The sequence below is a fragment of the Chryseobacterium gambrini genome (assembly GCF_900156825.1).
GTDB lineage: Bacteria > Bacteroidota > Bacteroidia > Flavobacteriales > Weeksellaceae > Chryseobacterium > Chryseobacterium gambrini.
In genome coordinates, this window is the sequence record NZ_FTOV01000004.1 from 230,687 (window position 1) to 346,029 (window position 115,343).

The 115,343-nt window shown below is 36.9% G+C and carries 92 protein-coding genes (2 of these 92 running past the window's edge); 46 read left to right on the top strand and 46 right to left on the bottom strand.

The window, feature by feature from the left end:
• Together BW951_RS10150 and BW951_RS10155 are read left to right on the top strand one after the other, a co-directional pair.
• Positions 1-397, top strand: the 3' end of a protein-coding gene (locus BW951_RS10150; RefSeq protein WP_076392386.1) for an AMP-dependent synthetase/ligase. It extends 1,373 nt beyond the left edge of the window; the window shows 397 of its 1,770 coding nt (coding positions 1,374-1,770); the start codon falls outside the window, past its left edge; it ends in the stop codon at positions 395-397.
• 77 nt (positions 398-474) lie between these two features.
• Positions 475-1,530, top strand: a complete 1,056-nt coding sequence (locus tag BW951_RS10155) for a diphosphomevalonate decarboxylase (protein WP_076392388.1) — start codon at positions 475-477, stop codon at positions 1,528-1,530.
• Between the two features lie 57 nt (positions 1,531-1,587).
• Here the strand turns inward: BW951_RS10155 and BW951_RS10160 are convergent, their stop codons facing one another.
• From BW951_RS10160 to tsaE, 7 genes are all read right to left on the bottom strand, one after another.
• Entirely contained in the window at positions 1,588-2,433 is an 846-nt protein-coding gene (locus BW951_RS10160) for a prephenate dehydrogenase (protein WP_076392390.1), read from the bottom strand.
• A gap of 303 nt (positions 2,434-2,736) precedes the next feature.
• Positions 2,737-5,013, bottom strand: coding sequence for a cation:proton antiporter (locus BW951_RS10165; RefSeq protein WP_076392392.1), 2,277 nt, complete (start codon positions 5,011-5,013; stop codon positions 2,737-2,739).
• Between the two features lie 94 nt (positions 5,014-5,107).
• Positions 5,108-5,818, bottom strand: a complete 711-nt coding sequence (locus BW951_RS10170) for a LytR/AlgR family response regulator transcription factor (RefSeq protein ID WP_076392394.1) — start codon at positions 5,816-5,818, stop codon at positions 5,108-5,110.
• Positions 5,796-6,566, bottom strand: coding sequence for a histidine kinase (locus BW951_RS10175; RefSeq protein WP_084196407.1), 771 nt, complete (start codon positions 6,564-6,566; stop codon positions 5,796-5,798). Before BW951_RS10175 ends, BW951_RS10170 begins: the two co-directional genes overlap by 23 nt.
• 182 nt (positions 6,567-6,748) lie before the next feature.
• The gene (locus tag BW951_RS10180; RefSeq protein WP_076392396.1) at positions 6,749-7,120 is read right to left on the bottom strand and encodes a hypothetical protein; all 372 of its coding nucleotides are present in this window, start codon (positions 7,118-7,120) and stop codon (positions 6,749-6,751) included.
• Positions 7,120-8,313 carry an alanine dehydrogenase gene (locus BW951_RS10185; RefSeq protein WP_076392398.1) on the bottom strand — a complete coding sequence of 398 codons (1,194 nt, stop codon included), beginning with the start codon at positions 8,311-8,313 and terminating at the stop codon, positions 7,120-7,122. Before BW951_RS10185 ends, BW951_RS10180 begins: the two co-directional genes overlap by 1 nt.
• Before the next feature lie 70 nt (positions 8,314-8,383).
• The gene (tsaE, locus tag BW951_RS10190; protein WP_076392400.1) at positions 8,384-8,791 is read right to left on the bottom strand and encodes a tRNA (adenosine(37)-N6)-threonylcarbamoyltransferase complex ATPase subunit type 1 TsaE; all 408 of its coding nucleotides are present in this window, start codon (positions 8,789-8,791) and stop codon (positions 8,384-8,386) included.
• A 188-nt stretch (positions 8,792-8,979) separates the two neighbouring features.
• Between tsaE and dnaG the strand changes: the two genes are divergently transcribed.
• The 3 genes from dnaG (at position 8,980) to BW951_RS10205 (ending at position 12,642) form a co-directional block, all read left to right on the top strand.
• Positions 8,980-10,959, top strand: coding sequence for a DNA primase (gene dnaG / locus BW951_RS10195; protein WP_076392402.1), 1,980 nt, complete (start codon positions 8,980-8,982; stop codon positions 10,957-10,959).
• A gap of 110 nt (positions 10,960-11,069) precedes the next feature.
• Entirely contained in the window at positions 11,070-11,756 is a 687-nt protein-coding gene (gene clpP / locus BW951_RS10200) for an ATP-dependent Clp endopeptidase proteolytic subunit ClpP (protein ID WP_076392404.1), read from the top strand.
• A gap of 337 nt (positions 11,757-12,093) precedes the next feature.
• Positions 12,094-12,642 (top strand): type 1 glutamine amidotransferase domain-containing protein, encoded by a 549-nt coding sequence (locus tag BW951_RS10205; RefSeq protein ID WP_076392406.1) that lies wholly within the window; start codon positions 12,094-12,096, stop codon positions 12,640-12,642.
• 384 nt (positions 12,643-13,026) lie between these two features.
• On the opposite strand, the gene tpiA is transcribed toward BW951_RS10205, so the two are convergent.
• The 4 genes from tpiA to BW951_RS10225 all read right to left on the bottom strand — a co-directional run bounded on the left by tpiA (position 13,027) and on the right by BW951_RS10225 (position 15,915).
• Positions 13,027-13,785: a triose-phosphate isomerase gene (gene tpiA, locus BW951_RS10210; protein ID WP_076392408.1), complete on the bottom strand. Its 759-nt coding sequence runs from the start codon at positions 13,783-13,785 to the stop codon at positions 13,027-13,029.
• A 66-nt stretch (positions 13,786-13,851) separates the two neighbouring features.
• Positions 13,852-14,205, bottom strand: coding sequence for a TerB family tellurite resistance protein (locus BW951_RS10215; RefSeq protein ID WP_076392410.1), 354 nt, complete (start codon positions 14,203-14,205; stop codon positions 13,852-13,854).
• A gap of 27 nt (positions 14,206-14,232) precedes the next feature.
• Positions 14,233-15,345, bottom strand: a complete 1,113-nt coding sequence (locus tag BW951_RS10220; protein WP_076392412.1) for a BT_3928 family protein — start codon at positions 15,343-15,345, stop codon at positions 14,233-14,235.
• 15 nt (positions 15,346-15,360) lie between these two features.
• Positions 15,361-15,915 carry a DUF1599 domain-containing protein gene (locus BW951_RS10225; protein ID WP_076392414.1) on the bottom strand — a complete coding sequence of 185 codons (555 nt, stop codon included), beginning with the start codon at positions 15,913-15,915 and terminating at the stop codon, positions 15,361-15,363.
• A gap of 332 nt (positions 15,916-16,247) precedes the next feature.
• On the opposite strand from BW951_RS10225, the gene folP reads away from it, so the two are divergent.
• A complete protein-coding gene (gene folP, locus BW951_RS10230; protein ID WP_076392598.1) occupies positions 16,248-17,015 on the top strand; it encodes a dihydropteroate synthase in 768 nt (255 codons plus the stop codon).
• A 98-nt stretch (positions 17,016-17,113) separates the two neighbouring features.
• On the opposite strand, the gene BW951_RS10235 is transcribed toward folP, so the two are convergent.
• From BW951_RS10235 to alaS, 5 genes are all read right to left on the bottom strand, one after another.
• Positions 17,114-18,580 (bottom strand): M20/M25/M40 family metallo-hydrolase, encoded by a 1,467-nt coding sequence (locus tag BW951_RS10235; RefSeq protein WP_076392416.1) that lies wholly within the window; start codon positions 18,578-18,580, stop codon positions 17,114-17,116.
• A 113-nt stretch (positions 18,581-18,693) separates the two neighbouring features.
• Complete coding sequence (locus tag BW951_RS10240; RefSeq protein WP_076392418.1) at positions 18,694-18,930, bottom strand: hypothetical protein; 237 nt, start codon at positions 18,928-18,930, stop codon at positions 18,694-18,696.
• A 27-nt stretch (positions 18,931-18,957) separates the two neighbouring features.
• Positions 18,958-21,156 carry a hypothetical protein gene (locus BW951_RS10245; RefSeq protein ID WP_076392420.1) on the bottom strand — a complete coding sequence of 733 codons (2,199 nt, stop codon included), beginning with the start codon at positions 21,154-21,156 and terminating at the stop codon, positions 18,958-18,960.
• 280 nt (positions 21,157-21,436) lie between these two features.
• Entirely contained in the window at positions 21,437-23,893 is a 2,457-nt protein-coding gene (locus tag BW951_RS10250) for a DUF5686 family protein (protein ID WP_076392422.1), read from the bottom strand.
• Positions 23,894-24,044: 151 nt separating this feature from the next.
• Positions 24,045-26,648 (bottom strand): alanine--tRNA ligase, encoded by a 2,604-nt coding sequence (alaS, locus tag BW951_RS10255; RefSeq protein ID WP_076392424.1) that lies wholly within the window; start codon positions 26,646-26,648, stop codon positions 24,045-24,047.
• Positions 26,649-27,139: 491 nt separating this feature from the next.
• Between alaS and BW951_RS10260 the strand changes: the two genes are divergently transcribed.
• The 4 genes from BW951_RS10260 (at position 27,140) to msrB (ending at position 29,637) form a co-directional block, all read left to right on the top strand.
• On the top strand, positions 27,140-27,694 hold the full coding sequence (locus BW951_RS10260) for an RNA polymerase sigma factor (RefSeq protein ID WP_076392426.1): 555 nt from the start codon (positions 27,140-27,142) through the stop codon (positions 27,692-27,694).
• Between the two features lie 11 nt (positions 27,695-27,705).
• Positions 27,706-27,978, top strand: coding sequence for a hypothetical protein (locus tag BW951_RS10265; protein ID WP_076392428.1), 273 nt, complete (start codon positions 27,706-27,708; stop codon positions 27,976-27,978).
• A gap of 79 nt (positions 27,979-28,057) precedes the next feature.
• Entirely contained in the window at positions 28,058-28,507 is a 450-nt protein-coding gene (locus BW951_RS10270) for a DUF417 family protein (RefSeq protein WP_076392430.1), read from the top strand.
• A 14-nt stretch (positions 28,508-28,521) separates the two neighbouring features.
• The gene (msrB, locus tag BW951_RS10275) at positions 28,522-29,637 is read left to right on the top strand and encodes a peptide-methionine (R)-S-oxide reductase MsrB (protein ID WP_076392600.1); all 1,116 of its coding nucleotides are present in this window, start codon (positions 28,522-28,524) and stop codon (positions 29,635-29,637) included.
• 121 nt (positions 29,638-29,758) lie between these two features.
• On the opposite strand, the gene BW951_RS10280 is transcribed toward msrB, so the two are convergent.
• The 4 genes from BW951_RS10280 to BW951_RS10295 all read right to left on the bottom strand — a co-directional run bounded on the left by BW951_RS10280 (position 29,759) and on the right by BW951_RS10295 (position 32,925).
• Complete coding sequence (locus BW951_RS10280; RefSeq protein ID WP_076392432.1) at positions 29,759-30,418, bottom strand: hypothetical protein; 660 nt, start codon at positions 30,416-30,418, stop codon at positions 29,759-29,761.
• Positions 30,415-31,053 (bottom strand): hypothetical protein, encoded by a 639-nt coding sequence (locus BW951_RS10285; protein ID WP_076392434.1) that lies wholly within the window; start codon positions 31,051-31,053, stop codon positions 30,415-30,417. The genes BW951_RS10280 and BW951_RS10285 overlap by 4 nt, the downstream gene beginning before the upstream one ends.
• Before the next feature lie 121 nt (positions 31,054-31,174).
• Positions 31,175-32,020 carry an ABC transporter permease gene (locus BW951_RS10290; protein WP_076392436.1) on the bottom strand — a complete coding sequence of 282 codons (846 nt, stop codon included), beginning with the start codon at positions 32,018-32,020 and terminating at the stop codon, positions 31,175-31,177.
• A 2-nt stretch (positions 32,021-32,022) separates the two neighbouring features.
• A complete protein-coding gene (locus tag BW951_RS10295) occupies positions 32,023-32,925 on the bottom strand; it encodes an ABC transporter ATP-binding protein (protein ID WP_076392438.1) in 903 nt (300 codons plus the stop codon).
• 117 nt (positions 32,926-33,042) lie between these two features.
• Between BW951_RS10295 and BW951_RS10300 the strand changes: the two genes are divergently transcribed.
• The 3 genes from BW951_RS10300 to BW951_RS10310 all read left to right on the top strand — a co-directional run bounded on the left by BW951_RS10300 (position 33,043) and on the right by BW951_RS10310 (position 36,143).
• Positions 33,043-34,401: an AAA family ATPase gene (locus tag BW951_RS10300; protein ID WP_076392440.1), complete on the top strand. Its 1,359-nt coding sequence runs from the start codon at positions 33,043-33,045 to the stop codon at positions 34,399-34,401.
• 136 nt (positions 34,402-34,537) lie between these two features.
• The gene (locus tag BW951_RS10305) at positions 34,538-35,644 is read left to right on the top strand and encodes an NAD(P)/FAD-dependent oxidoreductase (protein WP_076392442.1); all 1,107 of its coding nucleotides are present in this window, start codon (positions 34,538-34,540) and stop codon (positions 35,642-35,644) included.
• Between the two features lie 13 nt (positions 35,645-35,657).
• Positions 35,658-36,143, top strand: a complete 486-nt coding sequence (locus tag BW951_RS10310) for a hypothetical protein (protein WP_076392444.1) — start codon at positions 35,658-35,660, stop codon at positions 36,141-36,143.
• 46 nt (positions 36,144-36,189) lie between these two features.
• Here BW951_RS10310 and BW951_RS10315 read toward each other — a convergent pair whose 3' ends face one another.
• Positions 36,190-36,429 carry a hypothetical protein gene (locus BW951_RS10315; protein ID WP_139326141.1) on the bottom strand — a complete coding sequence of 80 codons (240 nt, stop codon included), beginning with the start codon at positions 36,427-36,429 and terminating at the stop codon, positions 36,190-36,192.
• Between the two features lie 112 nt (positions 36,430-36,541).
• Between BW951_RS10315 and prfB the strand changes: the two genes are divergently transcribed.
• Both prfB and BW951_RS10325 read left to right on the top strand, forming a co-directional pair.
• Positions 36,542-37,654 carry a peptide chain release factor 2 gene (gene prfB / locus BW951_RS10320; RefSeq protein WP_076392448.1) on the top strand — a complete coding sequence of 371 codons (1,113 nt, stop codon included), beginning with the start codon at positions 36,542-36,544 and terminating at the stop codon, positions 37,652-37,654.
• Positions 37,655-37,738: 84 nt separating this feature from the next.
• Positions 37,739-38,446: a DedA family protein gene (locus BW951_RS10325; RefSeq protein ID WP_076392450.1), complete on the top strand. Its 708-nt coding sequence runs from the start codon at positions 37,739-37,741 to the stop codon at positions 38,444-38,446.
• Positions 38,447-38,581: 135 nt separating this feature from the next.
• On the opposite strand, the gene BW951_RS10330 is transcribed toward BW951_RS10325, so the two are convergent.
• Together BW951_RS10330 and BW951_RS10335 are read right to left on the bottom strand one after the other, a co-directional pair.
• Positions 38,582-39,454 carry an alpha/beta hydrolase gene (locus BW951_RS10330; RefSeq protein WP_076392452.1) on the bottom strand — a complete coding sequence of 291 codons (873 nt, stop codon included), beginning with the start codon at positions 39,452-39,454 and terminating at the stop codon, positions 38,582-38,584.
• A gap of 62 nt (positions 39,455-39,516) precedes the next feature.
• Positions 39,517-39,954: a chorismate mutase family protein gene (locus tag BW951_RS10335; protein ID WP_076392454.1), complete on the bottom strand. Its 438-nt coding sequence runs from the start codon at positions 39,952-39,954 to the stop codon at positions 39,517-39,519.
• Between the two features lie 244 nt (positions 39,955-40,198).
• On the opposite strand from BW951_RS10335, the gene BW951_RS10340 reads away from it, so the two are divergent.
• Positions 40,199-41,098, top strand: coding sequence for a DUF808 domain-containing protein (locus BW951_RS10340; protein ID WP_076392456.1), 900 nt, complete (start codon positions 40,199-40,201; stop codon positions 41,096-41,098).
• Between the two features lie 77 nt (positions 41,099-41,175).
• Here the strand turns inward: BW951_RS10340 and BW951_RS10345 are convergent, their stop codons facing one another.
• The 6 genes from BW951_RS10345 to proS all read right to left on the bottom strand — a co-directional run bounded on the left by BW951_RS10345 (position 41,176) and on the right by proS (position 48,324).
• Positions 41,176-41,526, bottom strand: coding sequence for a prevent-host-death protein (locus tag BW951_RS10345; protein ID WP_076392458.1), 351 nt, complete (start codon positions 41,524-41,526; stop codon positions 41,176-41,178).
• A gap of 100 nt (positions 41,527-41,626) precedes the next feature.
• Positions 41,627-42,745 (bottom strand): molecular chaperone DnaJ, encoded by a 1,119-nt coding sequence (dnaJ, locus tag BW951_RS10350; protein ID WP_076392460.1) that lies wholly within the window; start codon positions 42,743-42,745, stop codon positions 41,627-41,629.
• Between the two features lie 74 nt (positions 42,746-42,819).
• On the bottom strand, positions 42,820-43,356 hold the full coding sequence (locus BW951_RS10355; protein WP_076392462.1) for a nucleotide exchange factor GrpE: 537 nt from the start codon (positions 43,354-43,356) through the stop codon (positions 42,820-42,822).
• Positions 43,357-43,961: 605 nt separating this feature from the next.
• The gene (locus BW951_RS10360; RefSeq protein ID WP_076392464.1) at positions 43,962-45,296 is read right to left on the bottom strand and encodes an Nramp family divalent metal transporter; all 1,335 of its coding nucleotides are present in this window, start codon (positions 45,294-45,296) and stop codon (positions 43,962-43,964) included.
• Between the two features lie 112 nt (positions 45,297-45,408).
• Complete coding sequence (locus BW951_RS10365; RefSeq protein ID WP_076392466.1) at positions 45,409-46,719, bottom strand: OmpA family protein; 1,311 nt, start codon at positions 46,717-46,719, stop codon at positions 45,409-45,411.
• Between the two features lie 129 nt (positions 46,720-46,848).
• On the bottom strand, positions 46,849-48,324 hold the full coding sequence (gene proS / locus BW951_RS10370; RefSeq protein ID WP_076392468.1) for a proline--tRNA ligase: 1,476 nt from the start codon (positions 48,322-48,324) through the stop codon (positions 46,849-46,851).
• Between the two features lie 144 nt (positions 48,325-48,468).
• On the opposite strand from proS, the gene BW951_RS10375 reads away from it, so the two are divergent.
• Complete coding sequence (locus BW951_RS10375) at positions 48,469-49,557, top strand: prolyl-tRNA synthetase (protein ID WP_076392470.1); 1,089 nt, start codon at positions 48,469-48,471, stop codon at positions 49,555-49,557.
• Between the two features lie 54 nt (positions 49,558-49,611).
• Positions 49,612-50,991 carry an OmpP1/FadL family transporter gene (locus BW951_RS10380; protein WP_084196413.1) on the top strand — a complete coding sequence of 460 codons (1,380 nt, stop codon included), beginning with the start codon at positions 49,612-49,614 and terminating at the stop codon, positions 50,989-50,991.
• 73 nt (positions 50,992-51,064) lie between these two features.
• Here BW951_RS10380 and BW951_RS10385 read toward each other — a convergent pair whose 3' ends face one another.
• Both BW951_RS10385 and BW951_RS10390 read right to left on the bottom strand, forming a co-directional pair.
• Complete coding sequence (locus BW951_RS10385; protein WP_076392602.1) at positions 51,065-51,793, bottom strand: ZIP family metal transporter; 729 nt, start codon at positions 51,791-51,793, stop codon at positions 51,065-51,067.
• A gap of 2 nt (positions 51,794-51,795) precedes the next feature.
• Entirely contained in the window at positions 51,796-52,521 is a 726-nt protein-coding gene (locus BW951_RS10390; RefSeq protein ID WP_076392474.1) for an SAM-dependent methyltransferase, read from the bottom strand.
• Positions 52,522-52,643: 122 nt separating this feature from the next.
• On the opposite strand from BW951_RS10390, the gene BW951_RS10395 reads away from it, so the two are divergent.
• Positions 52,644-53,807 carry a THUMP domain-containing class I SAM-dependent RNA methyltransferase gene (locus BW951_RS10395; protein ID WP_076392476.1) on the top strand — a complete coding sequence of 388 codons (1,164 nt, stop codon included), beginning with the start codon at positions 52,644-52,646 and terminating at the stop codon, positions 53,805-53,807.
• Positions 53,808-53,862: 55 nt separating this feature from the next.
• Positions 53,863-54,261 carry a branched-chain amino acid ABC transporter substrate-binding protein gene (locus BW951_RS10400; protein ID WP_076392604.1) on the top strand — a complete coding sequence of 133 codons (399 nt, stop codon included), beginning with the start codon at positions 53,863-53,865 and terminating at the stop codon, positions 54,259-54,261.
• Between the two features lies 1 nt (position 54,262).
• Here BW951_RS10400 and BW951_RS10405 read toward each other — a convergent pair whose 3' ends face one another.
• A complete protein-coding gene (locus BW951_RS10405) occupies positions 54,263-55,081 on the bottom strand; it encodes a hypothetical protein (RefSeq protein WP_139326142.1) in 819 nt (272 codons plus the stop codon).
• Between the two features lie 146 nt (positions 55,082-55,227).
• On the opposite strand from BW951_RS10405, the gene BW951_RS10415 reads away from it, so the two are divergent.
• A complete protein-coding gene (locus BW951_RS10415; protein WP_076392482.1) occupies positions 55,228-56,232 on the top strand; it encodes a glycosyltransferase family 2 protein in 1,005 nt (334 codons plus the stop codon).
• A 333-nt stretch (positions 56,233-56,565) separates the two neighbouring features.
• Here BW951_RS10415 and BW951_RS10420 read toward each other — a convergent pair whose 3' ends face one another.
• Positions 56,566-57,792, bottom strand: coding sequence for an aminotransferase class I/II-fold pyridoxal phosphate-dependent enzyme (locus BW951_RS10420; protein WP_076392484.1), 1,227 nt, complete (start codon positions 57,790-57,792; stop codon positions 56,566-56,568).
• A gap of 154 nt (positions 57,793-57,946) precedes the next feature.
• Between BW951_RS10420 and BW951_RS10425 the strand changes: the two genes are divergently transcribed.
• Positions 57,947-58,405, top strand: a complete 459-nt coding sequence (locus tag BW951_RS10425) for an Lrp/AsnC family transcriptional regulator (protein ID WP_076392486.1) — start codon at positions 57,947-57,949, stop codon at positions 58,403-58,405.
• A gap of 171 nt (positions 58,406-58,576) precedes the next feature.
• On the opposite strand, the gene BW951_RS10430 is transcribed toward BW951_RS10425, so the two are convergent.
• Together BW951_RS10430 and BW951_RS10435 are read right to left on the bottom strand one after the other, a co-directional pair.
• Entirely contained in the window at positions 58,577-59,608 is a 1,032-nt protein-coding gene (locus tag BW951_RS10430) for a bestrophin family protein (RefSeq protein ID WP_076392488.1), read from the bottom strand.
• Between the two features lie 167 nt (positions 59,609-59,775).
• Positions 59,776-61,848 (bottom strand): alpha-ketoacid dehydrogenase subunit alpha/beta, encoded by a 2,073-nt coding sequence (locus BW951_RS10435; RefSeq protein WP_076392490.1) that lies wholly within the window; start codon positions 61,846-61,848, stop codon positions 59,776-59,778.
• 225 nt (positions 61,849-62,073) lie between these two features.
• Between BW951_RS10435 and dnaE the strand changes: the two genes are divergently transcribed.
• The 6 genes from dnaE (at position 62,074) to BW951_RS10465 (ending at position 80,817) form a co-directional block, all read left to right on the top strand.
• On the top strand, positions 62,074-66,753 hold the full coding sequence (gene dnaE, locus BW951_RS10440; RefSeq protein WP_076392492.1) for a DNA polymerase III subunit alpha: 4,680 nt from the start codon (positions 62,074-62,076) through the stop codon (positions 66,751-66,753).
• A 286-nt stretch (positions 66,754-67,039) separates the two neighbouring features.
• Positions 67,040-70,696 carry a GEVED domain-containing protein gene (locus BW951_RS10445; protein WP_076392494.1) on the top strand — a complete coding sequence of 1,219 codons (3,657 nt, stop codon included), beginning with the start codon at positions 67,040-67,042 and terminating at the stop codon, positions 70,694-70,696.
• 216 nt (positions 70,697-70,912) lie between these two features.
• On the top strand, positions 70,913-71,662 hold the full coding sequence (locus BW951_RS10450; RefSeq protein ID WP_076392496.1) for a DUF6261 family protein: 750 nt from the start codon (positions 70,913-70,915) through the stop codon (positions 71,660-71,662).
• A gap of 596 nt (positions 71,663-72,258) precedes the next feature.
• The gene (locus BW951_RS10455) at positions 72,259-75,147 is read left to right on the top strand and encodes a fibronectin type III domain-containing protein (RefSeq protein ID WP_076392498.1); all 2,889 of its coding nucleotides are present in this window, start codon (positions 72,259-72,261) and stop codon (positions 75,145-75,147) included.
• Between the two features lie 328 nt (positions 75,148-75,475).
• Complete coding sequence (locus tag BW951_RS10460) at positions 75,476-78,712, top strand: fibronectin type III domain-containing protein (protein WP_076392500.1); 3,237 nt, start codon at positions 75,476-75,478, stop codon at positions 78,710-78,712.
• A 137-nt stretch (positions 78,713-78,849) separates the two neighbouring features.
• The gene (locus tag BW951_RS10465; RefSeq protein WP_084196409.1) at positions 78,850-80,817 is read left to right on the top strand and encodes a T9SS type A sorting domain-containing protein; all 1,968 of its coding nucleotides are present in this window, start codon (positions 78,850-78,852) and stop codon (positions 80,815-80,817) included.
• Positions 80,818-80,887: 70 nt separating this feature from the next.
• On the opposite strand, the gene BW951_RS22740 is transcribed toward BW951_RS10465, so the two are convergent.
• Both BW951_RS22740 and BW951_RS10470 read right to left on the bottom strand, forming a co-directional pair.
• Complete coding sequence (locus BW951_RS22740; protein WP_165796599.1) at positions 80,888-81,046, bottom strand: hypothetical protein; 159 nt, start codon at positions 81,044-81,046, stop codon at positions 80,888-80,890.
• A 43-nt stretch (positions 81,047-81,089) separates the two neighbouring features.
• Entirely contained in the window at positions 81,090-81,917 is an 828-nt protein-coding gene (locus tag BW951_RS10470) for an ion transporter (protein ID WP_076392504.1), read from the bottom strand.
• Positions 81,918-81,980: 63 nt separating this feature from the next.
• Between BW951_RS10470 and BW951_RS10475 the strand changes: the two genes are divergently transcribed.
• Complete coding sequence (locus tag BW951_RS10475; RefSeq protein WP_076392506.1) at positions 81,981-83,078, top strand: Nif3-like dinuclear metal center hexameric protein; 1,098 nt, start codon at positions 81,981-81,983, stop codon at positions 83,076-83,078.
• A gap of 3 nt (positions 83,079-83,081) precedes the next feature.
• The gene (locus BW951_RS10480) at positions 83,082-83,858 is read left to right on the top strand and encodes a zinc ribbon domain-containing protein (RefSeq protein WP_076392508.1); all 777 of its coding nucleotides are present in this window, start codon (positions 83,082-83,084) and stop codon (positions 83,856-83,858) included.
• 245 nt (positions 83,859-84,103) lie between these two features.
• On the opposite strand, the gene BW951_RS10485 is transcribed toward BW951_RS10480, so the two are convergent.
• Together BW951_RS10485 and BW951_RS10490 are read right to left on the bottom strand one after the other, a co-directional pair.
• Positions 84,104-84,805, bottom strand: coding sequence for a hypothetical protein (locus tag BW951_RS10485; protein WP_076392510.1), 702 nt, complete (start codon positions 84,803-84,805; stop codon positions 84,104-84,106).
• Positions 84,789-86,567: an AMP-dependent synthetase/ligase gene (locus tag BW951_RS10490; RefSeq protein WP_076392512.1), complete on the bottom strand. Its 1,779-nt coding sequence runs from the start codon at positions 86,565-86,567 to the stop codon at positions 84,789-84,791. Before BW951_RS10490 ends, BW951_RS10485 begins: the two co-directional genes overlap by 17 nt.
• Before the next feature lie 242 nt (positions 86,568-86,809).
• Between BW951_RS10490 and BW951_RS10495 the strand changes: the two genes are divergently transcribed.
• A complete protein-coding gene (locus BW951_RS10495) occupies positions 86,810-87,949 on the top strand; it encodes an acyl-CoA dehydrogenase family protein (protein WP_076392514.1) in 1,140 nt (379 codons plus the stop codon).
• A gap of 265 nt (positions 87,950-88,214) precedes the next feature.
• On the opposite strand, the gene BW951_RS10500 is transcribed toward BW951_RS10495, so the two are convergent.
• The 3 genes from BW951_RS10500 to BW951_RS10510 all read right to left on the bottom strand — a co-directional run bounded on the left by BW951_RS10500 (position 88,215) and on the right by BW951_RS10510 (position 93,011).
• Positions 88,215-89,165, bottom strand: coding sequence for a DUF4349 domain-containing protein (locus BW951_RS10500; RefSeq protein ID WP_076392516.1), 951 nt, complete (start codon positions 89,163-89,165; stop codon positions 88,215-88,217).
• A 340-nt stretch (positions 89,166-89,505) separates the two neighbouring features.
• Positions 89,506-91,101, bottom strand: coding sequence for a peptide chain release factor 3 (locus tag BW951_RS10505; protein WP_076392518.1), 1,596 nt, complete (start codon positions 91,099-91,101; stop codon positions 89,506-89,508).
• Positions 91,102-91,832: 731 nt separating this feature from the next.
• Positions 91,833-93,011: an MFS transporter gene (locus tag BW951_RS10510; protein ID WP_076392520.1), complete on the bottom strand. Its 1,179-nt coding sequence runs from the start codon at positions 93,009-93,011 to the stop codon at positions 91,833-91,835.
• A 376-nt stretch (positions 93,012-93,387) separates the two neighbouring features.
• Between BW951_RS10510 and BW951_RS10520 the strand changes: the two genes are divergently transcribed.
• The 8 genes from BW951_RS10520 to BW951_RS10555 all read left to right on the top strand — a co-directional run bounded on the left by BW951_RS10520 (position 93,388) and on the right by BW951_RS10555 (position 106,142).
• Positions 93,388-94,218, top strand: a complete 831-nt coding sequence (locus BW951_RS10520) for a CPBP family intramembrane glutamic endopeptidase (RefSeq protein ID WP_076392524.1) — start codon at positions 93,388-93,390, stop codon at positions 94,216-94,218.
• Positions 94,219-94,335: 117 nt separating this feature from the next.
• Complete coding sequence (gene rdgB / locus BW951_RS10525) at positions 94,336-94,911, top strand: RdgB/HAM1 family non-canonical purine NTP pyrophosphatase (RefSeq protein ID WP_076392606.1); 576 nt, start codon at positions 94,336-94,338, stop codon at positions 94,909-94,911.
• 145 nt (positions 94,912-95,056) lie between these two features.
• Positions 95,057-95,971 (top strand): ribonuclease Z, encoded by a 915-nt coding sequence (locus tag BW951_RS10530; RefSeq protein ID WP_076392526.1) that lies wholly within the window; start codon positions 95,057-95,059, stop codon positions 95,969-95,971.
• 6 nt (positions 95,972-95,977) lie between these two features.
• Positions 95,978-96,748: a TIGR02757 family protein gene (locus BW951_RS10535; protein ID WP_076392528.1), complete on the top strand. Its 771-nt coding sequence runs from the start codon at positions 95,978-95,980 to the stop codon at positions 96,746-96,748.
• A gap of 13 nt (positions 96,749-96,761) precedes the next feature.
• Positions 96,762-97,313, top strand: coding sequence for a DUF1003 domain-containing protein (locus BW951_RS10540; protein ID WP_076392530.1), 552 nt, complete (start codon positions 96,762-96,764; stop codon positions 97,311-97,313).
• A gap of 200 nt (positions 97,314-97,513) precedes the next feature.
• Positions 97,514-99,874, top strand: a complete 2,361-nt coding sequence (locus tag BW951_RS10545; protein ID WP_076392532.1) for a choice-of-anchor L domain-containing protein — start codon at positions 97,514-97,516, stop codon at positions 99,872-99,874.
• Between the two features lie 170 nt (positions 99,875-100,044).
• Positions 100,045-103,650, top strand: coding sequence for a choice-of-anchor L domain-containing protein (locus BW951_RS10550; protein ID WP_076392534.1), 3,606 nt, complete (start codon positions 100,045-100,047; stop codon positions 103,648-103,650).
• Positions 103,651-103,883: 233 nt separating this feature from the next.
• On the top strand, positions 103,884-106,142 hold the full coding sequence (locus BW951_RS10555) for a choice-of-anchor L domain-containing protein (RefSeq protein WP_228427537.1): 2,259 nt from the start codon (positions 103,884-103,886) through the stop codon (positions 106,140-106,142).
• A gap of 93 nt (positions 106,143-106,235) precedes the next feature.
• On the opposite strand, the gene rsmA is transcribed toward BW951_RS10555, so the two are convergent.
• Positions 106,236-107,006 carry a 16S rRNA (adenine(1518)-N(6)/adenine(1519)-N(6))-dimethyltransferase RsmA gene (gene rsmA / locus BW951_RS10560; protein ID WP_076392538.1) on the bottom strand — a complete coding sequence of 257 codons (771 nt, stop codon included), beginning with the start codon at positions 107,004-107,006 and terminating at the stop codon, positions 106,236-106,238.
• Positions 107,007-107,098: 92 nt separating this feature from the next.
• On the opposite strand from rsmA, the gene BW951_RS10565 reads away from it, so the two are divergent.
• The 6 genes from BW951_RS10565 (at position 107,099) to rluF (ending at position 111,288) form a co-directional block, all read left to right on the top strand.
• The gene (locus BW951_RS10565) at positions 107,099-107,998 is read left to right on the top strand and encodes a cell division protein FtsX (protein WP_076392540.1); all 900 of its coding nucleotides are present in this window, start codon (positions 107,099-107,101) and stop codon (positions 107,996-107,998) included.
• Positions 107,999-108,000: 2 nt separating this feature from the next.
• The gene (locus BW951_RS10570; RefSeq protein WP_076392542.1) at positions 108,001-108,300 is read left to right on the top strand and encodes a DUF3098 domain-containing protein; all 300 of its coding nucleotides are present in this window, start codon (positions 108,001-108,003) and stop codon (positions 108,298-108,300) included.
• An 89-nt stretch (positions 108,301-108,389) separates the two neighbouring features.
• Positions 108,390-109,208 (top strand): undecaprenyl-diphosphate phosphatase, encoded by an 819-nt coding sequence (locus BW951_RS10575; RefSeq protein ID WP_076392544.1) that lies wholly within the window; start codon positions 108,390-108,392, stop codon positions 109,206-109,208.
• A 69-nt stretch (positions 109,209-109,277) separates the two neighbouring features.
• A complete protein-coding gene (gene truB, locus BW951_RS10580; RefSeq protein WP_076392546.1) occupies positions 109,278-109,976 on the top strand; it encodes a tRNA pseudouridine(55) synthase TruB in 699 nt (232 codons plus the stop codon).
• Complete coding sequence (locus tag BW951_RS10585; RefSeq protein WP_076392548.1) at positions 109,973-110,566, top strand: hypothetical protein; 594 nt, start codon at positions 109,973-109,975, stop codon at positions 110,564-110,566. The genes truB and BW951_RS10585 overlap by 4 nt, the downstream gene beginning before the upstream one ends.
• Entirely contained in the window at positions 110,566-111,288 is a 723-nt protein-coding gene (gene rluF, locus BW951_RS10590) for a 23S rRNA pseudouridine(2604) synthase RluF (protein WP_076392550.1), read from the top strand. Before BW951_RS10585 ends, rluF begins: the two co-directional genes overlap by 1 nt.
• Positions 111,289-111,829: 541 nt before the next feature.
• Here rluF and BW951_RS10595 read toward each other — a convergent pair.
• A complete protein-coding gene (locus tag BW951_RS10595; RefSeq protein WP_084196414.1) occupies positions 111,830-113,128 on the bottom strand; it encodes a helix-hairpin-helix domain-containing protein in 1,299 nt (432 codons plus the stop codon).
• A 130-nt stretch (positions 113,129-113,258) separates the two neighbouring features.
• Complete coding sequence (locus BW951_RS10600) at positions 113,259-113,603, bottom strand: MerR family transcriptional regulator (protein WP_076392608.1); 345 nt, start codon at positions 113,601-113,603, stop codon at positions 113,259-113,261.
• Between the two features lie 166 nt (positions 113,604-113,769).
• Between BW951_RS10600 and BW951_RS10605 the strand changes: the two genes are divergently transcribed.
• Positions 113,770-114,651, top strand: a complete 882-nt coding sequence (locus BW951_RS10605) for an AraC family transcriptional regulator (RefSeq protein ID WP_076392554.1) — start codon at positions 113,770-113,772, stop codon at positions 114,649-114,651.
• 78 nt (positions 114,652-114,729) lie between these two features.
• Here the strand turns inward: BW951_RS10605 and ccoG are convergent, their stop codons facing one another.
• A protein-coding gene (ccoG, locus tag BW951_RS10610; RefSeq protein WP_076392556.1) for a cytochrome c oxidase accessory protein CcoG crosses the window boundary here: on the bottom strand, positions 114,730-115,343 show its 3' end. The gene runs 829 nt beyond the window's last position; 614 of the gene's 1,443 nt are visible here — the last part of the coding sequence; its start codon lies beyond the right edge, outside the window; it ends in the stop codon at positions 114,730-114,732.

The window sequence follows — 115,343 nt, forward strand, 5'->3', positions numbered from 1 at the left end:
GAAGACTTCCAACGGAAAATACATCGCGCCGCAGCAGATTGAAAATATCTTAACCAACAACAATTTCATTCAGCAGATTGTCCTGATTGCGGAAGGAAAACAGTTTGTTTCCGCGTTGGTTGTTCCGAACTTTGAATTTTTAAAAGAATATCTCAAAAAAAGTAATATTCCTTTCACCAATTGGGAGGAAATTGTAAAAAACGAAAAGATACACGATTTTTACAAAGACAAAATTAAAGAACTGCAAAGCCATTTATCCGATTACGAAAAAGTGAAAAAATTCACTTTGATGCCTTCGGAATTTGATATCAATACAGGAGAAATTACTCCGACATTGAAGGTAAAAAGAAATGTAGTGCTTAAAAAATATGCAGATCTTATTGAGAAGATGTATTAAATTTTTAAGGCTGAGTTGAAGATTGAGCTGTAACAACTATACATTAAGCCAGATCTCACCTTGCAAAAATTGAAATTATGACAACACAGGAATTTTTAGGAAAAAAAGATTTTACAATAAACAATCAGACGGTTTCAGAAAGCTGTCCTTCCAATATTGCCTTAATTAAATATTGGGGAAAATACGACAATCAGATTCCCGCCAATCCAAGCATCAGTTTTACTTTAAACCATTGTAAAACCAATACTTCGATGGAGTTTTCTGCCAATGAACCTTTTTCTGTGCAGACTTTTCTTGCCGGAAATGAAGAAGTGAAATTTGCCGAAAAAATTGAAAAATATTTCAGAAATATCGAACAGTATCTTCCATGGATTTTACAGGGTAAATACGTCATCAGAACCGAAAATACTTTTCCTCACAGCTCAGGAATTGCAAGTTCTGCTTCCGGTTTCGGAGCGATAGCTAAATGTTTAATGAATCTGGATGAAACATTTTCAGGAAAAACTTCGGATGAAGAATCTTTGAGAAAAGCCTCTTTTTTAGCAAGATTAGGAAGCGGAAGCGCCTGCCGAAGTCTTTACAACGGATTGGTTGTGTGGGGCGAATCTCAGGTAAAAGGAAGTTCTGATCTTTTTGCAGTACAATACCCAAACGATGAAATTCATGAAATTTTTAAAGATTTTAACGACTGGGTTTTACTCATTCATGAGGGTCAGAAAAGCGTTTCTTCCACTGTCGGTCATGGTTTGATGAATACCAATCCTTACGCAGACAGAAGATTTCAGGAAGCAAGGGAAAATTTCGGTCCCATGAAAGAAATTTTAGCCAATGGAGATTTGCAGAGTTTCATCAAACTAGTAGAACACGAAGCATTAACCCTTCATGCCATGATGATGATGAGCGATCCTGCATTTATTTTAATGAAAACAGAGACTTTGGAAGTAATCAATAAAATCTGGGATTTCAGAAGAGAAACCAATTTGCCGTTGTTTTTTACGTTAGACGCAGGAGCCAACGTTCACCTTCTGTTCCCGAACGAAGGTTCAGAAGAAAAAATAAAATCTTTCATCGAAACCGAACTGTTGCAGCATACGCAGAACAATGGAGTGGTGAAAGATGTGATGAAGTTTTAATTTGTGAAAAAATATAAGGGTTAAAGACATACTTAAAATCTTTAACCCTATTTTTATCTATTTATCTAAGATTCCCCTGATTTTATTCGCATTGGAAATCAGTTCTCCAAGATATTCGAAATTTTCTTTTTCCAAGGCTGCTTTAAACTTTCTTAACTGGGCAATATGTTCATTCAGAACATCCAGAACATTTTCTTTATTTTGTCTGAAAATCGGAACCCACATTTCAGGATGAGACTTTGCCAGACGAACAGTGCTGGAAAAACCGGAACTAGCCAATTGAAAAATAGTTTCTTCTTCTTTCTCCTTTTCTAAAACCGTATTTGCCAAAGCGTAAGAGGTGATGTGGGAAATATGCGAAATATAAGCGGTGTGAACATCATGATCTTCCGCATTCATGTAAATCAGATGCATATCAAGACTTTCTACAATTTTTTCAACCAGTTGTAAAGCATCTTCTGCAGATTCTTCCCTATCACAGATAACCCCTGCTTTTCCGGAGAAACTTTCTGAAACTGCCGATTTCGGGCCGTTGTTTTCCGTTCCCCACATCGGATGGAAAGCCACAAATCTGGCTCTTTTCGGATGGTTTTTTACCGCATTTACAATTCCTGCTTTGGTAGATCCTGCATCCATTACCGTCTGATGTTCTGAAATCAGGTCTAAAACATTCGGCAATAATTTTCTCGCGGCATCCACAGGAATGGAAAGAATGACCAGATCAGAGTTTTTAATTCCGTATTCCAGATCTACTTTTGCATCGATTATTTTGAGTTCTAATGCTTCATTAAGATGGTCATTGCTGTTATCAATACCGTAGATGAAATCGGCAATTCCCTTTTGTTTTAATTTTAAAGCCATTGAGCCACCGATTAATCCTACACCAATAATACTTATTTTCATCGTTTAAATTTTAAAATAAAAAACCCCGCCCAAGGACGAGGTTTTGTTTTATATATATGAAATCCTTATCCCAGATCTGAGTTAAAAATTCCGTAATAATATGTTCCGTTGTTTGTAATCACGAGACAAAGGTAAATAATTTTTTTTAATCAGGATTAAAAAGTGAATTATGAATTTCGTTTCGCGAGTCAAGTTTTTTACAGGTCAATTAACTTCGTTGCCAATTCGCTTTGCTGTCAATTTATTTCATTGTGAATTTAAGAATTTACAATCGCTTACGTACCAAAATTCACTATTTACAAATTAAGGATTACTGATAATCAACGTTGACGGAATATCCGATAACCATATGCTTTTCGTATCGATGAGGTTTTTCCAGCTTTTGCTGCTGATGAGCATTAAATCCTGCGAATTCAGAAATTCTTTCTCAATTTTTTTCTCATTGTATAAAGTGATGTGATTGGGCGCAACCTGTTCGATGCTTCGGATGAGTTCTTTCACTTCAATATTATTCCGGATCTGTCCTGCAACATCTAAGATAATAATCTGGGAATTGTTATTATTGATGAGTCTTTTGGCATATTCAAGCAGATAAAAATCACTTAAATTAAAAATCGGGACAAAAACTTTGTCTGCGGAAGTAAATTCTTTTTCCACCAGAATACCAACAGGAATCTGGGTTTTATCCAGAATCTGTAATGTAAAATCGTCAAAAGGCGAGTTGTTGAAAATATTTCCTTTTCCTTTTACCGTGTTTAAAAGTTTTTCCGGATTAATAATCTTTGTCGTGAAACCAAGCAGTCTTCCCAGTAAACTTCCTTCATACATGGATTTTCCGAGCATGATGAGAAGAAGATCATAATTTCCTTTGTTGGTAATATGCGTAAGATCGTTTTCAATATCATTGGAAGCTTTAAAAAGCGTTGTGACTTCAAGATTCAGATCGTTGGAAGTTTCTATTACATTTTTAAACTGCTCATTTTCGTATTCATTAATGTCGTAAGCGTGCATTTCGTTCACGGGAGCAATATTCATGGCGGCTATGCTTTTATTGCCGTTCATTTTATGGGTGAAATCATGAGCCAATTTCAGCAGTGTACTTCCGGATTCCGGATGATCAAAAGACAATAATACTCTGTATTTTGCATCATTTTCCGGAGATTCATCTTCATCTTTTTTAGATTTAAATAGAAAATTGATGAAATCCAGAGCAGGTCCCGTCATGAAAGTTGTAAAGAGTGCCATAATTACCATCATCGCAAATATCTGAGGACTTAAAACGCCCAGATCATAACCGATATTCAGGACAATAAGTTCCATTAAACCTCTGGTGTTCATCAAGGCTCCGATCGTTAAACTTTCTTTCCAGTTGATGCCTAAAAATCTTGCGGTTAAGGCACTTCCTGCAAATTTTCCGATCACTGCGGTTAAAATAATGAATCCTGCCGTAATCCAGAGATGACCGTCATTCAATAGCCCGATTTGGGTACGAAGTCCTGTAAATACAAAGAAAAGGGGCAGAAGAAGCACTAAAGCGACATCTTCTACTTTATCAATAAACAAAGTTCTGAATTTTGCATTTTCAGGCATAATCGCTCCTGCCATAAAAGCTCCGAAAAGCGCATGAATCCCAATAACTTCCGTAGCATAAGCCGAAAGAATTAAGGTTAAAAAGAAAATCGCAACCATGGGTTTGTTGATGGTGCTTTTTCCTGCCTGTAAGTCTCCGATTCTTTTTAGGAACGGTCTTACAATTTTAATCATGAAAAATACATAGGCAATTGCCATCAAAATTACATAGAGTGAACTTTCGAACGATCCTGCTTTTACGATAGCAATTACGGCTGCTAAAATACACCATGCCGTAATATCATCGGCTGCAGCACAGGTAATAACCACAGTTCCCAGTTTGGTTTTCTGAAGATTTCTTTCCTGAACGATTCTTGCCAAAACAGGAAAAGCGGTAATACTCATGGCAATAGCGATGAAAAGCGCGAATGAGGTAAACTGAATTCCTTCCGGTGCAAATTCTTTATAAATGAAATAAGACAGACCAATTCCCAAGGCAAAAGGGATAATAATGCTTGCATGACTAATCACGACTGCATCGTGTGCTTTTTTTCTTAAAACGCTTAAATCCAGTTCCATTCCTACAATGTACATGAAGAGGATAAGCCCTATCTGGCTTAAAAACTGCAGATTTCCTAAAGATTCTTTCGGGAAAAGAAACGCCGAAAATTCGGGGAAGTACATTCCTACGAGGGAAGGTCCCAGAACAATTCCCGCGATCATTTCACCGATCACGGAAGGCTGCTTGATCTTCATACAAATCCATCCGAAAAGTCTTGCAACAAGAATAATGGTAACGATTTGTGCCAGTAATAGAGCTAAAGGATGGTGAAGATTGGTTTTGAATGATTCTAAAAAGTTGTCCCAACTGGAACTGTTGTTTGTTTTTGTAATGATCTTTTCTCCGATTTCCAAAGTCTGCCCTTCAATGATGAAAAAGTACATCAGTGATGAAAAAACAATAATGGTGGAAATATAAAAGATGATATTTCTGTATTTTCCCCAATTCATGATTCCAAATTTTAGACAAAATTGCTAAGAAAATCGGAAAAAAAAGATGATTTTTAATCAAATGTAATGAAAAGAAAGAATTTTGCAGTGAAATCTAATGTCCCAATAAATCGGAAAGAGATTTCCTGTAGGTTTCCCCGATCTGAAGCTTTAAAAAGCGGTCATTTCCGAGAGAAACAGTAGTAATAATTTCGTTGGTGGAAAATATTTTAACAGCAGATAAAGCAACAACTTCTTTTTTATTGACCTGCGCAAAATCTTTTGCGGGAAGCATTTCCAGAAGGTTTTTGAAATTCAGGTTTTTTAAAACAATATTGGTTCCGTCCTTAAGAAGAATTTCTTTGTCCCGACTGTCGATTTCCGAAGTTTTGATGTAGGCGATCTGGTCCGTAAAAATTACGGTTTTGCCGATGTTGGTATTCCACTCGATAAAATCTTTTTTATTGGTCTTTTGGAGTAGTTCCGCTGCTTTTTCGAAAGCCTGGGTTAACCTTTCTTTTTTGATGGGTTTTCTTACATAATCCACAACATTCAGGTCGAAAGCTTCGGCTGCATATTCTTTGTAAGCGGTGGTAAAAATGATTTTTTTTGAGCCTGAAATGGCTTCTGCAACCTGCAATCCGTTTATTCCGGGCATTTCGATGTCTAAAATACAGACGTTGCAGTCGATGTTTTCAATTTCGTTCAGAAAAATTTTAGGATCATTAAATGCTTTTACAACTTCTACATTTTCAATCTGTTCGCATAGAAGTTTTAAATAGCTGATTGCCAGTAATTCATCATCAAGAATAACGCATTTTATCATAAAAATCTCCTAAATTGATTGTTAATTCTGCCGTGAAGATACCGTTTTTTGAACTTTTCTGAAGCGTGTAAAAATTATTGTAGATCATTTTCAGCCTTTGATCCAGAGACTGGCTTCCGAAGCCGCTTTTTTCCTTTTCGAGAACATTTTTCAGAGAAGCTTTATTGCTTACTTTCATCGTGAAAATTCTTTTTTCAAGTTCAAGCTGAATGGAAATAAAAGAGTCTGAAGCAAGGAAATCAGTGTGTTTAAAGGCATTTTCAATCAAATCTACCGAAAGAAGAGGGGCAAAAACTTTCTCTTCGTAAATTTCATCCGATTTATTGATTTTCGATTTAATTCTGAAATCAAAAAGCGGATTTACTTTAATTTTGTTGATCTCAATTAAACTTAAAGCAAAATTTAATTCTTCTTTCGGACTTACGAATTTGTTATTGCTTTCGTATAGAATATAGTCTAAAACATTCGCAAGTTTATCGAGCGACATATACGTCTGATAAGCATGAGACTGCACCGAATTCAGGATATTTTTAAATAAATGCGGATTCAGCTTTGTTCCGATGTGTTCAAGCTGTACTTCATTCAGTCTTTCCTGAATCATTTTATTGGCAGTCGAAAGCTTGGCATTTTTTACTTTAAATTTCTGATTTTGGCTGAATAAATAAATGCTTACCGTTAAAAAAAAGAAAACCGCAAATACTCCGATGAATATCCAATAATCATGAATCATGTAGTAATTGCCTTCCATGGATTGAAAATTTATTTACTTCTTTTATTTTCTATTTTAAACCAAACACTCGGTATTTGCGACATGTCATGCTGAGCTTGTGAAGCATCTTTATTTTTTATTTAAACGCAAAGTTTTAATAAAGATAATTCTAAATTTAAAAGAAGCAAAGGCATAAATGCTTCGCAAAGCAGACTGATAATTTATTTCAATTTCTTCAGAGAATTTACCGTTACGCTTTCCTCGCATTTTTCGAAAGTGATTTCGAAAGTTGGTTTTTCTTCAGGATAGGTGAGAAGATAATCAGGACAGGGTTTTTTCTGTGCGTGGCTTCTGTCGAAATCAATCTTTCCTTTGGTGATGATGCTGTCTTTCAGAAATTTTTCATCAACTTTTAATGTTGCCATTTCTGTTTTTGCTGTTTCAGAATATTTAAAATCTTTAGACAGGGTTTCTGCAATAACGCGGCTGTTGGGAAGATAACCGCTGCAGCTTGCGCCTTTTTTGTTTAAGATAAAAAATACAATAATACATCCCGGTACAAGACCGATTGCATAGAATTTCAGTTTTTTCATTAGAAAATTAAAAGATTGATATCGTGATAAGTAAGTCCGAAACGGTCGCAGATGATTTTCTTCGTGTGTCTGCCTTTGTACATATAAAGACTCTGTTTCATTTCGTTTTTGCGAACCAGCATATTTTCGAAGCCGCCTTCTTCATCGTAATTTAAAATATAGGAAAGGAAGAAATTGGAGATGGCTTTTGTTGTGGTTCTCGGCATTCTTGAAGTAAGGTTCGGAAGTCCGCAGTGGATTACGCCGTGCTTAATGATGTATGGATCTTCCATGGTGGTAAGTTCGGAAGTCTCGATTACTTTTCCGTTGTCGATGGTAATATCAATAATTACACTTCCTTTTTTCATTTTCATTACCATATCTTCGGTAACGATGGGTGTCATATTCAGTCTTGGAAGGGCTCCGATCACAACATCGGCTCTTCTTAACGCTTTTTTCAGCTCTTTCGGATCGATAATGGAAGTCGGAACTCTGCTGTCAACCAAAGTGTGAAGTCGTCTTAATTTTGAAAGGGAATTATCGAAAACTCTTACACTTGCGCCTAAACCGATGGCTGCTTTTGTGGCAAATTCTCCAACGATTCCTGCTCCCAAAATAACCACTTCAGCGGGTCTTACTCCTGTGATTCCACCCAACATTAAGCCGTTGGATAAAGCTAAAAGCTCGGAAGCATAAAGAATGGAAACCGTTCCTGCAATTTCGCCGACCAATCTTACTAAAGCTAATTGTTTGTATTCGTCTACAATGAATTCGAATGCTATGGCATTTACTTTTTTCTCTGCCAGTTTTAAGAAATAGTCTTTATCTCTCAAATTGATCTGGAGTGCCGATACAAGATAGGTATTCGGTCGCATATAATCGATTTCTTCGTCTGTAGGCGGATTGACTTTTAAAATTAAATCCTGCCCGAAAGCTTCTTTCGGATCGTTTGTAATTCTCGCTCCCGATTCAGAATATTGCAGATCTGTAAAGAACGAACCTTGTCCGGCTCCGGATTCTATGATTATTTCATGACCACTTTCTACCAAAACCTGCACCGCATCGGGCGTTATGCAAGCTCTTCTTTCATTCAGGGAAGTTTCCTTCGGAATTCCTATGCTGAATTGTTTTCCTTTTTTAATGACCTCCAGTTTTTCTTCTTTCGGCATCAGTTCCTCTTCGGTAAAAGGAGTAAAAATGTTTGTAGTACTCATCCTTTTAAATAATTAGGTTCTTACAGATCGTTATTTTACATTCAAATTCAGGAGCAAAGATACATAATATTTACTCGAATGAAATTTCTCTGTTTTCTCCGGTATTAATGATGCTCATTTCGTGGTATTTGAGACCGTAAAGATCTTCTTCATATACTTCCGGCCATTCGATAATGCAGAGAAATGAATGGTCTAAATATTCTTCCATTCCGATATCATACACTTCTTCAATGTTTTTTAAACGGTATAAATCGAAATGATATACTTTTCCTTTTGGGGTATTGTACTCATTGACAATAGAATAGGTGGGTGAGTTTACTTCGTCTGTACTTCCCATATTTTTAAGGAGAAACTGGGTGAAAGTTGTTTTTCCGGCGCCCAGATTTCCTTTTAAAAGTAAAATGTTATGCTCTAATTTTGAAATGACGGTTTCGGCAACATTCTGCCAGTCTTCCATATGTTGAATCGTGAATTGCATATTTTTAAAACAAAGATAATTAATTACGGTAAAAAATTCAGGTGTAAAATTAGATCAAATAATTGTATTTTCAATTTTTGAGGTCATTCAAATCAATTAAATTTATAAAACTTTTCAGGATAATTTTAAGATGTTTTTATACTAAATTTATACTGTTCTCTATAGATTTTTTTGTATATTTTTGCAGCATGATTTCCAAACAGACCATCGATAAGATTTTTTCTACAATCCGCGTTGAGGAGATTGTGGGAGAATATGTGCAGCTCAAAAGAGCAGGGTCTAATTTCAAGGGATTAAGTCCTTTTCATGACGAAAAAACACCGAGTTTCGTTGTTTCGGCAAGCAAACAGATCTGGAAAGATTTCTCTACCGGAAAAGGAGGGACAGCGATCTCTTTTTTAATGGAAATCGAAAATTTCACATATCCTGAAGCACTTCGCCACGCGGCAAAAAAATACGGAATTGAAATTGAAGAAGATCAGAAAGATTTTTCCGAAGAAGCAAAAAATGCACAGTCGGAAAGAGATTTATTGTACAAAATTCATGAAGTAGCGAACGATTTTTTTCAGAATTTTCTTTGGGAAGTGGAAGAGGGAAAATCAATCGGTCTTTCTTATTTTAAGGAGCGTGAACTTCGTGATGATATCATTAAAAAATTCCAGCTCGGCTATTCGCCTGAAAAAAAGAACGCTTTTACCGAATATGCTTTGGAAAAAGGCTATTCAAAAGAAATTCTTGAGAAATCAGGACTTTCGATTTTCCCTGAAAATTCTCCCGCAGGAATCGACCGCTTTCGTGAAAGAGTAATATTTCCGATCCACAGTTTTTCGGGCAGGGTTTTAGGTTTTGGAGCCAGAATTCTTAAAAATAACGTAAAGACAGCCAAATATCTCAACTCACCGGAAACGGAAATTTATCATAAATCCAATGTTCTTTATGGTTTAAACCAAAGCAAGCAGGCAATTTCGCGTAAGAATGTCTGTCTTTTGGTGGAAGGTTATATGGACGTTATTTCGCTTCACATGTCGGGAATCGAAAATGTGGTGGCAAGTTCCGGAACTTCTTTAACTACGGAGCAGATTAAGCTTATCAAAAGATTAACGGAGAATGTAACCATTCTTTTTGATGGGGATAATGCAGGAATTAAAGCCAGTTTCAGAAGTATTGATATGCTTCTGACGGAAGGAATGAATATTCGGGTGATGCTGTTTCCGGACGGAGACGATCCCGATTCTTTCGCCAGAAAACATCCGCAGGAATATGTGGAAAAATTCATCGAAAATGAAGCGATGGATTTTATTGATTTTAAAGCTGAAATTCTTTTCAAGGAAATTGGAGATGATCCGATTAAGAAAGCTGAAGCGATCAGAGACATTGTAAAGTCGGTTTCCTTTGTTCAGAATGCTTTGAAAAGGGAGGTTTACTTAAAGCAGGTTTCCACAAAATTCGGACTTTCTGAGCAGAGTCTGTTTAATGAGCTGGATGTTCAGAAGCAGATCACCCAAAATCAGACCCATAAAGCGCAGATTAAAACGGAAGCGCAACAACCTGCAAAGCTTGAAGTAGTAAGTGATTCGAGAGATTATATCGATCCGGTACTTTTTAATGTAACGAAACTTGAAAATGACCTTATCAATCATATGCTCAATTACGGAGATGTTGTTCTCCACAGAACCGCGCCGGATCAGCAGCAATATGATATTACGGTGATTGAAGAAATTCTTCACCATTTTGAAGAAGACGACTACGAATTTCAAGTGGAACTGAACAAACGAATCGTAGACTATATAAAAGAAGGAATTGAGAAAGAGGAACTCCGAAAAGGAAATTTCTTTTTCGGATTAATGGATGAAGAATTGAGCAAGGCAGCCGTTAATTCCATGAATATCTACAGTGAGCTGAACGACTGGACCACAAGAAATATTTTTTCGCCTAATTACGGCGATAAAATTCCGGAGCAGGTTGCAGGAGATATTCTGATTCATAAATTCAGATATGTTAATTTCCTGATATCAAAAGCAAAAGGAGAATTGGCAGAATATGCAGAATCCGATGAATCTAAATATTTTGAACAGCTTAAGAAAATTCAGATGCTCACAATGGTTTCAAAGGAATTGGCTAAAATTTTAAATTATTCTGCAATTACTGGTATTTATACTGACAGATAAGAGGAAATAATCTGTTAATTATTGAAACTTTATGACAAAAAGTCTTATAAAATTTTAGGAATAAAAATTGTAAATTCAACCTCGTAAAATGTAATACACAAAACAAGCATATGGACATTAAAAAAGAATTCAGAGATTTCTCTGTAAAACATCTAGGAAATAACGGTTTGGCAACCGATCAGTATATGGGAATGTATGGTCCTACAGGTCTTACGCCGTACATCATGGAGGAAAGAAGATTAAACGTTGCACAAATGGATGTTTTCTCCCGTTTGATGATGGACAGAATTATTTTCTTAGGAACAGGAATTGATGATCAGGTGGCGAATATCGTAACCGCTCAGCTTCTTTTCTTAGAAAGTGCAGATCCTTCCAAAGATATTCAGATTTATATCAATTCTCCGGGTGGAAGTGTTTACGCCGGTTTAGGAATTTACGACACGATGCAGATCATTAAGCCTGATGTAGCAACAATCTGTACAGGTATTGCAGCTTCAATGGGAGCGGTTCTTTTGGTTGCCGGAGAAAGCGGAAAACGTTCTGCTTTAAAGCACTCAAGAGTAATGATTCACCAACCTTCCGGAGGTGCGCAAGGGGTGGCTTCCGATATGGAGATCAACCTGAGAGAGATGTTAAAGCTTAAAAAAGAGCTTTACGAGATCATTTCCGAGCACTCAGGACAGACTTATGACTGGGTAGAAAAAGCTTCCGACAGAGATTACTGGATGACTTCCGAAGAAGCAAAAGGATACGGAATGGTAGACGAAGTTTTACAGAGATCTAAAGACAAAAAATAAATTTTGTAAAAATAATAAGAAGACGCATCAATTGATTTTGGTGCGTTTTTTTATTGAAATATATCAGGAGCTTTTTCCGGCTTTCCGCACTCGCTGTTTTTAATATTTCAGGGTTGCGGCGGCGGAGCCGCCGCAACCCTGAAATATTAAAAACGAGCTCAGACAATAGCTGCAATCCGGGCTAGGAGAGTCGACGTATTTTCAATTTTCACATCAATATTGATAAAAGTAATTTGCAAACCCAAAATAAATACTTTAACAAATTTTATAAAATTTGAGGGTAAAAACGGTATCATTTTTTCAAGATACTCTGTACAACACTTAAATCATAAAAATTATGTCAAAAAAAATTGCAATTTTAGCAACACACGGATTTGAAGAAAGCGAATTGAAATCTCCAAAAGAACATTTGGAACAGCAAGGTTGGACAGCCCACATCATCAGTCCGGAATCCGGAACCATCAAAGCATGGGCAGAAAAAGATTGGGGAAAGGAATACAATGTTGATAAAACTTTAGATGAAGCCAACGCTTCAGATTACGATGCTTTGGTTTTACCGGGAGGCGTTATCAATCCGGATCAGTTAAGAACCAATGAAACTGCTTTATCTTTCGTAAGAGATTTTTTCCAGCAGCATAAACCTGTTGCAGCTATTTGTCATGGACCACAGATTCTCATCAACGCCGAAGTAGTTGAAGGAAGAAAAATGACGTCGGTGGATTCAATCAGTAAAGATCTTAAAAATGCGGGAGCGAACTGGGAAGACAGTGAAGTTGTAGTAGATCATGGTTTGGTCACAAGCCGAACTCCGAAAGATCTTCCAGCCTTTAATGCAAAGATGGTCGAGGAGATCAAAGAAGGAAAGCATGAAGAGCAGACCATCTAAAATACAAAAGCACAAACTTTAATTTTACAAACTCTGATTATAAAAAATCCGGCGGCATCGAAGATGCCGCCGGATTTTATTTTTCATTTTCTGTAGATCTTCTCTTTTTAAAGAACATCCTGTAAATCAAAAATGTCTGTACTAAAATATTTCCAAAAAATATCAGAAACATCTTATATATTGGTATTGACGCATAAAAAGGTAACAGCTTATCAAATAATACTGCGGGTGAATTCACCAAAACTTTAATTAACGACAACGGATACTGCAAAAATTCAGGTTTTATCCCGATGAAAAACTGGTCGTAGATAAATACATAAAGAATGTCAAATAATAATATTCCCAGAAACAGCAGTATAAATTTTTTCACAGCTTTATTCGCTATTAGTTGAAAGCCTCAATAATTTTAGAAAAATCTTCCAGTTTTAAAGCTGCTCCACCAATCAGACCACCATCGATATCAGGTTGAGAGAATATTTCCTTTGCATTATCCGGTTTTACAGAACCTCCGTAAAGAATAGAAACTTCATCAGCAACTTCCTGTCCGTATTTTGCAGCGATAATGCTTCTGATGTGTGCATGGATTTCCTGTGCCTGTTCCGGCGTCGCTGTTTCTCCGGTTCCGATTGCCCAAACCGGTTCGTAAGCGATCACTACTTTTTTAATTTCCTCTGCGGTAAGCGTGAAAAGAGCCACTTCAGTCTGATTTTTTACCACTTCAAAATGCTGTCCTGCTTTTCTCTGTTCCAAAGTTTCTCCGTTACAGTAAACAGGAATCAAACCTTTATCCAAAGCTAATTTTACCTTTCTGTTGCAGTGAGAATCTGTCTCGCCGTGATATTGTCTTCTTTCAGAATGCCCGATTAAAGAACCTGTTGCATCAATGGATTCAAGCATATCCACAGAAATTTCTCCTGTGTACGCTCCGCTTTCATGTTCACTGATATCCTGTGCGAAAACGCCGATTTCATCCTTTTCAAAAACATCTTTTGCCATCATCAGATACAGAGACGGAGGAGCGATCCATACTTCGCAGTTCGTAGTATTATTGTTTTTATAGCTTAGTAACTGAACCATTAATTGTTGGGCATCAATTACATTTTTGTTCATTTTCCAGTTTCCTGCAACTATTTTTCTTCTCATAGTTTCTTTTATTTTAAAGTTAAAAACTAAAAGTCAGAAACGAATTTCTAACTTCTAATGACTCAATTATCGATTAATATTCCAAAGATTTTTCAAAAGCGTATAAAAAGTATGCTCTTCATCCGTCACTTTATTATCCGCCTTAATAAGCGTTTTCGCAAACTGGATGAAACTTGTTCTTTCCTCTTCTGTAGAATCGTCGTAGAAACAACGCGCGTGAAATTCAAAATGATCTTTCCATTCTTCCGGCTGTAGCAGGGCAATGGTTTCAAGTTCATTATCAAGATTCATTTTAAAAGGAAATTCATCGGCTAAATACTGCTGAACAAGCATTCCTTCTTCCGGAGCAAATTCTCCGTCTACAGAAGAAAGAATCATCAATAAATGATAACCGGCAATGGGTTTGTTAGACTTTTGCATTGATATAGTTTAAATTTTAGTGTTTTTTTATTTCAGATAATCTTTTGCAGGCTGTTTGTCAATAATTTTTCCGTTTTCCAGAACCAGTACAAAAGGATTGCTTCTTGCGATGGTTTTAATTGCAGTAGCATCCATCATCAAATTTTTAATGGTTTTAAAAGTATTCGGAAGTGTTGAAACTCCGTAAACAGCAGTTGTACCCTGAGTTTTTATCTTAGTTTCAAGCTGTTTAATAAGTTCTGGAGAAACATTTTGAGGATAGTAAGTGAAAATTAAAATAGCTTTTGGAGCATTGATAACTTCCTGAGTCATATCCATTCCCGTAGTATCTTCAAGCTTGAATTTTGCAATTTCAGATTTGTAGCCTTCTTTTACCAGAACAGATTCATTCTTTCCTTCCTCTATTTTCCAGGGCGATCCTTCTGCCCAATATTCTGTTTTTTTGATATAATCATCCTGATTTACTTTCAGAACTTCTCCGGTTTCAGCATTTTTCAGGGAATAAAACGTTTTATACTGGGACGGATTTTTAGCAATTTTAGCTTTTTCTGCTCTCAGATCGGTTCCTATTTTATAATCGCGGAAATCGATAACAGGTTCATGCACAATTCCATGTGCGCCAACCAGAATCATGGCAACAGAAAAAACGCCCAGAAGAATATATTTGAATTTGTTTCCTGTTTCTTTCTTTGTGCTGAAGCTGTATGCATCTTTTTTCTTAAATTCTTTTCTGTAAAGAATGAAAACAGCGATTAACCCGATTAAAAGCACAATGTCTTTAATAAAACTCTGCCACGGCGTAAATTTAATGGCATCTCCGAAGCATCCGCAATCTGTTACCACATTGTAATAGGCAGAATAAAAGGTAAGGAAACCAAAGAAAATACAGAGTGCAATTAATGCAGAAAGCGTGAATTTAAGTTTCAGTTTGATCAAAAGCATAAAGCCCAGAAGAAGTTCCAGAACCACAACAAATATGGAAAGCGGCAGTGCAAACTTTTCAAAAAACGGCATATTAAAAACATTCGGGGCAAAGTATTCTTCCATTTTGAAAGAAAAACCAACCAGATCAACCGCTTTTACAAACCCTGAAAGGATGAAAATAACCGCAAGAAGAAATCGTAATAAACCTTTTATCATAATTAATTTGTTTTTTTATTTTACACTGGCTGCTTTTTCAGAAAATTTGATCAGGCAGAACACCGCATAATTCAGCATATCAAAATAATTGGCATCCAAACCTTCGGAAACCAGAGTAACGCCTTGGTTATCTTCAATTTGCTTGGTTCTCAAAACTTTCTGGTAAATAAGATCCGTAATCGAAGAAATTCTCATGTCTCTCCAGGCTTCACCGTAATCATGGTTTTTTCTTTCCATTAATTGCTGTGCTTCGGTCGCATAATGATTGTAAAGCTCTAAAATCTCTTCCTTATTTTCGTTAAAATCGTTGGAAAAACCTTTTTCAAGCTGAATCAGTCCGATGATGGAGTAGTTCACAATGGCGATGAATTCATCCTCTTCACTTTCGTCCACCATTTTTTTGTCAGTCATTTGTAACGTGCGGATTCTGTTGACTTTAATGTAAATCTGATCCGTAATTGAGCTTGGTCTTAAAACCCTCCAAGCTGCGCCGTAATCCTGTAATTTTTTGCTGAATAATTCGCGGCACTGACTGATAACTTTCCCGAACTGTACTGATGTTTCTGACATAAATTCTCTTAATCTTCCAAATATACGAATTTTTGTGTGTTGGAGGGGGTCGGAATAGGAGAGTTTGGGCGTTTTTGGGTGAGAGCGTTTATGAGTTTGAGGGAGAGCGTTTATGCATGGTGTGGTTAATGGGCATTTAAATGATATTTTCAGATTTATGCGTTTCTTTTTTATGTTATTTTTGTAGAATAAACTCAATTCGTAATTCCAAAATGTTTACTCATAAACCATCCGGCTTCCCAGCTCTGTCATTCTCCAACACTCAAGCCTTTGAACACTTTCACTCCATCAACTGCAATGGAAGATTAATAGATTTATCAGCCCCGAAAATCATGGGAATTCTCAATCTCACGCCGGATTCTTTTTCAGACGGCGGAAAATTTAACAATGAAAAATCTGCGCTGGAACAGACCGAAAAAATGCTGAAAGATGGTGCTGAAATCATCGACATCGGACCGCAATCCACAAGACCGAATGCCGAATTTCTGACTTCTGAAGAGGAAATCCGAAGAATCGGAAATATCATTTTTCTAATTAAAAAAGAATTTCCGGAAGCTTTGATCTCTTTGGATACATTTTATTCCGGAACCGTAAAATTTGGTTTTAATGAGGGTATTGATCTGATCAATGATATTTCCAGCGGTCAGTATGATGATAAAATGTTTGAAACTATTGCCGAAACAAAGCTGCCGTACATTTTGATGCACGTAAATCCTACTTATGAGACGATGCACGATAAGATACAATTTGAAGATATTATTCTTTCAGAAAATCGATATTTCTCAGAAAAAACGGCAGAATTGCTAAAGTTAGGAGTGAAAGATCTGATCCTTGATCCCGGTTTCGGATTTGGTAAAACAGTGGAAGATCAAATGAAAATGACCGACGAAGTACAATATTTAGGATTTGGAAAATTTCCTTTACTGATCGGTATTTCAAGAAAATCTTTCATTTATAAACCTTTAGGAAAATCTCCTCTGGACATTAATGAAGAAACTCAAAAACTCCATCTGAAAGTTTTGCAGCAGGGCGCAAAAATTTTGAGAGTTCATGATGTTTTGGAAGCCAAGAAAACTCTGGATATATTTTTGAGGAGCTAAAATGATCCGAATCATCGGATTTTCATGATTAAAAAACAAAAAAGCTGTCTCAAAAGCCAAAAACTGACTTTTGAGACAGCTTTTTTATAGTTCTAAATTTATCTTTCCAGTGTAAAATTAGAAATCACTTTCGGACGTTCGGTTTCATTGGCTACTTTCCATGAAGTTCGGTACATCCATTCCGTCATTTTATACAGCTTTTTGTAATTAATGTTTTCCGATTCATCTTGCGGCGTGTGATACTGATCGTGCAGAACACTCGTGAAAAATATTGCAGGAATTCCTGCTTTTGCATAGGGTAAATGATCGCTTCTGAAATAAAAATATTCTGCATGCTTCGGAGAATCCCAATCTTTCAGATACCTGAATTTCGTACTTTCATTATTGGCATCTTCAGCCATTTTTACCAATTCTTCAGAATTTTTGTGAGGCGAATTTCCTCCCAGAAGCGCAGCTTCATTATTATCATTTCTCCCGATCATATCCCCATTGAGAACGGCAACAATGTTTTCTTTTGGCACAACAGGATGCGCTGCATGCCATCTCGAACCCAACAAACCTCTTTCTTCAGCACCATGAAAAACAAAGAGAATACTGCGTTTTGAAGGCTGTTTTTTATAGGCTCTTGCCATTGCCAACATCGCAACACAGGTACTTGCGTTATCATCTGCGCCGTTGTAAATTGTATCGTTTTTTACAGGATGTCTTATTCCGTCGTGATCCTGATGTCCGCTGATTAAAACAAATTCGTTTTTAAGTTTAGGATCTGTACCGTCTATTTTTCCGATGATGTTTACGGAAGGATATTTATACGTTTCTGTGATGAGGTGCAGCGAAATTTTAGGATTGTTTTTTACCCAGTCAGAATTTTCTCTTTTAATCCATAAAACCGGAATATTATTCGTCACACTTTCTCTTAAACCTTCTACTCCGTAAGAACCTCTCGTCATTTGCGGTAAAACTTCAACCCAGCTTTTATCCGATGTTTCGTCTGTAATGAAGATGATTCCCTTTGCTCCCAGTTCAGATGCTTTGTTATAGTATTTTGTTCTTACAAAACCGGGATATCTTCTTACGAAAAGCGTCATTTCCTTTTCAATATTCTTGTCAGATGCATTTACGGCGAGAATTTTATCTTTAATATTTAATTTTGATAAATCTTCAGGTTCGGCATTTCCGGCGTAAACAATTTCAGAATCAATGTTTGCATTTACGGGTTCCGCAACAAGAAAATCTTTCCATAATTTTAAAGAATTATCACCAATTTTCAGGCTGCTCTGCGGAATTACCTGATGTCTGTACATATCAAAAAACTGAAAGAAAGTTCCGTTGTCTCCGGCTGGTTTCATTCCCGCTTCCTTGGCTCTGTCAGCAAGCCACATTGATACTTTAAGCTCATCTAAAGTTCCTGCTTCCCGACCCAGAAACTGATCGGCTGCAAGATCATACATATCCTTGCGAAGATCGCCTTCTTTGATAGCAGAAACCAGAGGTTTTTGATAGGATTGAGCGGTAAAAGTCCCAAAAATAAATACACTGAGTGCAGATAATAGGTAATTTTTCATCTTGAATTTTTTAATGATTTGATTACACTTTTAAAATTTAACACAAAATAAACAAAAAATGAAGTTTAAGTTGAGGTTAAACTTTAAATAAGAAGAAATACGTTTCTAAAATTTTAATTCAGATTCGCAAGCTTATCCGCAAACTGCTTAGAAAATTCTTTTCGGTCTTCCTCCATTTTCTCCGGTGTGGAAGGAAGGATATAATTAAAAAGGATTTTATCTTCGTTATCCAGAAAGATGATTTCCTTTTCGTTTCCATCGATCATTTGGGTAAAGATTTCCCACATCGAGGTATCTTTTAATTTTAATAACTCGAAAAACTGATCTGCTTTTATTTCGATTTTCTGCATTTATCTTTTATTTAACGGTTTCATTTTTTAAAAATCCAGAATTTTTAATTTAAACTGAACTGCAAAATTTTGTTTAAAATTAGGAGTGGTGTAATATCCAACCCTGTAAAATAATCCCAGATTAAAGTAGGTAGATAGGAAATTATTCCATTCCAGACCGACTTCCTGATAAAGATGATCCAAAGGACGGAATCTGAACTGGTGGTAATCGGGATGCTTCATATTTCCCGTCGTTCCTCTTAACACAAAGTCGAAGCTTGAAATATTCTGCCCGAAGCTTTTAAAATACCATGGGATTTTGTGGGTAAAATAATAGGCAATAAACCGGTCGTTGTAATATTTTCCCCCTTCCAGAGTGGCAAATCCTAAGAAAGAAGTTAGGTTGAAATTAAAATCTTTCCTTGAAGAAGCAAGCCCGTTCATGGTGAAATTTTTCCAGATCGGCGCATCTCCGAAAACCATTCCGCCATAGAGTCTGAAACCTGTGGTTCCAAACATCGTTTTGAAATTATGAACCAAAAGCGCATCAAATCGTGTATAATCGAAATCTCCGCCAAATATTTTGTAGCTCTGTTCATAATTAAAATACAGTTCGGGATATTTCTGATCAATCAGTGATTTTCCCTGCGGCGTCATAATATTCGTAGAATTTGGGGAATATTTTAGTGTAAATAGGGTATTGAAGTTATCAAAAGAAGGACCTCTTCCACGGAAAGAATAATCGAACATCGCTTCTTCCAGATTTCTTCGGGCAGCAAAAACCAGTGTTAATCCGTTGGTAATATCGTTCAGGTAAGATACTGAAGCGCCTTTGTAACGGTAATAACGATCGTTATTCAGGTTGTTTCCATAGTTTGCCGTTCTCATTTTAAAGCTCCAGAGTCTTCTGTAAAATTCACCGGAAGCCGTCACATCATCATAATAATCCAACCGGAAATACGAGTCTTTTTCCAACGTTGTTTTGATATCAAGACCAATCCTGTATTTCCATTTATCATCCTTAAAACCGTAAGCAAAAAGGTAATCCGGAGAAAAATACGGATTGAAATTTTCATTAAGTTTTGCTTTTAATCCAACTCTGAAGCCTTCGTAAAGATTGTAATTGACGATTTCGTCTACTGCAAAATCTACCACCCCCACTTTAATCTGTCCGTTTAGGAACAAACCACCCAAAACTCTTGCTTTTCGGTCGATATTGTAGATTTTTCCGAGACTGTCGATTATTTTATAGGTATTTTTTTCTCTTTCGGTAAGAGGATCAGTTCGGTACTGGTCTAAGGTTTTTCCGTCGATATTTTTTACTGAAAAAGTGTAGCCTTTAAAGTCATTCTGATTGTTTTCGGCAGGGGAATGATAATCGAAATACCGCGATGTAAGAAACGCATAGGTTCCGAACGTTTTTTTACTTTTCCTGTCGGTTTTTTCATCGCCTTTTTCGTTTTCCATCTGCATATTGCTCATTTTCAACTTTACGGTTTCGTATGCCAGAAACCATTTGTTGTTGAAGAAAATCCACGAACTGGTAATAATTCCGTCGTTTTTATTCTTGCTGAAATTTTCAATTTTTTTTACGCCGTAGGTTTCGGTATCTACATAAATAGCGCCGTTGTATTTTCGTTTTTTATCCGGCTTTTTGTAATTCACTTCCCTGAAACGGATAACGAAATTTTTTCTTCCGTCCATTTCAATGGTATCGGTGAGAAAGAAGCGGTAAAGTCCGCGGTTTTCTTTTTTAAGCTGATCCGGAATTTTGTCTCTGTTGCTCTGCTGAAGCGCGATCATTTCATAAATAGGCTGTTTGAGACCGGAAATTCTGTTATCCAGAATATTGATCTTCTCGCCGTATTTTTTAGAATACAGAAATTCCTGCGCTCTTTCCCAGAGAAACAGTTTGCTTTTCGAGAATATTTTTCGCGCGGAAATGTTGTTTAAAGAATCTTTTTCCCGCTTTTTTTTGAACATTCCGGTTTCTTCGAAGAATTTGTTGTACTGAGAAATACTGTCTTCGTCGATATCGAGAGAAATTTTTTCGTAAGATTTATAATAATAGGAATCCAGCGTTTTGGGAGAGTTCTCATGGAAATACTGATTCACTTTATTAAGGATTTCCAGTGCTCTCGGATCACTTTTGTCTTCGATGATAACGGTTTCAATAGAAGTAACTTTCGATTGTGAAAAACCAAAAATACAGATTGAAAAACATAGAAACAGTAAAATCCTTTTCATAGAAAACCTTGCCAAAATTACTAATATTTATTGTCCCGCAAAAGTTTTGTTAATTGATATTAATGGGATCATTCATTGGAAATATCTTTTAAAAAATAAGGCTCAAACTCCCCATCTTCAATCAAAGGACGGGATTCTTTTTGTATTAGAAGAAAATAATATTGCAGAGAAACACTCAGTAAGCATATGTTTCATGGTTATTTTTTCAGAAAGATAATAAAAAAACAGAAACCCGAAAGCTTCTGTTTCTATTTTCCAGATAATTATTTAAAAATACGGCTTAGTTTAACAGGTTAAATCTCAGTTTGATTGCAAAGTTATCTTTAAATTCCGGGGTCTGATAATATCCTAAACGGTAAGAAAATCCTACCCCAAAGTTTCTTCCCAGAAAACGGTTCCAGATAACTCCGGCTTCCTGATAATAATGATCCAGCACCTGAAACTGGAACTGATGATCCTGTCTGTTTTTCATATTTCCGATCGCCGCCTGATATTCAAGTTCGATACTGGAATATCTTGATCCGAAAGTTTTAAACCTGAAAGGAAGATACTGCGATACTTTGAAGGCAACAAATTTATCGGTAAAGAATGTTCCGGAAGGCATGGTTGCAAAACCTAAATTGGAAGGTGTCGTAATGCTCGAAGTCCTGTTGTCTCTGTTTGCATCGGTTTGCCCGGCGATTTCAAAGTTTTTCCAGATCGGTGCATTTCCTGAAGAAATTCCTCCGAAAAGTTTGATGTTCGTATATCCTAATTTTGATCTGAACTGATGAATAATTAACGCATCCACTCTGTGATAATCCAGATCTCCGCCTAACGTTTCAAATCCTTTTTCGTAATTCATGAAGATTTGCGGATATCCTTTTTCGTAGGTGAACTTTCCGCTCGGCGTCATGATATTTTTGTCATTCGGCGAGAATTTTAGAGATAAAGTGGCGCTTGTATTATCGAAACGGTTTCCCAGATTTTTATACTGATAATCAAAAAGAGCCTGTTGCTTTTCTTTATTCACGGCAACTTTCACGCTTAAAGAATTCGAAATATCATAAAGGAAAGAAGCTCCCCATTTCTGGTTTTTGTAAAAAGTTGAGTTGTGAAGATCCAGATTGATGTCTGAAAATTTCATCATCATGTCCCACATATTGTTGCTGAATCTTCCGGCTGCGAACACATCATCCACATAATCGATTCTGAAAACTGACGTTCTTTTGTCTGATAATCTTACATCAAGCCCTAAACCGTATTTCCAGGTGTGGTCTTTAAATCCGTACCCGAAATAGCCGTCCGGAGAAAATGTGTTGTTGAATTTTTCATTCAGCTTTATTCCTGCTCCCAGACGAAGACCTTGGTATTTATCGTAACTGAAAAACTTCGTAATGTCGAAATCGATGAATTTATACCGCAGATTTCCTCTTAAAAGCTGGGTTAAAGTATTCAGCTTTTTTTCAAAATCATGCTTTTCCACAAAGCTGTCGATCTTGGTGTAGGTTGCACTTTCTCTCGCGGTAAGACTGTCGGTTCTGTATTGGGAAAGGAGACTTCCGTCCGAGTTTTTCATTTCAAGAGAATAGCCTTTGAATTCGGATGCTTTTTGTTCTTTATTGATTTCAAAATCGAAGAAACGGTTTTTTACATACAGATAATTTCCAAAATTCTTTTTGTTGTATTTTGTTTTTTCTCCGGGTTTCAGACTGTCTTTTTTAGAAGTCTCGAAACTCTGGCTTCCCATTTTTACTTTCATGTTTTCGTAGTCTAAGAACCACTTTCCGTTAATAGGCTTCCAAACCGAAACAATATCTCCTTCATTCCGCTTTTTGCTTTGGCTTTCAAATTTTTTCAAAGCATAGGTTTCAGAATCAATATAGATTTTCCCGTTGAATTTTCTCGGATTCTGCTTCTTTTTATCAGTAATTTCCTTGAATTTAATCACAAAAGTTTTTCTTCCGTCGAGCTGTAAAGTATCGGAAAGATAAAAATTGAATAACTTTCTGTTTTCAGGTCTAAGCTGTCTCGGTGTTCTGTCAAGATTAGAAATATTGATCGCTAAAGCCTCATAAATCGGATTTTTAAAGCCCGACATTCTGTTATCAATGATATTGGTTTTCTCACCGAAACTTTTAGAATATTTGTATTCTGCGGCTTTCTCCCAAAGGAACAGCTGGCTTTCGGTGGTCGCCTGAATAAGATCTTCTCCGATCAAAGAATCTTTTTTCTCTTTATCCGTTTGCTTAAGGTCTTTTTTATCAACCTTCGAAAGCGAGTCTTTTCTTACTGCTAAAAAGTTTTTGTACGTATCCACAGAATCTTTATCTACGTCAATAGAAAACTTGGAATACGATTTAAAATTGTAGGAATCCAGCGATTTTGGTGAATTCTCTTTGGCTCTTTTGTTTACCTCATCTAAAATTCTCAATGCTCGCGGATCACTTTTATCCTGAATGACAATTTTGTCTATATTTCCCATCTTTTCAGACAAAGGCTGCATAGAAACTTCCATAGACGGTTTTACATCCGTTACGACATCCTGAAAATTGCTGGCAAGAATTTCGACCTTTTTACATTTTGTCTTAAAAGATACACTGCCGTTGAAGTCGGTTTTTCCAAGAAGTGCATCGTCACAGTAAATGGCTGCATTGTGAATAGGCTTTTTGTCCGCTTTATTGAAAACTTTCACCTGATTCTGTGCAAAAAACACTACCGAAATAAACAAAAACAGGGAAGATAGATATTTTGTCATTAGTCTTTTTTATAGATAAGACAAAACTAAAAATAAGAAGGTTACAAAACGATAAGAAAAAATATAATCTTTTGTTAAAAATAAAATCAGCTGTACGCAAAGATGGTACAACTGATTTTCTATAATAACTTTATTGACGTTTTAAGTTTGTCTAAATATTCAAAGCTTTCTGATAGGCATTTTCCAATCCGTCAAGATTTTTTCCTCCTGCTGTTGCAAAGCCCGGATTTCCGCCGCCGCCGCCTTGGATTTCCTTTGCTAAATCTTTTACGATAGCTCCTGCCTGATAATTTGCAGCCAAATCATCTGAAACACCCACCGTAATCATTGGTTTCCCGTCTGCATCAGAAAGGATGATCGTTACTGAAGTCGGTATTTCTCTCTTCAACTGGAATACGATGTCTTTTACAGAACCTGCATCAAGAGACGTTTTCTTTACCAAAAGCTGTTTGTCGCCTTTTTGTTCGTAAGCATTTTTCCAGTCGCCGATTTCTCCTTTTGCTTTTTCTTTCTTGAAAGCTTCCACTTCCGATTTTAAAGAAGCATTTTCTTCCATCAGCTTTTCAATCGAACGGATGAGGTCTTTGGATTTTAACAACTGAGAAAGTTCAGCTACCTGCTTTTCAAGATTTTTGAAATATTTTTCAGATTCGTCTCCGGAGATCGCTTCAATTCTTCTGATTCCTGCTGCTGCGGAACTTTCGGAAAGAATTTTAAAATGACCGATTTCGCTGGTGTTTTTTACGTGAGTTCCTCCACAAAGTTCTTTCGAGCTTCCAAACTGGATCATTCTTACATTGTCTCCGTATTTTTCGCCAAACAAAGCCATTGCTCCCTTGTCTAAAGCCTCCTGAATCGGGATGCTTCTGAACTCCTGCAACGCAATACTTTCTTTGATTTTTGTATTCACTTTATTTTCTACCAAAGCCAGTTCTTCTTCCGTCATTTTGTTGAAGTGGGAGAAGTCGAAACGCAGATAATCGGGACCTACGTAAGAACCTTTCTGTTCAACGTGCGTTCCCAGAACTTCTCTTAACGCTTCATGCAGTAAGTGCGTTACCGAATGGTTTGCCTGAGAATTTTTTCTTTCCGCTGCATTTACTTTAGCATAGAAAACTGCTCCTGCATCTTTCGGAAGACCGTTAATTAACGAAATAATCAGCCCGTTTTCTTTTTTGGTTTCCAGAACCTCAAAACTTTCCGTGGCATTTTCAAGAAGACCTTTATCTCCAACCTGTCCACCGCCATCAGGATAGAAAGGCGTTTCACTTAGAACCACCTGATAAAATTCTCCGTCTTTATTTTCTATTTTTCGGTATCTTGTAATGTAAGTTTCAGATTCTAATTGATCGTAGCCTACAAAATTTTCTGCTTTTTCCTCAAGAATTACCCAGTCGTGGACTTTTTGTTCAGCACCACCTCTTGAACGATCCTGTTGCTCTTTTTTTCTCGCTTCAAAACCTGCTTCATCAATCGTTAAGCCTTTTTCTTCAGCAATAATTCTCGTTAAATCATTCGGAAAGCCGTAAGTATCATATAATTCGAAAACTTCATCGCTTGGCAGCACTTTCAAATTGCTTTCAATGGTCTGCTGAATTAATTTTTCAACTCTTATCAGTCCGTTTTCAATTTTATTAAGAAAAGATTCCTCCTCGCTTTTGATCACTTCTGTAACCAAAGCTCCCTGTTTTTCAAGTTCAGGGAAGAATTTACCCATTTGTTCCTGAAGAACGGCAACCAATTTATAAAGGAAAGGTTCTTTCATGTCTAAGAATCTGTAAGAGTAGGAAACTCCTCTTCTTAAAATTCTTCGGATAACGTAACCTGCACCTCCGCTTGAAGGCAATTGTCCGTCTGCAATGGCAAAAGAAACCGCTCTGATGTGATCTACCACAACACGAAACGCAATGTCTTTTTCGTCTTTTAAAATTCCGGTATATTTTTTTCCTGAAAGTTCTTCCACTTTAGCAATTAAAGGGGTAAAAACATCGGTGTCATAATTGGAGGATTTTCCCTGAAGCGCCATACAAAGACGTTCGAAGCCCATTCCGGTATCAACATGTTGTGCAGGAAGTTTTTCCAAAGAACCATCAGCTTTTCTGTTGAATTCCATAAAAACGAGATTCCAGACTTCCACCACTTGAGGATGGTCATTGTTCACCAATTCAAGACCGGAAATTTTAGCTTTTTCTTCCGGAGTTCTCAAGTCAACATGAATTTCAGAACACGGTCCGCAAGGTCCGCTTGCACCCATTTCCCAGAAATTGTCTTTTTTGTTTCCGTTGATGATTCTGTCTTCAGAAATATGGGATTTCCAGAAATCATAAGCATCCTGATCTCTTTCCAGATTTTCGGAAGCATCTCCTTCAAAAATGGTTACGTAAAGATTTTCTTTAGGAATTCCGTACACTTCCGTCAGCAATTCCCAGGCAAAAGCAATAGCATCTTTTTTAAAATAATCACCAAAAGACCAGTTCCCCAACATTTCAAACATGGTGTGGTGATAGGTATCTCTACCTACATCATCCAGATCATTGTGCTTTCCGGAAACTCTTAAACATTTCTGGGTATCGGCAATTCTTGGAGCTTTAGGTTCTTTGTAACCTAAAAAATAATCTTTAAACTGCGTCATTCCCGAGTTGGAAAACATAAGGGTAGGATCGTCTTTCAGCACAATAGGAGCCGAAGGAACGATAAGGTGTTCTTTACTTTTAAAATAATCTAAAAATTTTTGACGAATCTCTTGTGATGTCATAATACTATATATTGCTTTGCTTTTTACAATTTTGATAAGATGCAAATTTAATGTTTTTGAGTGATTTAGTTTTAAATATTTGATACTTTTGCTAAGATTTGTATAATAATCTGAAACATTTTCAGGAGCTTTTTCCCGCTTTCCATTGCAATTCCTCATTGCGCGGCTCCGCTTTGCTCCGCTGCTTCACTGCGGGATTTTCATTGCAATCGGGGCTAAATTACGGTCATAATTTTCACTATTTATCATAATAAAGCATCATTTGTCATGATGAAAGCATGTAAATTGCACAACACGAGATATAATTTTATCAGAATCGGGTTATTGGTGTTAGGATTTGTAGCATTTGTTTGATAGTATTGCTTAGATGCTTTCAGCAGGACAGATACAACACACAAATTGATTGATGAAAACTTTGCAGTTTATGATTTAACTTTCTATTTTCGTTTTTAACTGTAAAAATGTGCTGATTTTTTTATAAATTTAAATCAATGACAAAAAATGAAACCATTAAGAACTGGATCGATCAGTATTCCGGGCAGTTGTTGAGAAGAGCAGTTTATCTGCTGTCGGATAGAGTGGAGGCGGAAGACACTGTTCAGGAGGTTTTTATCTCTGCTTTTTCGTCATACGAATCTTTTGAAGGGAAAAGTCAGCCTTTAACGTGGTTAATGACGATTCTAAACAGAAAGGTTGCCGATTTTTACCGCAAAAAATACAAATCGGAACCACAGATAAGACTGGATCATTTTTTTGATGAAACCGGCTCGTGGAAAAATGACGATGTGCTGAATGACTGGAATGCTGAAAATAAAGGAACAGAACTTTTAGATGATACAGAATTTAATACAACATTGGAGGATTGCCTGGAAGAATTGCCCGTTCGGTGGAAACTTCCCATGAAAATGTATTATCTTGAAGAAAAAAAAGCACCCGAAGTAAGTCAGGAACTGAATATTTCTACGACTAATCTTTGGAAGATTCTGCAGAGAGGCAGAATGCAGCTCAGAGAATGTCTGGAATTTAACTGGTTTGCTCAATTATAAATGCTTTTAAAATGTTAAAAAAACTAATCCATATCCTATTTTTACCATGCAGTGAAGCAACCATGCTCATGGAAAAAAGAAACGCAGGCAACATTTCTTCAAAAGAGAATCGAAAACTTTCCATGCATCTGAAAATCTGTAAATGGTGCAGAGCTTATAAAGAAAAGCTGGAAATTTTAGATGAAATTTTAAAAAGAAAACTTTTTAATGAAGAAAAAAGTAAAATTCATGATTCTGAAATTCAGGATTTTAAAGAAAAAATGATTAAAAAATTAGATATTTAAGAAATTTTTTGTCAGGATTTTGAAAACGTTCCGACTATACTTTTGAAAATAATAAAGTATTAACTCAAAATCTTAAAAAATGAACGGAACTACACTTAAAATCGATAACAGAAACCTTGCCGGAAAAGCAGGGTATTACATCTCACTTTTCGGAGCTGCCATTATTCTGCTCTGGATCGGAATTTTTAAATTCACACCCACAGAAGCGAACGCGATAAAACCTTTGGTAGAAAACCATTTCCTTACTTTTTTCGTATATGATATTGTAAGCATTCAGGCAGTGTCTAATGCTATCGGAGTGATAGAAATTATCATTGCATTACTTTTAATTTTTAGTGTGAAATTTGCATCACTCAGAAAGTACGCCGCCATCGGAATGATCGTTACCTTCCTTACTACTTTAAGCTATTTATTTACAACTCCGGGAGTTTGGAAAATAGTTGACGGAGTTCCGGTAACAGATTTTTTCATCATAAAAGACCTGATGCTTTTAGGCTTTGGATTAATGATTTTAAATATAAAAAAATGAATAACAAGATAAAAATGAAAAACATACTAATTCTACTCAGTGTGGTACTGGGAATAGCAGTTTTTGCGACAGGCTGTGGAGATGCCAAGCAAAAATCCACAGAAAATAAAAAAGAAAATGAGACCATTATGGACAATAAAAATGTAAAAGAAGTTTATTTTGCGGGAGGATGTTTCTGGGGAACCGAGCATTTTTTTCAGCAGGTTCGCGGAGTAGTAGGAACAGAGGTAGGCTATGCCAACGGAAATACAAAAAATCCTACATATGAGGAAGTGGTAAGCCACACCACGGGTTTTGCCGAAACCGTAAAAGTAAAATATGATCCTGAAGTAGTAGATTTAAAACTATTAATCGATTTATATTTTAAAACCATAGACCCAACGAGCATTGATAAACAGGGAAATGACAGAGGAAACCAATACAGAACGGGAATTTATTCCACAGATAAAGAAACGGAAGCGATCGTAAAAGCTGAAGTGGTAAAACTGGCTAAAAATTACAGCAAACCTGTCGTGGTGGAAACCATTCCTTTGAAGAATTTCTATAAAGCGGAAGATTATCATCAGGATTATCTGGATAAAAATCCGGGAGGATACTGTCACATCGAACCGGGATTGTTTGAAATGGCAAGAAACGCCAATCCGCCCAAAAAAGAAACAAAGGGAACTAACGAAACCAAATATCAGAAGCAGGATAAAAAAGCTTTAAAGGAAAAACTGACTGCCGAACAATATAACGTTACTCAGGAAAACGGTACGGAAAGAGCTTTCCAGAACGAATACTGGGATGAAACCAGAGAGGGAATTTATGTAGATATTACCACAGGAGAACCTTTGTTTATCTCCACCGATAAATTCGAATCCGGTTGTGGATGGCCAAGTTTTTCTAAGCCGATTACCAAAAAATTAATCGAAGAGAAGTTAGACCGTTCTCACGGAATGACGAGAGTGGAGGTAAGAAGTAAAACAGGAGATGCGCATTTGGGACACGTTTTCAATGACGGTCCTGCAGATAAAGGCGGACTTCGTTACTGCATCAATTCAGCTTCCCTGAAGTTTATTCCGAAAGCGGAAATGCAGGAAAAAGGTTATGGAGAATATATTTCTCTACTTGATAAAGATAAAAAGTAAGTGTTAAGTGAAGAGGTGATTGAAGGGGCTGCCGAAAGGCAGCCTTTTTTATGTTTATACTTTAAATTGAGTACTCTGTTATTCAGAAAGGAGCGGAACGAAGTGGACCGCAGTGAAGAATCTATTGGAGTTTTAGCAGAAATCGTTCTTTAATGCTTAACATGGAAATATTCAGAAACAATAGAAAAGCAAATAAAATATAGTAAGCTCCTTTTGGAAGTTCAGATACATTTTCAAAAACTGTTTGGAAATGTTGATTAAAGGCTAAAAACTTATCCATAAAAGTACGTTCTTCAACTTCGTAAATCAAGTCATTGCACAAAAGATATTCGGATTCTTTTTCTTTAGTTGGTTCAACATAATAATGAACTGCAAAAATATTTCCGGTTTTCTCTGTATCTATAGCATACATATCATTTTTCGAAATGTGCATATCATTTAAAATGGAAATGAGATCTGCATAAGTATTTTTGTCAGAAAGAATAAATTCAATTCCGGAATTTTTCTCATTTCTTTTCTGCATTGCTTTGATTTCGGAAACAAAAAAATCCGAATTATTTTTGGCTTCGTTTGGTGGAACGGCAATTTTCTTGTAATTCCAGTTTCTTAGTGGTTCAAAGGTAGCATTCTGATTATAATTGTCTTTTCTAAGTTTCGCAGGGAGTCCAAAATCAACTACATTATAAACTGTTTTATCAATATATGGATGAATGTAATACCAAAACAAAACAGGAATCAGCAAAGCACTGATCAGTCCTGGAAAATAATAGATCTTTTTCATGCAAACGTTCTTTTAATTTGAAGATTTTCTTTAATGCTGAACATGGAAAAATTTAAAAATAGTAAAAATCCAAAGATGATGTAATACGATTGCTGAGGAACATGATTAATAAATGTCTCTGGATTAAAAAAATTCAATGCGATTTTCTTTTCGTGATGCTCGCCTCCTACAACTCCTCCACAAATAGCCTCTCTTTCTACAGCCTTCGGATCTTTGTACATATGAACAGCAAAAAAATGATTGGTTTTTTCAACATCAATCCCATAGGATTCCTGTTTTGCCATCTTCATTGCATCAATTAAGGCGATAAAATCCTGATAATTATTTTTATCTCCAATTACAAATTCAATTCCGGTTTCTTTTTCATTTCTTGCCTGAAGTTTTTTTAATTCGGAGACATAATATGGTTGATTCTGAAGTGCGGTATTGGGCTTTACAACAATCTTTTTGTAGTTCCATTTTCTGTAAGGTTCAAAAGTATTCAATGAATTTTCCGTTCCTTTTTTTAGTTTAGCGGGAAGTCCCAGATCCATCACGGTGTATGGTTCATGAGTTCTTTGGCTACCGTAATACCAAAATAAAACAGGAATCAGCAAAGCACTGATCAGCCCCGGAAAATAATAGATCTTTTTCATGGTTATAATTTAATTTCATCTGAATGAAAATTTTAAGCCAAAAAACAAAAAAAGTGATCCGTAAAAACGAACCACTTAAAAAAAATAATCTGAATATATTGTGTTGAATGTTTCAAATAAATTACCAGTCCTTCTTTCTGAGAATCCAGTACGACCCGAAAATAAAAATCGCACACCAAACCAGACACGCAACTAAACTTTCGGTAGGATAGTGGAATTCATATTTTCCGCCAAAGATTTGCGCCGCTTTTAAACGCATCATCGGATTGGGAATAAGGCTCGACATACTTTCCAGAGGAAAAAGATGACTGATGAAGAAATCGTCTTTCATAATCTTTAATCGTTCCGCTTCCTGTGTTCCTCTTACCTTTGAGAAAACCTCTATGGTCGATAAAATGCTTTCTGCAATCCACAAAACAAAGAATGCAAGAAAAACAAAGACCGATTTTCTCAGCAAAACCGAAAGAAACATCAGAAAACAGAAGAAAGTAAACAGCTTCACAAAATAATTGCCAATAAAGAAAACCTCTTCAAAAACTTTTCCTGATTCTGTCGTATCGGAATACTGATACCCTAAAAACAAAGTAAGTGCAAATACAATAACCGTGGAAATAATCGTGAAAATACTTATCGTTAACAATTTAGAGCTGATAAATTCCTTTCTGCTTAAACCGTCAATCGTATTCTGCTTAAACATCCGGTTGCTGAATTCCTGCGAAATCGAAAAAACAATGATTAATCCTAAGAAAATCTTCAGCAAAGCCACAATCCATGTTGTGAAATTCCAGATTCCCGGAAAATTATAAATTCCCTGCTCTTTCAAATTAATCTTTCCTCCGAAAGCATCAAAATCCACCAGTCCGACGAAAAGCAAAGTAATAAGAATCGCAAAATATAAGATCGTAAAAACCTTAAACGGTCTGTAGTTCAGGTTTTTGTAATATTCTAGTTTTAGTAATTTCAGCATGATTATTTTGTGTTTTTTACAAGTTCAAGGAATTGAGATTCAAGAGACAGTTTTTTCTTCGTTAAATGAGACAGGAAAATCCCTTTTTCAGCCAGTTTCTGGTTCAGCGCCGAAGCCGAAATAGAAGCATCATCACGGATCTGTGCTTTCAGAATATCGCCTTCCGGATTTACCGCAGTAAACCATTGCAGCTCATTCAGTGCATTTAAAAGCAATGTATTGTTGTCTGCTTTCAATTCAAAATAACCATTATTGGCGGTCATTTCGTCCACCCTTCCGCAATAGATAGAATTTCCCTCCTTCAAAACAATTACATGACTGCATATCTTTTCAATTTCATCAAGAAGGTGACTCGCAATAATAATCGTAATGCCCTGTTTTGCAATATTATTAATGATATCTCTGATCTGGATAATTCCTTCAGGATCAAGACCGTTTGTAGGCTCATCCAGAATAAGAACCTCCGGATTGTTCAGCATCGCCGAAGCAATCGCAAGACGCTGTTTCATTCCCAGAGAATACGTTCGGAAAGGATCTTTTTTTCTTTCCAGAAGATTAACCGTTTTCAGCACTTCATCAATTCTGGAATAAGGTGTTCCTTTAATTTCGGCAACAATTTTAAGATTCGTCTCCGCATTCAGATAAGGATAGAAATTCGGCTGTTCTATAATCGCCCCGATTTTTTTCAGCGTATCCGGATCGGTTCCTTTCTTTCCAAACCAGTACCATTCTCCGCTTGTCGGGTTAATCGTAGAAAGCAACATCCCGAAAGTGGTGGATTTTCCGCTTCCGTTCGGTCCTAAAAGTCCGTAAACATTCCCCTTTTCCACATCAAAGGAGATATTGTTTACCACGATTCTCTTGAATTTTTTAGTCAGATTCTTTACTGATAAAATTTTTTCCATGTAATTTGTTTTACATAGTAGTAGTGTATATAATTCACGTTTTGTTACAAATTATATCATCAATCCGTAAAATTTAATTTCTAAAAACATTAAATTTGATAGAATTAATAGGGAATTATGAAGTTAATTGAACTGGCAAAAGAACTTAACGTTTCAGCAGAAGCGATCAAACAGTTTATTCAGGATTTTGATCTTGAGCTCGTAGAATGCATAAGCACAAATTTTGAAGTAAAAGAAGATTTTGAAAAGTTTGCGCGCGAAAACATCGAATTTTTAAAACTTTACGAAAAAGATTTAGACAAAACAAAAACACTGGAACAGATTGCGGAAACCATCAATCAGCCCAAAGAAAAAATAGAAAAAGCCATTAAAGAAGCCGATCCGAATATTTTCGACAACGGTTTCTTCAAATCTTCCATTTCAAGCTACGGAATCGATAACAAACTTGGCGGAAATTATCAGTTTGTATACGATTACTTCGGGCATAAAACCAGCCTTCAAAAAAGAGATTTCATCGGCTACAGAGATCTTTTCTTCTTTATTTCAGGCGCTCTGGAACCGTTTTTAAATCCGCAGCAGATTAAAGACTGGGGAATCAACAAACCTGCCGGAATTATTCTTTACGGACCTCCCGGAAGCGGTAAGATTTTCTGGGCAAATAAAATTGCAGAAATTATAGGCTATCAATTTAAAGAAGTTAAAAAACATTACCTCGGAACCTCTTTTGTAGACGGAATTCAGACCAATTTCAATGATTTTCTGGTAACCATTATGAAAAAAGATAAAATTCTGCTGTTTCTGGAAGACTTTGATGAAATTATGATGGCAAGGAAAGCAGACAATAATGTCGCTTCCTGTAATCTGGAAACACAGGAACTTATTCTGCACTATATTTCGAAATTTGAGCAGGGAAATCTTTTAATGGTAGGATCTGCAAATTCCGTTTCTGAAATTAATGAAGAAATTCTGGCTCCCGGAAGATTCGATGTCATGATTCCGGTTTTTCCGCCTAATCTTGCGGAAAGATCTGAAATCATTTTATATGCGATGACAAAAAATCTGGAGAAAGATTCTTTGCTGTTTAAGATTTTAAAAAACAACAAAGCCGATAAAATTCCTTTCTGGAATGAGGTTTCTTCACAAATGAAAGTATTCAGCAATACGATGCTCATCGATTTTACCCAAAGTCTGAAAAAAAGAATTAAAAACGAATATCAGAAAACACGGAACGAAAATTTAAAGATCGATCAGAAACTTTTAAAAGGGGCTTTAAGAGATGCGGCGGCGAAACTGACGGAAGAATATCTGGATCAGATTGCTAGATTTTTAGCAGATGCGATCATCAATAATTTCGATCAGTTCCAGCAGAGAATTCAGAATCTTAAAAAAGAACTGGATACTTATAAAGCAGTTGAAGAACCAAGAAGAATCATCGGATTTCATCACAACGGCGAAGAAGAGGGAAGTCAGGGATAAAAAGGGTGAATTTCTTCGTTTTTGAATTTTCCGTTGCAAGTCAACTGTCAATTTTTATAATATTATGACCCAGAATGGAAAAAAAATTCACAAGCGAAGAGAATTGACTATTCACAATTTACCATAAAAATTACTTATGAACAGCATCTGGGAACTTGAAACTTTTTACAGAAAACGCGAGGTTATTATTATCGGAGCCGGTTTTACGGGACTTTGGACGGCAATCTCCATTAAAGAAAAATATCCCGGAAAATCTGTTTTGATCATTGAACGAAATTCTGTTCCGATGGGTGCTTCCACGAGAAATGCAGGATTTGCGTGTTTTGGAAGTTTAACGGAAATAATTGCCGATTCTGAAAAAATGGGTTGGAAAAAAACACTAGACCTTGTAAAGATGAGGTTTGACGGTTTGCAGAAAATTCAGCATTATTTTAAAAATTCTGAAATAGATTTTGATCTGAATGGCGGTTTTGAAATTCTTAACCATGATGAGCCTTTACAAAAGTTGGATGAAGTGAATCAAAAGCTGAAATCCATTACCAATATTGAAGAAACCTATTTTTTAAGCCAGTATAAAATTCAGGAATTCGGTTTGGGAAAATCTCAATATCTGATTGAAAATCCGTGTGAAGGAAGTCTTCATTCCGGGAAACTCCTTCAAAAATTACTTGAAAAGTGTCACGAATTAAAAGTTGAATTTCTTTTCGGAACAGAAGCTGAAAATATCACGGAACATTCAGATGAAATTGAAGTTCATCTTTCAAAAAATCTTTCTGTGAAGGCAGATCAGTTAATACACTGTACGAATGCTTTTGCTTCAAGATTTTTAGACAAGGAAGAAATTATTCCGGCTCGAGGACAGATTATTCTAACGGAACCGATTGAACATCTGAAATTAAAAGGGACATTTCATTATGATGAAGGTTTTTATTATTTCAGAAATCTCGGAAACCGAATTTTATTGGGAGGCGGAAGAAATCAGGATTTTAAAACAGAAGAAACCACATCTTTTGAAACCACAGAATTTTTGCAAAATCATCTTGAAAATTTTTTGAAAGAAGTCATTTTACCCAATCAGCATGTTGAAATCGCTCATCGCTGGTCAGGAATTATGGCAATGGGAACCGAAAAAACACCGATTGTAAAACAGCTTTCAGAAAGACAGTTTTGCGCAGTCCGTCTTTCAGGAATGGGCGTTGCATTGGCTCCGAAAATCGGGGAGATTGTAGCGGAAATGATTTAAATAAAAGTATTTAATGAAATATTTACCTTTCGAACATTTAATTTATCAAACTAATCTATCAGAAAAAGAGGTTATTGTGAAACTTTCTGATTATATGCAGACAAAGAGAAACCGTTTTAAATTTAATGGCAATCCAACGAAAGAATACGAAGGTTTTATCAACGGAAATAGTTTTGAAATTAACCGAATTATAAAAAACAGAAATTCTTTTCTTCCGCAAATAACAGGAACAATTCAAAGAAATAATAATGAAACTCAAATCGAAGTTAAAATGCGGTTGGATTGGACTGTGTTTGGATTTTTATTGTTTTGGTGCTCGTTAGTAATATTTTTTTTAATTATGACTCTTACACAGAGTGAAATTTCTACAGATATTTTACTTCCTTTTTTTATGTTGTTATTTGCATATCTTTTAACAATGTTAGGTTTCAAGATTGAAAGTAAAAGATCTAAGAAAGATCTGGAAAAAATGCTCGCAGCCAAAATAATTAAGAAATAATAGTTTTCTGAATTAATGTTAAAGATTTTCCCACCAATTAAAAACATCATAGGTTATTTTTTTCTGAATTGAATTCATCTAAAGACAGACCATAACTTACACAGAGTTCCCATTCTATAATTGCTTTCAGCTTATCATATTCAGCTTCTTTTTCCAATTGTTGTAATAACTTTTCTGCAAAGTGCATAAGAGATTTTTTAGAAGCACTGGCAATTAAATTCATCGAGTAAAGAAATTTGTTTAATAGAATCAACCTGCTATTATGCTCGTTGATTATGAAATTCATTTCATTTTTATTCATATAATATCACCTGGAGTAAATATAACTAAAAATGACGTTTATGACTAATTTTCTTTACTCATAATTTTATCCGTATTTTTGCAAAAAATAAACAATCGTGATTAACAGCGACCAGATAAAAGAAATTCAGTCAAGAATTGATGATTTACATAAATATCTTCAGATCGATAAAAAGAAGATAGAAATTTCTAATGATGATGAAAAAACGGCAGCTCCTGAGTTTTGGGACAATCCTAAAGAAGCAGAAGGATTTCTGAAACAGCTCCGTTCCAAAAAGAAATGGGTAGAAGCGTATGATGAAATCAATACCCAGTTTGAAGATCTACAGGTTTTGGCAGAATTTGCCAAAGAAGATCCGGATTCTGAGAAAGAACTGGACGAAACCTTCCCTCAACTGGTTGAAAAAATCGAAGACTTAGAGTTCAAAAATATGCTTTCCAATGAAGGAGATGAGCTTTCAGCCGTTTTACAGATTACAGCGGGAGCAGGAGGAACAGAAAGCTGCGACTGGGCTTCGATGTTGATGAGAATGTACACGATGTGGTCGGAAAAACAGGGCTATAAGATCCGTGAACTGAATTTTCAGGAAGGGGATGTTGCGGGAGTAAAAACCGTAACGCTGGAAATTGAAGGAGAGTTTGCGTTTGGCTATTTACGTGGAGAAAACGGAGTTCACCGACTGGTAAGAATTTCGCCTTTCGATTCCAATGCGAAGCGTCATACGAGTTTCGTTTCGGTGTATGTATATCCTTTGGTGGATGATACGATTGAAATCAACATCAATCCTGCCGATATTTCATTCGAAACCATGAGATCTTCCGGAGCAGGAGGTCAGAACGTAAACAAGGTAGAAACGGCGGTTCGTCTTCGTCACGCACCTACAGGAATCATCATTGAAAACTCAGAATCGCGTTCCCAGCTTCAGAATAAGGAAAAAGCAATGCAGTTGCTTCGTTCCCGATTATACGAAATGGAACTGGAAGAGCGTATGAAAGCCCGTAACGAGATCGAAGCCAATAAAATGAAGATCGAGTGGGGAAGCCAGATCCGAAACTACGTTATGCATCCTTATAAACTGGTAAAAGATGTCCGTTCCGGATACGAAACTTCAGATGTGGATTCTGTGATGAACGGAAACATCACTCCGTTCCTGAAAGCTTTCCTGATGGCGGATGGGACGGCGGTTTCAGACAATGATATGGAATTGTAACAGGATGTTTAAATTTCGTTAAAATCTTATAATAAATTTCCGATTGACGTTTATTAATCCTATTTTTGCTACTTATCAAAATGTATGGAAGATTTCAATAGCTGGAAAGATTTATTAAACCCTGAGTTTTATATCAAGCTTGGAGGATTTTGGCTCATTCTGTTTATCATTTTCGCCGAAACAGGTCTTTTTGTAGGATTTTTTTTACCGGGCGATTCATTGCTTTTCGTTTCGGGGATTTATTCAATTGATATCATCAGAGAGACTTTCGGCTCCACAGGGAGCGATTTTTTCGATACATTTATTTTAGCGGCATCTGTAGCTTTAGCGGCAATTGTTGGAAATGAAGTAGGCTATTATTTCGGAAGAAAAACAGGTTCTGCTTTGTATAAAAAGCAGGATACATGGTTGTTTAAAAAGAAATATCTTTATCAGGCGCATGATTTTTTCGAGAAAAACGGAGCTTTGGCAATTATCATGGCGAGATTTTTACCGGTGGTAAGAACATTCACCCCGATCGTTGCAGGAATCGTAAAGATGGATAAAAAGGCATTTTTAAGAGATAATGTTATCGGAGCGGTTCTCTGGTCGTTTTTATTGATTTTTGCAGGACATTATCTGGACAAATTATTCATCGATCAGTTTGGAATTGATCTTAAGAAAAAATTAGAACTGATTATTATTGTGATTGTTCTGATAACAACAGTTCCGGTTATTATCAAATTTTTATTCGGAAAGAAACAGGATTTCTCCAAGTATGAAAATCATAATTTTGATGAAGACGAAAAATAAAAAAGTACTTTTAAAATAGATCTAACCCGTTCGTTTGAGCGGGTTGTTTTTTGCGATATATTTAAGATTCATCCTTCTTGGCAAATACAGAAGCACGAAAAGCCAACCTCAAAATCCAAATTCTGATTTCAGAAACTAATCTTTAATCCATTCTAGGATATTAGGATAAATAATGCTGTCTCTTTTCTTTCTGCTAAAAAATCTCGGCACATGACCTGTATTTTCCATAAAAATAAACTTATGAGGGACATTTTGAGCCGTTAAAGCAGAATCTAAAGCAATACCCTGTTTCGGGCTGACTAAGAAATCCTGATTTCCCTGAAAATGAAGGGTCGGAACATTCGAAATATGGGCAATCGGACTGGCTTTTTTAAATTCTTCCGATAAATTTTTTCGCAGAAATTTCGTTCCCACCACTTTTTGGATGGTCGGTGAAGAATATTTGGAGTAAAATGAATTGAGATATTCCGGAGAATAAAAATCTGTCGGTCCGCTTAAGGAAATGATCTTTTTTACTTTATCAGGATTTTGATAGCCATACAGCAAAGCAAGATGACCTCCCGCACTTTCTCCTAAAAGGATATAATTGTTGGGTTGAAGCTCCGCTTTCTGCGCCAGTTCGTTGAATTTGGCAATCACCGAGTTGATGTCTTCAAGCTGTTCCCGGTACGTGATTTTTTTTGATTTTGAAACCAGCCGGTAATTCATATTAATACTCGGAATATTATTTTTAAAGAGCATTTTCTGGATCTGGATCATGTGTTCTTTTTTGCCCAAAGTCCATGCTCCGCCATGAATTAATAAGACAACCGGAGAATTTTCAGGATAATCTGAAGGAAGAAAAATGTCTGCTTTCTGCCTTTTATGTTCGCCATATTTCAGATTGTAAATTTTCTGTTCGTTATTCGTTCCCACCCAGACTTTAAATTTTCTCGTATTGCATGAAGTCAGAATAAAGCCAATTAACCCTAAAACAAAGAAATGATAACGAAGAATCAGCTTTTTCATAGAATAAATGTACAGAAAATTAGAATTTAAAAATTAATAATACCAGAAATTTTTATTTTTTGTTATGAGTTCCACTCCATATATCCGAAAAGAAAATGGTTGTTTTCACACAATAAAGTTTTTCCTCCCGAAGCAAATAAACTTTCTCCCCGAAACCATGTTTCGTAAATAATTTCTTCAGGAGAATATTCTTTACTGCATTTTTTACAAAAAATTGAATGAAAATCTTTGCGAATCATTACTTTAATTGAAAAAGATTGTACATATTGATTTTTTTCTGCAAAATCAATATCTGTTTTTGCTTCCGAAAGTAATTTCCGTAAACGGGTGATATTTTGATATTCAATATGTCTTGGGGCATCATGAGGTAATTTTTTGCAATACTTATGATAGATTTCCATTTCATCATCATAAACTTCTATCAGCTTTTCAGTTTCAATCTTCACTTTTGAAACAACTTCATTGCTGGTGTTTTTTACATCGAATGTATAGTATATCATTGTAATATTTTGATTTTAAAGGCTGAAATTAGAATTCGCCTTGTACGTTTCATGGTATTTTTTGATGATTATTACGAATATACAAATTATGAGGAATACAATTTGATATACAGATTTTAAAATAATTAATCTTGATTAACTAAGCGATAAATAAGTTTAAATAAAGCTCGGTCAGTCATGTGAAAAACCGAATTAAATAATTATTTTTGCCCTTTAACAAACATTAAAAAAATATTAAAATTTTATGGCATCTGGTTTTTTTGCGATCTTGGATGATATTGCTGCATTAATGGATGATGTGGCGGTTACAAGTAAAATAGCAACTCAGAAAACAGCTGGAATCTTAGGCGACGATCTTGCTGTAAACGCTGAAAAAGCGACTGGTTTTCTTTCGTCTAGAGAACTTCCTGTTTTGTGGGCAATCACAAAAGGATCATTCATTAATAAGCTCATCATTCTTCCGATTGTTTTCGTTCTGAACTGGCTGTATCCACCTGCGATTAATTATGTTTTAATTTTAGGAGGTTTATATCTTGCTTTTGAAGGCGTGGAAAAGATTATAGAGTTTCTGTTTCACAGGGATAAAAAAGGGCATGAAGTGGTAGAAGAAGTGGAGGAGAAGAATACCAATTCTGAAGAAACGGAAAAGGCAAAGATCAAGTCTGCAATTACTACGGATTTTATTCTGTCTATTGAAATTGTAATTATTGCTTTGGGAACAGTGCTGGAAGAAAGTCATCCTTTTATTACCCAGATTCTGGTAACCTCATTGGTGGCTTTTATTGCAACAGTAGGTGTTTACGGAATTGTAGCTTTAATTGTAAGAATGGATGATGCGGGATTTAAACTGATCAGAAAGAGTAACGATAAAGGAATTATCGGAAAACTGGGACATCTTCTTGTAAAAGCACTTCCAATAGTTATTAAAGCTTTAGGAGTAATTGGAACCATTGCCCTGATTATGGTTGCCGGAGGAATTTTTGCACACCGAATAGAGTATTTCCACCATATTCTACCGTCATGGTCTTCAGATAAAATGCTTACGGTTCTTAAAGAAGTGATTCTGGGACTTGGAGGAGGATTGCTTGCCGTGGCTGTTTTCACCATTGGAAAAGCTTTGTTTTCTTTAGTAAAACGTGCATAGAAAATTGATCGATAATAGTAAAAATTCGCGGCTTCGTAGAAGCCGCGAATTTTTTATTTCGAAGATAATTTAATTACCTAGTTCAGATCATAATTCATGATCACCAGTCGCAGGATAAAATGTACATAATCCTGGTCTGCATTTTTTCTGTTGATCAGATGGTTTTTATATTCATAGGATTTCAGGACAGAAAGCAGTTGTCTGTAAGTCTCCAGATCTTCGTTTTTGATCTTTACCCTCATATTTCCGTCTCTTCTTTCTACGATTTTGTCATCCAGCGTTCTTACTTTAAATAAAACCTCGCATGATTTTTTAGCAGGTCCGAAATATCTCTCAACAATATTAATTTTGAATGCATCAAAAGTAATCGTATTGAAAATAAGATTCGCCGTAGATTCTGGTGTATGGAGTTGAAGCTTGTAGTTCATGAGAAATTTTTACAATAAGTACAATATGTACAGGTTTTTAATTTAAAGTAGTTTTAAAATTCAAAAAGAGACTTTTCAAAGAAAGCCTCTATAAATATAGTTAATTGAAAAGATCTTTCACCTTATCGAAGAAAGTTTTTTCTTTACCGGATGGTTCCGCAACCATTTCTCCGCTGTTCATTTGCTTTTCGAAGAAGTCTTTTTGATCTTTTGTCAGCTTTTGCGGAGTCCATACATTGATGTGGATAAACATATCACCTTTTCCGTAGCTGTCGATACTTGGAAGACCTTTCCCTGCTAATCTCAGAATTTTTCCGGATTGCGTTCCTGCATCCACTGTAATTTTCACTTTTCCGCCAACGGTAGGAACCTCTTTTTTCGTTCCCAAAGCCGCTTCAGCAAATGAAATATACAATTCCTGATGAAGATTATCTCCTTCTCTTTTAATTACTTTATCAATTTCCTCTTCGATAATTACCAGTAAATCTCCCGGAATACCTCCAAAAGGAGCATCATTACCTTTTCCTCTTACATTTAACTGGATACCGTCTCTTGCACCGGCTGGAATATTAATCGTTACTTCCTCTTCATCTTTAATCAATCCCTGAGCATTGGCTCCCGCAGGAATTTTATCTGCCACTTTTCCGATTCCCTGACACGTTCCGCAGGTTGTCTGGGTCTGCATCTGTCCGAACATCGTATTCATTACCTTAAGCTGCACACCGGAACCGTTACAGGTAGGGCAGGTTTTTGAAGTGGCACCTTCTGCCATCTTCATTTTCTTTACTTTAATGGTTTTCTGCGTTCCGTTCACCATTTCATCAAGATTCAGCTTAATTCTGATTCTTAAATTAGAACCTTTTACCTGTTGACGACCACCGCCGCCACCGCCAAATCCTCCGAAACCGCCACCGAAAATATCTCCAAACTGGTTGAAAATATCTTCCATGTTCATTCCGCCGCCGAAACCGCCTCCTCCGAAGCCTCCGTTTCCGCCCATTCCTGCGTGTCCGAACTGGTCGTATCGCGCACGCTTCTGTTCGTCGCTCAGAACTTCGTAAGCTTCTGCAGCTTCTTTAAATTTTTCTTCGGCATCTTTATCGCCCGGATTTTTATCAGGGTGATATTTAATGGCCATTTTACGGTATGCTTTCTTTATTTCGTCGGCTGATGCAGATTTGCTGATCTCAAGAACCTCGTAATAATCTCTTTTTGACATCTTTATATGAGTAATTAGTAATGAATAATGAGTAATATCAAAAATTGCTTATTACCCATCACTTATTGCTTATGTTAATTTCCTGTAACTACTTTTGCAAAACGGATCACTTTTTCTCCTAAAGTGTATCCTGTTTCAATAACATCCACGATTTTTCCTTTCAAATCTTCTGACGGAGCAGGAATCTGAGTGATCGCTTCGTGGAAATCCACATTAAAGCTGTCTCCCGCTTTTACTTCCATTGCTTTCAGTCCTTTTTCTGTCAGTTTATTTTTGAATTTGTTGTAAATTAATTCAACACCTTGCAGATCAGCAGGATTTCCGTTCTTCGCAATTTCTTTAATTGCTCTTTCAAAATCGTCCAATACGCCAAGCATAGAAATCATCATATCCTGATTTGCATACTGGAAAAACTCCATTTTCTCTTTGCTTGTTCTTTTTTTATAATTTTCGAATTCTGCGTACAGTCTGATGTAACGATCCTTTTCTTCTGCCAAAAGTTCCTCTGCCGTAGGTTTTGCTGTCACATTTTCCTCAGTTGCCGCTTCGTTCTGAATATTCGTATCTTCTTGATTATTGATGCTTTCTTCGTTAATATCCTGATTTACCATAATTCAATCTTTATTTTCCTTTTTATTCACAAACATTCTGCCAAAGAAAAAAGCGTGACATTTCGTCAGATTTTGAGTATTTGTTGCAATTGAATAACGAGCGGCTAAAAACGTCTTTCCTCTGAAGGGAGGACAGAAATTTGTAAAAATTTTTTGATGGTATGGTTTTAAATATTACTTAAAGTACAGTTGTTTTTCTTGTTTTTAAGAAGCTGTTTCCCGCTTTCCGCACTCGCTATTTTCTGTATTTTGGCTGCGGCAGCGAAGCTGCCGCAGCCAAAATACAGAAAATGAGCTCAGACAAAGCTCCAATCGGGGCTAGAATTGAAGTCGTGTTTTAATGATTGGGAAATCTGTTATTTGAAAAATTTAACATCATTACAAACATCAGATTTGAAAAAATTAATAATTGTGCAAAATTTGTCATCATTGAAAAGCTTTGAGTTCTTTGCTAAGTAGAATGGCTTTGTGAACTTAAAAATATACATGAGTCTTTAAAAAAACTTTGAGGACTTTACGTCAAAAAATAAGCACGATCATTAATGAAGTATGTACAAAAAAATTACGGTTACTTAATATAAAAAGAAAATGATTTTGGTACAGAACTATTTCCCAAAAAATGTCTGATACAGAAGATAAAGATTCAAAATGATAATAATAAATGAAATAATCCAGACACAGATTTTCAGGAAAGGTTTGTTGACGAATTCGCCCATTTTACCTTTATCACTCGTAAACATAACAAGCGGAACCACTGCAAAACTCAACTGCATTGAAAGAATAACCTGACTTAAAACCAATAAATCCGTAGTTCCTTCTTCGCCATAAAGAATAGCCACAATAAGAGCGGGAATTACAGCAATTAGTCTCGTGATCAGTCTTCTCAACCATGGTTTTAATCTGATGTTCAGAAAACCTTCCATTACAATCTGTCCGGCAAGCGTTCCGGTAAGCGTAGAATTTTGTCCCGAAGCGAGAAGAGCAATTGCAAAAGCAATACTTGCCATTGAAGCTCCTAAAATCGGAGTCAGCATCTTATACGCATCATGGATATCAGCAACACCTTTATTTCCTGTAATATGGAAAGTTGCCGCTGCCAGAATAAGAATTGCAGCATTAATGAAAAACGCAAGCATTAAAGAAACCGTACTGTCTAAAGTTGCAAATTTTATTGCCTCTTTTTTACCCTCTCGTGTACGCTCGTAATCCCGTGTCTGCACAATGCTGCTGTGCAAGTACAGATTATGAGGCATCACGGTAGCTCCCAAAATTCCGATCGCAATGTAAAGCATGGCGGGATTCTGAATGATTTCTTTTTGAGGAATCAGACCACCTAAAAGTTCATTAACAGCAGGTTTAGAAATAACCAATTCATACACAAAACAGGCGAGAATAATAAAAATCAGTCCGCCGACAATACTTTCGATCCATCGGAAACCTTTTGACTGAAGGAGAAGAATGAAAAGGACATCAATAGTCGTAATGACAATTCCCCAGGTAAGAGGAATATGAAAAAGTAAATTTAATGCAATCGCAGAACCGATTACTTCCGCAAGATCACAGGCTGCAATGGCAATTTCACAGAATATCCAAAGAATAAAATTGGTAGTGGGACTGAAATGGTCTCTGCAAGCCTGCGCTAAGTCTCTTTCTGCAACCACACCTAATTTCACGGACAAATGCTGCAAAATCATTGCAAAAATATTCGAAATTAAAATTACAGAAAGCAGGGTATAGCCAAACTGCGCTCCTCCGGCAATATCTGTCGCCCAGTTTCCGGGATCCATATATCCAACGGCAACCATCAGTCCGGGACCTGCAAATGCAAGATATTTTCTCCAGAAACTTGCATTTTTAGGAACTTTCACCGAAGAATATACTTCAGATAATGAGTGGGAGGTTTTATCTTTTCGCCAGGCGCTTTTTAATTTCAGATTCATAAATGTTAGAAATGACTAACAAATATAATTAAATAAATAAAAACATACCGTATTTAAAAGAAAAAATCCCGGAAATTAAATTTCCGGGATTCTGATTTTTAAAAGTTTAAGACTATTTTGTAAATCTTACAGACATTTTTCTGTCGATTGCTCTTTCTGCATCAGATGCTTTGGCATCTACAGTTGCAAACTGACTTCCGTATCCGTCTGCTCCGGTCACCTGAGATCCAACTCCTTGTTTCTCCAACCATGATTTAATATAATTGGCTCTGTCTGCCGATAATTTAAGGTTCTTAGTTTCATCTCCTGTTTTATCGGTATAACCTCCGATTTTTATTTTTGCATCAGGGTAAGCTTTTAATATAGCTACCAAATTCTGCAACTGTCCTTCAGAACCTGCTTCTAAGGCTGTAGAACTTCCTAATTTAAAGTTTACATGGTCAAAATTATACCACGTTTTTTTTAAAGCAGCATCATCTTTGGCATTTTGATACCCTCCGGATTTTAAGAAAGTGATCATGTTGTCTTCCATTCCTCCTTTATATCCTTTTAAGGCAACTCCGTTTAAGTCGATATTCTCATCAACTTTAGCACTTGCGGAATTCATTCCTGCAGTATCGGTTGTCATAGCTGCATTTATCGTATCTGTAGACACGGTATTAGAATCCTTCATTGTGGTTGTCGTCGTTGTCTCTTTTTTATCACACTGTTTCCAGATAAAATAAGCAGCAGCCACTAAAAGTAATAATGGAAGCAACCATTTCCAGATAGAACCACCTCCTTCATTGTTGTTTCTTTCCGGGAAAGTTCCGTTAGGCGCTGTGCTTCTTGTTACATCAATTTTCGGTTCTTCAGAAACCGTATTTTTAATGGTATCCTTATCATTGTCAAACTTGTACCCTTTAGCCCAATCCCAGTCGCCCATATTTAATGAAGCCAAAGAAAGTCCTGCAGGTAAAAGTGTTGAAATAATACCTTTCTGATCACTAAGTAAACTTGAAATTCCGTTTTTATCAAGATTGTTATCGGCAGCATATTTTCCTACAGATCCAATCGTTGCACCAGTCACCAGATTAAGCAGCGAATTTGAAGAATTGTTGCTGATTCCTGCATAAGTTGCGATTCCGTTTACAATTCCACTTAATTTATCACCAAAAATTAATGATAAAAGACTGGAAATGATAGAATTGTTTGATGAACCTCCCATCAGATTGCTTAAAATTCCATTGGAAGCAGCTCCCGAAATTGCATCTAAAACGGCAGGATTATCAGATTTGTTTGCTAAACCACCCACAACGGCAGGCAATAAACCTCCGATTGCTTTTGAAATAGCGGACTCACTTTCTCCGAACTGTGATGCAGCCTGAGATACTAAAGCCGGACCTAATTGTCCTTTAATTAAATCAATAACATTTAAAGACATAATAAATTTATTTTAAAGATTAATGTTGGGATAAATTTAAACAAAAAACAGTCCAAATGTTGATTTTTAAAAAAAATCTGCAAAAAATATTAAAATTTTTGCAGATTTAATAATTTATTATGTTAAGCTTTAATATGCTTTTGCGAATAAAACTCTTCTTTTAGATGGCTTTCCGGAAATCAGTGAAATTCCTTCTTCAATATCATCATCCAAAGGAATACATCTGATGGTCGCTTTGGTTTCATCCTTAATCTGCTCTTCTTCTTCAGCAGTTCCGTCCCAATGCGCATAAATGAATCCTCCTTTTTCTTCCAAAACCTTCTTGAATTCTTCATAAGTATCCACTTTCGTAATATTATTTTTTCTGAATTCAAATGCTTTATTGTAAATATCCTGCTGAATGGTTTTCAGTAATTCTTCAATATAAGAATCTAAACCATCAATAGAACGAACTTCTTTCGTTAAGTTATCTCTTCTGGCAATTTCCACAGATCTGTTTTCAAGATCTCTTGGTCCCATTGCAATTCTTACAGGAACACCTTTCAGTTCATATTCCGCAAATTTCCAGCCCGGTTTGTTCTGCGTATCATTGTCAAATTTCACAGAAATTCCTTTTGCTCTCAGTTTAGCCTGAATATCTAAAGCCACTTCGCTGATTTGCGCCAACTGTTCTTCTCCTTTAAAGATCGGAACAATCACAACCTGAATCGGAGCCAAAGTAGGAGGAAGTACCAATCCGAAATCATCAGAGTGCGTCATAATCAAAGCGCCCATCAAACGCGTTGAAGTTCCCCATGATGTTGCCCATGCGTGTTCGATTTTACCTTCTTTATTCGTGAATTTTACATCAAATGCTTTTGCGAAATTCTGTCCTAAAAAGTGAGATGTTCCCGCCTGTAAAGCTTTTCCGTCCTGCATCAATGCTTCAATACAATAGGTTTCGTCTGCTCCTGCAAATCTTTCGGAAGGCGTTTTCAACCCCTGAATTACAGGAATTGCCATAAAGTTTTCTGCAAAATCTGCATATACGTTATTCATTTTCTCAGCTTCTTCTATCGCTTCTTCTTTGGTAGCATGAGCAGTATGCCCTTCCTGCCATAAAAATTCTGCTGTTCTTAAGAAAAGACGTGTTCTCATTTCCCAACGGACAACATTCGCCCATTGGTTGATTAATATAGGTAAATCTCTGTAAGACTGGATCCAGTTTTTATAAGTATTCCAGATAATTGCTTCTGAAGTGGGACGAACGATAAGCTCTTCCTCCAGCTTAGCATCCGGATCTACAATAAGTTTTGAAGGATTGTCCGGATCTGTTTTTAATCTGTAATGGGTTACAACTGCACATTCTTTAGCAAAACCTTCTGCATTTTTTTCTTCAGCCTCAAACAGGCTTTTGGGCACAAAAAGCGGGAAATAAGCATTAACGTGACCTGTTTCTTTGAATTTTTTATCCATTTCGTCACGCATTTTTTCCCAGATCGCATAGCCGTATGGTTTAATCACCATGCATCCTCGTACTCCTGAGTTTTCAGCTAAGTCGGCTTTTACCACCAACTCATTATACCATTTGCTGTAATCTTCGCTTCTTGAGGTTAATTTTGCCATTATTTTTTAAAATTTTTTTAACTTTTTTATGTTATTGTTATCTAAAAATAAAAATCTATTTTTGATAGATTTTTGTAACCGTATTTTGGTACATTTTTAGTACAGATTGCAAATATAATTTAAATTAAAAATTTTTACGTTATCATGAAAAGAAATATACATAAAAATTTGCTCGGAATGTTAAAATCCAAAGGGATTCTGGCAATATCAGGCGGATTGTTACTTGTGTCTTGCGGCGCTCAGATGGGTGGCTACAGCGAGACAGATGGCGTTTATTACGACCCGAATAAAGATACGCTACCTGAAGGCGTAATCATCAACGACAGAGGAAACAGAGTCGGAGAAGATTACAATTATTATCAGGATGATTCCAACGTGATTCAGAATGCTGAGGCCAATGCTAAAGAAGGAAGATACAGTGATTGGAATAACTATAACTGGAATACTACAGCTACAGATTCAGACTGGGGAAGCTACGCAGGAAGCCAGACCAACTATTACGACAATTCATGGGGATGGGGTTCTCCTTGGGGTTGGGGCGGATGGTATGGCGGCTATAATCCTTATTGGGGATATGGCGGATACGGTGGCTGGAATCTCGGACTTTCCTGGGGTTGGGGCGGCTCATGGGGATGGGGCTCCGGCTGGAATATGGGATGGGGATATTCTCCATACTGGGGCTACAATCCATATTGGGGTTGGGGCGGATATTACGGCAATCCTTATTGGGGCTACGGAGGATATTGGGGTGGCGGATATTACGCACCAATGTACAGAAGAAGTGGCTCTAACGGAAGAGGTTTCAATACCTATAACGGAGGATTTGCCAGCAAGTATGGCGTAAATTCCGGTGGATTCAGAAGAAGCAACAGCAATGTAGGCGGATTCAGAGATTCCGGTTCAAATAACGGTGGATTCAGAAACTCTGGTAATACAGGAGGATTCAGACAGGGAAATACGAACGGCGGTTTCAGAAACCCCAATCAGACTGGAGTAAGACCGCAGGGAGGCTTCAGAAATCCAAACCAGAGTCAGCCAAGACCAAGTTACAATTACCCACAACAATCGCAGCCAAGATATAATGACGGAGGTTTCAGAAATAACGGAGGCTTCAATAATTCCAACAGCGGAGGCGGCTTCAGATCAGGAGGCGGTGGCTTTAGCGGAGGAAGCGGCGGCGGTGGATTCAGATCCGGCGGAGGCGGCGGAGGCGGTTTCCGAGGTGGCAGATAATTTTAAAAAGTAATAACTATTCAAAAAATAATGTTAAAAAAATCTTTAGCAATAATGAGCATTTCTGCTGCATTTTTTGCGCAGGCTCAAGATGTTTCTGTGATTAGAAATACAGTAGATGTTTATTCTAATGCTCCAAATATTGGTTCCGCTAAGTTCAATGCAATGGGTGGTTCCAACGGAGCTTTAGGAGGTGATGCAAATGCGCTGCTTACCAATCCTGCGGGTTTAGGGGTGGCAATTTCAGGGGAAATTTCCGGAACATTATCTATTACAAATAACAAGAACACCTCTACTTATGCAGGTTCTTCTTACGGATACAGCATCAATAAAGGGGATCTTGGAAACTTAGGAGCTGTAATGACTTTTCAGTTATTAACCGAAAGTGCATGGAAATTCATCAATATTGGAGTAAACTATTCCAACCAGTCGATTGAGAATTATATTGAAACTCCGGGAAACAGCAATTTAGTGTATGATTTTCCTGATGCTAAAAGTTCATCTTTTGGTAGACATGCCTATGACAGATATGGATATTTATCCAAAACAAGTGTTGGAGTAGGAGCAAACTATAACAATAATTTATATTTAGGGGCAGGATTGAATTTTTTCAACTCATCAATAGATCAGTCGGATACAGCAATGTTTAATTCTTTGGCTGATGGAAGCTCTGAATATTTCAGTAAGCAGAATACTCCTTTCTACGAAAAAGGAAACGGTTTTTCAGCTTCATTGGGGGTAATTGGAAAATTAAGTCCTAATTTCAGATTGGGAGCAGCTTTAGAAACTCCGACTTTCTGGGATATCGACAGAAGCTACAATTTCTACAATGATCCTATTTATGGAGATGATACTGCTATTGAAAACAGAAAATTAACCACTCCTTTAAAGGCAACAGTAAGTGCTGCATTTATTGCGAGTAAAAGTTTTGCTTTGAACGTAGATTATACATTAGGTTTAACAAAGCCTAAATATAAAGTTTACGGAGATGCTGAAACGGAGCTGAACGACTTCTTTAAAGAGAATTACAAAAATTTATCAGAAGTAAAGATCGGTGCAGAATACAGAGTTAAACAGTTCAGACTGAGAGGAGGGTATTCTTATGCTTCAAGCCCTTTTGATGCTTTAACGATAAACAGATATTCCAACAATGGAGGTGTGGATGAAAATCAGTCGTACAGCAACCTGATCCTTAACGACAGAAATGCTTTATCTTTCGGTCTTGGGTACGATTTCAAATCATTCTACATTGATGCTTCTTATCAGAACATCACTTCAAAATATACCAATCCGTTTTTGTACGGTGTTGCTGATGGTAATTACGAAGCAGGATATTATTCGCCAAGCCGTTTAATTTCAAGTGATGCTTTTGCGGTGTCGGATGTTAAAAACGTAAGAAACAATTTCTTTATTACACTTGGATGGAAATTCTAATCTGAGTAATAAAACTTATATAAAAGCTCCGAATTTACGTTCGGAGCTTTTTTATTTTAGAAAATTAAATTAATTAATGGTGATGTCCTACGTGATCATGACTGTGAAAAAGATGCATGACCAAAGCTAAAGAAACCCCTAAAATCACAAGCCCTATTTTCAGCCAGTCGATGTTATGGTTTTTATTGCTTTCAAAAATAATTACCGAAGAAATATGCAGGAAAATTCCTCCTACAATAGCCAGAAAGTAAGGCTGAAGATCAGGATTGAAATAATTTCCGAGCAGCATTCCCATCGGAGAAGCCAAAGCAAAAAGGGCAACAATCAGTAGCGAAGGATAAGAAGGATTGGACTTTGATTCATCTTTTCGGTTAAATAAAAATGCGCCCAAAATAAACGATATCGGAAGATTGTGAAAAACAATTCCCAAAAGATAAGGCGATAATTCCTGTTCTTCGTTCGCTAAAGGAATTCCCTCAATAAAAGCATGGATAAAAAGCCCCACCATTAAAGCAACAGGCAGAATATTATGTTCGCTGTGATGATGAAAATGCCCATGTTCGAAACCTTTGGTTAAAGCTTCAAGAATCATTTGCAGTAAAACTCCGGCAATCACGAAAATACCCAGACTGCTTCCTGTTTCTGAGGTATAAACCTGCGGAAATACTTCGTTCAGACAAATGGTAATCAGAAATCCGGCACTTAAAATCAAAAGATTTTTTGCCAGTTTTTCTTTTTTACCGAAATGTTTTCCCAGAAATACTCCTGTAATAACGCTTAAAACCAGTAAAAGTACGGTAATCATTATTTTTTCTTGAATAAATTAATGCAACGCGGAGAAGTATCCTTATTAAAATCGTTCAGTTGGTAATCTCCCCAGATTTTTACTCTCTCAAAACCACATTCAGTTGCATAGGAATTGATGGCATCCAACGTATGAAGTTTTACTTTTTCGAAGAAATGATACGGCTTTCCGTCTGCTTCAAATTGAATGTCTTTTACAATATGTCTTCCCTCGATTTTCTTTTTTATTTTAAACTCAATATCTCCGCGAATGATGGTAGATTGCGGAACAATGCTTTTTCTTACGTATTCTTCATTCAGATAATCCAGAACAAAATATCCGTCTTGTTTTAATGCATTATAAACCGACTGAAATACTTTTTTGTCATCATTTTCATTATCAAAATATCCGAAGCTTGTAAAAAGATTGAAAACAGCGTCCATCGGATCTGCATCAATCGGGTTTCTCATGTCGTGAACATCAAAAAGCAAGGTCTGATTCTCAAACTGCTTATCGAATTCTATACTCTGTCTGGAAAGATCAAGTCCCAAAACATCATACCCAAGCTTATTAAGAAAAACCGAATGTCTTCCCTTACCACAAGCGAGATCGATGATTTTTGAGTTCGGCGGAAGCTGCAGTTCTGCAGTAAGTTTTGTAATAAAATTTTCCGCTTCTGTATAGTCTCTGTTGCTGTACAGTACATGATAATAAGGGGTATCAAACCAAGATTCAAACCATTCCATACTGCAAAAATAGTGTTTTTTGAGCGATTGTCTGCTTTTGAGAACCCATGGTTTTTGTAGTTGCAGCGATTTCTGTAAACTATAATCTGACAACCAACGACTAAAATTGCTATTTTTGCAGTATGGATATAGAGAATATACAGATTCAGATAAAAACATTCTTTGGGTTGGAACAGATTTTGGCGGAAGAGATCAAAAAGCTGGGAGGAAGAAAAGTTGAGGTTAAAAACCGTGCGGTAAACTGTGAAGGAGATTTGGGCTTTTTATACAAGATCAATTACTCTGCGAGAACGGCTTTGAAAATTTTGGTTCCGATTCACGAATTTAAAGCTTTCAATCAGCACCAGTTTTACGACAGGCTTTTTAAATTCAACTGGGAAGAATTTATGGATGTGGATCAGTCTTTTGCAATTGATTCTACAGTAAATTCTGAAACATTTAAGCATTCTCAGTTCGTAACGCTGAAAATGAAAGACGCAATTGTAGATTATTTTCAGGAAAAATTCAAAAGACGTCCGAATGTAGAGACCAAAAATCCGGATATTAAATTCCACCTTCATATCGACAGAGAGTTAATTACGATTTCTCTGGATTCTTCGGGAGATCCTTTATTTAAGAGAGGATACAGAAGAGAGCAGGGAGAAGCTCCGATTAATGAAGTTCTGGCAAGCGGAATGCTTCAATTGGCAGGTTGGGACGGAAAAGGAAATTTCCTTGATCCCATGTGCGGTTCGGGAACACTTTTAATAGAAGCGGCAATGATTGCTTTGGATCTTCCGGCGCAGATTTTCAGAAGGAGATTTGCTTTCCAGAACTGGAAAAATTATGATGCGGATCTTTTTACCAAGATTAAAGAATTCAGAATCAACAGGGTGAAAGAATTTACCGGAAAGATCGTTGGCTACGATATTGATGCAAGAATGCTGAATGCGGCAAGAATGAACATCGAAGCAGCAGAAATGGAAGATGTAATTGAAGTGAAGAAACAGAATTTCTTTGATTCCAAAAAAGAACTTTTCCCTTTGTTAATGGTTTTCAATCCGCCTTACGACGAAAGAATTTCTATTAATGATGATGATTTTTACAAGAAAATAGGTGATACTTTCAAAACCCATTATCCGAATACATTAGCATGGCTGATTTCTTCTGATCTGGAAGCGGTAAAGAAAATCGGTCTTCGTCCGTCAAGAAAAATCAAGCTTTTCAACGGAAAACTGGAAACAAGATTTCTGCAGTATGAAATGTATGAAGGAACGAAGAAAGTTCATAAACTTGAAGAAAAATAATATTAAAACCTTCCTTTTTACGGAAGGTTTTTTATTTTTGTTAAAAACTCAAACTATGAATTTCGATTTTCTAGATGTTTTTGGCGTTGTAATAGATGTTGTGGAATTATTAGGCAGCAATTCTTCAGATTCAAACTATAATGAAAAATCTAAAATAGAAAAAAAGACAAAATATTTTACAGAGAAAGTAAGTGCAGTATTTCTTTTTTCTTCGGCAGTTTTATTTTTTTTCGTATTCAAAGATCCATTGCCTTCTGAAAAATATGTTCAGACATTAATTGTTGCTTCACTTATTGGAGTTGCCATTTCATTTTTATTATTTTTTGTTTTACATTCTTTAGAAAAATACTATTTCAAGAGTGTTTTTCAGTGGCTTTTTTTCAGTATTTCTGTACTGTCTTTTTTTATTTCTCTGGTTTTGTGGATTTATTTTAAATCAGGAATATTTTCTTAATTTATTTCCATTCCTCAACTCTTGTAAGTAGAAAAATTATGATATAAAATAAAAATACTCCCAATATAAACTTGATGTTAGAATTCTGATTTTCATCATTTTCATTAGCTATTGGTATTAAAAATATGTCGGAATAATTAGATACTGCTTTATTATAACAATCAAAATTAGGATCGGTTATAGTGAGATAGGTGAATTTTTTTATTCTATAAAAATCATAGTTCTGCAATTCTTTCTTTTTCTCGGTTAAGAAATTTTCCATCTGTTCTTCTTCTGTAAAAAATTTTGTGTCAGAAAGTATTTCGAATTGTAGCGAATAATAAACCTTATTTTTATTTTGTTCACTTTTAAAAGGATATAAAAAATAAAGCTGTAGATAGTGTGATCCTGATCTTTTATTAATGCGAATATTTTTATAAATAACAGGATTGTTAATGATTTCGAAATTTTTTATTATCAATTTCGGACTTTTTGAATTGTATATCTCATTAACAGAAGATATTATCTTCGTTGTCTGATAATTATTTTTCATAAAATCCATCATCGAAAAATTGATCATTACAATACAAAACAAAGACGAAAGTATGATAACGCCTTCCCTTTTTTTAGAAAGTTTAAAGTTTTTAATTAATTTTATTTCAATAAAATAAGCCGGGATCAGCAAAACGAGTATTAAGATTATCCATATATCAAGTCCGAATTTGGGAGGAAACGGATGAATGTTAAATAACCAATATGAGGGTATAAAAATAAAGGAAGTTGTAATTAAGCCAATAATAAAAATTATGATAGAATATTTAAATTCTCTAAAACCACTCATCACATTTATGTTTAAAGATCAAAAATACTCAAAAATCAATGATTACAATGTAATGTTACTATTGATTATCTTAAATTAAGCTGTTAATTTCCAAAATCTTTTTGCTCATTCCTTCCCGAATAAGTAATTTTGAAAAATTTTCAGATTTGAAGCCTACAATTTCCATTATCGTTGCTATTTTTAATCGTAAAGACGAACTTTTTGAACTCCTGAATTCTCTTACTGCTCAGACAGACAAAGAGTTTGAGATTATTATCGTGGATGACGGCTCACTAATCGATTTAAAACCAACAATTGCAAAATTCGAAAGTTTTTTAACCATTAAATATTTCCGGAAAGATAATTCTGGACCCGGTTTATCGAGAAATTACGGGGCGAGAAGAGCCGAAAACGAATGGCTTGTTTTTGTAGACAGCGACGTGATTGTAGAGAACGATTACATCGAAAACATCAAAAAAGATATTCTTGAAATTCCATGTGATGCTTTTGGAGGAGCAGATAAAGCGCATAAAGGTTTTAATTTAATGCAGAAAGCCATTTCTTATTCTATGACTTCTGTTTTTACAACGGGAGGAATTAGGGGCAGTAAAAAAGCCGTTTCAAAATTTCAGCCCAGAAGCTTCAATATGGGGGTAAAAAAGGAAGTTTTTGAAAAAGTCGGAGGTTTTTCAGAAATGAGAATAGGAGAGGATCCGGATCTTTCCATGACGCTTTGGGAAAATGGTTTTACAACTGCTTTTTTCGATGATATCGCAGTCTATCACAAACGAAGGGTAGATTTCGGAAAGTTTTCAAAACAGGTCTATCAGTTTGGCTGTGCAAGACCTATTCTTAACCAAAGACATCCGAATTATGTGAAAATTTCGTTCGCATTTCCTACTTTATTTATGTTGGGCTACATCATGGGCTTTGTAGAATATTTCATTCTGGGAAAAGGCGTTATTCTTGCGTTTTATGGGTTATATACTTTTATGGTTCTTTTCCACGCTTTGTGGGCGACCAAAAACATCAGCATTGCCGGAATGGCGGTTATTTCCACCTACATCCAGATGTTTTCTTACGGTTATGGCTTCTTAAAATCGTGGATTTTATTAAATATTTTCAGGATGAAACCCGAAGACGCATTCCCGAAACATTTTCATAAAGTTTGATTTTACCACTAAAATTTTTGATGCATTACTTTTTAGCGTAAATTTTTTGACGCAAAGATTTTTTAGCAAAGCTTGAAACATACACTTCATGAAATCAACTTGTTGATTCTTCCTTGCTCCCTTAAATAATGGGTATTTGAAATTAAACTTTGCGTTAAAAAAAACTATGATTTTCGATTACAGAAATATTGCTTTTTAGGTGCGGAACTTATCTAAAAAAATATATTTTGTTAGCTTTTAAAATGCTGCAAAATAGCATACAAAATATCTTTTATAACATTTTCGGTAAAAAAGACAAAAGCTGTCGAATCAACAACAGCTTTTTTACAATAATTAGGATATGGAGATGGTTTCATGGCTGAGAACACCTGTTTTTAGCATGCATTCTCTCATCTTTTCATACGTTCGTTCGATGTCGTGATCCAGACCTATTGAGAATCTGATCAGTCCATCGGAAATTCCCATCGCAGCACGTTCTTCCTCCGGGATTTCAGAAGAAGTGGAGCTTCCTGAGCATGAGAATAAAGTTTTATAAAAGCCTAAACTTACCGCAAGATAACCTAAGTTTTCCTGCTGCATCAGTTCCATCAGTTCATTGGCTTTGTCTGTGGTTCGAGCGTCTAAAGTCAGCAAACCACCAAATCCGTACTCTTCGTGCATCATCGTTTTCATCAGTTCGTGGTTTTTATGAGATTTTAATCCGGGATAAGAGACACGCAATCCGTCTTCTTCAAATCTTTGTGCAAGATACATTGCGTTATAACTGTGCTGTTTCATTCTGATGTGCAGCGTTCTGAGATTTTTAAGAATACTTGCAGAACGAAGACTGTCCATCGTAGGTCCCAACAACATACATGCTCCGTTATTCACGTTTTTCGTATCGTTAATGAATTCCTGAGTTCCGCAGTAAACTCCGCCTACAGTATCGCTGCTTCCGTTGATAAATTTCGTTAAAGAATGGATCACGATATCTGCGCCCAAAAGCTTTGGCGAAATAGAGAGAGGAGAGAACGTATTGTCTACGATCAGTTTCAGATTATGTCTTTTACAGATTTCAGAGAGTTTTCTCAGGTCAGCAACTTCCAGAAGCGGATTGCTTACACTTTCACAGTAGATGATTTTTGTGTTTTCAGTAATTGAATTTTCAACAGATTCAAAATTATTGATGTCTACAAACGTCGTCTGAATATTAAATGGCGGAAGAAAATTTTTCATAAAAGCATACGTTCCGCCGTAGATTGTTCTGCTCGAGATAATATGATCTCCGCTTTTGCAGACCTGCATCAGAACAGATGTAATCGCTCCCATTCCCGATGCGGTTACGTTTGCTGCTTCTGTATTTTCAAGTTTTGCCAAAGCCTGTGCAAGATACAGATTCATCGGAGAAGAATGTCTTGAATACAAATAACATCCTTCCGCATTTCCTTCGAAAGTATCAAACATGGTTTTCGCAGAAAGAAAAGTGTAGGTAGAACTGTCGGAAATCGATGGGTTTACTCCGCCAAATTCACCAAAATATTGCAAATCCTGTATTTCGTTGGCTGCATTAAAGTCGTTCATATTGTTTAAGTTTTTATGCTATAAATATGAATAACCTCCTGAACTATTACAACAGAAATTTAAATTATTAGAATTTAAATCTAGTAAAATGCTAATCAATAGAAAAAAAGTTTATTATATTTGATTGTAATAAACTTTTGACTAAAATTTATCTATGAATTTTGATGAAACGGATAAAAAACTGCTCCTTTTTTTGCAGGAAGATGCCAAACAAACCACCAAAGAACTGTCTCATAAGCTTGGTTTGTCGGTAACGGCTGTTTATGAACGCATTCGGAAACTCGAAAATACAGGAGTGATTTCAAAATATGTTGCCATTCTGGACAGGAATAAAATCCACCGCAATTTTATTGTGCTTTGCCATATCAAACTCGCTCAGCATAAAAAAGAATACGTCCTGCAGTTCGAAAAAGAAGTCATGAATTTAGAAGAGGTCACAGAATGCTTCCATGTAAGTGGTGATTACGATTATATCTTAAAAATCGGGGTAAAAGATATGGAAGACTACCGCAATTTTATGCTCACAAAACTTACCACATTGCAGCATATTGCAAGTACTCATAGTTCGTTTATGATCTCTGAAGTGAAGAATACAACCGCAATTGTTTTGTAGAGAAAAAAGTCTTTTTTAGGAGCTATTTCCCGCTTTCCGCACTCGCTATTTTCGTGATCTAGGGTTGCGGCGGCTTTGCCGCCGCAACCCTAGATCACGAAAATGAGCTCAGACAAAGCTGCAATCGGGGCTAAACTGCGGTCTTACGATCAATATAAACTTATAATTACATTAAACCAAAACTCCATTCTTAGAAGCAATAGGATCAGGCAAATCCGTTTCTCCGGTCATTTGCAGAAGATCAATTTCAATTGTTCGGCAGATCGAAAGCATCGGAATATCAAACATCAGACCTTCAAAAGGATTTTCAGAATAATCTCCTACCAGTTCCATGATAATATAAATCCAGCCAATCGTAATACAGAACGGAATAGAAGCCCATATTCCCCAGTCTCCTAACTTCGCAAATTCACTCACCAAACCTAAAGGAAGAAGCATAATGAAGATGATATTAAAAACAAAAGCAGTACTTGCAAACTGTCTCGGCAAAGGAAATTTTTTAATCCTTTCCGCCTGTCCCTGCAGCGTATAAAATTCATTAAGACAATCCTGCAGTTGCTTTTGGTTGAAGTCTGAAATAACGTTCATGTTTTTAAGCTCATTAACATCTTTCGACTGTTGAGCGATAAGGTAAGTCGCAAAATTTTTATATTGAGACTGCAATTCCGTTTCCTCTTCAGACAAATATTTGTTCAGAAAAATAGGCGTTCTCCCGTAATCCGGAAATCCTGCCTTTATCAGTCGGTTTCTCTTATGATCCACATTTTTAAACTGATCTTCTTCCACTTTGATATGTTCCCACTCTGTAGGAATCAGAAGCTGTTCCCTTAATTGATACAGCCATGCAATATGACGGAAAACGATTTTTTTCCTGCGGTCTTCCAGATCAGGCTTTCCTGTTTCTTCATTGGAAGTATTGAAAGCGTACACCATCGATCCGAGCATTCTGCTGGAATTAACGATTCCGCCCCAAATTTTTCGTGCCTCCCACAACCTGTCATACGCCTGATTATTTTTAAAACCAACTAAGAACGCTTCCGCAGTACCAATCAACGCAACCGGAACCCAGGGAATCGTCATCCACTGCCAGTTGAAAAAATGAAAAAGAACCGCAATCAGGGTACACCAGATAGAAATCATAATAAGATGAAATCCTGATAAATTGAGAACCTGCCTGTAATTGACGTATTTTGTTGTAATCATATTTGTGCAATCTAATTTAAAGTCAGCAAAAGACTAAGCAAAACAGATACCATATTTTTGAAACAGAATTTAAAAAACCTTTTGCTAACAGTACATAAATATAAGAAATTAAGACACAAAAAAACCTCTAAAAAAATTAGAGGCTTACATTTTTATTTTAAACTGAATTAATATTTCAGCATGTCTTCAATTTTATTGGAAAGTTTTTCCGCATTCGGAAGCATTTCCTTTTCAAGCACCAAGTTAATAGGAACGGCAGGAACATCCAGAGAACCCATAGTTTCTACCGGTGCATCAAGATATTTAAAGCAGTTTTTCGAAATTCTGTGTGCGAAAGCTTCCGCAAAAGAATTATTCAATTGCTCTTCTGTTAAAACAATACATTTTCCATGCGCTTTTACTCTCTCAAAAACCAGTTCTTCATCCAGAGGAGTTAAAGTTCTTAAATCGATAACCTCAACTCTTCCGTTGAAATTTTTCGCTGCTTCTTTTGCCCAGTAAACGCCCATTCCGTAAGTAACAACCAATAAAGTCCTGCCTTTTTCGGTTTCTTCCTTATCCGCTTCAATAATTACTTTTCCTTTTCCGAAAGGCAATATATAATCTTCCGCAGGTTCAATGGTTTTTGCATCTTCCGTTCCCGGAACCTTGCTCCAGTACAAACCTTTATGCTCAAGCATCACCACAGGATTCGGATCGTAATAAGCTGCTTTTAATAAACCTTTGAAATCTGCCGCATTGCTCGGATAAGCAATTTTAATCCCTTTGATATTTGCTAAAATACTTTCAACACTTCCGCTGTGATAAGGACCGCCGCCGCCGTAAGCTCCGATCGGAACACGGATGATATTGCTTACAGGGAATTTCCCCTGACTTAAATAGCTCGATTTTGAAATTTCTGTAATTAACTGATTGATCCCCGGATAAATATAATCCGCAAACTGCACTTCAACAATCGGTTTTAATCCTACTGCGCTCATTCCCGCTGTAGAACCAATGATATAAGCTTCCTGAATCGCGGTATTGAAAACCCTTTTGCTTCCGAATTTTTTTCCTAATGTTACCGTCTCACGGAAAACCCCTCCGATTCTTTCCCCAACATCCTGTCCGTATAACAAAGCTTCCGGATGTTTCCACATCAATTCCTGAATGGCATGAATCGCAGCATCTACCATCACAATTTTTTCTCCACCTTCAGGTTCTCTGGTTCCAACCTCTTCCGTAATCGGAGTTGGCGCGAAAACATGATTCATTACACTTTCAGGCTTCGGATCTTCTGCGTTTTTAGCCTTTTCAAAAGCTTCTTCAGCTTCAAGACGGGCTTTTTTCGTAATTTGTTTTAATAATTCTTCATCAACTCCGGATTCGATCAAATGATTTCTTAGAATATTTCCCGGATCCTTCGCTCTGTGTTTGGTTAGATCTTCCTCGTCTCTGTAAAACTCTCTTCGTACTCCGGATGTGTGGTGACCGATGAGAACAGTTTTGGCACAAACCACCAAAGGTTTTCTTTCTGTTCTTACAAAATCCACCGCTTTTTTCATTACCTCAAAGCTTTCAATGAAATCTGTTCCGTCCACTCTCATTCTGCTTAAGCCCGTAAAACCGGCTACAAAATCATAAACATCACACGTTCTTGCTTCCTCTTTGGTTACAGAAATTCCCCATTCGTTATCCTGAACAAGGAAAATAATAGGTAACTGATGTAAAGCGGCAAACTGTAAAGCCTCACTTACTTCACCTTCCGTTACAGAATTATCTCCCAGACTGCAAACCACCACCGGATTGTTTTCAAAATCCTGCAATTCAAAATCCTGAATATATTTAATTCCCTGCGCAACTCCCGTTGTAGGAATGGTCTGCATTCCTGTCGCGGAACTCTGGTGAATAATTTTAGGTTTATTTTCGTCCCTGCTTGAAGGGTGAGAGTAGTAAGATCTACCTCCGGAAAAAGGATCGTCGGCTTTTGCCAGTAACTGAAGCATCAACTGATAAGGTTCAAAACCAATCCCGAGAAGTATACTTTCGTCCCGGTAATAAGGAGAAACCCAGTCTTCTTTTTTTAACTGATAAGCTGTTGCCAACTGAATGGCTTCATGACCTCTTGATGTACTATGAACATATTTACAGACATTTCTGTTTTCTTCATAAATATCCGCCATTGCTTTGGCAAGCATCATATGGTTATAAGCCTTGAGTAATATATCTTGAGAAACCTTTTCGTGAAGTGTATTTTCCATAGAAAGCAAAGATAAACAAAAAATCAAAATACTAACAATCGTTAGTGTTTTTGGGTAATTCAATGACTTCCAGGGTTTTTGAGGGGTGATTTAATTAAAAAAACAGATTTATCCCAACCGGATATGCATACCATGATTCATCAGCATTTATAAAAACTAATTCCAAAAGACAAAAAATTAAAGTAACTTTACATTCTCTTTTTTAATAAAAGCTAGAAAAATTACATGTATTTAGTTTTTGACACAGAAACCACAGGTTTACCGAAGAATTTCAACGCTCCGCTTTCAGATTCAGATAACTGGCCAAGAATGGTGCAGATTGCGTGGCAGTTGCATGAAGATGACGGAACATTAATTGAAAATCAGGATTATATTATAAAACCGGAAGGGTATGATATTCCCTTCAATGCCGCGAGAATTCACGGGATCACTACAAAAATCGCCAATGAAGAAGGTCGTGATCTCGAAGAAATTTTAAATGAATTTTCTAAAGTTTTAGAAAAAGTAAGAGTGGTTTCCGGACACAATGTGGAATTCGATTACAACATTGTGGGAGCCGAATTTTACCGTAAAAATATTAAAGACAACCTTCAGGAAAAGCCAAAAGCCGATACCATGATTCTGGGAACAGATTTCTGTCAGTTGGGAGGCGGAAAAGGAGGAAGGTACAAAGCTCCGAAGCTGGAAGAGCTTTACGAAAAATTATACGGTCATAAATTTGATGAAGCCCACAACGCAGCAGCCGACGTAAATGCCACGGCGCAGGTTTTCTTCGAAATGATGAGAATCGGGGTGATTCCTGCGGAAGTTTTAAAAGTTTCCGAGGACCAGCTTGCGTATTTTAAAACGCTGTATCCTGATCCGATAAAGCCCTTTAATATTGTTATCAGAAGGCAGGTTGCGGATTTTCACAACAAGAAAAAACAGCAGGATATAGGAAGTATTGAAGAGATCGATCTCGGAAAATATTTCAACTTCGATAACCACAGTGTTTTCTCAACTTTAACAGCTACTACAAGCATCAACGATTTAATTAAAAAAGCGAGTGATGATAACTTTCCCGCCGTCGGAATGGTGGATCTGGGAAATATGATGGGTGCTTTTAAATTTGTTACGGCGGTAGAGGGCGCCAATGGCGACCGTGCGAAAAAGCATAAAGAATACCTCGCTAAAAAACAGGAAGCAGAAGAAAAAGGCGAAGAATTTAATGAGCCGGAACCGGTTTCAGAACCTCTGATTCCTGTGGTGGGATGTGAATTTTATATTTCAGACCGTTATGAGCAGAAGCAGTTTACCAAAGATGATCCCGATAGAAGAACTCAGGTTGTCTTATTGGCTAAAGATTTTAACGGATATAAAAATTTAGCCAAACTATCCAGTATCGGATTTCTTAAAGGATTTTATTTTGGAGTTCCGAGGATCAGCCGGGAATTGATTGCCGAATATAAAGAGGGAGTTATTGCCCTAACTTCGGGAATTCACGGAGATATTCCGGATGCCATTTTAAATACGGGTGAACAGAAAGGGGAGGAGCTTTTCAGATGGTGGAAAGATACTTTCGGAGAAGACTTTTATGTCCAGATCCAGAACCACAAACTGCCGGAAGAAGAGCATTTAAATGATGTTTTATTACATTTTGCAGATAAATATAATGTTAAAATTTTAGCGCAGAATGAAACGTTCTATACCAATAAAGACGATTCTAACATTCAGGATATTGTAAGCTGCATCAAAGACGGAGAAAAGCTTTCTACACCTGTAGGAAAAGGTTTTGGAAAGAGGAGAGGACTTGCAACCGGAGAATATTACATGAAAACAGCGGATGAAATCAAGGAAGCATTTTTGGCTTATCCCGATGCATTCGATGCATATGAAGAATTTTTTGCGAAGTTCAAACCTTACACGCTGAAAAGAGATGTTCTCCTTCCTAAATTCGATATTCCGGAAGAATTTATTCATCCCGAAGACGATATTGATGGCGGAAAACGTGGTGAGATGGCCTATCTTACCTATTTGACGTACGAAGGGGCAAAAAGAAGATATGTTGATACCGGAATTACAGATGAGATAAAAGAACGTCTGGATTTCGAACTGGAAGTTATTGCCAATACAGGATATCCCGGTTACTTTTTGATTGTTCAGGATTTCTGTAACGAAGCCCGTAAAATGGGCGTTTGGGTAGGTCCTGGTCGTGGTTCTGCGGCAGGTTCTGCAGTAGCGTACTGTATCGGAATTACGAATGTTGACCCTATTAAATATGATCTCCTTTTCGAGAGATTCCTGAATCCGGAAAGGGTTTCCATGCCCGATATTGATATCGACTTTGATGATGAAGGACGTGATAAAATCATCAAATGGGTGGTTGATAAATACGGAAAAACACAGGTTGCCCAGATTATTACCTACTCGGTTCTGGGAGGGAAATCTGCGATTAAAGATGCGGGAAGGGTTTTGGATGTTCCGATTCCGGACACGAATAATATTGCAAAATTAATTCCTTCCACACCGGGAATGAATATTGCGAAAGCTTTAGCAAAATACGATAAATTAAAACCTGAAGAACAACAGCTTGTTGACGAAATGCGCTACGTTCTCGACAGCCCGAATGATGCGCGTCACGGTGTTTTGGCGAGTGCTAAAAAAATGGAAGGCTGCATCAGAAATACGGGGATTCACGCTTGTGGGGTTATCATTACACCGGAAGATGTAAGTAATCTGGTTCCGGTAACCATTGCGGCAAAAGATGCCGATATTCTGGTTTCGCAGTTTGATAACTCGGTGGCAGAAAGTGCGGGGCTTCTGAAAATGGACTTTTTAGGTCTGAGAACTTTAACCATCATCAAGGATGCTTTAAAACTTGTAAAAGCAAGGCATGGAGTGGATATCGATCCCGATCTTATTCCGCTTGATGATACAAAAACCTATCAGTTGTTTAAAGAGGGAAGAACAGTCGGGATTTTCCAGTACGAAAGTCCCGGAATGCAAAAGTACATGAGAGAGCTGAAACCTACGGTTTTTGCCGATCTTATTGCCATGAATGCATTGTACCGTCCCGGTCCGATAAAATATATCCCGAATTTCATCAACAGAAAGCACGGAATTGAAGAAATCGTCTACGATTTACCGGAAACAGAGGAATATTTAAAAGAAACCTACGGAATTACGGTCTATCAGGAGCAGGTAATGCTTTTATCCCAGAAACTGGCAAATTTCACGAAAGGCGAAGCCGACACTTTGAGAAAAGCGATGGGTAAAAAGCAGATCGACGTTCTTAATAAAATGTACCCGAAATTCATCGAAGGCGGAAGAAAAAATAACCTCAACGAAGAACGTTTAGAGAAAATCTGGAACGACTGGAAAGCCTTTGCAGAATATGCCTTCAACAAGTCTCACTCTACGTGTTATGCATTTATTGCGTATCAGACCGCTTATCTGAAAGCCAATTATCCGGCAGAATATATGGCGAGTGTGATGAGTAACAACATTAACAACACCGATTCTATCACCATGTTCATGGAAGACTGTAAAAGTATGGGTGTTGATGTTTTGGGACCGGATGTAAATGAATCTCAATACAAATTCTCGGTAAACGAAAAAGGACAGATCCGTTTTGGTCTGGGAGCCATTAAAGGTATTGGTGAAGGTCCGAGTGAAGCCATTACAAGAGAAAGACAGAACGGAAGATTTAAAAATATCTATGATTTCTTCGAAAGAATTCTGCCTTCACAAATGAATAAAAGAGTGGCGGAAAGTTTGGTTTTGGCAGGAGCTTTTGATGAACTTGACAATTTCCACAGAGGTCAGTATTTCGATATCGATATGGCGGGAAGAACCAATCTGGAAAGACTGATCCGTTACGGACAAAGCTTTCAGGAAAGTAAAAATGAAATGGAACATTCTCTTTTCGCAGATTTTGCAGAGGAAGTTCAGATCGAGCAGCCCAAGCTGCCTCCGTGTCCGGAATGGCCGAATATGCATAAGCTGAATAAAGAAAAAGAAACCATCGGATTCTATCTTTCTGCGCATCCTTTAGATGAATTTAAATACCAGTTCCAGTTTATACAGGGAAGCCTTTCCAAAAAATCTGTTCTGGAAAAAGAAGATGAATCGAAAATTGTAATTGATGAGGTTCCGATCTTAGAGCAGGACGTTCCGGAAGATGTATCTGAACTTGCGGAAATTGTTTCCGATGATGTGATTGCGGGTGAAGAAGAGGAGCTCATTGAAGAAGTCACCAAAAAAGCAGAACCAAAAGGTGTTTTCCACTTCCTGAATCTTGATGAGGTAGATGCATATAAAGAACAGGCTTTTGCGAATAAGCAGGAAGAATTATTCGAAGAGAAGAAAAAAGACTGGAAAACATTACAGAAAGAAAGAGAAAACGGCGGTGGCGGAAAAGAATACACTGTTGCCGGTCTGATTACCGAATATGTGGTAAAAGATGGCTTCAGAAGCGGAGAAAAAGTGGCTTTTGTAACGCTGGAAGATTATTCCGGTTCCTATTCTTTCCGACTGGGAGATCGTGATTATATGAAATTGAAAGAAAAGCTTGAGGTTCAGCGGTTTGTAATTTTCAAGATTAAATTTGCTCAGGTAAAAGACGGAAGGGTTTTTGTGAATGTTACAGACGTTATTGAGCTTCAAGAAGCTTTTGAAAGGTTTGCGAAAAGTATTTCCTTGGTGATGGATGTGATGGATTTCCGACCGGAAGATCTTAACTTCTTCAGAAAAGTTTTAGAAAGAAATCAGGGAAATCAGAAGCTGAAATTTTATCTCAAAAATGTGGAAGAAGATTCGAAGGTAGAGCATCTTGAAGTGCAGTCGATGAAACATTCCGTAAATCTCAGCGGAGAGCTGATTAAAGAAATTCAGTTATTAAATAAATATGAATTTTATCTGAATTAAGTAATTTCAAAACCTGATTTTTATAAATTTAAAGTGATTATAAAGCGGCTAAATCCTGCTTGTAATCACTTTTTTATTTTTATGATAGTCTAAAAAACAATCTTGTTTTGTAAGATTATTTTGCTGACTTACAATTGTTTATCATTTAGCTTGTTAAAATTATATGAATATTTAGTTTTAATTGATAAATTTTTACTTTTCTGTATTAATAGATAATGAATTGATATTTTTTATAATATTTAATGAATAATTTTTATATTTTTACCGCCCTTAATTTTATTGATATATGAAGAAAATTCTACTCACGTGTTTGCTTGCCTTAGGATCGGCAACGTTTGCACAGGTGGGGCCGCCTCAGGCAACCAATCCGAATACCAATAACGGCTACGGATTTACGCAGACCTCGGGAACCTACACACCACTTTCAGCCTCCAGAACAGTTTGGCAGTCGGGAGCCACCTTAGGAACGGATGCTGTTTCTGCTGCAATTAGTTTACCGTCAGCTTTTAAATTCAATGGTAAATCTTATAATGCTGTTTACCTTAGCAATAATGGTTTTGTAACCCTTGGAACACCTGCTTTGGCAGCTACTTACACAGGGCTTTCTACAGATACTACGACTCCTTACGAAGGTGCATTTGCCGGTTTTGCAGTCAATCTTAAAAATGCCAATACTGCAACTTCGGAAATTTCCTACGAAACAGTTGGTTCTAAATTTATAGTCCAGTTTAAAGATCTTCAGGGAAGTACAGCATCTGCTGCGCAGCTTCTTAATTTTCAGATTCAGTTTGATTTAACTTCTAATAACGTAAGCATTGTCTACGGAAATTGTGTTTCCGGTACTGCAGTCTTAACGGGACAGGTCGGAATAAGAGGATCAGAAGCTTCTGATACCAACAACAGAGTAGGAACAGACTGGACGGCAACTTCCATAGGAACAGGAAGTACAGATTCCGTTACTTTAGGAACTACCAATTCTACAACTGTACCTGCTTCTGGTCTTACGTTTACTTATTCTCCGGGAACATGGATTGCAGCTCCTGTAAATTACGCTTCTATTCCTTTTACCGAAAGTTTCAGTACGTGGGAAAACGGAAATTCAATTGGAGATCTTCCTAATGCCGGTTATTGGAGAACCTGGCCTTCAAGAGGAGATAATTCATGGAGAGCAAGTGACATTACAGTAAGTGGTTACGCAAGTACAACAGGATGGACAAGTTTAGGCGGAAACGTTGCTGTTGCAGCACCGGGTGTAGCTCCGGCAGCAAGATTCCATTCGTACAATACGATCAATGCTTCAGGATACATGGATTTGTATATCAATTTATCTTCAGGAACAGGATCGAGGCTTTTGTCTTACGATTATCAGAATACTTCAGGAACTGATGTTTTAAAAGTTTTGGTTTCTACGGATGGCGGAAACACTTTCAATCAGGTGGGTTCTACTCAGGGGATTTCTGCTTCATGGGCTACCAAATATGCAGATTTGGGAACGAGCAGTCCGACCGCGATTGTAAGATTTATGGCTACAGGAGATAACGGAAGCAACGATATTTATATTGATAATGTAAATATTTCTGTCATTCCTTGTATGTTCCCGGATTCTGTAACTCCCGGAACAACTACGTCTACAACAGCCCCGGTAAACTGGGCGATGGCAAATCCTGCACCTGCATTTGATATTTATTACAGTACGACCAATACAGCACCTACTGCTGCAACAACGCCCAATGTTGTGGGAGCAACAGGTTTAACGTATACAATAACCAATTTAACGCCGAGTACAACTTATTATGTTTGGGTAAGATCCCGTTGTTCTGCTTCAGAGCAGAGTTCTTGGGTTTCAGGATCTTCTTTTACGACGAAAACTTTCTGTCCTACAGTTTCTGCGCCTTCTTCGGCGGCAACAGGAGTTTCCGTAACGCCTGCATTTACATGGACGGCAAATCCGGAAGCTACAGGATACAGATTATCTGTGGGAACCACTTCAGGAGGAACTGATGTTTTAAATAATTTGAATGTTGGAAATGTATCAACATATACTTTACCGACAGAATTAACTTATAACACAAAGTATTATTATACGGTTAATGCCTATAATGCTACGATTTCATCAACAGGATGTACAGAAAGAACATTTACTACACTTTCTATCTGTCCTGCACAGTCTGCGCCTGCAGCATCTGCTATTAATGTTCCGCTTACGCTTACCTTTACATGGACGGCTTCTTCCTCGTCTGCAGTTACAGGCTACAAGCTGAGAATAGGAACAACGCCGGGCGGGAATGATGTGCTTAATAATTTTGATGTAGGAAATGTAACTACATACACATTGCCAACTTCTCTCAATTACAGTACGGTATATTATTGGTCTGTAGGAGCATATACGGCAACTCAAAACTCTTTAAACTGTACAGAGAGAAGCTTTACAACTGTTTGCCCGGCTGTAACCTCTCTTCCGGTATTTGAAAATTTCGATACCACATCTACAGGAAGCAGCAGCAATACAAATGCGCCTACCTGCTGGAGATATTTGGAACCGTCATCTTGGACTGGATATGGCTATGTAAATACATCGTATAATTCTTCTGCTCCAAATGGCTACTATTTATATAATGATACAGCTACTACAGCAGGAGGAATGTTGGTTTCCCCACAAATTACACCCCTTTCAAACGGAGCAAACAGAGTTCGTTTCATGGCTGCGGGAGGATCTTCAGGCTATACGCTTCAGGTGGGAACGTTAAGCAATCCTGCTGATGCTTCTACTTTTACGCAGATCAGTGCGGTTACTTTAACATCAACTATGGCTCAGTATACGGTAAATATTCCGGCGGGAACAGATCAGTATCTTGCGTTCAGACACGGTGTAGGAGGAACTTACAGAGGTATTGGAATTGATGATATTAATATTCAGCCTATTCCAAGCTGCGATAATCCGACATTAATTACCGTAGCATCCACTTCAGCTAACGGAGCTGCGATTAGCTGGACGGCACCTTCTTCTACGGTTGGAGTAGGGTATGATGTCTATTACAGTACCACCAATACACCACCGACAGCGACAACTGTTTTAAATGCTTCAAATTCTGTAAGTACAAGTGGAACGGGTACAACTGCTAACCTGACAGGATTAACCAGTGATACCTTCTACTACGTATGGGCAAGAGCTAAATGTACTGCGACTGATAACAGTGCATGGGAAGGCGGAACAAGATTTTATACAAGCAATTACTGTACTCCTGCAACTTCTAATCAGAATTCATGGATCAGCTCATTTACATCCACGACAGCGAATACCAATATGGCTTACAGTTCTGCAACGGCAAACAGCGCAGCAACCTTTGGGTATAAGAATCTGATGAGCTCAAATAATATTTCCATTACAAAATCTGCGTCTAATACGGTTATTCCTATTTCGATAACAGCGGGAGGACCTACGGTTGGGGTTGCTGTATGGGTAGATTTAAATCAGAATAATGTTTTTGATACTTCCGAAAAACTGTTTGCAACAACAAATTATACTACAACGACAAGCGGTGCAACACTTACCATCCCTGCAAATACATCTGTAGGAACTTACAGAATGAGGGTTTTGATCAATTACAACAACAGTGCACCAACGGATCCTTGTTTAGGTTTCTCAAGGGGAGAAATTATTGATTATTCACTCATTGTAACCGCTCCGCTTGCCACAAACGAATTGTCTGGTACGAAGAACGAAATTAAAGTATATCCGAATCCTTTTACAGATATTTTGAATATATCGGATATTTCTAATGTAAAAACTGTTTATGTAACAGATATTGCGGGAAGATTGGTAAAAACTATAACCAATCCTGAATCATCAATTCATTTAAATGAATTGAAAGAAGGAATGTACTTAATTACTTTTGATATGAAAGACGGATCTAAACAAACCTTTAAAGCGATTAAGAGGTAATTCCGTTCATTATACCAATCAATAAATTATAGAGACTTCCAATTTGGATAGTCTCTATTTTTTTTGAGAAATCTTTCATGAAAATTCTTTACTATGAAAACATTATAGCAGCCAATATTTTGAAGTTATCTAAAATTTTTCATAAAATATACCTGAACAGAAAAACGTTTTCAATTTTTTTATAAATTAGCCCTTCAAAATTTTAAAATAAACACAATGATTACAACCGCCAATCTGGAAAAATACCGTAACGGAGATTTTCTGCAATTCGTAAACAATGTACTGGAACTTTTACCTCAAACAACTGCCGACCAATTAAATATAGGGATTCAGAGAACAGCTCTACAAACCGCGGCAGAAAGTTTTAATAATGCCTATATGCCCTATACAGGGAGTGATATTACACCGGAAATTCAGGCTCTGGATGCGCAGAGAGACAACGCTGTTATCGGGATCAAGATGATTTTGGAAGCATGGCAGTACCATTTCGATCCGGTCACCAAAAACAATGCCTTTGCACTTTTAGATATTCTCAACCGTTTTGGGGAGCGTATCTATAAGCTTCGGTATCAGTTGGAAACTGCAACTATTAACAGCATCGTAGCAGAATGGGAAGAAAAGCACAGCGATAAAATCTCCCAGCTTCAACTTGCTGACTGGGTAAACGAGCTGAAAACTTCTAACCAAAATTTTAACAACAAGTATATTGCCCGTACCGTACAACTTTTGGAAGTAGAAACAGGTGTATTAGCCACTGCCAGAACAGCATCTACGGAAGCTTACCGGACACTGAAGCAGCATATAGAAGCTCATGCCCTGCTTACCCCGAATGCAGAATACGATCAGTTAATGGCAAAGCTCAGCAGTCTGGTAAACCAATATAATCTTGCCGTTACCAAATACAGCAGTACGGAAGAAAGCGGGGGAGAAGATCAGAAACCTGAATCTTCGGAAACGCCTTCCTAGAGCCACCGCCGAAGGGAGGGAGCTGTCGGGAACAGCCGAAACCGTCCCGCCTAAAGGAGCGGACTTTCGGAACCCGCCGGATGTATTCCGTCAAAAGGAAAACACCTTCGGGGAGTTCCGAAATCGTTTCGCCCAAAGGAATGTGTTTTCGGGAGCATCCGAAAAAAAAATGCCTGAGGGAATATATTGCGGTACAAATGATGAGAGAAAATCAAGATATACAATTGTGCGACTTATTTCTTGTATAATTTTCTTTATATACTGTTTAATAAATTTTAACAGAACATTATTTATATAAATAACGCTAATGTATATTATTTATATAGACTGTCTCAAAAGGGCAGTCTATATTTTTTTATGTTAAGTTTTATATTATTGTAAATCAATTATTTGGGAGTAATTTTTAACTGTCTGATAAGCAGCTTTTTACAGGTGGTTTTTTATTGTGATTATTGTAAGTATTTAAATGATTGTTTAATAATAATGTATTAAATTATTTGTTTTGTTGTTAAATATTAAATATTTGTGAAATTTTGGTTAATTAGGTTAAAAATTATTTATACTTTTACAGTACCTAATTTTAATTTGCTAAAAAAATGAAAAAGCTCAATTTTCTGTTCTTGCTTTTGATGTGCTTGTTTGTATATCAAAGCTATGAGGGACAAAATTTTACTGTCACGACCTGTTCAACAGGGATTGGATCTAATACGTACGGACCAATGAACAGTACTACCACAACTAATAACAAAAACAGGACTGCTTTTATTCTTCCTGCTTCACAACTCGCAGCTATAAACGGAGGAACAATTACCGGAACTTATTTCAGAAGGATTGCTACTTCCGGTTCTCTTCCTGCAGGTACCAATTTTAAAATTTATCTGAAGCTTACTACGGCGACTGATTTTGGCTCTGCTTCTCCGGACTGGGCTACTGAAATTTCAACTGCTACATTGGTTTACGATTCAGATCCTGCTGCGACTGTTGGTTCTGCTGCTGGATTTAAGCAGTTTGCTCATACAACTAATTTTTCTTATACTTCCGGAAGTAATTTAGCAGTATATCTAGAGTACACTCAAACAACTGCTCCTTCTTCAAGTATTACGTGGGATTATGAATATGGAACAACCTGTATCTCTACAACAAACAATAATACAACTAAATACTTAAATACATCGAGTGCTTTTACGGCAACACTTACCAGTTCGAACTACAGAAGACCTGTGATTGGATTTGATGTTACATTCCCTCCTGCTGTTGCAGCTCCTGCATGTACTACAATTTCTGCTCCTGCTGCTAATGCTACTGGTGTTTCTGTAACTCCTACTTTTACGTGGGCTGGTGTTTTAGGACAAAATGGCGCTACGAGTTATGTGATTAATTTAGGAACAAGTCCTGGAGGTACAGATGTTATGAATGGAGTAGATGTAGGAAATGTTACTACTTATACAGTGCCCTCAGGTACACCTCTCAACTTCAATCAGCAATATTATCTTACTGTAATACCTAAAAATTCAATAGGAAGTGCTACCGGATGTACCGAAAGATCTTTTACTACGGCAAACATTAGTTGTCCATCTGTAAGTGCTCCTGCAGCTGCTGCAACGGGAGTTTCTACAACACCTACAATTACTTGGGCAGCTACTACCGGCGCTACAGGTTATAAAATATCTATGGGAACAACTTCCGGAGGAACTGATGTTTTGAATAATGTAGATGTAGGAAATGTTACTACTTATACATTAAGTACGGCACTAAATACTTCTACAACTTACTATTATACGGTAAACGCTTATAATGGAGGTACGATTTCTTCTTCATGTACTATAAGAAACTTTACGACAGTTTGTGGTGCTTATACTCCAAGTTACACAAATAATTTTTCTACATTCCCTGGAGCATGCTGGTCTCGTTTAAATGGAGGATCACCAGCAACAGGACCGGGAACAGGTACTACCAACTACTGGATAGAAGATGGATTCTTAAATTCCGGTTCTACAGGTGCAGCAAGAATAAATCTGTATTCAACTGCTAGAAATGGTTGGTTGATTTCTCCGGCGTTTAATTTGTCTGCAGGGGGGTACAGAGTTAAATTTGATTATGGTTTAACAGCATATGGTGTTACGACTTCAAGTGCTATGGGGTCTGACGATGTTATACAGTTTGTAGTATCAACTGACGGTGGAACTACATGGACGGTTCTTCAGACTTGGAATGCTTCTAATGCTCCTGGTAACACTTTAAATACATATACTCTTAATTTAACAGCCTATAATGGGAATAATGTAATTTTTGCAATGTATGGAAGTGATGGAATAGTAGATGATGCTCCTGATTATGATTTCTTTGTAGATAATTTTATCGTAGAATCTATTCCTACATGTGATGTTCCTACAGGTTTAAGTACATCTGCAATTACAAGTTCAGGAGCAACATTGGCATGGACTTCTCCTGCGACAGCACCAGCTAATGGATATGAAATATACTATAGTACGTCAAACACTGCTCCTACTGGTGCAACCGTTCCTACTATTACTGGGGTTATGACAACGTCTCAGAATTTAGGAAGTCTTTCTGCAGCTACAACCTACTATGTATGGGTAAGATCAAAATGTAGTGCTTCAGATTTAAGTCAGTGGTCAAGCTCTGCAGTATTCACAACTTTATGTAGCTCTTTCTCAGCACCATTTACTGAAAACTTTAATTCAGGAGCTGCTCCGAATTGTTGGTCTACATCAAGCACAAATAACACAAGTTATGCACTTTGGCAATTTGGTAGTTCTACTCAGGACTATGGTACAACTTATAGTGCTGCGGGGCAGAATAATACTGCAGGACAGTTTGCTTATGTGGATGCGTCCAGCCCATACACAGGAGTTCATGATGTGACATTAATGACACCAATGGTTAATTTAACTGGATTAACAAATCCTGCGTTGGAGTTCAGATGGTTTAAGAATCATGGGACGGGAGTAAACCCTACCAGCCAGCCGGCTTATGACAATAATAAACTTACGGTTGATATCAAGGATGTTAATTCTTCTACTTGGGAAACTATTTTTGCAGACACGTCCAATGCACCGACTTGGAGAACAGTATCTTTAGTCTTGCCAGCTGCATATATTGGTAAGACTGTACAGGTAAGATTTGTGGTAGATAAAGATGTAGCGGGTAATGGATACTTCTATGATAATCTATTATTGGATGATATCAGCTTAAAAGAATCTACAATACTTGCAACAAATGAATTAAAAGATACCAAGAATTACATCAAAGTATATCCTAATCCATTTGCAGATGTATTAAACATTTCAAATATAGCGAATGTTAAAAATGTATTGGTTACAGATATCGCGGGAAGATTGGTGAAAACTATTGCAAATCCTATTTCAGAACTTCATTTGGGAGAGTTGAAACAAGGAATGTATTTAGTGACGCTTGAAATGAAGGATGGTTCTAGACAAACTGTTAAAGCAATTAAAAAATAAATTTAATTATTTATAATTAATAGAGAATAATAGCGGCTAATTTATTAGTCGCTATTTTTTTATAAAAATTTTATAAGTTATTCGAAAATAAATTATTATGTTAATTGTTGTAAATTAATTATTGTTACTAATTATTAACTTTTTGATAAACAGTTTATTATATTTAGTTTTAAAATTATTATTTATTTAACTATTTAAATGATTGTTTAATAATTAGTTTGATAATGATTTGTTTTAGTATTAAATATGAATTATTTATAAAGTTTTGGTTAATTAAATTAAAATTTATTTTTACATTTACATCACCTAATTTTATTTTTACTTAAACATGAAAAAACTTTTACTGATGTGTTTGATGTTCCTCTATGTAGGCATCACTGCGCAAACTACAGTAACGATAGGTGCAGGAGCCAGTACAGCAACAGCTGGTACAAATGGTGATCCTATCTATCGTTCCAGTGGTACGAGTTCATTTCACCACTCAAAATCTGTACAGCTGCTTACGGCTGCCGATTTGAGTGGTGCATCTGTTGTTCCTGGAGCAACAATTAATAGTATTGCCTATTATAAGAGTACGGCGTTTAATGTGTCGGGCAGTAATGCATGGACATTGAATGTCTATCTTAAAAATAGCTCTGCTACTGCTTTAGCCAGTGGTACTGCCTGGAGTACTATGGTTGGAGGGGCAACTTTATTTTATAGTGCTACGATAAATAGTACTACTAATTTTCCTGCAGCCGCAGGTTGGGTAACTTTCAATAATAATACATCAAACACTTTCAATTATTCAGGAGGTGCTATTGAAGTATATATTGACTGGGTTCCATCAGGTACTCCGGTAACTCCATTTACGGGAGGTGCCTTCCAATGGCTGTATGATACTACTACTTCTGCTCAGGCGATGGGAACGAGTGCTTCAACTGCAATTGCAGGAACGAATACTAGTTATACCACTCAAACCAGAAGATATCAGACACAGTTAACTTATACTGCTACAGCTTGCTCTGGTGCTCCTAATCCTGGGAATACATTAGCAACGGCAACAAGTACACCGTGTTCTTCCCCGTATTCTACTACGCTGAGTCTGCAGAATTCTACGGTTGGATCAGGGGTTAGTTATCAATGGTACGATAGTGCAGGTGTAATTGCGGGTGCTACAACATCTACTTACACAACAACTGTAAGTGCTGCTAATTCCTTTTATTGTGCTGTTACATGTTCAGGTTCCGGAATAACGACCAATTCAACTCCTATTGCTGTATCTGCTCCGGCTGCGGCAATATCAACTTTCCCATGGACTGAAAATTTTGATAGCATGACAGCAGTTGGAAACGGAATTACACCAAGCTGTTGGGCAACAAGTGGAGGTTTAAGTTCTTCTTATCTGTTTACGAGTCAAACGGCATCTGGAAATACTTATAATGATCCTAGATCTGCTCCTAACTATATGACTATTTATTATCCTACTACGGCAGCATATTTATGGACACCTTCATTTAATTTAACCGCTGGTCAATCATACGATTTTTCATTCTATTGGGTTGGAGATGGATTGACGGGATGGCAGAATGAGGTATTGGTAAATAATGCTCAATCTTCTACAGGAGCAACTAGTCTTAACACATTCCTTACTTCAACACAAACAGCAACGGGTGGTTCAAATAGTACCAATTATACCAAAGTAACTGTAACATATGTGCCAACTACTTCAGGCGTTTATACATTTGGTATCAAGGCATTTGTAACATCTACTGCACCATATTATATGGGGTTTGATGATTTTAAATTAGAATTAACTCCTGCATGTACTGAGCCAACAGTGCTTACTTCATCCGCAATTACAGCTTCAGGTGCTACCGTTTCATGGACAGCTCCAAATCCTGCTCCTGCAAACGGATATAACATTTATTACAGCACAACCAACACAGCGCCTACCGCTACTACTACGCCAACCGCTAGTGTTGCAGCCGGAGTTACAACTTACAATTTGTCTGGTCTTACGGCTAACACAACTTATTATGTATGGGTTCGTTCTAATTGTGGTTCCGGTTCTACAAGTTCTTGGGCAGGTCCTGTAAGTTTCACAACGGCATGTACAGCTACAAACGTTCCTTATACTCAGGATTTTGAAAGTGTAACAACACCTGCATTACCTTCTTGTACTTCTTTAGAAAATGCGGGTACAGGTAATAACTGGACTACAAGTTCTCCTGGTGCTTATGGATTTACTACTAAAGCGCTTACTTATCTGTATAATTTTAGTAACGATGCAAATGCATGGTTCTATACTCAGGGGATCAACTTAACTGCGGGTGTTTCTTATAGAATTAAGTATACATATGGAAATAACAGTACGACGTATGCTGAAAAACTAAAGGTTGCGTATGGTACATCGGCAAATAATGCTAGTATGACAAATGCTTTGGCTGATCATCCAAATATTAATACCGCAACATCCGCAAGTAACTTTGTAGATTTTACTCCGACGGCTTCAGGTGTTTATTATTTTGGTTTCAATGCTTATTCGGCTGCTAACCAATATAACTTGTATGTAGATGATATTAGTATTGTGGTTACTCCTACATGTTCTGAACCTTCAGCTGTTACAGTGCCTTCAGCAACTTTAACTTACAATTCAGCAGTTGTCAATTGGACGGCACCAAATCCTGTACCTGCGAATGGTTATGATGTGTATTACAGTACAACCAATACGGCTCCAACCAGTTCTACAACTCCTACAGCTTCTGGTTTAACTGCTGCAACAACTACATTACCTAACTTAACACCTTCTACAACTTATTATTTCTGGGTAAGATCTAGTTGTAGTGCTGCAGATCAGTCTATTTGGGTTCCTGTAACATTTACAACTTTAGCTGTACCTCCTGCAAATGATGACTGTTCTGGTGCAGTTGCTTTAACAGCTGGTGGTACTTTTGCACAGAATGCTTTAACAGCAACTAACGCTGGTGCTACAGAAACCTCTGATGCTACGGCTACGCATTCTTGCCAGACTACTGGTTACAGAGATGTGTGGTATTCCGTAGTAGTTCCTGCAAGTGGAAATATTACAATTGAAACTCAGTCTGTTTCTGGTTCTAATGTTACGGATACTGTTTTAGGAGTGTACAGTGGAAGCTGTGGAGCACTTACGCAAATTGGTTGTGATGATGACAGCTCAGCAGACGGTAACTTCTCTTTAGTATCTCTTACAGGATTAACTCCGGGATCTACATTGATGATTGGTGTTTGGAATTATTCTTCATCAACAGTTGGTCAATTCAAGGTATCTGCTTATGATGCATCACTGGTTTTAGCAACAAATGAAGTGAAAGATGCTAAAAACAATATCAAAGTTTATCCTAATCCATTCTCAGATGTATTGAATATTTCCGATGTAGCGAATGTTAAAAATGTATTGGTTACAGATATCGCGGGAAGATTGGTAAAAACTATTGCAAATCCTGCTTCAGAACTTCATTTAGGAGAATTGAAACAAGGAATGTATTTAGTTACTCTGGAAATGAAAGATGGTTCTAAGCAAACGATAAAAACTATTAAGAAATAAATTTTAATACGTTTCATAAATGATAATAGCGACTAATTTTTAGTCGCTATTTTTTTTGTTAATTAAATTTAAATTTAATATTAAAATTGAAATATTATTATTAAATTAGTATTTAATCAACGAAATATAGATAGTTTATGACAAAATTTTTACTTTCATGCTTATTGTTTTTAAGTATGACTTTTTCCGCTCAGATTACTTTGGGTTCAGGAAGCACAGATGTTGGAGTAGCTCCAATCAGTACGTACTACGGTTATTCGTACGTGCAGCAGATTTTCACAAAGCAGGAAATTAACGCCAGCGCAGCAGGAAACATTACAGGACTGAAGTTCTATATAGATCCTGCAATGTCCATTTCAAGCTCTTCACAATGGGTGGTGTATTTGGGACTTACCAACAAAACATCCTTCAGTATAGACTCGGACTGGATTCCAGCGGCTCAGTTAACGCAGGTTTTTTCAGGAACAGTGAGCAATAACAATGGAGTGATCGAAATTGTTTTTCCAACGCCTTTCGCTTATAACAATACATCCAATCTGGTTATTGCAGCAGAGGAAAACTCTGCCGGTTACGATAATAATGATTATGATGAGGCAATGTATGTGTACAGCGGAGCACAAAATTCTACTCTTTATTATAAAAATGATTACACAGATCCGGATCCGGCTTCACCGCCTGCAGGAAATCTTGTAAATTATAAATCCGTTGTTACCATTCAGGGACTGGCTCCTAATCCTGTTCCTGCGTGTCCGGTAGTTACCTATCCGGGAAATAATTCTACTTTTATCCCTTTAACTCCTACCATCACATGGAACAATACAGCAGGAGCAACAAGCTATAAAGTTTCGATCGGAACTTCTTCAGGAGGAACTAATGTGGCGAATCAGGTTTCTGTAGCAACCAATAGTTATACGCCTTCAGCTGCATTGGCTCCGAATACTACCCATTACGTTAAAATCGTGGCAGTAGGTTCGGGAGGAGAATCTTCAGGATGTACAGAGCAGATGTTTACTACCGCACCGCCGCCGCCGGCTAATGATGAATGTGTAACAGCGATTACATTGCCTGTAAACCCAGATCTGAACTGCGGAACAGTAACTGCAGGATATACAATAGGAGCAACAGATTCAGGAACTGCTCCAAGTCCATGCTATGGAGAAGCAGATGATGATGTTTGGTTTAAATTTGTAGCCACTGCGGCGACTCATAAAATTTCTCTTCTTAATATTGCCTCAGTAGGAAGTACGGCAGGAGACACGGATACTTATTTTCAGGTATTCAGCGGAGGTTGTGGAGCATTATCAAGCATTCTCTGTTCAGATCCGCCTTCAGGAGTTGTATCAGGTCTTACGGTAGGAGAAACATATCTGGTGAGAGTGTACAGTTATTATGGTGCAGGAAGCAACCAAAGCTTTAATATTTGCGTAGGAACTTTCCCTCCGCCACCGGCAAATGATGCTTGTTCTGGAGCATTATCTGCTACTGCTTTCCCTTATACTTACGCACAAAACGACGGAGCGGGAGCTACCAATAACTCAGGAATTGTAAGCGTATGTTCTAATGAAATGAATGATGGTACCTGGTTTACTTTTGTAGGAGACGGAAGTACATTTAATATTAATGTCACGATGCCTGCAGGAAGTGATTTTGATCCTCAGATCGGGGTGTATAGCGGAAATTGTTCTGCATTGAACTGTGAAAATACAGTGGATAATGGAGGACAGGGTGGTGCTGAAACAGTTTCTATACCTACACTTTCAGGAAACACCTATTACGTAAATGTCGGTCATTACAGTGGATGGTCGGATGAGCCGGAAGGAGCATTTACCATTAATATTTCAAAAAACATTTTAGGAACTTCCGAAGTGGCAGCCAATAAAAATACCTTGAAAGTATTCCCAAATCCTTTCAGCGATGTTGTTAATATTTCTGATGCCGCTCAGGTAAGATCGGTTTCTGTAACAGATGTTTCCGGAAGACTGATAAGAGTTATCGAAAATCCTAATTCAGAGATTCATTTGGGAGAACTGAAACAGGGAATGTATCTGCTGATGCTGGATATGAAAGACGGCTCTAAGCAGGTAGTAAAAACAATTAAAAAATAAAGTGAATTTTTTAACATCATAAAAGGCGGTCTGTAAAGATCGCCTTTGTTATTTTAAATGAAAAAAAACTTTATTTATTGGGAACAGGCTGGATTTCACCTGTGGTCATGCTATCAAAAATAGCAGGGAAAAACATGACAAGGATAAAGTAAATCACGATCATAAGCGCGATCATCGAGAAAAGGATAATAACTAAGCTGTTTGGTTTATTTTTCTTTTTAGGTTCCATGATTGTTGTGGTGTTTCGTTAATAGATTGAGTATGTATTATTACTAAGCTAATTTCTTGCCACACTGTTTGCAGTATCTTGCATCATCATCAATATCTTCATTTCCGCATCTGTCGCATACTTTTTCCAGATTCTGTCTTTTGTTTCTCATTTCGGCAGTTACAATTCCGGTAGGAACAGCAATAATGGAATAACCGGCAAGCATTAAAACAACAGCAAAAAATTTCCCCATCGGAGTAATCGGGGAAACGTCGCCATAACCAACCGTAGTTACAGTAACCACCGCCCAGTAAATCGCCTGTGGAATAGTTTCAAAGCCCTGTCTTCCGCCTTCCACCATAAACATCAGTGAGCCGACAATCACGGAGAAAATAATTAAGAATAAAAGGAAAATATAAATTTTTCTTGAGCTGTTCTTTAATGCCCTAACAATTACAGAACCGTCATTCATGAAGTCCATTAAATTGAAAACCCTGAAAACTCTAAGCATTCTCAGCATTCTGAAAATCAGGAAATATTTGGTGACGGGAAAAATAAAGCTCAGATAAAAAGGAATTAATGCCAGAAAATCGATAATTCCGAAAAAACTGAAAATATAATTTCGTTTATTTTTTATAACGGCAATCCTCGAAAAATATTCCGCAGAAAAGAATATGGAAATAATCCATTCCATAATAATGAACGTATAATGAAACCTTTTATCGAGCTTCGGAACACTTTCCATCATAATAATAGCAGTACTGATGAGAATCAACGACAGCAGAATTATGTCAAAAAGCTTTCCGAGCTTTGTGTCAGAGCGGTATATGATGCGATAAAGGTGTCTTTTCCAGAGAGCATCTTCGGGAATAAGATTGTGCTCTTTTTCCATTTTTCGATGTTTTTTTAAAATTAACAAATTATCCCTATTTTCGTACCAAACATAGATCATAAAATGACAATAAGTAAGGTAATTGCCAAAATAGAAGAAAGAATTCCTTTGCAACAGGCAGAAGATTTTGATAATGTAGGTTTGCTGTGTGGTGTTCCCGACAGAAATGTCTCCGGAATTCTGGTATGCCATGATGCATTGGAAAACGTTGTGGATGAAGCCATTGAAAAGAACTGTAACTTAATTGTATGTTTTCATCCGATCATTTTTTCGGGACTGAAATCTTTAACAGGGAAAAATTATGTAGAGAGAGCTGTTTTAAAAGCTATTGAAAATAAAATTGCAATTTATGCCATTCATACGGCTTTCGATAATGATTTTTTTGGGGTAAACCGCGGAATCTGCGATCAGTTGGGATTAAAAGACATAAAAATTCTTCAGCCTAAAAAAAATAATCTGAAACAGCTTACGGTTTTCGTTCCGAAAGATTATTCTGAAAAAGTAAAGGAAGCTTTATTTTCGGCAGGTGCAGGAAATATCGGGTTTTATGACGAATGCAGTTTCAAAATCAACGGGAATGGAACGTTCAGACCGATTGAGGGTTCAAATCCGTTTTCGGGACAGCAAAATATTCGTGAAAATGCAGATGAAGATATGATTTCTGTGATTTTCGAGGATTATAAGCAGGGACAGATCGTTAATGCAATGAAAACGGCACATCCGTATGAGGAAGTTGCCCACCAGATTTACAGCCTTGAAAATACCAACCATTATTCAGGATTGGGAATGTATGGTGATCTTGATGAGCCGATGGATGAAAAAGATTTTCTGAAATTTGTAAAGGATAAATTCAGTCTGGAGATGATCCGTCATTCGGATTTCAATAATAAAAAAATTAAAAGAGTAGGAGTTCTGGGTGGTTCCGGAGCAAGCGGCATCCGTTCTGCAATTTCCAAAAAATGTGATGCTTATCTTACGGGAGACGTAAAATATCACGATTTTTTCCTTGCCGATTCCAAAATGATGATTTGTGATATCGGGCATTTTGAATCAGAACAATTTGTAACTCAACAATTATTTGAAATATTGTCACAAAAATTTAGTACATTTGCAATCTCAAAATCTATTGAGAAAACAAACCCGGTAAATTATTTCATTTAAAATATGGCAAAAACCAACGATATTTCAGTTGAAGAGAAGTTAAGAGCTTTATACGATTTGCAGATCATTGATTCTAGATTGGACGAAATCCGAAATACAAGAGGAGAATTGCCAATCGAAGTAGAGGATCTTGAGATTGAAATCGAAGGTCTTGAAAAAAGAGCTGAAAAATTTCATGCAGAAATCAAAGATCAGGACGACCAGATCAAAACAAAGCATGAAGTAATAAACCATGCAAAAACTTTAATTGAAAAATACAAATCTCAGCAGGATAATGTAAGAAACAATAAAGAGTTTGAAGCATTAGGTAAGGAGATTGAATATCAGGAGCTTGAAATCCAGCTTGCAGAGAAAAGAATTAAGGAATTCGGTGCTAAAATAGGTCACAAAAACGAAACGTTAAGCGAATTGAACTCAAAAATTGATGAGCTTAAAAATCACCTGAAATTCAAAAAAGAAGAATTGGAAGGTCTTATCTCTGAAACTCAGAAAGAAGAAGAGTATCTTATCGAGAAATCAAAAGAATTCTCTGAAAAAATTGATGAGAGATTATTGGCTTCATACAACAGAATCAGAACAAACTCTCCAAACGGTCTTGCTGTTGTAGGATTGGAAAGAGGCGCTCCAAAAGGATCATTCTTCACCATTCCGCCGCAAAAGCAGATGGAAATTGCTCAGAGAAAGAAAATTATCATCGATGAGCATTCAGGAAAAATCCTTGTTGACGACGAGTTGGTAATGGAAGAAAACGAAAGAATGAAATCTGTAATTAAATTTTAATTACTTACGATTTTAAAGATATAAAGCTGTTTCAAATTTGGAACAGCTTTTTTTTGGCTTTAAACACTAATTGCGCAAATGTTTCGCAGATAGCACAATTTTACTAATATATATTAATGTGTATTCAATATAAGAAAACCAGAAAATATTAATAGAAATAAACTTAATAATTAAGAAAATAATAGAGCCATTCGTGAAAATATTCGAGCAATTTGTGTTAAAAAATAAAATATAATTTTTCTGCCTTATTTTTTTGTCTCAGTATTTGTTTCAGATTTATAATAAAATTTAAGTTCCTTACAAAGCGCAATAATGGCTGCTTTTCCTTTGGGCGTAAAACCGGTAAAAGAATATTCGTCATCAGTTCCTTTGTTGAAAACCCTGTGACGTCGAGCCGGAATATCAATTTCTGAAATGGAGCCGTTGCAATCCAGACAAATACTCATCTGGTTGATTTTTTTATTGTCCTTAAAAAACACTAAGCCTAGATGCGGATTAAAACACGCTGCGGAAGCTTCTCCATAACTGGATTTTTTCGCTAAAGCCTTTAAAATTTTATCAGCCTGTTCCTGTGACAGAAATTGCTGTTTTTCTATGATGGGAATGAAGTTTCCCTGTTTATCAATCGGTGCATCGTACATTTCTTCATCACCTCTGAAATCGTATGCTAAAATTTTATCATAATCAAGCGTACTGAAAGGAATTCCGTTGTTCTGGTTTGGCTTGATGATTGGTGAAGATTTCACATAATCCATAAGTTCCGTTCTGCTGATTCCTTTAATTTTTGGTATATCAGAAACAATTTGAGCAGAATCTTTTTTGGAAGATATCTTTGTGTTGTCGGTATGTTTTTCACAGGATGAAAATAAAATTACCGATCCAAAAATGATGAATCGGTTAATTTTGTTTTTCTTTATTTTCGATGATAATTTATTCCTTATGCTCATACATCTTATTATAAAGATCGATGAATTTCTCTTTAATCGCTTTTCTTTTCAGCTTTAAAGTCGGCGTTAAAAGACCGGCATCAATGCTCCAGATTTCCGGGGTAAGCTCAATTTTTTTGATCTGTTCCCAGTTTCCTAAATGTTTGTTGATATCGTCAATCTCTTTTTTAATTCTATCTTTTAATTCCGCACTTTTGGCAATTTCCTGTGGAGTGGAACCTACATTCAGATTGTTTCTGGATGCCCAGCTTTTTGCGAATTCAAAATCTGGCTGTACCAATGCGCAAGGCATTTTTTCGCCGTCTCCTACAACCATGATCTGTTCGATAAACTTTGAAGCTTTTGCTAAATTTTCTATGGTCTGCGGTGCAATATATTTTCCTCCCGAAGTCTTGAACATCTCCTTTTTACGGTCAGTGATCTGTAAAAATCCGTCGCTGTCGATATGTCCGATGTCTCCCGTTCTGAAATAGCCGTCTTCTGTGAAAACTTCTTTCGTCATTTCTTCATTTTTAAAATAGCCTTTAAAAATAGAAGGACCTTTTACCGTAATTTCTCCATCTGCCTGGATTTTAACACTCAGGTTATCAAGAGGTAAACCTACGGTTCCGATTTTCATTTTGCTGAAAGAATTTACCGAAATTACAGGCGAAGTTTCCGTTAATCCGTATCCTTCCAGAATAGGAATTCCTGCATTCTGGAACATTAAATTCAGTCTTGTAGATAAAGCTGCAGAACCGGAAACCAAGGTAATAATTTCACCGCCTAAACCTTCTCTCCACTTTTTAAACACCAGTTTGTCGGCAATAATTTCCTTTAATCCGGATGGTTTTGAAACACTTTTCTTTTTAGAAATCAGATCCAGTGCCCAGAAAAAGATTTTCTGTTTCAGTCCTCCCGCGGAAGAACCTGTGGCGTAGATTTTATCATACACTTTTTCCACAAGTCTCGGTACCACGCTCATGTAATGAGGTTTTACTTCTTTTACGTTATCTCCCATCTTTTCGATGCTTTCCGCGAAATAAATCGAAAAACCGTTGTACTGGAAAAGATAGAAAAGCATTCTTTCAAAAATATGGCATATCGGAAGGAAACTCAGAACTCTTGTATCTTTATAATCCAGACTTTTCTTTTTAGGAATTCTCGGGATCGAACCCAAAACATTGGAAACGATATTATGGTGAGTCAGCATTACTCCTTTCGGTTTTCCTGTTGTTCCCGAAGTGTAAATAATTGTTGCCAGATCTTCCGAATTAATGGCATTTGAAAGATCTTCCACTTCAATCTGGGTAGAATCATCTTCACCAAGATCCAGTATTTCTTTCCAGTTAGCAGCTCCCGAAACATTATCGAAAGTAAAAACGCCCTGTAATGAAGGAATGTTATGTTTTACTTTTACTACCTTGTTCAAAAGATCCTTATCAGACACAAAACAGTACTTAATTTCTGCATTGGTAAAGATAAATTCATAATCTTCGGGAGAAATACTCGGATAAACGGGAACAGAAACCACCCCGATCTGCGAAAGTCCGAGATCCATAATCGCCCATTCTGTTCGGGAATTAGTGGTGATTAAAGCGATTTTGTCACCGGGTTTTATGCCAAGTTTTAAAAGTCCTCTTGATATCTTATTGGCTTCATTGATAAACTCTTGCGTGGAAGTTTTCTTCCATTCACCATGGTATTTGGTTACAAACATATCCGACTTCGGATACGTTTTCAATGCATATTGAGGAATATCAAATAATCTTTTGATTGTCATGATTTTTTAAGTAATTGTTAAAGGATTTTAAATATAAGCATTTTTTTTAATTGTGGAAATTGGAAGTGATTATTTAGAAATTAATAAAATGTATGCCATAATATATTTAATAATTCAAACTTAATATATATATGATGAAAATTTAAAAATTGAGATATTTCGTTGTTTTTATCTAATTTATGATTCTATTTTCAGATTTGCCCAAAAAGTGTAAATTAGCGACCATCTAATTATTCAATGTTATGGACTTTAATTTATCAGAAGAACAGCTGATGATTCAGCAGGCAGCAAGAGATTTTGCGCAAAGCGAGCTTTTACCAGAAGTAATCGAAAGAGACCGCGACCAGAAGTTTCCTGCAGAACAGGTAAAGAAAATGGGGGAAATGGGACTTATGGGGATGATGGTGGATCCTAAATACGGTGGTGCCGGAATGGACAGCGTTTCTTACGTTCTTGCAATGGAAGAAATTGCAAAAATAGATGCTTCTGCGGCTGTGGTAATGTCTGTAAACAACTCTTTGGTTTGTGCAGGTCTTGAGAAATTTGCTTCTGAAGAGCAGAAAGTAAAATATCTTACACCTTTGGCAAGCGGACAGGTAATCGGAGCTTTTGCTTTGTCTGAGCCTGAAGCAGGTTCTGATGCAACTTCCCAGAAAACAACTGCGGAAGATAAAGGAGATTATTACCTTTTAAATGGTATTAAAAACTGGATCACAAACGGTGGAACAGCATCTTACTATATTGTAATTGCACAGACAGATCCTGAGAAAAAACATAAAGGAATCAACGCTTTCATCGTAGAGAGAGGTTGGGAAGGTTTCGAGATCGGTCCGAAAGAAGATAAACTGGGAATCAGAGGAAGCGATACACATTCTTTGATCTTCAATAACGTAAAAGTACCGAAGGAAAACAGAATCGGGGAAGACGGTTTCGGATTCAATTTCGCAATGGCTGTTCTGAACGGTGGTAGAATCGGGATTGCTTCTCAGGCTTTAGGAATTGCTTCCGGAGCGTACGAACTGGCTTTAAAATATGCCAAAACAAGAAAAGCGTTTAAAACAGAAATCATCAATCATCAGGCGATTGCGTTTAAACTGGCAGATATGGCAACTCAGATTACAGCGGCAAGAATGCTTTGCTTCAAGGCGGCTGTAGAAAAAGACGCAGGAAAAGATATTTCTGAAAGCGGAGCAATGGCAAAATTATACGCTTCTCAGGTGGCAATGGATACTACCATTGAAGCTGTACAGATCCACGGTGGATACGGATATGTGAAAGAATATCACGTAGAAAGAATGATGAGAGATGCCAAAATCACTCAGATCTACGAAGGAACTTCTGAAATCCAGAAGATCGTTATTTCAAGAAGCATTGCAAAGTAATTGCTTAATTATATATGAAATAGTAAAAGGCTTCCAGATTTGGGAGCCTTTTTACATTCACACGAACCACAAAATATAATATATAAAATTTTTGTCTGCTTTATTTATCTTTTTGATGGAAATTTGAGGCTAAAGTTAAATTTTACAAGCTTTTTTCCTTTCATAATGACTTATCAAAAATATCAATAACATCGGTTAAAAATCAATTTATCCCATTAAAATAATATTAAAATAAAAATCCATCACAAAGGATGGACTTTCGAAATTAATGGGCATCATGATTGGTTGTGTTTTTACCCCTCTTTTTATAAAAATAATATCCGATTCCGGCAATTAAAAACAATGGCCAAAGCGGCAGAATAAACAGGAAAATAGAAGTAATAACATTCCATCCTGAGGAAACAGCGGCTAAAGATTTTTCACCAAAAGTTTCCGGAGCTTTATGAGTGTTATCCAAAAGAGAGATCCTGATCTCACAAAGCGTATTGTTATAATAGTCATTTCCTTTTACTTCTATGTTTTTGCTTTCAATATCGCCGATATTGCTGCTTAAATCATCCATCAGTTGATCAAAATTTTGCAGAGGAACTTTAATCTGAAGATAATATGCTTTTTGATCCGCCATTTCTGAAGATCTGTCATTGGAAGGTTCTGCTGCAACATAAGTGAGCTCTTCTTTTGTCACAGCACCGTTGTTTCTAACCGTTTCCTGTCTTATAACTTCCCTTACCGTTTCCGCATTGTCTGCATTCATGGTTAAATAACCCGATTTTACCATTTTATTTTTCAGAACATTCAGTTCGTAATTTTCATTCTTCGGTTTGTCTTTATAAACAATTTTCGTTTCTTTAATCACTTTCGGAGCCGGAACATTCACCACAATTTTTTCTTCTTTTTTAGCCGAATCTTTTTTCTCGGTTTTCGATTCCAGTCTTACGGAAGAAATTTTCTCAGATAAAGAATCTACCATTTTGGAAGTATTTTCAATTTTGTCTTTCACTTCATTTTTAGCATTTTCAAAATCCTTGATTTTTACGTTGGCAGAATCCAGTGCAGCATTGGCTTTTTCGCTTACGTCATTAATTTTTTCAGAGGTCGCAGAAATCGTACTGTCTGCTGATTGCACTGCGTCTTCAATTTTAGATGTTGCCGCTTCTCCTTTTTTACACATAATAAACGTGCTTGATACAGCAACGAGTAAGATGAACTTTTTCATAACATTAATTTTTTCGATGAGGTAAAATTAGGAGGGAAGTTTTTGTAAAGATTGTAAAGGAATTGTTTTGCTTATGTAAATTGATAAGGGTTTGAATTTTAGTATTTTGTAAAATGAAAAAATGCTGTTTTACAAATTTTTTTAATCTTTGATTTCTTTTTCTTAATTAAATCTTATCTGAATTTAATTTTCAGCACTGTCATTTTGAATGAAAAAAGGTGAAGTCGAAAAATCTCAGATAACTCATGATCCTTCATGGCATAAAAGTTTCATTTAATTTCATAAAAAAATCCGCAGAAAAACTTCCGCGGATTATCTATTTATAGCTGATTTATTTCAATTAAGCATTCTTAAACTCACTGATGAAATGCAGTTTCACATTCGGGAACTTCTCCTGCGTCATGTGAATCGTGAAAGAAGAATCGGCAAGGAAAACCAACTGATTGTATTTATCCCTCGCTAAAAATCTCTGTTTCAGTCTTGCAAATTCCTTGAATTCATCCGATTTTTCATCCGCTTCAACCCAACACGCTTTATGCATGGAAAGAGGCTCGTAAGTACATTTTGCCCCATATTCATGCTCCAGACGATACTGGATTACCTCATACTGAAGCGCACCCACTGTTCCGATGATCTTTCTGCCGTTCATTTCAAGAGTAAATAACTGTGCAACCCCTTCATCCATCAACTGATCGATCCCTTTTGCCAGTTGTTTTGCTTTCAATGGATCGTTGTTGTTAATATATCTGAAATGTTCAGGAGAGAAGCTCGGAATTCCTTTGAAATTCAGTTTTTCGCCGCCTGTTAACGTATCTCCGATTCTGAAACTTCCCGTATCATGAAGACCTACAATATCTCCCGGGAAACTTTCATCAACCACCTCTTTTTTATCCGCGAAGAAAGCATTTGGTGAAGAGAACTTCATTTTTTTGCCCTCTCTTACCAAAAGATAATTTTCATTTCTCTTGAAAGTTCCCGAAACAATTTTTACGAAAGCCAGTCTGTCCCTGTGCTTCGGATCCATGTTCGCGTGGATCTTGAAAACGAATCCTGTAAAACCATTTTCTTCCGGCTTTACAATACGCGTATCACTTTCCTTCGGTTGTGGCATCGGTGCAATATCAATAAAAGCATCCAGCAACTCACGAACCCCGAAATTATTCAAAGCCGAACCAAAGAAAACAGGCTGCAAATCGCCCTTCATATAATCTTCACGGTTGAATTCCGGATAAACCGACTGAACCAGATCCAGTTCCTCTCTTAAAGTAGCGGCAGCTTTTTCGCCAATCACTTCATCAATTGAAGGATCATTAATATTGTCAAACTTTATCGCTTCACCCACCTTCTGTTTCTTCTCTTCCAAAAACAACTGGATATTGTTTTCCCAGATATTGTAAATTCCCTGAAAGTCAGCTCCCATCCCGATTGGCAAAGAAAGCGGACAAACCGTTAATCCCAGTTTCTGTTCCACCTCATCCAGCAAATCGAAAGCATCCTTACCTTCACGGTCAAGCTTATTAATGAAAACCAGCATCGGAATATTTCTCATTCTACAAACCTGAACAAGCTTTTCCGTCTGTTCCTCAACCCCTTTTGCAACGTCAATCACAACGATTACAGAATCAACCGCCGTTAAAGTTCTGTACGTATCTTCTGCAAAATCCTTGTGACCGGGAGTATCCAGAATGTTGATTTTGTGGTTTCTGTATTCAAAAGCCAAAACGGACGTTGCCACGGAAATCCCTCTCTGTCTTTCAATTTCCATGAAATCGGAGGTCGCTCCCTTTTTTATTTTGTTGGATTTTACCGCACCCGCTTCCTGAATTGCACCCCCGAAAAGCAAAAGCTTTTCCGTAAGAGTGGTTTTTCCGGCATCCGGGTGAGAGATAATTCCGAAGGTTTTTCTTTTTTCTATTTCTTTGATTAAGTCTGACATATCGTATTTTGAAGTTGCAAAAATCGGGAATTTTGTCGAATCCTGAAAATTTTGTTTAAATACAAATTTTTACACGAAAAAGCATGAATTTTATTTAACCGAAAACTCACAAAAGATTATAACACATTAGTAACTTAAGATTAAATTCTTTGTACGTAAAAGAACCCATTAGTTTAAAATCTTTGATTTTTTATTTTGAAGTTGTTTGAAGTAAGAGAGTTTGCTCCTTTAGGAGCAGAATCTGTGTAGAAATAATAATAAATCTGCAAATCAATCCGTAGGATTGATATCTATAAATATGATAAATTTTTTAAAGATAGCGTTCCTACGGAACGCAGAATAAATTGTGAATATGGTGTCTACACAGATAAAACTCCATAGAGTTTTCTACCGTTTTACTTTAAACAACTTTTTTTGTTTGCTTTTGCCAAACTAAAAATAGGCTAAAAAAAATCAAATTTGTGGAATTTGTGAAAACCATTTGTGTTATTCGTGTTTAAAAGATCTACGATGAATTTAAATTTTATTGGAAAAACGCTAAGGCGCAAGATTTAAATAAGAATTTTCCAGCCTTAAGACGCAAGGATAAAATCAAAGATTTTATTTTATAATTCTGATGATCAATTTTTTCAGAGATAAAATCCTTGCGCCTTAAAGATTTGAGACTAGTAAAAATCCTGCGTCTTTGCGAAAACCAACCTGAGTCCTATTAATTCCTGTAAAAATTAGTGCTATTTGTGTTTAAGCTTAAGTAAATACGCCAGTCCCAATCCCACAAAAACCATCGCCGCACTGAAAGGGAAAATATAACTCATCCCGTAAAGATCAGCAATTCCGCCAATCAGCGGTCCTGCAACACCGAGAGAAAGATCAATAAAAAGACCATATCCCGCCAAAGCGGAACCCTGATTGGATGAAGGCACGCTTTTAATCGCAACCACACCCAAAGCCGGAAAAATTAATGAAAAACCAAGTCCCGTAACGCCGGCTCCTACAAGAGCCATTTGTGAATTCGTGGCAAATGAAATAATTAAAAGCCCGATAGTTTCTACCAAAAGACAGACAATGGCGACTTTAATTCCTCCGTAATTATTGATTACATTATTGAAAACGAGTCTTCCCGCAACAAAAAGTCCTCCGAAAACACTCAGACATAAAGCGCCGTTATTCCAGTGAAAATAGTTGTAATATAAAGTGATAAAAGTTGAAATACTCGCAAAGCCAAGTCCGCCTAAAGCCAGACAAACGCCGAAAGGAGCCACTTTTCCCAAAACTTTCCAGAACGGCTGCGATTCTTTTATATTCGTGTTGGTTTTATTGTCTTTGGTTTTTGCGAAAAGAAATCCTAAAATTCCAAGAATAATCGAAAGAATTCCGATTCCGTATAAGCTGAATTCATGCTCAATCGTTATACCCAGAGAAGCTCCGATTGCCAATGCTCCGTAACAGGCAACTCCGTTGTAGGAAATAATTTTTGCCGTATGCTTTTCTCCGACTGCCATAATTGCCCAGTTGATGGGACTTGCACCGATCATTCCTTCCGCACAGCCTGTAAGAAGACGCGTGATGACCAAGAATGTTAAACTTAACCACGGAGAAAATTTAAAATAATAAGCAATCATCAGGAAAATTCCGGTCAGCGAAAAACTGATCATGCTGAATAAAACGGCTGGTTTCGGACCTTTTCCGTCAATGATTTTTCCGGAATAAGCTCTCAGAAAAAATGTAGAAACATATTGCAGACTGATGACCAAACCAGCAATTACCAGACTGAACCCAAGACTTTTATTAATGAAAATAGGAAGTACCGAAAGCGATAATCCGATAACGAAATACCCTATAAAGGTAAAACTTACATAACTGATTAAAGACAGATTAACATTCTCCGACTTTTTTACCAAACCCTGCATGTGAAAATATTAAGCTGCAAAGTTACTTCATTAAAATAGTATGAAAGAGAAATTTAACTTAAAATCTCTTTAACCTTTTTTATTTAACCGCAAAAGTCATAAAAGATAAGCTGAAATTTTATTCAAATTAAATAACGAAAAATGAAAAAGGCAACAACAGTTTTAAAAATCTTCGATTTTTATTCTTTTGAGAACTTTGATTATTCTAATTATTGTAGAATAATGGTCTTTTGCAACTTTTGCGGTTAATTTTGAAATTAGTTTAAACATTTTAAAGAACATAAATGTAACAATGTATTTTAAGGTTAAACTTCTCTGCAATTCTCTTTTCTCATAATTTGAATTATCTTTGTTTCTCAATAAATTCTTAGATTCTATGGGAAAAAGTAAATATCCGAATTTCACGTTTACATGGATTGGCGGTCTTGTTTTACTGGCAGGATTGTTTTTCGGAACAATGGTAGTTTCGTTTTTTAATGTTTTCTGGATGTTTACCTTCAAAGAAAATCTACAGTACAGAGACTGGTTTTTTATGATTACCAATGCCGCAGGATTTCTTACGGCGATTGCTTTTTTTGATTTTTTCATCGTGAGAAGAACAACAGGAATGAAGCTGAATTTCAATTTTTCTCCCACTAATTTTTCTACCTATCTCCTGATTTTTCCAATGATGATCGGGATGATGTTTATTGCAGAATTTATTACCGCCCAGATTCCTACAACGGGACCTTTTTTCGGAAAGTATTACGATTTTTTCACTCAGATGATGGAAAAACTTACCGATGATCCGGTTGTGATGATCATTACTGCTGTTATCTGTGCACCTATTTTTGAAGAAATTATTTTCAGGGGAATTATCCAGAAAGGATTGATGAATAAAGGCGTTGAACCAAAAATGGCAATTGTTTTTGCTTCCGTAATCTTTGGAGCGATTCACGGAAATCCGTGGCAGTTTGTGGGAGCAGTTCTGTTAGGATGCGTTCTGGGATTGGTCTATTACAAAACAAAATCTCTGCTTTTACCAATGCTTTTGCATGGTTTTAATAATTTATGTTCCACCTTATTAATCACTTATGTAAAAACGGAAAGCTTCGCAGATGCTTTCAAAGTTTCAGAATGGATCATACTGACGATAGGAATTGCACTTTTCTCCTTGTTTTATTTTCTTTTTATGAAAAAATATAAAGTGCATTATTCTGAAATTTAAATCTAAACACGAATGACACTAGATTTTTAAACACTAATTTCACTAATATCATTGGTGTTATTTGTGATGATGATTTAAGGTTTAAACAAAATAGAAATTAAATAAATGAAATTGAATATGGAATTACTGGTAGCAACGCACAACATACATAAGAAAGAAGAAATTCAGCAGATTTTAGGCGATGAATTTGTCGTTAAAAGTCTTGCTGATTACGATCTTCATGACGAAATCGTAGAAGACGGAGATTCTTTCAATGCCAATGCGTTAATTAAGGCGAAATACTGCTTCGAAAAAACAGGAATTCCAAGTTTGGGCGATGACAGCGGACTGGTTGTAGAATCTCTGGACGGAAGACCGGGAATTTTTTCCGCGCGTTATGCAGGAAATCATGATTTTGCTAAAAATATCGAAAAAGTTTTGGGCGAAATGGAAGGTATTGAAAACAGAAAAGCGTATTTCATTACTGTTTTATGCTATTATGACGAAAACGGAGTCAAATATTTCGACGGAAGGGTTCACGGAAATTTACTGAAGGAAAATAAAGGTTTCAAAGGGTTTGGCTACGATCCGATCTTTGTTCCGGAAGGGTACGACATGACTTTTGCAGAGATGGAACCACAGGATAAAAACAAAATCAGCCACAGAAAACAGGCTTTGGATCTATTTTTGGATTTTCTGAAAGGGAAAGAATAGTTTGAGGTTGAGGCTAAGATGTATGGTAAAAACAGAAACCGGAATTTAGATATTTAAATTGGTTTCCACTACGTAATTTTAATCTCAGCGTAAATCTTAGTCTTAACCTAAATCCGTACATTTGTCACCTTAATAAACCATCGATTTGAGTACTTATTTAACGATATTAGGCTTTAATTCAGCAATTCCTACGGTAAATTCTTCTCCTACCGCGCAGTTTCTGGAGATGGAAGAACGGTCTTTCCTCATCGATTGCGGGGAAGGAACGCAGGTACAGTTGAGAAAAGCCAAAGCGAAATTTTCGAAGATCAATCATATTTTTATTTCTCATCTTCACGGAGATCACTGTTTTGGTTTACCGGGACTTATTGCTTCCTTCAGACTTTTGGGAAGAGAAACGCCGCTTCACGTTTACGGTCCGAAAGGAATTAAGAAAATGCTGGAAACTATTTTCACGATTACAGAGACGCACCGTGGTTTTGAAGTGGTATATCATGAACTGGATAAAGATTATTCAGAGAAAATTTATGAAGACAACAGGGTAGAAGTGTACACCATTCCTCTGGATCACAGAATATACTGCAACGGTTATCTGTTTAAAGAAAAACCAAAAGACAGGCATCTGAACATGAAGGAAATCGCGAAGTACAGCGAAATAGAAACCTGCGATTATCACAATATAAAAGCCGGAAAAGATTTTGTTTTAAGCGATGGATATGTGCTTAAAAATGAAATTCTTACCGTAGAACCTGCCCCTTCTGTATCTTACGCCTTTTGCAGTGATACGAGATATCTGGAAAGTGTGATCCCGATCATTAAAAATGTAACCGTGCTTTATCATGAATCTACATTTCTTCACGATTTGAAGGAAATGGCAGATTATACAGGACATACAACTGCTCTGGAAGCCGCAACGGTAGCCAGAAAAGCAGAAGTAGGAAAACTGATCTTAGGACATTTTTCCAACCGTTATGGAGATCTTACCGTATTTACCGATGAAGCAAGAACTGTTTTTCCCAATACTTTCTTACCGAAAGCACTGGAACCTGTAAAAATTTAAAAAATAATGTTGAAGTTTGAAGAACTGAAAATCTTCTTAGATGAAAAAGCAGACCAGTACAATGATCCTGAATTTATAGAAAATGATCCGATCCAGATTCCGCATCGTTTTTCTCTGAAACAGGATATTGAAATTGCAGGATTTCTGGCGGCTACAATTTCGTGGGGAAACAGAAAAGCGATCATTAAATCGGCAGAAAAAATGCTCGATATTATGGGAAATTCACCCTATGATTTTGTTTTGAATCATTCGGAAAAGGATTTGAAACTGCTGGAGGGCAAAAGTGTTCACAGAACTTTTAACGGAGAAGATTTTGCTTATTTTATTAAGCAGTTTAACAGAATTTATACGGAAAATGAAAGTCTGGAGGATTTATTCAGGGTAAATGATTCTGAAATTAATTTTTCTCATTCGATTGAACGTTTCAGAACACAGTTTCTGGGAACGGAAAAGCACAGAACACATAAACACGTAAGTTCGCCGTATAAAAATTCTTCCACCAAAAGAATCATTATGTTTCTGCGTTGGATGGTACGTAACGACAGGCGTGGCGTAGATTTTGGCCTTTGGGAAAACACAGATCCGAAATATCTGTCGATTCCTTTGGATGTACATACCGGAAATATTTCAAGGAAACTGGGGCTGATTACCAGAACGCAGAACGACTGGAAAACCGTGGAGGAACTGGATCTTGTGATCCGGAAATTTGATGAAAAAGATCCTGCAAAATACGATTTTGCATTGTTTGGACTGGGAGTTACGAAAGAATTACTATAAAAATTGAAACGCAATGAAAAAGAACGAAGAAAAAATTGAAATGCTGGAAAAAATTGCCAACGGAATTACATGGTGGATTGGCTCTATTCCGTCGCTCATTGCGCATACCCTGTTTTTTTTGATTTCTTTTCTTCTGCCGATCCTCCATCTTGTGGAATTTGATAAAATGCTGCTGATTCTTACAACGGTCGTTTCTTTAGAAGCAATTTATCTTGCCATTTTCATCCAGATGTCGGTGAATAAAAGCCATGAAAAAATTGAGGTTATTCAGGAAGATATCGAGGAAATTAGTGAGGATATTGAAGATATCCAGGAAGATATCGAAGAGATCAGCGAAGACATTGAGGAAATCAGCGAGGATATCGAAGAAATTAATGAAGATATTGAAGATATTCAGGAAGATATCGAAGAAATTAATGAGGACGAAGATGAAGAAGATCACATTGAACGCGCCAAAAATGTGATGCTGAAAAGCAATGTAAGTTCCAATAAAAATGAAATTAAAGCACTGAAAGATAAGATCTCAGAATTGCAGAATATGATTGATGAACTGAAAAAAGATTAGTTAATCAACAGATATAATTGTTGAAATAGTAAAAATTCATACAAAAAGGCTGATAATTTTATCAGTCTTTTTTATTAATTCAGATAGAATATCTGTTATTTCTGTAATTTTAAAATATTTTAGGTTATTTGTAGCATAACGCTTATTTTTTGTTCTGATTTTAGCCAATAATTTAGTATTTTTGAACAAACAACAACAAAATGTTAAATTATAGATTAAAAAACTACTATTTCTTTTTAGTGTTGCTTCTGGTTTCGGGATCTGTGTTTGCCCAAAAAACATCAAGAAAACCGATCAAAGAAAAGCATACTAATTCGAGTTTAAAGTCAGGTGCTTTTATAGATGTGAATGTCGCTTCTTACGCGCCATCTTCTTACAATATAGAACAGCTTGTTAAAAACGTTCTGATTTCAGGAGGATCAAGCTGCGCCGTTGCCAACGTTACCAACGTTACTGTTTCTCCCAACCAGCCTGCCACAGATACGGAAAGAGCTTGGGGATACTTTCATAAAGGAACTACCGCTTTTCCGTTTACGGATGGTGTTGTATTGGTAACAGGAAAAGCCCGAAGAGCAGGAAATGTGTTGGAAAGCGGATTGAGCGATCCTGTTCCCGGATCTACCGTTAGTGATCCGGATCTTGTAACGGCAATTAATCCTTTGGCTCCGTTAAAAGATGCCGTTTTTATTGAGTTCGACTTTGTTCCTAACAGTACTCAGGTAAAATTTAATTATATTTTTGCTTCAGAAGAATATACCTCAGATTTCCCTTGTGGAGTTTATTCCGATGGTTTTGCTTTATTACTGAAAAAAGTAGGGGATCCTACTTATACCAATATGGCAATTTTACCGGGAACAGCGGGACCTGTAAGCGTTACCAACATCGTTCCTTCCGGTAACGGGTTCTCCTGCGGACCTATTAACGAAGCTTATTTCGGAGGAATGAACACTTCAAATATCGAAACGAATTTCAATGGAAGAACAATTCCTTTAACGGCAACTGCAACGGTAATTCCGGGGCAGACGTATCATTTTAAAATGGTTTTGGCTGATGCTTCCGACAGCAGTTTTGACTCTGCGGTTTTTCTTCAGGGAGGATCTTTTGACATCGGAATGACCATTGTAGACGGCAGCGGAAATCCATTAACCAGTGTTAACATGTGTGATAACACGCCGCAAACTCTAACAGCGCAAATCGCTTCTGTTCCGGGAATGACCTTCCAATGGTACAAAGACGGTGTTGCAATTGCAGGGGCAACCAATGCGACCTATATCGCTACATCACCCGGTGTGTATGTGGTAAGAACATTTGTGGGCGGAACCAACTGCCAGACAGCTACTGTTACCATTGTAGGCGGTACAACGCCACCTGCACAGAATGCTACTTTAAAACTTTGTACAACACCATCTCTGGCAACATTTAATTTAAATGATGCAACGCCGCAGATTACAACTTCCACTACGGCCATCGTTCGTTATTATGTGAATCAGGCAGATGCTGTTGCTCAAAATGCAAATTATCTTACGGCAGCGCAAATGGCAAGTTATAACGGAACGGACGGACAGGTTTTGTATGTCGTGGTTTCTAATGGAGCTTTCTGTAGCAAAACGGTAACTTTAACTTTAAGAAAAGAAGCAACGCCTGTTGCACAGCTTACGGCAACAAAAGTAAGAATCTGCTTAGGCGAATCTACAACTTTAACAGCTTCCAATGGCGCAACGTATCAATGGACGAATTTATCGGGAACCGGAGCTACGCAGACCGTTTCTCCAACTCAGACTACAACATATTCTGTTTACGCGATCGGAACACAGGGATGTAAATCTTTACAGCCTGCATCCGTTACCGTAGAAGTGGTTCCGGCTATTAAATCAACACTTTCCGGTGGTATGATCTGTCAGGGAGATGTTATTAATTTAGATGCAGGAGCAGGACCGAACTACAGTTATCTTTGGAGTAATGGAGCAACATCTCAGACGATTTCTGTAGGAACGCCGGGAACATACAGTGTAACCATTACCAATGGAGTATGTTCAAAAGTCTTTACAACACAGGTTATTCAGGCGGTTATTCCGGAAGTTATTAATGTTAACTATAACGAAAACGGAACCATGATTATTACGGCAAGTAATCCAAGCAACGGTGTTTTGGAATATTCTGTTGATAATGGTTTAACATGGCAAAATTCCAATACATTTACCAATGTGCCTAGAAATACGGTGATCTCCATCAGAGTAAGAGTAAAGAATACAAGCTGTGTAGGCTTCCTTGAATATTTTACATTCGTGATGCAGAATGTTATTACGCCAAACGGAGATAACATTAACGACATCATCGATTTCCGAATCGTGAATAAAAACAAAGACTTTAAAGCTTCTATTTTCGACCGTTACGGAAAAGAAGTCTACAGGGAAAGCAGCTTACAGCCTTATTGGGATGGATATTTCCAAGGTAAACGACTGAATACCTCATCATACTGGTATCAGGTAAGTTTTGAAGATCCTGCAAGTAAAAAGCCGGTTGTAAAGACAGGATGGATCTTATTGAAAAATTTTGAATAAATTTTGAATCACAATAGAAAAGACCAACAATTTGTTGGTCTTTTTTACGTTTTAGAGATAATTGAAATTACTCTTTTTATAATATCTTTAATTGTATTAGTGATAATGTAATTAGCATTGAATTGAAATTCAATTGAAAAAAATAGTATTTTTGTTTAAAATAATATAAAATGTTAAATAGGAGGACAAAAAATTTATTTTTGGCTTTGCTTTTGGTTTTTGTAGGGAGTTTCGTTAATGCACAGAAAGGCAGGGACGGAAAAGGTGTAACGAGCAGACAAACCCCTGAAAATATGAAAGCCGGAGCTTTTATAGATGTAAATACTGCGGCTTATCCGGAGTCTGCATACAGTATCACACAACTGGTAAAAGATGTGCTCATTAGTGGAGGGTCTACATGTTCCGCAGCTAATGTAACCAATGTATCTGTTTCTCCTAATTTAGCAGTGACAGACCAAAACAGAAGCTGGGGATATTTTAATAAAGCAACCACTAATTTTCCTTTTGCCAAAGGAATTGTCCTTACAACAGGATATGCGAGAAAAGCAGGAAATGATCTTCAGGGAACTTTAAGTGATGGTTTAGGCTCTGGAGGAGATGCAGATTTGGCGGCGGCTCTTGGAGTTCCTAACAATCAGCTTAATGATGCGACTTATATAGAATTCGATTTTGTTCCGGCTTCTACGAAAGTTACTTTCAGATATTTATTTGCTTCAAAAGAATATCAGACTAATTTCCCTTGTACCATCAGTGATGGTTTTGCACTTTTATTAAGAAAAGTAGGGGATCCTTATACCAATCTTGCCGTTTTACCGGGAGGAGCAGGTCCTGTAAGTGTTACCAATATTCACCCTTCCACACAATATCAGACGGGTGCTCCATTGGCTTGCGGAGCTGCAAACGTATCGTATTTCGGAGGATATAATATTCCTCAGATCGAAACGAACTTTAACGGACGTACTGTTCCGTTAACGGCAACAGCAACAGTAATTCCGGGTCAGACTTATCATTTCAAAATGGTTTTGGCAGATTATCAGGATGCTAATTTCGATTCTGCGGTATTTCTTGAAGCAGGATCTTTTGATATTGGTGTACAGTTATTGGATCCTGCAGGAGTTACACTTCCTTCCTCCATCAACGTCTGTGATAATACTCCGCAGACATTCACTGCGTCAGTTCAGGGAGTTGGAGCTACTTATCAATGGTATTTGGGAACAAACCCGATTCCGGGAGCAACTAATGCTTCTTATACAGCTACACAACCGGGAGTATATTCAGTTCAGGTATTTTTACCCGGAAATACCTGTCCGGGAACGGCTTCCATCACTATTGTCGGGGGAACTTCGCCCACGGTTCAGAATGCAACACTCACATCCTGTTACACACAGGGTAATGCTACTTTCAACTTAACGTCGGCACAACCTTCAATCAGTACAACACCGGGAGCAACATTTGCTTATTATGTGAATCAGGCAGATGCGGTTGCAGGAAATGGAAATACGATTGCGAATCCGACCGCCTTTTCAAGTCCGGGACAGACGGTGTATGTTTCAGTTAAAAACGGATTTTGTTCCAAAGTTGCTGAATTACAACTGATAAAAGCGCCTCAGATTACGGCAACTATTGCTACACCGGGAGTGTTAACATGTACAAATTCACAGGTTACTTTAAATGCTTCGTCTTCAGTATATCCTACAGGTTCTACCTTTAGCTGGACAACAACAAACGGAAATATTGTTTCGGGAGCGAATACTTTAAATCCGGTGGTAAATACAGCGGGAACTTATACTTTAACCATATCTAATGTTTATCAGCCGGGAAATCTTACCTGTACAGCAACAGCGAATGTAACCGTTACGGGAGACAGTGCACCGCCAACTACAGGACTAACGGCTTCAAAAGTTTTAATCTGTTCAGGAGAATCGGTAACTTTAACGGCTTCCGGCGGGGCTACTTACAATTGGGTTGGTCTTCCGGGAAATGGAGCGACACAAACTGTTTCTCCTACGACAACAACAACGTATACGGTTACTGCGGTGGGAGCGAACGGATGCGTTTCTGCTACTCCAGCAACAGTTACGATACAGGTGACTCAGCCTATTACTGTACAGAATGCGACTTTACTGAAATGTTATCAGACCGGAGGAATTAATTATAATTTAACAGAGGCGCAACCTCAGATTACTACTGCACCGGGAGTTACTTTTGCCTATTATCTGAATGTTGCGGATGCCAATGCCGGAAATACGAATACAATTGCCAATCCTGCATCTTTCAATAGTGCGGGAGGACAGACGATATATGTTTTAGTAACAAACGGAGGATGTAAAAATGTGGTCACATTACAGCTTTTGTCTACTCCTCAAACAACTTTAACCATTAATCCGCCTCAGCAGATTACCTGTACCACTCCTCAGATTACATTGAATGCTTCATCTTCTGTAATTCCTGCAGGATCTACCATTACATGGACCGCAACCGGCGGTGGAAATATTGTTTCTGGAGCCAATACATTAACTCCGGTGGTAAACGCGGGTGGAGTATATACTTTAACGGTAACCAATATCAACCAGCCCGGAAATTTAAACTGTACTTATACTTCAAACGTTACAGTAACACAAAATACAACCGCTCCGACAGCGACTGTAACTTCTACGGCATTACAGATATGTTCAGGAGAATCTGTTACTTTAACGGCTTCCGGAGGTGCAACCTACAATTGGACAGGTCTTACAGGAAATGGAAATACGCAGGTAGTTTCTCCTACTTCTACAACTACTTACACCGTTTTTGCTGTGGGTGCCAATGGATGTGTTTCAGCGACTCCTGCTACCATTACAATAATCGTGGCTCCTCCTGTAGCAGTTTTAACTGCTTCTCAAATGAAAATATGTGCAGGTGAATCTGTAACTTTAACAGCAACCGGCGGCGTTACTTATGAATGGATAGGTTTACCGGGCAACGGAAGTACACAGATTGTATCTCCAACATCCACGACTACTTATTCTGTTTTTGCTTTAGGTGGAAACGGATGTAAAGTCACTAATCCTACTTCAATTACCATTCAGGTTGTTCCTGCAATTGTTTCTGCTCTGAAAGATGTTAATGTTTGTGCGGGAGATTCAGGAATTTTAGATGCAGGTTCAGGAACAAATTATACGTATGTATGGAATACAGGAGCAACAACACAAACGATCTCTGTAAGTACACCGGGAACTTATACGGTAACGATAAGTAATGGAGTTTGTTCTAAGGTATTTTCTGCACAGCTTATCAATCCTACATTGCCTCAGTTTACAAATATTTCCTACGAGAACCATATTTTAACACTGTCTACGACAAATCCGACAGGCGGAACTTTAGAATATTCTGCAGATAATGGTTTTAGCTGGCAGACGTCCAATGTATTTACTAATATTTTGGATAATACGAATTATAATCTTCAGGTAAGGGTGAAAGATGCGAAATGCAGCACTTCAATATCATTCTTTACTTTCGTTGTTATCAATGCCATTACTCCGAATTCTGACGGTAAAAACGATATTGTAGATTTTACGGGAATCAGCAGTTATAACAATTTTGCAGCCTCTATTTTCGACAGATACGGACAGGAAGTATTTAAAGCTTCCAAAAACCAGACCTTCTGGAACGGAATGTTGAGAGGAAGTTTGGTCCTTCCGACTGCTACTTATTGGTACAGAGTACAATGGGAAAATCCTGCCAGTAAGAAACTTGAGCAGAGAAGCGGATGGATTTTACTGAAAAACAGAAATTAAAAGATATTAAAATTGAAAACCTTTCTTATGAAAGGTTTTTTTGCTTTTTTAGCATAAAAATGCCAAATAAATGTGTGGTATATTCAAAAAAAAATTAAATTTGTTAAAACAAAAATATTATGAAGAGATATCTACTATTGTTTTCTTTATTCGCGGTCTCCTCATCGAGTCTCTTTTATTCACAAAAAAATACAAATAGAAAGCCTCAGCAAGAAAAGGCTTCCTCTCTTACAATGAAAGCAGGTGCTTTTATTGATGTGAATGTGCCTACATATCCTGCATCAGCTTATGCCCCTTTGCAGCTGGTAAAAGATGTGTTGATTTCATCAGGAACCAATTCCTGTGTTACACCAAACGTATCCAACGTTCAGGTGAGCCCGAATCTTCCGGCAACAAATGCAAGCAGATCCTGGGGATATTTCAACAGAGGAACAACCAGCTTTCCTTTCAAGGATGGGATTGTTCTTTCTACAGGATATGTTCAAAAAGCCGGAAACAGCTATATTAGCTCTACTTTAGGAGATGATTTGCCGACGGGTAGTGATCCGGATCTTGTTGCAGCAACGAATCCTTCTGCAACACTTAATGATGCCGTTATTTTAGAGTTTGACTTTGTACCTACTTCCAGTCAGGTAAAGTTTAATTACCTTTTTGCTTCCGAAGAATATACAGGGACTTTCCCTTGTAGTTTCTCAGATGCATTTGCTTTATTATTAAAACCTGTAGCCGGCGGACCTTACGTTAATATGGCTGTATTACCGGCTCCGGGAACAGGACCGGTGAGTGTAACCAATATTCACCCACAAAACAGTTTTGCGGGAACCAATATGGGGTGCGGCGCGCCAAACGTTGCATTTTTTGGAGGATATAACACGGCTAATATAGAAACTAACTTTAACGGAAGAACTGTTCCTTTACAGGCGACCGCTACAGTAGTTCCTGGACAGGCATACCACTTTAAAATGGTTTTGGCAGATGCTATTGACAGCAGCTATGATTCTGCTGTATTTTTAGATGGTGGATCTTTCAACATTGGAGTAGAATTATTAGATCCTTCCGGAGCAACATTGCCGGAGCAAATTAATGTATGCGACAATGTTCCTCAGGTTATCACAGCATCGGTTAGTGATCCGAACATGACGTATCAGTGGTTCTTCAACGGAGTTGCTATTGCTGGAGCTACATCTCCTACCATTACAGCAACGCAGCCGGGTAATTACGAAATTCAGGTTTCATTCCCTGGAAGTCCTTGTCCGGGTAAAGCCAACATCAAAATAAACGGAGGAACAACACCAGCCGCAGTAGATGCGACATTGCTGCTCTGTACAACTCCGGATGTCACCTGGTTTGATCTTACCAACTCTATGGCATCAATCAGTACAACGCCGGGTGCGGTATTCCATTTTTATGTAAATCAGGCAGATGCAATTGCACAGAACAATAATTACATTCAGGATATTCTTCACTACAATGGTAATGATGGACAAATTCTTTATGTTGTCGTATCGAATGGAGGTTTCTGTAGTAAAATGGTAAAATTAACATTATCAAAAGAAGCGACTCCTATTGCAAGTGTAGTGGCATCCAAAATTAAAGTCTGTCCGGGAACTGTAGTAGATCTTACTGCAACCGGCGGAGTAACTTATCAATGGGCAAACTTCTCAGGAACAGGCAATACCCAAAGTGCAACAGTTTACAATACAACAACCTTCTCTGTATATGCATTGGGAACAAAAGGATGTAAATCTTTACAGCCTGCAAAAATCACCGTTGAGGTAGTTCCGGAAATCACTTCGACATTAATGGATGTAGAAATGTGTCAGGGAGACAGAGTAACATTGGACGCAGGAGCAGGACCAAATTATACTTACCTTTGGAGTACAGGTGCAACGACCAGAACGATAGAAGTAGATCAGTTGGGTATTTATTCCGTAACCATTAAGAATGGATTTTGCCAGGAAACTTTCACTGCAAAAGTGATGGCAGCAGCTTCTCCATTTGTTTCAAATATTGATTACAGCAACAATACGTTAACAATTACTGCTCAGGTTCCGATGATCAATAATATTCCTCAGACAGCAGAATATTCTGTGGACGGTGGTATTTCATGGCAGCAGTCTAATGTATTTACAGGACTTTCCAACAATACCCACTACGATATTCAGGTAAGAACTGTAGGAACACATTGTGTAGGAGCTTTAGAATTCTTCACACTGAATATTGCAAATATGATTACTCCAAATCAGGATGGTGTTAATGATACATTGGATCTTACAGCTCTTGGAAACTTTAATAACTTCACCGGTTCTGTGTATGACAGATATGGTTCAGAATTATTCAGATTCTCTAAAGAACGCCCAATCTGGAACGGAACTTTAGGAGGTAAAAAGCTACCAACTGCAACATACTGGTATAAATTTAACTTCCAGTATCCGAAATCAAAAACAAGCATGACCCAGTCTGGCTGGATTATGTTGAAAAACAGAGAATAAAAAATCAATCGATAATGCAAAATGAAAGCCCTTCAAGAAATTGAGGGGCTTTTTTTAGGATAAATTAAGTTATTGCTCTTCTTAACTTTTTTACTACACACTTTCTTTCCAGAGCTGTGTAAATGAAATGAAATCTGCCACGCTGAGTTCTTCTGCTCTTTTATCCATAAATTCATGGGTTTTTAAAGCTTCCGGAATATTTAAAATTTTTAAAGCATTCGACAGCTTTTTTCTTCTCTGGTTAAAACCTGCCTTTACGATCTGTTTAAACAATACCTCATTTCCTGCCAAACCTTCTTTAGGATTTCTGGTGATTCTGATAACACCGGATTTTACTTTAGGCGGCGGATTGAAGACATTTTCATGAACGGTAAATAAATACGAAGTATCATAATAAGCCTGAATCAGGACAGAGAGAATTCCGTAATCTTTTGTTCTTGGAACGGCGGCTGTTCTTTCCGCTACTTCTTTCTGAAACATTCCCACCATTTCCGGAATCAGCTCATAATGATCGATAATCTGGAACAAAATCTGGGAAGAAATGTTGTAAGGAAAATTTCCGATGATGGCAATCTGCTCTCCGTTGGTAAACTGAAAATCCTGTTTTAGAAAATCTCCCACAAAAGTTTCTTCGGTTACTTTAGAATAGTTTTCCTTTAAATATTCTATGGATTCTTTATCGATTTCTGCAAGGTAAATCTGCTGTTCTTTTTCCAGCAGATATTTGGTGAGAACTCCCATTCCGGGACCCACTTCCATTACCTTATTGTAGCCCTCAAAACTCAGACCTTCCACGATTTTTCTTGCGATGTTTTCATCCGTCAGAAAGTGCTGACCAAGATGCTTTTTTGCTTTTACACTCAATGTTTTTTATGATTTTATTAACAGTGATTTTCTCTTTTTCGTTCCCAAATTTCGGAAGATTTTTTCTATTTTAGCCAAAAATTTTAATATTAATGGCTAAATCTGTAGATGAATTTAATAAGAAAAGGCTTAGGTCTAGCAATATTACAGTAGTAATAAGTATTGCCTTAGTGTTATTTTTGTTGGGATTAATGGGACTTATTTTAATCAATGCCCAGAAATATTCCGACTATATCAAGGAGCAACTTGTGGTAAATGCTTACTTTGATGAAAACTATGAGGCAAAAGATTCTGTAAAGATTGCGAAAATGGAAGCTGAGGTTTTCAAAGAAATTCAGACACTGGCTCCGGTAAAGAAAGCAACGTATATTACCAGAGAAATGGCTTCCAAGGAAGCTAAAAAAGCAATGGGAATTGATACGGATGCGCTTTTCGAAGAAAATATTTTCCCTTCATCTGTAGAAATTGCCCTAAAACCGGAGTATGTAGATCCGGCAAAGATCGATGAAGCCATTAAAGCCATTAAAGCCGTTCCCGGAATTATTGATGTAAAGAACGACAGTACTTTAATGGTAGATGTGTACAACAACCTGAGCAGAATTCTGAAATGGATCTTAGGATTTTCCATCCTGTTTTTAATTCTGGCGGTTGTATTAATTAACAATTCCATCCGTCTGAAAATATTCTCAAAGAGATTTATTATTAAAACCATGCAGCTTGTAGGAGCGAAGAGAAGATTCATCCTGAAACCTTTCATCATCGAAGCGGTAGTTTTAGGGGCAATTGGTTCTGCAATCGGACTTCTGGTTCTTTTCGGAGCATGGTATTACTTTACAAGCCAGATCGGATCTGCCTTTGTACAGGACAACAACCAATACTTCTGGCTGGTTCTGCTGGTATTCGGAGTAGGAATTTTTATTACGGTTTTAAGTACGATTGTAGCTACCTGGAGATTCTTAAGATCAAACGTTGACGACTTATATTACTCTTAAAAATGAGCAAAAAAACAAATAAATTTTCCGCAGATAACTTCGGGAAAGAAACAACCGAAGTTCCAAAGGAGAACACTTTTTACTTCGGAAAAGAAAACTTTAAATGGATGCTGATCGGCTTGGCATTCATCGTGGTAGGGTTTCTTCTGATGATGGGAGCCGATGCTAATACCGTAGACGGAAAATACGATCCGAACTCATGGAATGAAGGTATTTTTTCTATCCGAAGAATCAGGATTGCGCCATTATTTGTGGTGATTGGTTTCGGAATCGAAGTTTACGCGATTTTAAAAAGAAAGTAGAAATAAATTTTATTTGAAGATTAAGAAATTCGGAAATTTAGATTAGTCTAAATCTCTTGGTTTCTTAATCTTTTAATTTTGGATAAATTATGGATTTAATCAAAGCAATTATTATTGCGATCATTGAAGGCTTAACAGAGTATCTGCCCATTTCGTCAACTGCACATATGGGCTTCACGGCAAATTTGCTGGGACTTGAAGAAACCGAATTTTTAAAAATGTTTCAGGTTTCCATACAGTTTGGGGCAATCCTTTCTGTGGTTGTGGCATACTGGAAAAAGTTTTTTGATCTTAAAAATTTGCAGTTTTACTTTAAACTGGCTTTTGCAGTGGTTCCGGCTTTGGTTTTAGGATATTTATTTGATGATAAAATTGAAGCGGTTTTAGGAAATCAGATCGCTATTTCTTCAGTTCTGGTTCTTGGAGGTGTTGTTTTACTGTTTGCCGATACATGGTTCAAAAATCCAAAGATTGATGATGAAAAAGGCATTACCATAAAAAAAGCAGTAACCATTGGTTTTTGGCAGTGTCTTGCAATGATGCCGGGAACGAGTAGGAGTGCAGCTTCCATCATCGGTGGAATGACACAGGGATTGACCAGAAAAGCAGCGGCAGAATTTTCATTCTTTTTGGCGGTTCCTACCATGTTGGCGGTAACGGTATATTCGGTTTTTGTAAAAACATGGGGGAAAGAAACGCCTAATCCGCAGAAAGGCTATGAAATGATTATGGAATCTCAGGATCACATCATGATTTTTATCGTAGGAAATGTAGTGGCATTCATTGTTGCGTTAATTGCCATTAAAGCATTTATCGGAGTTTTAAATAAATATGGTTTCAGACCTTGGGGATGGTACCGTATTTTCGTAGGAATTGCCTTGCTGATTTATTTTTATTTCTTTAAATAATTTAAGCTAAAAAATATAAACAGTAATACTAAAAAATTACTCATTACCAAATACTCATTACTCATATTCATGACTGCCGAAGATTTACAATCTGGACATATATTTTTATTAGACAAACCCTTGGACTGGACTTCTTTTCAGGCGGTCAATAAAATGAAATACAAACTCAAAAGAGAGTTTGATTTACCCAAGAAATTCAAAATTGGTCACGCAGGAACTTTAGATCCGCGTGCAACGGGATTATTGATTGTCTGCTGTGGTAAATTCACCAAGAAAATTCCTGAAATTCAGGATGCCCCAAAGGAATACTGGACCGAAATAAAAATCGGCGTACAGACAGAATCATACGATACTGAAAAACCCGAAATTTTACATCAGGACATTTCGCAGATTACGGAGGAGCAGATAAAAACGGCATTGGAAAAATTTGTTGGAGAAATCGATCAGACTCCGCCTGTTTTTTCGGCAATAAAGATCGAAGGAAAAAGAGCATATGATCTTGCAAGAGCAGGAGAGGAGGTGGAAATGAAATCCCGTAAAACCACAATTTTTTATATTGATAATGTAAAGATTGATCTTCCGCTCGTAAGTTTCACGGTGGGTTGCTCGAAAGGGACTTACATTCGCAGTTTAGCTCACGATATCGGACAGGAATTGGGTGTTGGAGCTTATTTAATACAATTGAGACGGACAAAGATCGGAGAATACAAAATTGAAGATGCCACGTCAGACTTTTTGGAAAATGATTTTAGATTTAACGAGTCATGAAGAAAATCTTATTCTTAGTACTTACGCTGTTTTCTTTTTACAAAGCTTTTTCTCAGGAAGCAAAACCAATGAAATCTACAATGGGATTTTATGTTAATCCTGCCCTTAATTTAGGATATAATTTAGGAAATAGTATTAAAGATAGTCAGAATAAAGATTCCCAATACTATCAGCAAAATATTTCTCCCTATTTACCGAATAAAATTACGTACGGAATTACGGCTGTCGCAGGATATCATTTTATTCCTAATCTGGCTTTAGGATCTGGTTTTAAATATAGTTTTATTGATGATAATTTTCATTTGATGTACTGGGTAATTCAACCAAAAGTAATTTTTAATGTTGATGATGAGTCAGTATTTATTGATCTCAATTATGGAAAGCAGATTAATCATTCCGCTGTTTCGGATTCAAAATTTTATGGTTTAAAGATTGGATTACAGGTTTCGTATTCCAAAAGATTAAGTCAGGAAGGAGGGATTATTTTAGAAAGTCATAAATTTGCAAACTCAAGTGCAGTTTTTGTTGGATTGAGTTATGGAATTACGATTTTCAGCAATAAAAATTATACAGGTTACGGAGAAGATTAATGGAAAAAATAAGAATTAACAAATATTTATCTGAAGTAGGCTACTGTTCGAGAAGAGCAGCAGACAAACTTCTGGAAGAAGGAAGAATTACCATTAACGGCAAAGTTCCGGAAATGGGAACAAAAGTTTCCGATGAAGACATGATTGAAGTAGACGGAAAACCGATTCGTGAACCGGAAGAAAACCATGTTTATATTGCTTTTAATAAACCTGTAGGAATCGTTTGTACCACTGATACAAAACGTGAGAAAAATAATATCATCGATTATATTAATCATCCCAAAAGAATTTTTCCGATCGGAAGACTCGACAAACCGAGTGAAGGATTGATTCTTTTAACCAGCGATGGCGATATTGTAAATAAAATTCTAAGATCCCGAAACAACCACGGAAAAGAGTATATTGTAAGAGTCGATAAGCCGATTACGCCCAAATTTCTGGATAAAATGCGAAACGGAGTTCCGATTTTGGATACCGTTACTAAAAAATGTGAGGTCGAAAAAATTGATGAAATGAATTTCCGCATCGTTCTTACGCAGGGACTGAACCGACAGATCCGAAGAATGTGCGAATATTTAGGCTACGAAGTAAAGAAACTGAAACGGATCAGGGTTTTGAATATCAAACTCGATCTTCCCATCGGAAAGTGGAGGGATCTTACGGAGGAAGAACTTTCTGCTTTACAAAAAATGGTTGAAGGTTCCAGTAAAACATACGATTAAAATAATAGAGATGCCGGATTCGACATCTCTTTTTTGTATACCTTAGATATTTATCATATTCATATACAGTATTTTTGTTATTCTGACGAGAGAATAATCTCAAAAAGTTTTTTTATCTCGCGCAGATTTTACAGATTGCGCAAATTTTTTTCCAATTTAAAATTATTTATACTTTCTAAAATGCATTTACAGCATTTTTGTCATCCTGAAAGGATCTAAGCAAAGTCTGATAATTAACTTTAAAGAACAGTGATGAATAACCCTTCGACAGGCTCAGGGTGACATTGCGAATACTTCCTATAATACTTAAAACAATGAAGAATTGTTAAAAAAAATATTTTGACAAAAAATTAACGTTGCATTGTCATTGTGACAGAGGAAAAATCTCAAAAAATTTTATTTTATCTCCCGCAGATTGAGCGGATTGGGCAGATTTAATTAATAAATTTAAATTAATTCAAAGAGGATCTTGTTAATTTTAAATACAATATTTTAATGTTCTGCTTCTTTTGCGACTCAATAAAAGTGTAAAAGTTTTTTCCTACTTCAAATACCATTTCATCCTCAATTCGTATTCTGGTTTCAGTTTCAGCATCTTCCAGATTTTCTTTTCATCTTTTTCGGAGATTCGGTAAAAAATAATTTTCTCCGCAGAATATTTAAAATAAGGATGATTTTTTAGCCATTCTTCCGGAGCATCCTGCAACGTATATTTCTGAACATTCGAAGTTGTAAGGGGTGCGGTTAAAAGTAATTTTTTCGTCAGTTCCGGATCAATATTGTACGTGGAAAGAATCTGTTCTTTATTCACAAATCCACCAAGTTTATTTCGAAAACCGATCATCGAACCGGCTGCTTTTCCGTCAAATCCAAACTCCATAAGCTGTTTGTAGGTGATTGCGTTTAAATCTACCTTGGTGAAATCCGTTTTTTCCTGCTGCTTAGTTTCAGATTTGTCATTTTTGCTCACTGCAATTGTTTCTGCATTGAATTTAATGAACGGTTTCATTTCTTCAAATTTCTCAGAAGAAATTACAAAACACTTCTGAATGTCTTCCAGACTTTTAAAGCTCCCTTTTAAATTTCGGTCACGGTAATTGATGATGATCTGTGCCTGTTTATCGGAGAAGCCAAAAGACTTCCAGCCTTCAATATCCAATGCATTCGGATCGAAAGAATGATATTGAACTTTCTTTTTATCGGCATTAAAATTTTTAGCAGCTCTGTAATTTTCCGGCGTTTTCTCCGGCAGAATAAGATAAGGATCGATTTTCTGAAAATTCTCTTCACTGATGATAAAGCACTCTCTGAATTTTTCCTTGCTCACAAAACTTCCACCCAGATAACTTTTGTATTTTAAAATAGCTTCTGCCTGCTTTTCACTAAAGCCCATATCTATCCAGTCGTGTGCAGAATAAAGATCGGGATTAAATTTTCCTCTAACCGTTATTGATTTTTTTTCAAAACTTTTGAATGCATCTGATTTTGCTTCTTTACTGGTTTCCGGAAGTAAAATATAGTGGTTCAGCTCAGAAAATTTTTCCTCAGAAATAGCAAAGCATTTTCTTAGTTGTTCCTTTGATACAAATTTTCCTCCGACTACTTTCTTATAGTTGAGAATCGTCGCCGTTTGTTTTTCTGTGAAACCTAAATTCTGCCATTGCTTTTCATCCAGTTCATTGGGATCAAACTCAGTAAAGCTGAGAGAAACGGAAGGTTGTGTAATAAACTGAACATCGGGAAATTCTTCCTTTTCCTTACTTGTATATTTCTGGAAGGCAAATAAAATGATCAGCAATATTCCCATCAATGCCAATCTCCGGTAGTCGTTTTTTTTCATCGCTGTAAACTTAATTAATTTATTAAGCATTCGCAATGAGGGAATTGCAATTGGATTATTTTAGAATATAAATTCTGTTATTCGGCTTTAAAAAATGAATTGAAATAAAATTATGAATGAAAGATTTCAATTATTCCTCATCTCTTTCCGCCAAAGACTCCTTCAGCTTCAGTAATTCAGCCTTTACAAATTCCAGCCTGTCGATGATGGTGATGGTTTCGGAGATCTTGCTGTTGGTGGTTAATGCGATTTTAGCACCGTCCAGAGTATAGCCTTTTTCTTTTACGAGATGATAAATGATCTGGAGATTTTTGATGTCTTCCGGAGTAAAATACCGGTTGCCTTTTTTGTTCTTTTTAGGCTTAATGATAGGGAATTCCTGTTCCCAATAACGTATTAATGAAGTATTTACATCAAAAGCTTTCGCTACTTCTCCTATTGAATAATACAGTTTATCAGGTAAATTTATCTTCATTTTTAGAATCGTAATGGTCAAAGATAAAAATTTTTTAAATCCCACAGCAAATTCAGAAGGCAAAAGTTCTTTTTTTACTTTGTAAATCAGGGGATAAAAGTCATTTTTATAGTACAGGAAGTTTTATTGTTTTTGTTATTTTTGAAGGATAAAAATTTCTAAAAAATTGAACTCTATCTCTGTCCTGCATATCAATCTTTTTCAGCCGGGTAAAAACACTTCGGATTTTTATTTTAACCGAATGAAAGAGCATCTGGTTTTAGGACACAGACATATTGAAAAACCGCACCGTCATGATTTTTATGCTACGATCCTTTTTACCAAAGGAAGCGGAACACATGAAATCGATTTTCAGAAATATGACGTTTCGGCGGGAAGCTTATTTTTTATGTCTCCGGGACAGGTTCACAGCTGGGAACTTTCTGAGGATATCGACGGATATATTTTTTTCTGTTCACAGGATTTTTACGAAATGCATTACGTCAATCAGAAGCTCAGAAGTTTCCCGTTTTTCGGATCGGTTAATTTCCCAAGAAAATTACAGCTTACTGCAACGGAACTAAAGGAAAATAATCACCTTTTTGTAGCACTGGAAAAAGAATATCACCTTCAAAACGTGATGAAAGATGGTTTTATTCTTTCACTGATGTCACAGATTTTTATCCACGCAACAAGAGCTTTTTCAAAAGAGCTGGGAAAAGAAAATTCTGAGGTTAACATTTCTTATTTTAAACACTATCAACAGTTTGAAAATCTTATTGAAGAGTATTTTGCAAAAGAAAAATCCGTTGCCTTCTATGCTTCTTTATTGGAAATTTCATCCAAACATTTAAACAGAATTACCAGAACGGTCGTTCAGAAAACAGCGACTGACGTTATTACAGAAAGGATAATTCTGGAAGCCAAAAGAATGCTTATGTATCTTGATGAAAGCCTTACGGAAATTGCGTTCCGTCTTGGCTTCGAAGAATATTCCTATTTTGTGAGAGTCTTCCGTAAAACTTCCGGCATGACTCCCACTCAATTTATTAAAAAATATAAGGCTTAATTTTGTTGATGGTATGAAGTTTAACTCCAACAAACTTCTCTCTAAAACTCTAAAACACTCAAACTCTCACCTCAATATCTACAATACCAATTGAAAAGGTCCTTCAAATACCGTTTCGAAAGAATCTACCAGATTTCCCTTTTCATCAAACACGCCGATCGTCATATTCTGCTTAGAGAACCGGATCTCTTTTTCGGGGAACGAAATGTTGATATTTCCTTTTAAAATCTGATCTCCTTTCAATATGATTTTTTCATTGCCAAAGAAATTGATTTCCGCATTCTTAGGATTCAAGACTTTTATCGTGAGTGTTTTCTTTTCGTTGGATTTGTTTAAAAGCGTATAAATAAAAGTATTCGTAATTTTTCCGTTTTTAATGAAAAATGTTGATCCTGCCGGTTTTATGAATTTCGCTTCCATGGAACCTCTGTCGTACATCAGAAATCCTAAAAACCCGATCAGTAAAGTTAAAATTACCGTTGTTGCTTTCATTCTTCCGGTAAATTTGAATTTCTCCTGATTTTCAATTTCCGCTTCTGTGGCATAACGGATCAGTCCTTTCGGAAGACCTACTTTTACCATAATTTCGTCACACGCATCGATACAGGCGGTACAGTTTACGCATTCCAGCTGCTGTCCGTTTCGGATGTCAATTCCTGTAGGACAGACAACAACACATTGATTACAGTCTA

Coding starts and splice junctions, on each gene's coding strand:
- BW951_RS10165 (WP_076392392.1), bottom strand. CDS start 5,013: ATGAATTGGGGAAAATACAGAAATATCATCTTTTATATTTCCACCATT.
- BW951_RS10325 (WP_076392450.1), top strand. CDS start 37,739: ATGGAAGATTTCAATAGCTGGAAAGATTTATTAAACCCTGAGTTTTAT.
- folP (WP_076392598.1), top strand. CDS start 16,248: ATGGGAATTCTCAATCTCACGCCGGATTCTTTTTCAGACGGCGGAAAA.
- BW951_RS10485 (WP_076392510.1), bottom strand. CDS start 84,805: ATGAGCATAAGGAATAAATTATCATCGAAAATAAAGAAAAACAAAATT.
- tsaE (WP_076392400.1), bottom strand. CDS start 8,791: ATGCAATTCACGATTCAACATATGGAAGACTGGCAGAATGTTGCCGAA.
- BW951_RS10330 (WP_076392452.1), bottom strand. CDS start 39,454: ATGAAAAAGCTGATTCTTCGTTATCATTTCTTTGTTTTAGGGTTAATT.
- clpP (WP_076392404.1), top strand. CDS start 11,070: ATGGACATTAAAAAAGAATTCAGAGATTTCTCTGTAAAACATCTAGGA.
- BW951_RS10455 (WP_076392498.1), top strand. CDS start 72,259: ATGAAAAAGCTCAATTTTCTGTTCTTGCTTTTGATGTGCTTGTTTGTA.
- alaS (WP_076392424.1), bottom strand. CDS start 26,648: ATGACATCACAAGAGATTCGTCAAAAATTTTTAGATTATTTTAAAAGT.
- BW951_RS10335 (WP_076392454.1), bottom strand. CDS start 39,954: ATGATATACTATACATTCGATGTAAAAAACACCAGCAATGAAGTTGTT.
- BW951_RS10310 (WP_076392444.1), top strand. CDS start 35,658: ATGAAATATTTACCTTTCGAACATTTAATTTATCAAACTAATCTATCA.
- BW951_RS10475 (WP_076392506.1), top strand. CDS start 81,981: ATGACAATAAGTAAGGTAATTGCCAAAATAGAAGAAAGAATTCCTTTG.
- dnaJ (WP_076392460.1), bottom strand. CDS start 42,745: ATGTCAAAAAGAGATTATTACGAGGTTCTTGAGATCAGCAAATCTGCA.
- BW951_RS10445 (WP_076392494.1), top strand. CDS start 67,040: ATGAAGAAAATTCTACTCACGTGTTTGCTTGCCTTAGGATCGGCAACG.
- rluF (WP_076392550.1), top strand. CDS start 110,566: ATGGAAAAAATAAGAATTAACAAATATTTATCTGAAGTAGGCTACTGT.
- BW951_RS10170 (WP_076392394.1), bottom strand. CDS start 5,818: ATGATAAAATGCGTTATTCTTGATGATGAATTACTGGCAATCAGCTAT.
- BW951_RS10290 (WP_076392436.1), bottom strand. CDS start 32,020: ATGCTGAAATTACTAAAACTAGAATATTACAAAAACCTGAACTACAGA.
- BW951_RS10285 (WP_076392434.1), bottom strand. CDS start 31,053: ATGAAAAAGATCTATTATTTTCCGGGGCTGATCAGTGCTTTGCTGATT.
- BW951_RS10265 (WP_076392428.1), top strand. CDS start 27,706: ATGTTAAAAAAACTAATCCATATCCTATTTTTACCATGCAGTGAAGCA.
- dnaE (WP_076392492.1), top strand. CDS start 62,074: ATGTATTTAGTTTTTGACACAGAAACCACAGGTTTACCGAAGAATTTC.
- BW951_RS10470 (WP_076392504.1), bottom strand. CDS start 81,917: ATGGAAAAAGAGCACAATCTTATTCCCGAAGATGCTCTCTGGAAAAGA.
- BW951_RS10495 (WP_076392514.1), top strand. CDS start 86,810: ATGGACTTTAATTTATCAGAAGAACAGCTGATGATTCAGCAGGCAGCA.
- dnaG (WP_076392402.1), top strand. CDS start 8,980: ATGATTTCCAAACAGACCATCGATAAGATTTTTTCTACAATCCGCGTT.
- BW951_RS10185 (WP_076392398.1), bottom strand. CDS start 8,313: ATGAGTACTACAAACATTTTTACTCCTTTTACCGAAGAGGAACTGATG.
- BW951_RS10425 (WP_076392486.1), top strand. CDS start 57,947: ATGAATTTTGATGAAACGGATAAAAAACTGCTCCTTTTTTTGCAGGAA.
- BW951_RS22740 (WP_165796599.1), bottom strand. CDS start 81,046: ATGGAACCTAAAAAGAAAAATAAACCAAACAGCTTAGTTATTATCCTT.
- BW951_RS10160 (WP_076392390.1), bottom strand. CDS start 2,433: ATGAAAATAAGTATTATTGGTGTAGGATTAATCGGTGGCTCAATGGCT.
- BW951_RS10315 (WP_139326141.1), bottom strand. CDS start 36,429: ATGAATTTCATAATCAACGAGCATAATAGCAGGTTGATTCTATTAAAC.
- truB (WP_076392546.1), top strand. CDS start 109,278: ATGACTGCCGAAGATTTACAATCTGGACATATATTTTTATTAGACAAA.
- BW951_RS10405 (WP_139326142.1), bottom strand. CDS start 55,081: ATGAGTGGTTTTAGAGAATTTAAATATTCTATCATAATTTTTATTATT.
- BW951_RS10205 (WP_076392406.1), top strand. CDS start 12,094: ATGTCAAAAAAAATTGCAATTTTAGCAACACACGGATTTGAAGAAAGC.
- BW951_RS10345 (WP_076392458.1), bottom strand. CDS start 41,526: ATGAACTACAAGCTTCAACTCCATACACCAGAATCTACGGCGAATCTT.
- BW951_RS10510 (WP_076392520.1), bottom strand. CDS start 93,011: ATGCAGGGTTTGGTAAAAAAGTCGGAGAATGTTAATCTGTCTTTAATC.
- BW951_RS10175 (WP_084196407.1), bottom strand. CDS start 6,566: ATGGAAGGCAATTACTACATGATTCATGATTATTGGATATTCATCGGA.
- BW951_RS10245 (WP_076392420.1), bottom strand. CDS start 21,156: ATGAAAAGGATTTTACTGTTTCTATGTTTTTCAATCTGTATTTTTGGT.
- BW951_RS10395 (WP_076392476.1), top strand. CDS start 52,644: ATGGATATAGAGAATATACAGATTCAGATAAAAACATTCTTTGGGTTG.
- BW951_RS10570 (WP_076392542.1), top strand. CDS start 108,001: ATGAGCAAAAAAACAAATAAATTTTCCGCAGATAACTTCGGGAAAGAA.
- tpiA (WP_076392408.1), bottom strand. CDS start 13,785: ATGAGAAGAAAAATAGTTGCAGGAAACTGGAAAATGAACAAAAATGTA.
- BW951_RS10565 (WP_076392540.1), top strand. CDS start 107,099: ATGGCTAAATCTGTAGATGAATTTAATAAGAAAAGGCTTAGGTCTAGC.
- BW951_RS10355 (WP_076392462.1), bottom strand. CDS start 43,356: ATGGTAAATCAGGATATTAACGAAGAAAGCATCAATAATCAAGAAGAT.
- BW951_RS10430 (WP_076392488.1), bottom strand. CDS start 59,608: ATGATTACAACAAAATACGTCAATTACAGGCAGGTTCTCAATTTATCA.
- BW951_RS10465 (WP_084196409.1), top strand. CDS start 78,850: ATGACAAAATTTTTACTTTCATGCTTATTGTTTTTAAGTATGACTTTT.
- BW951_RS10505 (WP_076392518.1), bottom strand. CDS start 91,101: ATGTCAGACTTAATCAAAGAAATAGAAAAAAGAAAAACCTTCGGAATT.
- BW951_RS10575 (WP_076392544.1), top strand. CDS start 108,390: ATGGATTTAATCAAAGCAATTATTATTGCGATCATTGAAGGCTTAACA.
- BW951_RS10420 (WP_076392484.1), bottom strand. CDS start 57,792: ATGAACGACTTTAATGCAGCCAACGAAATACAGGATTTGCAATATTTT.
- BW951_RS10270 (WP_076392430.1), top strand. CDS start 28,058: ATGAACGGAACTACACTTAAAATCGATAACAGAAACCTTGCCGGAAAA.
- BW951_RS10460 (WP_076392500.1), top strand. CDS start 75,476: ATGAAAAAACTTTTACTGATGTGTTTGATGTTCCTCTATGTAGGCATC.
- BW951_RS10480 (WP_076392508.1), top strand. CDS start 83,082: ATGGCAAAAACCAACGATATTTCAGTTGAAGAGAAGTTAAGAGCTTTA.
- BW951_RS10225 (WP_076392414.1), bottom strand. CDS start 15,915: ATGTCAGAAACATCAGTACAGTTCGGGAAAGTTATCAGTCAGTGCCGC.
- BW951_RS10155 (WP_076392388.1), top strand. CDS start 475: ATGACAACACAGGAATTTTTAGGAAAAAAAGATTTTACAATAAACAAT.
- BW951_RS10215 (WP_076392410.1), bottom strand. CDS start 14,205: ATGCAAAAGTCTAACAAACCCATTGCCGGTTATCATTTATTGATGATT.
- BW951_RS10535 (WP_076392528.1), top strand. CDS start 95,978: ATGTTGAAGTTTGAAGAACTGAAAATCTTCTTAGATGAAAAAGCAGAC.
- BW951_RS10600 (WP_076392608.1), bottom strand. CDS start 113,603: ATGAAGATAAATTTACCTGATAAACTGTATTATTCAATAGGAGAAGTA.
- BW951_RS10520 (WP_076392524.1), top strand. CDS start 93,388: ATGGGAAAAAGTAAATATCCGAATTTCACGTTTACATGGATTGGCGGT.
- BW951_RS10235 (WP_076392416.1), bottom strand. CDS start 18,580: ATGAAAAATTACCTATTATCTGCACTCAGTGTATTTATTTTTGGGACT.
- BW951_RS10240 (WP_076392418.1), bottom strand. CDS start 18,930: ATGCAGAAAATCGAAATAAAAGCAGATCAGTTTTTCGAGTTATTAAAA.
- proS (WP_076392468.1), bottom strand. CDS start 48,324: ATGGCAAAATTAACCTCAAGAAGCGAAGATTACAGCAAATGGTATAAT.
- BW951_RS10305 (WP_076392442.1), top strand. CDS start 34,538: ATGAACAGCATCTGGGAACTTGAAACTTTTTACAGAAAACGCGAGGTT.
- BW951_RS10550 (WP_076392534.1), top strand. CDS start 100,045: ATGTTAAATAGGAGGACAAAAAATTTATTTTTGGCTTTGCTTTTGGTT.
- BW951_RS10375 (WP_076392470.1), top strand. CDS start 48,469: ATGAAAAGAAATATACATAAAAATTTGCTCGGAATGTTAAAATCCAAA.
- BW951_RS10300 (WP_076392440.1), top strand. CDS start 33,043: ATGAAGTTAATTGAACTGGCAAAAGAACTTAACGTTTCAGCAGAAGCG.
- BW951_RS10400 (WP_076392604.1), top strand. CDS start 53,863: ATGAATTTCGATTTTCTAGATGTTTTTGGCGTTGTAATAGATGTTGTG.
- msrB (WP_076392600.1), top strand. CDS start 28,522: ATGAAAAACATACTAATTCTACTCAGTGTGGTACTGGGAATAGCAGTT.
- BW951_RS10540 (WP_076392530.1), top strand. CDS start 96,762: ATGAAAAAGAACGAAGAAAAAATTGAAATGCTGGAAAAAATTGCCAAC.
- BW951_RS10180 (WP_076392396.1), bottom strand. CDS start 7,120: ATGAAAAAACTGAAATTCTATGCAATCGGTCTTGTACCGGGATGTATT.
- BW951_RS10260 (WP_076392426.1), top strand. CDS start 27,140: ATGACAAAAAATGAAACCATTAAGAACTGGATCGATCAGTATTCCGGG.
- BW951_RS10450 (WP_076392496.1), top strand. CDS start 70,913: ATGATTACAACCGCCAATCTGGAAAAATACCGTAACGGAGATTTTCTG.
- rdgB (WP_076392606.1), top strand. CDS start 94,336: ATGGAATTACTGGTAGCAACGCACAACATACATAAGAAAGAAGAAATT.
- BW951_RS10365 (WP_076392466.1), bottom strand. CDS start 46,719: ATGTCTTTAAATGTTATTGATTTAATTAAAGGACAATTAGGTCCGGCT.
- BW951_RS10220 (WP_076392412.1), bottom strand. CDS start 15,345: ATGATAAAAGGTTTATTACGATTTCTTCTTGCGGTTATTTTCATCCTT.
- BW951_RS10545 (WP_076392532.1), top strand. CDS start 97,514: ATGTTAAATTATAGATTAAAAAACTACTATTTCTTTTTAGTGTTGCTT.
- BW951_RS10595 (WP_084196414.1), bottom strand. CDS start 113,128: ATGAAAAAAAACGACTACCGGAGATTGGCATTGATGGGAATATTGCTG.
- BW951_RS10390 (WP_076392474.1), bottom strand. CDS start 52,521: ATGGAATGGTTTGAATCTTGGTTTGATACCCCTTATTATCATGTACTG.
- BW951_RS10585 (WP_076392548.1), top strand. CDS start 109,973: ATGAAGAAAATCTTATTCTTAGTACTTACGCTGTTTTCTTTTTACAAA.
- BW951_RS10435 (WP_076392490.1), bottom strand. CDS start 61,848: ATGGAAAATACACTTCACGAAAAGGTTTCTCAAGATATATTACTCAAG.
- BW951_RS10500 (WP_076392516.1), bottom strand. CDS start 89,165: ATGAAAAAGTTCATCTTACTCGTTGCTGTATCAAGCACGTTTATTATG.
- BW951_RS10555 (WP_228427537.1), top strand. CDS start 103,884: ATGAAAGCAGGTGCTTTTATTGATGTGAATGTGCCTACATATCCTGCA.
- BW951_RS10360 (WP_076392464.1), bottom strand. CDS start 45,296: ATGAATCTGAAATTAAAAAGCGCCTGGCGAAAAGATAAAACCTCCCAC.
- BW951_RS10280 (WP_076392432.1), bottom strand. CDS start 30,418: ATGAAAAAGATCTATTATTTTCCAGGACTGATCAGTGCTTTGCTGATT.
- BW951_RS10250 (WP_076392422.1), bottom strand. CDS start 23,893: ATGACAAAATATCTATCTTCCCTGTTTTTGTTTATTTCGGTAGTGTTT.
- BW951_RS10490 (WP_076392512.1), bottom strand. CDS start 86,567: ATGACAATCAAAAGATTATTTGATATTCCTCAATATGCATTGAAAACG.
- BW951_RS10340 (WP_076392456.1), top strand. CDS start 40,199: ATGGCATCTGGTTTTTTTGCGATCTTGGATGATATTGCTGCATTAATG.
- BW951_RS10295 (WP_076392438.1), bottom strand. CDS start 32,925: ATGGAAAAAATTTTATCAGTAAAGAATCTGACTAAAAAATTCAAGAGA.
- BW951_RS10380 (WP_084196413.1), top strand. CDS start 49,612: ATGAGCATTTCTGCTGCATTTTTTGCGCAGGCTCAAGATGTTTCTGTG.